We start from the raw sequence: 115,343 nt of genomic DNA on the forward strand, positions 1-115,343 counted from the left end.
TTGTATCGCTGATTTCTCCAGACGTGATACCTGAGCCTGGGAAATGCCAATTTCATCAGCCACTTCCATCTGGGTTTTCCCTTCGAAAAACCGCATCGACAGAATCATTTTTTCCCGCTGACCAAGACGATGCATCGCTTCACGAAGTGCAATTTCCTCGATCCATGACACATCCTTGTTTCTGTCATCGCTGATCTGATCCATAACATAGATCGGATCTCCACCATCATGATAAATCGGTTCGAAGAGCGAGACCGGGTCCTGAATGGCGTCCAATGCAAAAACAACATCTTCCTTCGGCACATTCAGTACTTCCGCAATTTCGAATATCGTCGGTTCCCGGGAATTTTTATTCGTCAGGCTGTCACGGACCTGAAGTGCTTTGTAAGCAATGTCCCTCAAGGAGCGAGATACCCGAATTGGGTTATTATCACGCAGGTATCGACGGATTTCACCGATAATCATCGGCACCGCGTAGGTTGAAAATTTGACATTCTGGGATAAATCAAAATTATCAATGGCTTTCATCAGGCCGATGCAACCAACCTGGAACAGATCATCGACAAACTCCCCCCGATTGTTAAAACGCTGAATGACACTGAGTACCAGACGCAGGTTGCCATTCACTAATTTCTCTCTTGCTGAGCGATCATGGTGTTGCTGAAGGGAATGAAACAATTCCCGCATTTCAGTGTTGGTGAGGACAGGCAATTTTGCGGTGTCCACGCCACAAATCTCGACTTTGTTTCGGGTCATCGTGATTTACCTCCCAAGGAGAAACATTAATGTACATTATCTCCGGGGCAGGCTTTTTTATTCGTACTTGGCACCCTTGCCAGTAATACCCATTCTGACCAATGATGTATTTCAGACCATTTTATTGAACTCCTTGCGAAGTCTTTTAATGATTCTTTTTTCGAGTCGAGAGATGTAGGATTGGGAGATTCCGAGGAGATCGGCTACATCTTTTTGTGTCTTTTCTTCCCCATCCGTCAGGCCAAAACGAAGCTCCATAATCATTCGCTCGCGCTCCGTTAATTTTTCCAGTGCCTTGTGCAAAAGTTTCCGGTCTACCTGCTCTTCAATATTCCGATAGATTGTATCGTTTTCTGTACCCAATACATCGGATAATAATAGTTCATTTCCATCCCAATCAATGTTGAGCGGTTCATCAAAAGAAACTTCAGTTCGGATCTTACTATTACGTCTCAGGTACATCAAAATTTCATTTTCGATACAACGTGAAGCATAGGTTGCCAGTTTGATTTTCTTTTCCGGGTCAAATGTATTAACTGCCTTGATCAATCCGATCGCTCCAATGGAGACCAAATCCTCAATATTGATTCCTGTGTTTTCAAACTTTCGTGCAATGTACACCACCAGACGCAGGTTGCGCTCAATGAGCATCGCGCGAATGGCCGAGTCTCCCGAGGATAATTTTTGCAGCAAAAATTCTTCCTCTTCCCTTGTCAAAGGCGGCGGAAGTGCCTCACTTCCCCCAATATAATAAATCTCTTCACTTTTGAGTCCCAACAAAAATAACAGACGGTAATATTGCAGCTGCGCCACCAGTTTCCATTTCACAAGCATGTACGTTCCTCCTATACCACATTCAGCGGCTTTTCTGTTGCTCCCGCAGAGAGAGCCGTAGACTGCGCAGAAGCAGCGTCTTGCACAAGTTCAGGATGAATCACGGCCTGGTATTTCCCATCCGACGACAAAACACCTCCATCCAGCCCAATAAGTACCCTTGTCGTCTCATAACATGTTTCCTCCATCGTCACCTTCACCCGGTCTGGCTTCATTGCCAGCATAAACGCAGTCCCTTTGTTAATGCCCCGATAAGGCACCAGCCGCAGTCGATCCTGCCACTGAAAACTTTCCTGATCAAGCTCCAGAATAAGGTTGTCCGGCGCCTCGTCCTTGAGTCTACCCTTCCATGAAGCGGGTAACATGTCTTGCCATAACGAAACCTCCATTACCATGACCGGCATGCGCGATAAGGGATCTGTGAGTTGATTGCCCGTATCCAGAAGGCCTGTACAAGAAATGACTACCTCATCGATGCAGACCTCAACTTTACCCAAATAGGTCGTCATGCGATCCGTTTTCCGTTTGGAACTCTGCACAGCTTTGAATAAAAACAGGATAGAAAAAAATACGATAAACGTGAACCAGAAAGCAATTTTCAGATCAAATGACATACCGCCAGAAGCCGTGAACCAAATGCCGTTAAACAACTCACCGGAGCTCTGAAGCATGTAATGCACACCCAGAATACCTCCGGCAGCGACAAAATTAATCACATAGAAGGTACCGAGCGTCCTCGCAAAAGCCTGCAGACCTTTAAAACCAAAAGCAATCGTAAGCATGACCAGCGAGAACCCGAACTTGATCAGAAAGGTGAACATAAAATCAAACTCCGGTACAAACATCATGACCACGTATAATGCACCCACAATGGCTGACAGCAACCATCGCCACCAAACCAGCTTTGTCTTGCGCATCCAGGCGGTCATTCCGATGAGTGCACCGTCAATACACAGGTTTGTCAAAAAAATTAGATCCACATAAACAACCAAAGTCTTCACCTGCCTGCGCGCAACATATCGAAATACCGGTACCCGATATCCTGATATTCATGAGCATATTCACAAGTATACGGAGCCCCCTGTTCAAAGTCTGTCTAATCATGGGGGTGTGGTTCCAACTTTTTTTGTCGGAATTGCTCAGGCCCTTTGTTCAGAATTTGTTCATTACTGTATGCTATGATATCTAAATAAACAGAAAAAACCCGGTCGCTCCATAAGGAGTACCGGGTTTCCATTAAATTGATTTGCGTATTAATCGTTGTTATTATTGCGTGAACGATTGCGTAAAAATGTCGGAATGTCCAGCTGATCATTGCTCGGCTGATTTCCGAAAGGACGCAGGTTCGGCGAACGTGTATCCGTCGTCTCCGCTGTTGCTGGAGCTGGCTTACGTCCTGGTGGTGGTGGAGCAGGTTTATCTTCAAAACCGGTTGCAATAACCGTAACCTTAATCTCCTCTTTCAGGTCTTCGTCAATGATGGCACCAAAGATCATATTCACTTCCGGGTCGGAAGCAGAAGTTACGATCTCTGCCGCTTCGTTCACTTCATACAGGGACAGATTAACGCCACCCGTAATATTCATGATTACGCCGCGAGCACCTTCAATTGAAGTTTCCAACAAAGGACTCATAATGGCTTTCCGTGCTGCTTCTGCGGCACGATTCTCACCAGTTGATTCACCAATTCCCATAAGGGCTGAACCACGTTCGTGCATAATCGTTTTGACGTCAGCAAAGTCAAGGTTGATTAGACCCGGTACAGCGATCAAATCAGAGATGCCTTGTACAGCTTGACGAAGTACGTTATCCGCTTGACGGAATGCTTCAAGCATAGGAGTCTTTTTGTCTACGATCTCGAGCAAACGATCATTAGGAATCACGATCAGTGTGTCGACTTTTTCCTTGAGAGCTTCAATACCTTGCTCTGCATGGCTGGAACGCTTGCGTCCTTCAAATGTAAATGGACGAGTTACGACACCAACGGTAAGTGCACCACACTCTTTAGCGATTTCGGCAATAACCGGAGCCGCACCTGTACCTGTACCACCGCCCATACCGGCTGTAACAAATACCATGTCTGCACCTTTCAACGTGTTCATGATCAGATCGCGGGACTCTTCCGCTGCTTTTTTACCTACATCCGGGTTGGCGCCAGCACCAAGACCACGAGTCAATTTATCACCGATTTGCAATTTATGCTCGGATTTCGCCAGGTGTAACGCCTGAGCATCCGTATTCACCGTAATAAATTCAACACCTTGTACACCATTTTCAATCATACGGTTGACTGCATTGCTTCCGCCGCCGCCTACACCGATGACTTTAATTTGAGCCAAGCTCTCCATCTCGAAATCAAATTCCAACATATTATTCCATCTCCCCCTCAATGTGCATGGATGGCCCGTCCAATTTTTGATTTGAACCGAATCAATTTCATATATCGACGAACGAAAGCGTTTATTTTAGTACCGGCGCATTCAGACGGCTTCAAGAATGTATGAAATGGATCCAACCTGTTATATAAATTCGCTGAACATATTCTTCAGCCGCTCGAACAGACCGGGTTTTTGCTCCGATTCCTGTGCCGAATTTGGCTTCGGACGGTTGGTCGGTTTCTTGTTGTTATTATTGTTGTTGTTGTTATTTCCACCGCCGTTATTGATCGAGGGACGAATGCGCAAACTGCGAATTACACTGTGCAATATGCCGACTCCGCTTGTAAACCCGGGGTCACGCACACCAATATAATCCGGAACTGCAACTCGTACCGAAGCAGCAAGCTCATGCTGAGCGACCTGCAGAACCCCCGGCATAGAGACCGTACCTCCCGTTAGTATATAACCTCCAGGAAGCTCGTTGTAACCAAGACGCTTCACTTCTTGGGATATCATCTGGAATATTTCTTGAACCCTAGGTTCAATAATTGCTGCCAGATCCTCCTGTGAAAACTCCTTGTCTACATTACTGCCAATTCGGGTGACTTTGAACATCACATCCGCAGCAGCATCATCCAACCAGGCACAGCCATATTTCAGTTTCACCTTCTCCGCCTGATCCGTTAACGTGCGTAAGCCATAGGCGATATCATTTGTTACGAATTCCCCACCTATAGGCAACGTTGATGTTGCAACAAGACTGTCTTCTTCAAAAATGGCGATGGTTGTTGCACCTGCTCCAATATCAACAAGCACTGAACCCATCGTTTTTTCATCTTTGGACAAAGCCAGTTGACCCGCTCCAAGCGACATGAGAACCAGATCGCTTACTTTCAGACCCGCTTTTTCCACGCAGCGCAAAAGATTATGTATCGCGGTTTTTGCACCCGTTATGATCGTTGCTTCAACTTCCAGACGAACACCAATCATACCACGGGGGTCCTGTATTCCCTCCAAGCCATCCACAACATATTGCTTGGCGACAACATCAATAATTTCCCGTTCCGGCGGAACTGCAATGACTTCGGCTGCTTTCAACACCCGTTCCATGTCTTCTTCTCCGATTTCACGATCCTCGTTAGACACAGCCACGACGCCGTGACTGCTCATCAGTCCGATATGATTTCCCGAGATTCCAACATACACTTCGGATATTTGAATACCTACCATACGTTCTGCATGATCCACTGCGTTGCGAATCGACTGCACCGTCTGATCGATATCTACGATTACACCTTTGCGAATTCCCTCCGAGTCGGCAGATCCAACTCCTATAATATTAAAGGTTCCATTATTCATTTCCCCAATAATAGCGCGAATTTTGGATGTACCGATGTCCAAACTAACAATGATGTCATTGTTGCTCAAGTCTGTGGCACCTCCTGACTCCAATAGTAAATTACGTTCGAATTTAAACACTCTTAAAACATATTCAACACACTTCAGGCTTTCCCTCTTTTTTCTACAATGTTTTTGGGTGTCAAAATCTGGTTGCCAGACATAAAACATTGAAGAAAAAAGAAGGAGGCAACTCATGTGCCATAAGTTCAAGTGTATCATTTTTTCTTCATCTCAGAAAGAACAAGTTTCATTGCTCTGACGGGGTCAAACCCCGACCTGCCTAGGCTTTCATATTCAGTCCAGCCTCATCATGGCAAAGATCAGGGGCTTGCTCCTGGTTCAGCATCATCTTCCGGGTCATCCGGGATGAAAGGGACATAGGTATCTGCCTCAAGCATGGTGATTTTCCCAGGCCGTTCGGTCTCAATCACCTGATTCAGATACTCCACTTTATCCGATAAAAGAGAGACGGTTGTAATCACTTCAAACTGCGATTTGGTATACATCCGAATCTGATCCGGAAATGAAGGCGTTGGATTCGGAATAATTTCCGAAATATCCGTCGTCAATTCATTCGGAATTTTAGCCAGTGTCTGGCTCAGTTTGGCTTTGAGTGGATCATCAGCCTTCCATTGGGTTAATATAGGCTTCTCCACAGCAACACCAATTGTTGCCGGAACTGTCAAGCTTGTCCCGCTGGCTAATATCGCTTTTAGCGTACCATCAGAACCAAGCTCATAAGCAACCGTGGCATATTCCTGAACCTTGATATGGATAATCCCCGGAAACTTTTTGTCCACGGTAACGGTGGAAATCGCCTTGATGGTCTTGAGACGCTCAATAACCTCGGCAGTACTTGTCCCAAAAAATTGTTCGCCTTCTTTCAGCCCGCTTTTCTCCAGCAGTTCTGAAGTTGCTGTATATACGTTACCCGTAATTTCAATTGCCGAAATCCGACTCATGGAAGAACGAAAGAATAATACAGCCAGCAATACAATAAATAATAATAAGAGAATAATTACAATTTTGCGGCTTGTGTTTCCTTTTGGCCGATTCTTCTTCAGAACCGGAATTTGACTTTTAGGCATAAGTAGCGCTCCACAAAGCCTCAGGTCCCCTCCCTTCAAGAAGGGGACGCCAAGGACGTTAATTGGCAAAATCCAACTGTTTCGAAACGGGCGACTGTCGCTCAACCGATGCTCCAAGACTTTGGAATAACTTCTCGATCTGATCGTAGCCCCGGTCAATATGATGCACTTGCTCCACAACCGTTTTGCCTTGAGCAGCCAGACCAGCAATGACCAGGGCTGCACCTGCACGAAGATCGGTTGCTTCTACTGTAGCCCCGTACAGACGGGGAACACCACGGATAAATGCTGCGTTCAGATCGACTGAAATATCAGCCCCCATCACATTCAGTTCATCCACATGTTTGAACCGGCCCTCGAATACCGTTTCCTTCATCACACTGAATCCGTCTGCCAGACTGAGCAGCACCATGATTTGCGATTGCAAATCTGTCGGAAACGAAGGATACGGAGAAGTCACAATACGGTCTACTGATTTGGGACGGCTCATACAGCTCACCGTCATTATATCATTGCAGACTGTGATTTGAACACCAGTGCGCTTCAATACATGTATAAGTGAAGTAAGATGAGCAGGATTGCAGTGTGTAAGCGTAACATTGCCTCGTGTTGCTGCTGCTGCAATCATTACGGTTCCGGCCACGATTCGATCCGGTATAATCTCATACGAACAAGGTTTCAGTTTCTCAACGCCATTGATCGTGATTGTATCCGTTCCTGCACCAATAATGCTTGCACCCATAGCATTCAAAAAGTGTTGCAGATCCTGGATTTCAGGTTCTCTTGCGGCGTTGCAGATGGTTGTCGTCCCTTTAGCCATAACGGCTGCCATCATGATATTCTCGGTCGCTCCCACACTTGGGAAGTCCAAATGAATATCTGTACCCACCAGATTGTGCCCATGACAGATAATCTGTTGGTCCTGCTCTTCAATCAAAGCTCCGAGCGCTTCCAGGCCCCGGAGGTGAAGATCAATTTTGCGTTCTCCAATGGCACAGCCTCCTGGCTGATACACTGACACTTGCCCAAACTTAGCCAGCAATGGTCCCATCAAAAAAATGGAAGAGCGCATCTGCTTCATTAGATCTTCTGGCACATCATATGACCGGATAGACGAGGTATTAATCGTCACTGTTCCCTGTTCATGCCGACACGTGCATCCAAGCCGTTCCAGGATATACAGCATCACTTCAATGTCCAGCAAGTGTGGAACGTTATGCAGTGTAACTTCTCCATCTGCCAACAAACTTGCGGCCATAATCGGTAAAGCGGCATTTTTTGCTCCATGGATGCGTATGGATCCTGAGAGGGGTTTCCCGCCTTCAATCACCAATTTGTCCAATGTATCACCTCCGGGGTTTACCGCTCACCCACTACGAAGACTTCCGGTACCAGGTTAATACCGTTTTGAGATGATATAGTGCTCTGTATCTGCTGCATTAGGGTGATAACGTCCTCTGCTGTTGCTTGGCCTGTATTAACAATGAAATTGGCATGCATGGTGGATACCTGTGCGCCTCCCTGGGTCATTCCTTTCAGCCCTGCTGCTTCAATCAGGCGGGCTGCATGATCACCCGGTGGATTTCGGAATACACTACCTGCACATGCCATCTGCAGTGGCTGTGTGCGGCGCCGGCGGTCTTTGTAAGCCGCCATCGTTTCCGAAATGACGTTGCGCTCTCCATGCTGGAGTTCAAACGTAGCTTCCAGCACGATGCCTCTCCGATCATGCAGAACAGAGTGGCGATAGGCAAAATCCATGTCCTCCTTGCTGTAACGTACCAATTCCCCTGTCTCCAGTACAATCTCAGCGAATTTGAATATCCGTGACACATCCGATCCATGCGCGCCTGCATTCATGTATACGGCTCCACCGACAGTGCCGGGGATACCGCTGCCGAATTCCAGACCGGTCCATTCCTTTTTGGCAGCAACCACACTGAGTTTAACAAAAGAATGCGCCGCTCCGGCGGTTACACCGCCTTCGTGAAATTCGGCATAATCAAAGCCCTCGCCTGGTTTCACCACAACACCACGTATTCCTTTGTCTGACACCAGCATGTTTGAGCCCCGTCCTAGTTGCATCCACGGAATCTGATACGTGTGAAGCAATTGAACGAGATTCATCATCTGCTCTTTATTCTCGGGAATGACCAGTGCATCCGCAGGACCGCCGATCTTCCATGTGGTGTATTTGGCTAGCGATTCGTTTTCAAGAACTCTGCCAACATTATTCTGGGATAGTAACGATATCCACTGATGCATGTTTGCTTCCTCCTTTGCTTCAAAACCGATGAGCACGGTATGTTCTGTTATTACAGACCGTGTTCTGGCGCCATGGAACGATGGTCACGATTTATACGGTATCTTATGTCAGCCCCGTCTTGTGTGTGACAATCGCCCACAATCACACTTTATCGGTGTGCAGCAAGACGCTGAATTTCATGAACAAGCACTTCAGCTGCATCGGGTTTCCCCAGTTTCCGGGAGGCTTCAGCCATTCGTTTGCGTCCCGATTCATCATTCATAATCTTGGCGATGGCTTGATACAAGACTTTGCCTGTAAGATCCTTCTCCAGCATCGTGAGTGATGCGCCTCCACCTTCAAGCGTGCGTGCATTGGCTTCCTGATGATTATTAGTCACGTTAGGTGACGGAATCAGGATCGAAGGAATACCCAGTGATGTAATCTCCGCAAGGAATGATGCACCTGCGCGGTTTACAATCAAGGATGTGCAGGCAAGCACCTCAGGCATATTATGCACGTAAGGCAGGACATGCAGGTGGTTTGGCATCGTACCCAATGAGCTGCGAATGGCTTCACGCGTTTCATCAAAATAGGTATCGCCTGTCACGTAAACGACATGTACATCGTCCAGTTGTTCCAGCATTGGAGCCATGTCCACCATGGCCTGATTGATTGCTTTTGCCCCGCGACTGCCACCAACCACAAGAACAACACGGCTGTTCATCGGTACACCTAACGTTGCAAAACCACGATCACGGCTAGCCTGGGCTACCGTAGTCGCTCGCGGATTACCGGTGTAAATCACCCTTTTTGCGCCGGAAAATGATTTTTCAGAACCTTCAAAGCTAACGGCAACCGTGTCCACATAACGCATCAAAAATTTGTTCGTCAGACCAGGGATGGCGTTCTGTTCATGAATTATACTCGGAATTCCCAGTTTTGTTGCTGCATATACCACAGGTCCACACACATATCCACCTGTACCAATCACAACATCCGGTTTGAATTCCTTCAGCATTTTTTTGGACTTGCGTACACCTTGAATGAAACGCATGACCGTTTTTAGGTTGTCGATGGACAATTTCCGCCGAAAGCCCGTAATATCAATGGATTTAAAAGGAATATTTTCTTGGGGAACCAGTTTACTTTCCAGACCTCTGGTTCCTCCGATGTATAGAAATGTCGAGTCCGGATTCTCCGCCTCGCATTGTCTTGCTATGGCAACGGCCGGATAGATATGTCCACCCGTACCGCCACCGCTTAGAACGACTCGCATCGCATAGTCACCTCGCATAACGGGATAAATTCACTAAAATACCCAGTGCTGTGAGCATGAGGGTCAATGATGATCCGCCGTAACTGATCAGAGGCAATGTAATGCCCGTAACAGGCATCATGCCAATGACAACACCAATGTTAATAATGACCTGTACGGCGACCATACCTACGATACCAACACCAAGCAGACTGCCGAAGGCATCCGGAACGGTCATGGCTACACGCATCCCTCTCCACACCAGCACCAAAAACAACAATAATACAATCATTCCACCTATAAAGCCGAGTTCTTCGGCCAAAATACTAAAAATAAAGTCCGTTTGCGGTTCAGGTACATAACTGTACTTCTGCCGGCTCATACCCAGTCCCAATCCCGCCAGTCCTCCAGGACCAATCGCGTATAAAGATTGAATGATCTGATATCCGGCACCCAGCGGATCGGACCACGGGTCCAAAAACGCTGTGATACGCTGCAGCCGATAGGGTGCTGCTGCAATCAAAGCTGCAAACCCTGCTACGCCGCCAAGAGCAAGCAAGCTCAGATGTTTCATTCGCGCTCCGGCTGTGAAAATAATAAGCATCGATGCACCCATCATCACGGTGCCAGTCCCCAAATCAGGTTGCAGCATAATAATCCCAAAAGCCAAACCAATCAATCCCAGCGGTGGCAGAAGCCCCGTTGTGAAGGTTTTGATTTTGCCCGGTTCCTTGCTCAGCCAGTGAGCGAGAAACAGAATCATGCCCAACTTCATGAATTCTGAGGGCTGAATACCGAACGAACCAATGCCCAGCCAACTTCGTGCACCACCGCGAACTACACCAATTCCAGGAATGAGCACCCCAATGAGCATAATAAAACAGGCAATCAATATAGGCTTGGCATATTTCCTCCACACCCGGTAGTCTACATTAGCAGTTACGAACATGGCCACAAGCCCAAGCACCGCAAACAGGGCCTGTCTTTTTACAAAATAAAATGAATCGCCATAGTCATGAAAGGCAAGCACCGAGCCCGCACTATATACCATAATAATGCCGATGGCAAGCAATGCCAAAATACAAATCAGCAACCAAATATCTGGTGCCGGTCGCGTCTGTTTCATCAGGAGGCCACCCCTTGCATGGAAGTAGGGGCTTTTCCACCCCCCTACTTACAAGTTATGCGCCGCCTCTTTAAAAATGCGTCCCCGCTCTTCATAGGAAGCAAACATGTCCCAACTTGCACATGCCGGGGATAACAAAACGACATCACCGGCACTGGCAAGCTTCGATGCTTCCTGCACAGCAACGGTTAACGTCCGGGCAGCGTCCTCCTCATTATCGACGACCTTAATTTGCTTTAATCCGGCAAGTTCCGCGACCTTGGCAATTTTTGTCCGTGTTTCTCCAATTGCAACGACAGCTTTTACCCGTTCCTGGAACAAGGGTAACAACTCCATCATGTCTGACCCGCGATCCAACCCTCCAGCAATTAATACAACCGGTTCCTTGAACGAATTCAGAGCCATAACCGTAGCTTTCGAATTGGTCGCTTTGGAGTTGTTGTAGTATGCAGAGCCGTTATGCTCCAGGACATATTCAAGTCGGTGTTCAACTCCCTTGAAGTCTGCAAGCGGAGCAGCCAGCACCGCAGGATCAGCTCCTGCCGCTACGGCGATAGCCACAGCAGCCAGTGCATTTTCCACATTAAATCGCCCAGGAAGGCCAATGTCCTCAACGTCGATAATGATGTGGTGATCTCCGTTTTCATCCGCGTAGATTACCTGACGCTTCACATCATCCGCTTCTCCATCCACATAAGGAGGATCTGCATACACACCTGTATCCAATTTCTCTGTCACGGAGAAGGGGATCAATCTGCCTTTGATGTAAGGAACCAGACCACGACATACCGCATCATCCCAATTCAGGATGGCTACGTCGTCAGGCTGCTGATTGGCGAATAGTTTGGCTTTGGAAGCCACATAATCATCCATGTTCCCGTGATAATCCAGATGTGTCTCAGCAACGTTAAGTAAGCTGGCAATCCGGGGTCGGAAATCAACCGTTCCTTTGAGCTGGAAACTACTAAGCTCAACAACCATCCAGTTATCTGGAGAAGCTTGCTCTGCCGCTTCACAGAGAGGTGTTCCGATATTACCGGCAACGATCGGCTTGAGGCCAGCATGCTCCAACATTTTACCCACCCAAGTGGTGGTTGTTGTTTTGCCGTTGGATCCCGTAATCCCGATCATGGGTGCAGCACATAGATGATAAGCAACCTCTACTTCGGTCACCACTTCAATGCCCAATGCCAAAGCTTGCTGCACAGGAGCTGCATGGTATGGGATACCGGGGTTTTTGACAACCAGCTTCACACCACTGTGAATCAGATCATCCGGATGCCCTCCGCATACAACAGAAATTCCCAAAGCCTCCAATTCGGAAGCTTCGGGACATTGATCTCTCTCTTTTTTATCATTTACTGTAACCTTCGCTCCGGCGCGATCCAGCACCTTGGCGACCTGTACGCCGCTTTTGGCCAATCCGAGCACGACTACTTGTTGTCCGCGATATGATTCAGGATGGTTCATGATCTACAACCCCTTGTTGAGATAAAGTCCAAGAGCGGCCAAAATTGCGCCTACCGCCCAAAAGGTAATAACAACCCGCCATTCTGACCAACCACTTAATTCAAAGTGATGGTGAATGGGGCTCATTTTGAATACACGCTTGCCACGAGTCTTGAATGATACCACTTGAATAATGACAGACAGGATCTCGATAACAAAAATACCGCCAATGATGACAAATAGAAGCTCTGTCTTGGTTACAATCGCTACCGCACCAATCGCACCGCCAATCCCCAGAGAACCGGTGTCTCCCATAAACACTTTGGCCGGATGTGCATTGTATACCAGAAAACCAAGTACGGCTCCGATCATCGCTGCTGCACACACTGCTGCCGGCATCGACGTGGCTTGCATCGCCACAATGGCAAACGCGCCAAAGGCAATTGCACTTACCCCTGACAGCAAACCATCCAGACCGTCGGTAAAGTTAACCGCATTGGTAATGGCAAGCATCATGAATACGACAAAAGGATAATAGAACCATCCGGTCCAGTCAAACGAGAATGACGTTCCCGGAATAGAGATGGCTGTGCTGTGTCCATTCTGGATCAGCAAGAAACACATCACTGCACTGAAGAACAATTGACCCAGCATTTTTTGTCTGGCTGTCAGTCCCAGCGAACGTTTGAACACAATTTTGATGTAATCATCCAGGAAGCCAATCAGCCCGAATCCCAGCGTAGCCACGAGCAAGACATAAAAGTCTGTATTCTTGACTGCTGAAAATTTCAAAAAGGCCAATGTGAACGCAACTAAAATGACGACTCCACCCATTGTAGGTGTTCCGCTTTTTTTCAAATGGCTCTGAGGCCCATCTTCCCTAACTTGCTGTCCGAATTTCATTCGACGTAACAGCGGAATCAGGAGCGGTGCGGCAATCACCGCCAGAATAAATGAAACGCCGATTGTTAACAGTAATACCTGAAAATCCATGGGTTCACCCCTCTAGTCTACTCGATTCTGTAATGGTGCTATTTGTAGTGCTTCGACCACGTCCTCCAGCTTCATGCCTCTTGAAGCTTTGAACAAAACAACGTCTCTGGGATGTAGTTTATCCAGTAGATAACGGGTCATTTCTTCTTTATCTATAAAAGCATGCACAGCCTCTGTAGGCATATGCTTGCTTGCTCCTTCAGCAATCTTAGCTGATAGCGGACCATATACCAGCACCATGTCCATTTTGGCCGATGTGATATACTCTCCGATTCCGTAATGCAGATCCTGCTCTTGGGGACCGAGTTCAAGCATATCACCAAGCACAGCCACTTTCATGCGGTATCCTTTCAGACCTTCTAGTACATCGATTGCGGCCTTCATGGAGGTTGGACTTGCATTGTATGCATCATTCAGCAGGGTTAGACCACTAACGCCTTGCGTAACCTCAATACGCATGCCTGTCAGTTTCAAGCGAGACAATCCCGCGGCAATCTGCTCCGTCGTCACTTTGAAATGACGGGCTACTGCCAAAGCAGCCAGACAGTTAACGACATTATGCGTTCCTAGCAGAGGTAGCGTAAATGCATGTTCTCCAGACTGTTTGGTGGTGAAAACTACCCCGTTCTGCGCATTCATAAGTCCGGTAGGATAGTCATCATTATCGGTTTGCAGACCAAATGTAAACCGCTGCAATCCATCGGGTTGTTTCGTTGCGGGTTCTTCAAGGACTTGTGCAATTAAAGGCTCGTCTCCGTTGTAGATCAGTAACCCGCCAGGCTTCAATCCCGCGGCAATCTCGGCTTTGGCTCTGGCAATCTCCAGTCTGGACCCCAGCTGAAGCAGATGTGATTCACCAATATTGGTAATGACCGCTACATCAGGCTGCGCAATAACCGACAGATCGTTAATTTCCCCGCGACCACTCATACCCATCTCCAAAATGATAATCTCGGTATCCGGGTCCATGCTTAGTACAGTCAGTGGTAAACCAATGTGATTATTGAAGTTGCCTTGCGTCTTATGCACTTTGAACGTCGTCGAGAGAATGGTATCTACGATGTCCTTTGTTGTTGTCTTGCCGTTGCTGCCTGTAATGCCGACTACAGCCGCTTTATTCTCCGTTAGATAAGCAGATGCGAGTGCTTGCAGCGCGACAAGTGTGTCGTCAACAACAATGACAGCTCCTTGTGGCGGAATACCATGATCCTTTTGCCAGATCGCGCCTGCAGCCCCCTTCTCTAGACAGACTTGCACAAATTCGTGTCCGTCAAACCTTTCACCCACTAGCGGGATAAATAAACTGCCTTCCAGAGGTTTACGCGAATCGGTAAACACCCCTTCGACCATTACATTGCCATGAGCAGCAACGTCACTTAATGTCCCTCCACACATCTCGGCCAATTGTGCCAATGTTCTTTTTATCAATTGGATTTGCCCCTTATCGCTTCTTTAGCTATGATTCGGTCATCAAAATCGGTTTTGGTTGTGCCGATAATCTGATAGGTCTCGTGACCCTTGCCCGCAATCAATACTACATCGGCTGGGCTTGCCATTTCAATAGCTTCATGAATCGCCTGGCGTCGATCCACAATCATCGTATAACGTTCAGCAGGAACGGATTCTTCAATCAGGCCCTGTTCAATGTCTTTAAGAATCAGATCCGGATCTTCTGTCCGTGGATTATCGGAAGTAACCAGTACAAAATCACTATAATTCGCAGCAATTTTCCCCATGAGAGGGCGTTTGGTACGGTCCCTGTCACCACCACAGCCAAACACGCAGATCACACGTCCTTCGGCAAATTCCTTCACCGTACGCAACACATTCTCAAGTCCATCCGGTGTATGGGCATAATCGACAATAACAGCAAATGGCTGTCCTTCGTCCACTCCTTCAACACGTCCATCCACGCCCGGAACCGTCTCCAGACTGCGCTTGATCTCTTCCAGCGGAATTCCTTCAACCAGCGCTGCAGAGATTGCTGCCATTGCATTGTATACATTGAATTTGCCTACCATGCGCAAGCGAATATCTGTGCTGCCTGCAAATGTATCCACGTGGAAAGAAGTTCCCTGAGACGTGATTGAGATTTGGGATGCGCGTACATCCGCCTTTTCACCCATGCCATATGTAATCACTTCAGCCGCAGTCACAGAGATGAAATAATCCGCTGCCGGGTCATCTGCATTGATAACAGCGAATTTACGCTGTGAGACATCTTCCGTATAACCGTTACCCAGACGTGCAAAGAATAATCCTTTGGCCCCGCGATATTCCTCCATGGAATGGTGGTAGTCCAAATGATCCTGCGTCAGGTTAGTAAATACCGCAGTACGGAAATTTGTTCCCTTTACTCGCCCTTGTTCCAATGCGTGAGAAGAAACTTCCATAACACAGCAGTCCGTACCCTTCTGAACCATATCATGCAGACTACGCTGCAGATCAAGCGCCTCTGGTGTTGTTCCTGACATCGGGTAGGTGCGACCGTCATACCGCATTTGAATAGTACCGATCAATCCCGTCTTGCGCCCGTAATCACTCATGATTTTTTCAATCAAATAGGTGGTCGTTGTTTTTCCGTTCGTTCCCGTTACACCAATCATATTCATCTTCTGGCTTGGAGAGTCAAAAAAGAAATCTGCCAGCACAGCCATCGCAAATCGGCTGTCCTTCACCAGCAATTGTGGTACAGGCAGATCCAGCTGCCGTTCAACCACCAATGCAACTGCACCGGCATTTACAGCTTTTTCTGCATAATCATGACCATCTACCGTATGTCCCGGAAGACAGATAAACAGATCACCCGGTTTTACCTGCCGGGAATCTGTCTGAAGGTTTTGGCATTCTGTATTTGATTCGCCCACGAGGCGGGCGGTGGTCAGCATCGATGCAAATTGTTTTAAAAGCACATGAATAACCTCACTTTTCCAATTATACTTCTGTTTTAACATATGTCTGTATTTATTAATATCGTCAATACAACCCAATAATGAAACGCACTTGGATGAATTTTGTTGCGCTAGAAGCCTCAAACTACCCCTAAGTCCTGTTATTCATCCTTTGTGTGATCATGTGCATCGTTCAGTACGTTCCCCATATAAATGCGGATGGTTGATCCCTGATCTACCCTCGCCCCAGGTTTGGGTGCCTGATTAATCACGTATTTACCACTGCCAGACTTCGCCAGCATAAAATTCATGTTCAGGTCTTCGTACAGATCTTCAACTGTAGCTCCTGTCAGGTCTGGGACTGTCACGATTTTGGTTTCACCATACTTGTATTCTTTGGCGACCTGATCCTTCCGAACAGGTACATTCATATAATGCAAAGCATCTTCAAGGATGTTCTGCACAATCGGGGCGGCAACCACACCTCCGAACTGAATTCCTTTGGGATTATCAACTGCGGTATAGACCACAATCTGTGGATCATCTGCCGGTGCAAATCCGATAAAGGATACGATATGCTCAGTCGAGGAATAACGTCCGTTGATAACCTTCTGGGCTGTACCTGTTTTGCCACCGACCCGGTATCCATCAATGAATGCCGGACGCCCGGTACCTTTTGCGACAACACTCTCGAGTGCTTCACGTACTTGTTTGGATGTATTCTCCGAGATCACCTGACGAACCAGTTCCGGCTTGGCCTCTTCCATGACTTCTCCCGTTACCGGATGGACCCACGCTTTCGTAACATATGGCTTGTAAAGTTTACCCCCATTGATGGCCGCTGACACAGCTGCTACTTGCTGAATAGGCGTAACCGATACACCTTGACCAAAAGCAGTTGTTGCAAGTTCGACAGGTCCTACTCTCGACAGTTTGAATAGAATTCCACTGGCTTCTCCACTGAGGTCAATTCCCGTTTTGGTACCGAAGCCAAAGTCTTTAATATAGGAGAAGAGCGATTCTTTGCCCAGCCTCTGCCCCAGAGCTACAAATCCCGGGTTGCATGAGTTCTCCACCACTTGCAAAAAGGTCTGACTTCCGTGGCCGCCCTTTTTCCAGCAACGCAGACGAGCTCCACCCACCTCAACATATCCGGGATCAAAAAATTGATCCTGTTGCAGATTGACCTTTTTCTCTTCAAGCGCTGCTGCCAAGGTAATAATCTTGAACGTAGAACCCGGTTCGTACGTCATCCAGATCGGTAAATTGCGATTGTATATCTCCGCGGGATATTGCTGATAATCGGCAGGTTCGTATCCCGGTCTGCTGGACATCCCCAAAATTTCACCCGTTTTCGGATTCATCGCTATGGCCAATGCTGAGTTCGCCTGGAACTTCACCATGGCCTGATCCAGTTCTCTCTCCATGATGGACTGAATGGATTTATCAATGGTCAGCTTGAGGTTAAGGCCGTCCTTCGGTTCCACATACTTCTCGGATGAGCCCGGCATTAGCCTTCCGGCCGCATCGGACAAGTAGGACACACTGCCATTCAAACCATTCAGCTTATCATCATATTTCTTCTCGACACCCGTTAAGCCCTGATTATCAATGCCCGTAAAACCAAGAATATGGGCAGCCAAATCATCATAAGGATAAAAACGTTTATTGTCTTCAGCAACAACGATACCCGGAAGCTTCAAATCACGGATGCGCTGAGCTTTCTCCATCGTAATTTTGCGGCCGCCGGGTTGTAGTCGTACAATGAGTTCTCGTTTCTTGATGGTTGCGAGCACTTTTTCTTCCGTCATCCCAAGCAATGGGGCCAGCGCTTTAGCCGTCGTTTCAGCTTCTTTAACCTGAGCCGGAATGGCCATAATGGTTGGTGTTGTCACATTATAGGCCAGAGAGGTTCCATTTCGATCCAGGATCTCCCCTCGCTTGGCTGAGTAAGGAATATTACGCCGCCAGGATTCTTCTGCTTTTGCTGACAATTCAGGGCCTTCCCCGAGCTGTACATAAGCAAGCCTGATCATCAGGGCCGAAAATAACAAAACTAAAATCATTAAACTCCATAGCAACCTGCGTCGCAGATTTACGCTTGATCCCTTCACTAAAAGATCCCCCCACTCGTCCCAAAATCATGACATTCGTTCCATTCATGAATATTCAGGACAACCGGGGGTTAGAACAAGCTGTCAGAGCTCCCTAAGGAAGTGTAGCTCCGTTTGTTGCTGGATCGTCAGAGGATTCGGATTCATTGGTAGGAGCCTTGTTGTTATCTGTTTCGTCTGTTTCGTCGGTTTTAGCTTCTCCGCCCGAAGCCTCTTGTTCCTTCACTTCAGCTTCTGATGACGGATCAGAAGAGATTGGAGCTTCATCGGCTATACCTGTCACTGCAGCTTTGGCAGTTTGCAAGTTCAGCTGTACAGTTCTCTGTTCACCTGCAACCTGCTCGGTTTGCTTCACGACATAACCCTCGCCCTTGACCGTAACCCCCACTTTCATGAGAGAAAGTACTTCAAGGGCATCCCGGAGAGATTCACCTGTTAGATCGGGAATCTTCATCTTGCTGCTTTCTTCCGTTAGCAGATAGATTCGTTGGCCTGGATTCATAGAGGCGCCAGCAACCGGATACTGCCGAATTACATTATCACCTTGACCAAGAGTCACATAAGCAATACCTGCGCTTAGAAGCTGGCTTCTGGCCTGTTTGGCTGTCTTGCCACTCAAGTCAGGCGCCTTGGCTTGCACGACAGAGACTTCTTTTGACTTTTTGTCAGGAGTTTTGGCTGTATCTTTGGGTATTCCCATGTATTGAAGAGTCTGGCTGACAATCTTTTTGAACACCGGCGCAGCTGCGGTTCCTCCCCCAATGTTGGTTCCATCCGGTTGGTCAATGACAACAAGTATAGCAATCTTCGGATTATTCACGGGCGCGAATCCAATAAACGATACAACGTCTTTTGACTTGCTGTATGCTCCGTTAACAACCTTTCTTGCTGTACCTGTCTTACCAGCTACACGGTAACCTTCAATATAGGCGTTACGACCGGTACCAATCGTCTGATCTGCAACCACTTGTTCCAGATAACCGCTCACCAGTTTGGAAGATTCCTTGGAAATCACCTGACGGACAACTTTAGGTTTGATGACTTCCGTTGTTCCATCATTCGGGTTCTTGATCTCCTTCACCAGATGTGGCTCCAACAATTTGCCGCCGTTGGCAATCGCAGAGATGGCTGCGACCTGTTGAATTGGTGTTACCTGTACAAGACCATGCCCATAGGCTGCCGTAGCAATCTCGGATTTGTAAACCAGTGGCTTGATCGGGGACGCTGCCTCATTTGGCAGATCAATACCCGTCTTTTTGCCGAAACCGAATTCGTCTATGTAATGACGCAGACGTTCACCGCCAAGCATGTTGTAACCCAAGTTAACAAAAGCAATGTTACTTGACCGTTTGACACCTTCGAGATACGAGATCCAACCATAGGAATGACCATTATCACTAATCGGGAAACCACCGATATACATGCGTTTGGATTCAAAACTTGCATTGGGATCGAAGAGTTTTTCTTCAACAGCCCCTGCTAGAGTAACTATTTTGAATGTACTACCTGGCTCATAGATGGATTGGGTAGCATGGTTGATAAAATTCTTTTGATCAGGTGTACTCCCATACGTATTCGGGTTAAAGGTTGGCCAGTTCGCCATCCCTAGAATCTCCATCGTGTTTGGGTCCGCAGCAATGACCGTCATGCTCAGTGGATTATACTTGGCAACGGCTTCTTTCATTGCATCCTCAATGTAGAACTGGATCGTATCATCGATGGTCAGCGTAAGGTTCTTACCGTTCTGAGGTGGCAGATAGTTATCCTGTGAATCCGGAAGTTTAATGCCTTTGGCATCCTTCTGATAATTCAGATATCCATCTGTGCCTGTCAGTGCTTCATCATATGAGACTTCAAGTCCATTGACAGCTTTCCCATCACGGCTCATATACCCCAAGAGGTGAGAAGCAAGTGTTTCTTCAGGGTAAAAACGCTTCGACTCCTGAGCCATCACAATTGCATTACGAGCCTTGTACTCTTCTTGTAATTCCTCACGCAGTTCGTTGACTTTTTCCGCAAGCTCTGGACTTATCTTATATCCTTCACTGCGTACTTCACGTTGTTGAAAAAAATCACCATCTTTATTCTTCGCTGTAACTAGAGTACGCATCTCACTCTCATTTTTCCCTAGAAGGGCAGAGAGCTTCTCCGTAACAACATCCTGTATGCCGAGTTCATCGATCAAGAGGGGATTAACGGAAACCGTATACGCAGGGGCATCGGTAGCCAAAATATTACCATTTCGATCCGTAATCGTTCCACGTGCAGCCTTAATCGTCTGTTCCCGCTCTACCAAACCGGCTGCCCGTTCCTGCCATACACCGCCATTCACAACTTGAATGAAAAAGATTCGGGTTACGAGTACAAGAAAAAAGAGGGTAATACATCCCCCTATAAGCAACGTGCGCATCTTTATTCTTTTTATCATCGGAACACCTCTTTACTTACTGCTTCCTGTATTCGAGGACGACTCAGTACCAGTTGATTTCGTACTTGTTGAGCGAGGTACATAAATGACATCCTTACCGGAAGCTTCAACGTAACCAAGTTGTTTTGCATTTTCGATGACCTGGTTGTTCAATGTTTCTTTTTCCACCTGCAGGTCTGCAATCGTCTTTTCATACCCCTTAATATCCGAAATAGTGGACTGCGCCTGCTTGTTCAAATCATAGATATGAGCATAACGAGACATCAAGGCTCCTCCAACAAGGATAACTGCAACCAGGGTAATCAGATACAAAATTTTCTCGCGTGCCGGAAGACCCGTACGACGGGTCACCACTTTGGTGGTTTCTTTGTATCGTTGCTGGGTCACACGTTCCTGGGACGCTTTTTCTTTTACAGCGAGATTACCACGTGTATATGCCATACTCCGATTCTCTCCTCCACTCTTGATCTACAATTTCTCGGCTACGCGCAGTTTGGCTGAACGAGCACGTGAATTTTCGGTCAATTCCGTTTCCGTTGGAATCAACGGTTTTCTGTTAACTAAACGCAGGCTCCCCTTGCCGCCGCATACACACAACGGAAAATCGGGTGGACATGTACATTTTTCCAGATAACTGCTGAAAATCTGTTTACATATCCGATCCTCAAGGGAGTGGAAGGTAATAACAGATACACGTCCTCCTGGTGCCAGACAACGAACAGCCTGATGTAAGCCTTCTTCAAACGCACCCAACTCATCGTTGACGGCAATGCGTAATGCCTGGAAGCTGCGTTTGGCAGGATGTCCACCTGTACGGCGAGCTGCCGCCGGGATGCCTTCCTTGATCAGTTCCACGAGTTCACCTGTCGTCTCAATGGTAGATTGCGCTCGTTTTCCCACGATAACACGGGCAATTCTTCTCGAAAACTTCTCTTCACCATAGCGATACAAAATTCGAGCAATCTCTTCTTCTGGCCACTCATTCACAATCTCTTTGGCCGTCAGCATTGCATCCTGGTCCATTCGCATATCGAGCGGAGCATCGTGATTGTAGCTGAATCCACGTTCTCCTTCATCAAATTGCGGGGATGACACACCCAAGTCGTACAAAATACCGTCGACCTGTGGTACACCATCCTTCATTGGTACATCCAGATCCTTGAGTACCTGTTCCAGATCCCGAAAATTGGTTTTCACCAATGTTACACGTTCTCCATAAGCTGCGAGCTTCTCGCGAGCATTATCCAAAGCCCAATCATCCTGATCAAGTGCGATCAGACGTCCCCCTGGACCGAGCTTGGAAGCAATCACGGAGCTATGTCCGCCACCGCCTAAAGTGCAGTCCACGTATATACCGTCCTGCTTGATGTTTAATCCCTCTGTTGCCTCTTCTTTGAGTACGGTTATGTGGTGAAACAACCTGCACCCCTCCTGACTTTATAAATCAAAATTAAAATCGACCAGCTTTTCGGCAATGTCGTTGAATGCTTCTTCGGATTGATTGAAATAACTCTCCCATATGCCTTTGCTCCAAATCTCCACCCGGTTCGACACGCCAAGAACAACACAATCCTTGTCCAGCTTGGCATACTCTCTTAAATTGCCCGGCAGATTTACCCTGCCCTGTTTGTCCAGTTCACATTCGGTTGCACCCGAGAAAAAAAACCGGGTAAACGCACGTGCATCAGATTTCATCAATGGCAGTGCTTTGAGCTTCTGTTCCATGACCCCCCACTCCTCCATGGGGTACACGAAAAGACACTGGTCCAAACCCCGTGTGACAACGAAAGACGGTCCCAGAGATTCGCGGAATTTAGCCGGAATGATAACCCGACCCTTATCATCAATGCTATGTTGGAACTCCCCCATAAACATTGGCCCACTCACTCCTCACCCGTTTCTCCCACTTTGCCCCACTTTCCACCACCTAAGCATAATAGATTCGCACAAAAAAATCAAAACCCTTCTTGCATGACTTGATTTTTTAATTTTTCAGCATAAAAAAACGTCCTTGATCCTGTAACTCAGGATCAAAGACGCTTCCCTTAAACGGGCAATCGTATGTCTACCCGCACATGAGCCATATCATCAATAAACCATTCTATACCTATTGAATCATTTCATCAGCTTGTAATTATTGGATAGTGCTTAAAATTTCCAGCTATCCAGATATTTCTCTTGCTCAGCTGACAAGGAGTCGATGCCAATATTCAGGCTTTCAAGTTTATAGCTGGCAACCTGCTGGTCAATATCATAAGGTACATTAACAACGTTTTTACCCAAGTTTTCATAATTCTCACTTACATAACGCAGACCAAGCGCCTGCAGAGCAAACGTTGTATCCATGATTTCGGCAGGGTGACCATCTGCTGCACCCAGGTTCACAAGACGACCTTCAGCAAGAAGGTACATTTTACGACCATCTTTGAAACGATATTCCTCAATGTTGCGACGAACTGTGCGAATCGATTCGGAACGTTTAGCCAGTTCAGGTTTATTCACTTCAACATCAAAGTGACCCGCATTACTCAGGATCGCTCCATCCTTCATCACATCGTAATGCTCCCCTGTGATAACATCCTTATTGCCTGTAACTGCAATAAAGAAATCGCCCAATTTGGCAGCTTCCACCATCGTCATGACCCGGAACCCGTCCATGTGTGCTTCTACCGCTTTGATTGGATCGATCTCGGTTACGATCACATTTGCACCAAGACCTTTGGCGCGCATCGCTACACCTTTACCACACCAGCCATAACCTGCTACCACTACGTTTTTACCAGCGATAACCAAGTTAGTTGTACGAATAATCCCGTCGAATGCAGATTGTCCAGTACCGTAGCGATTGTCAAACAGATACTTGCAGTATGCGTCATTAACCGCAACCATCGGAAACTTCAATTGGCCTTCTTTCGCCAATGCTTTCAAACGGATAATACCCGTTGTCGTTTCTTCTGCTCCTCCGCGAATGGTTGTTGCGAGGTCAGGGCGCTCGGATGCAATAATGGTTGCAAAGTCTCCACCATCATCAATAATGAGATCAGGCTTCACCTCAAGCGCACGCAGTTGCAGTGATTTGAATTCCGCAGGCTCCGGATTGTACTTCGCATACACCGTAACGCCGTCTTCCACCAATGCTGCGCAAACATCATCTTGTGTAGACAATGGATTGCTATGCGTAATCGTCACTTCTGCTCCACCGGCTTGGATCACTTTTGCCAAGTAAGCTGTTTTCGCTTCCAGATGAAGACAAATAGCAACCTTCAAACCTTTGAAGGGCAGATCCTGTTCGAACTGGCGACGAATGCGGTTCAGTACCGGCATATGCGCTTCTACCCAATCAATTTTCAGGTGACCCTCTGAAGCGAGTCCCATATCTTTAACAATACTGTTTTGCAATGCAGGTGTAGTCATTTCACGTCCTCCTCGTTTATGTGTTTCTTCTATTATAAAGGGCTCTACAGTGCAATAACCTTATGCTCTCCAAGGAATTCACTTGAGGCCTTAATCAGTTCATCGATCCACTCGGTGCCATAACGATTCAGGTAAAAGAGTGCATTATGTACTCGTTCCTGTGGTTTGCCCGTTGGGAATAAGGAGTTCTGAATGCCGTTCCAGTGCCTTAGACTCACATTGTGTTTATCTTCGATAGCTTTGTGAGTCTGTTGTTTCAGATACTGCATTTGCTCGTTGATTTTACTCAAATTGGTGTCGCCAATTCGTTCCAGCCCCGGATGAATCTCCGCGATCTCATCTAGCAACGGTCCATACAGATCAAGAAACGCTTCCTGAACCTTGTCAAACTGTTCATCTACCTGGAACGTCTCCTGCTGTGCGAGCCATTGCTCCTTCTTTTCTTCCATATGATATTGAACATCCTGAAAAGAAAGTCCATATTGTTTCATATGTTTGTGATGAATATCTTCCATAATGGTGAAAGACAACCGCGGCAACAAAATGGGCATTTGCAGGCCGAACTGACGGAATGCTTCCCGAGTCAAACCCCAATATGCAATTTCACCTTGCCCCAAAATAACAGCGGCTACAGGCAACACGGAATCTTGCATTAATGGTCGTGTCAATACGTTGTTACTGAAGCGCTCCGGATGTTCTCCCAGTTCCTGAAGCAAACGTTCCTCTGAGAAAGAAACCAAACCTTTGCGATCACTATATAAACCGTCCTTCAACAACAAGAGCAGACGCGTACCTTCATGAATGTAGAACAGATTAGCTCCATCCTCCGCCACTTCGGCAGGCATAGCATAACCAGCTTGTTGTACCAGCGAAGCACCTTGAGTGTATGCGCTGCGCAGCACTTCATTTTTTCGTATCAACCGCTCAAACACGGGCTGTTCCAACCTGCGTAAATCTGGATCCGATGCATCCATTAGAACAAGTCCACTGCTGGCAAACAAAGCAGATATCATGCGGGCAAATGCATCACTCAGATTTGAACTGGATTGATGGATCTCTGTGATGCATTTCATCAGTCCTGGTTTATGTATCGTATCAGGTAAAAGATGTTCCACCTGTTCGAGTACATTCATCCACTGCTGCGTATCCACATGAACATTACTCACAGAATCCCTTCCTGCGAATCGTCCTTGTAACTTAACCTTGTTCATGTCTCCCTGACGATCAGGTAGATATGTGTGGTTAACCTCATCCCAGTCATGGTCTTCACCGGCAATCCAAAATACTGGGACTACCGGGCGTTGAAGTCTTTCTTCCGCTTCACGCGCAGCTGCCACTACGCTGGCGGCTTTGTATATGACGAACAGTGGTCCGGTGAGCAGACCGCTCTGCTGTCCTCCTGTAACCACTAGTGCATCTTGTTCTGCAAGACGTGTGATGGACGCATGAACCTCTCCATGGTCGTTCACCCGCTTATTATATATACGTAAATACTCTGCCAGATCACGACGATCAATACGTGTGTTTTCCGATTGGTCCAGCCACTCGGCACGCGCCTGAAGTCCTGATTCCCAGCGAATGTCATACTCGTAAAGGCCACGCGCAGCATCTCTTGAACAGATATAATCTTCTGCAAGTCTTGATCCGCTGCGGAGTGCCTCGGTAATACCGTTCATGAGGTCTGCCTCCTATTCTGCTTCAAAGAGCCTTTCTTGATTGTACCGAATTCAGGGCCGCTTCGTCAAAAGAAAGTAATTAAAATACGAAAAAAACCGCCGAACGAGTCGGCGGCATTTAATACATCAATAATAGCATATCGCTTTAATATTCCTATTATACGTAAGGTTCTGCAACCCAGTGACCTTTGGAAACCTCAATCAATTGAGAATTTTCCAGGTTGTACGGATCATTTGCAGGACCGCCAGATCCGTTCTGAATCGGGCTCATATGCTCTTCTGGCAGCAAGATGCGACGTTTGTTCGCTTCCACTTCCGGATCAGGTACAGGGATCGCGGAAAGCAATGTTTTGGTGTAAGGGTGGACAGGGTTCGCATATAGTTCTTCACTTTCTGCGAGCTCAACCACTTTACCCATGTACATTACAGCTACACGGTCACTGATATGTTTAACCATTGACAAGTCATGCGCAATAAACAGGTATGTCAAGCCGAGACGTTGCTGAAGCTCTTCAAGCAATTTAACGACCTGCGCCTGAATGGATACATCCAGTGCAGACAATGGCTCATCACAGATGATGAATTTAGGGTCTACAGCAAGCGCACGCGCAATCCCGATCCGTTGTCTTTGACCACCGGAGAATTCATGTGGATAACGAAGTGCATGACTTGGATTCAAACCTACCAGATCAAGCAGTTCCTCCACTCGTCTCTTGCGCTCTTTAGAGCTGGAAGCCAGACCATGAATATCGAGTGACTCCCCGATAATATCCATAACATTGAAACGCGGGTTAAGAGATGCATATGGATCTTGGAAGATCATCTGCATATCTTTACGCATTTCTTTCATTTTGCGCGGGGACAACTTGTAGATATCCGTTCCGTTGAAGTTAACATTTCCGCCAGTTGGCTCATAAAGACGCAGAATGGTACGACCTGTTGTGGATTTACCACAGCCAGACTCGCCTACAACGCCAAGTGTTTCACCTTCAAAGATATCAAAGCTTACGTCATTGACCGCTTTGAGAATGTTACCTTTACCCAAATTAAAGTACTGTTTCAAGTTTTTCACTTGTACCAGAGGCTTATTGCTGCCTTTGATAATACCAGCTGGAGCTGGTTTTTCCTTTTTGGGCTCGTCCAGACGTGGCAAGGCATTCAGCAATTTAATGGTGTATGGATGTTGAGGGTTACTAAAGATTTCTGCAGTTGTTCCTGTTTCAACAACTTCGCCTTCCTTCATAACAACAACACGGTCACACATACCCGCTACGACACCAAGGTCATGCGTAATCAGCATGATCGATGTTCCAAGCTTCTGCTGCATGTCTTTCATGACATCCAGAATTTGAGCCTGAATTGTAACGTCAAGTGCAGTTGTCGGCTCATCCGCAATCAGAAGGGATGGACGACATGCAAGCGCGATCGCAATCATGGCACGCTGACGCATACCACCAGAGAATTGGTGAGGATAATGATTCATGCGAATAGCCGCATTTTTAATACCTACAAGTTCCAGCATCTCCAAAGCCGCTTTATTCGCCGCTTGTTTGGACATGTTTTGATGCTTGCGCAATACTTCAGTAATTTGTTTACCAATTTTAATGGTAGGATTCAATGAAGTCATTGGATCTTGGAAGATCATACCGATATCTTTACCACGAATCGCTTCCATTTGTTTGTCTGTCTTATTCAGCAGGTCTTGCCCGTGAAAAGTAATTTCTCCGCTTTTGACCTTCGAAGGCGGGGAGGGAATCAATTTCATGATGGTTTGGGCGGTAACACTCTTACCACTACCCGATTCACCTACGATCCCCAGCGTCTCTCCTTTGCCAAGTTCAAAACTCACATGTTTAACGGCATCAAATTCACCAGAACGTGTTGAGAACGACACACTCAGGTCTTTGACAGTTAAAATCGGCTCCATAATCCCACCTCCTGTTTCTATTTACGTAATTTCGGATCGAGTGCGTCACGCAGACCGTCTCCGAGCAAGTTAAATGCAAGCATTGTAAGAACCATCAGACCTGCTGGGAACCACATCCGCCACGGGAATAGCGTCCAGCCTGTAAGTGCATCATTGATCATAGAACCAAGTGAAGATCTTGGTGCTGATACACCCAATCCAAGGAAGCTCAGGAACGCTTCAGCAAAGATTGCATTTGGAATGGACAACGTCAATGTTACAAGAATCGGTCCTATTGCATTGGGCAACAAATGACGGAACAATTGACGCCCTGTGCTTGCTCCCATGGACCTTGCAGCAAGAATAAAGTCTCTGTTTTTGAGTTGCATAATTTCACCACGCACAATCCATGACATGCTGATCCAGCCTGTGATGGTGAGGGCAATGATAATCGTTGTCAGACTTGGTTCCAGTACAACCAGCAACAAAATTACAACAAGCATGTACGGCAAGGAGTAGAGGATTTCGGAAAACTTGTTCATAATTCCATCTACACGTCCACCATAGAAACCCATGATCGCTCCATAAATAACCCCGATAACAAGGTCAATCAAGGCTGCGGCCAAACCTACAGTAAGGGATACACGTGCTCCTACCCAAGTTCTTACCCACACGTCGCGACCAAGCTCGTCCGTACCGAACCAGTGCTCCGCACTCGGTGCTGCATTGGCATTCAACAAATCATTGGAATAATAATTATAACTTGTAAACAAAGAAGTTGGACCAATCAAAGAGAAAATCACGACAAGAACCAACACGCTCAGACTGATCATTGCAGCCTTATTGGTTGCAAGTCTGTACATGGCATCTTTAAAAAGGGATACACTTTCTTGCGGTTTAACCGCTGCCTGACTAGTCAGGTTCGTGTTCGCCGTTTCATTCTTTTTATTATTCGTGCCAGACAACGTTATGCCCCCTTCCGGCTTTCCAGCTTAATTCTAGGATCAATCAGCACGTAAGCGATATCCGTAAAGAAACGAGCCAACATCAGGAGGATACCATAGAAAATCGTAATCCCCATGATCATAGTGTAATCACGGTTTGTGATACTCTCTACGAATACTTTACCAATTCCCCCGATGTTAAAGATCTGTTCAATTACAACGGAACCTGTGATGATATTCGCTGTCATTGGACCAACATAAGTTACTACTGGTAGAATACCGTTTCTTACAACGTGTTTAAACATGATTGCAGGCCATTTCAAACCTTTGGCTTTAGCTGTTTTGATATAATCTGCATGTAAAACTTCAAGCATGCTCGAACGCGTCAAACGAGCGATAAAAGCAATCGGAGATGCAGATAGCGCTGCAACCGGAAGAACATAATCCAATGGACCATCAAAGCCCATAACGTTAAACCAGCCTAATTTAGTAGCAAAGAGATACTGCAATAGTGACGCAAGCAAGAAGCTCGGAACAGCTATCCCTATGACAGCCAGGATCATCGTGATATCATCAATGAGTTTACGATGGTAAACTGCAGCAATAAGGCCCAGCAGAACACCCACGATAATGGAGATAACAATTGCAAACACTCCAAGCTTCAGCGAAGCGGTGAATGTTTCGCCGATCATTCCGGCTACATCTCGATTGAGATATTTCATTGAGACTCCGAAATCTCCCTTAATGATTCCACCCATATACTTCAGGTATTGTTCATACATCGGTTTGTCCAATCCATACTTCTGTTCCAGCAAGACCCGAATTTCAGGCGATACTTTTTTCTCAGATGTAAAAGGGTCACCCGGAATAGCCTTCATCAGGAAGAAGGTTGCAGATGCGAGTATGAAAAGCGATAGCAGCATAAATAATAGTTTTTTCAACACATACTTAACCAACCCTTGCACACCTCCACAAACAATATTTTGTATACAAATCGATTGTAGAATTAGACAGAAATAAAGTCCAATCCATTTATCGGAAATTTCAAGAATTATAAGGAAAATCGGTGCACATACAAAAAATCGGGATATATATGGAATTCCACATATATATCCCGAAGTATTCATATTAGACTTCAGAACAACTTATTTCTCTTCCAGATATGCACGAGTGTAGTCAATAGCTCCACTGAAATCAAGTTGTACACCTTTCAGGTAAGGCTTAGTCAAAGATACGTTAGTGTAATAATAGATTGGCATAACGCCCATTTCATCTTGAATCAGGATTTTCTCAGCGTCAGCAAATGCAGCCATACGTGCAGCTGGATCAGCAGATTTTACAGTTTCTTTAACATCTTTGTCATACTGTTCGTTGCTGAATTTGGAATCATTGTTTGTGTTTCCAGTAGTCCACATTTCCAAGAAGTTGTATGGATCGTTGTAGTCAGCAGACCAACCTGCACGAGCTACTTGGAAGTTTTGGTTTTGACGGTTCTCAAGGAATACGCCCCACTCTTGGTTTTCTGTTTTCACATCAACACCAAGATTTTGTTTCCACATGTCAGCAACCGCCAAAGCGATTTTCGCGTGACCATCACTAGTGTTGTAGATCAACGTAACAGCTGGCAATGTTGTGTAACCTTCTTCTTTCATACCTTCAGCAAGCAATGCTTTAGCTTCTTCAACATTTTCTGTGAAGTAATCGTCTTTGTGCTCATCACGGAATTCGCCGTTTTCACCACGGATACCTGGAGGTACAAAGCCGAATGCTGGAATTTGTCCACCTTGTGTAACTTTGTCAACAATCAGCTGACGCTGAATTGCCATTGCAAATGCTTTACGGATTTTTACGTTGTTAAATGGTGCTTCGTTTACGTTGAACTGATAGTAGTACGTACTTGCAATACCAGTAGCTTTGAACTCGTCCGGCAATTCCGCTTTTACAGAAGGAATTTGGTCGGATGGAATTTCACCGTTAGGTGCACCAGTGTAGTCCAATTGTCCTGATTTGTAAGCTTGCAGTTCGGAAGCACTGCTGTTTGTCAGAGACATATCGATTTGAGCCAATTTAATATCGGCAGCTGCATGGTAACCATCGTTTTTCTTCACAACAATTTTTTGACCTTTAGAGTATTGATCCATTACAAATGGTCCGTTAACGATCATGTTTTTGTAGTCTGTGAAGAATTTGTCATTGGTGTCAGCAGATGCATGTACTGGGTAGTACGTGTAGAATGCTGTCAGACCCAAGAAGTAAGGTGTTGGGTTTTCCAACGTTACTTCCAATGTGTGCTCATCAGTAGCTTTAACGCCTACTTGTGAGAAATCTGTGACTTTAGTACCTTTGTATGTTTCATCTTTGCTGAGGTTGTAACCTTCAGCACCTTTAATGTAGTACAATTGGTATGCATATGGAGAAGCTGTTTCCGGTTTCAAAGCACGTTCCCAAGAACGAACAAAGTCTTCGGCAGTGATTGCATCACCGTTGCTCCATTTAGCTTCCGGGTTCAGGTTGAAAACATATTTCAAACCATCTTCGGAAATTTTCCAGTCTTTAGCTACGCCTGCTTGTTCTTTACCATCAGCATCAATGCGTACAAGACCTTCGTACAAGAATTTCAGAACTGTGTTGGTTTGGCTATCTTTTGCTTGAGCCGGGTCCAACGTAGGAGGTTCAGCTGACAGGTTGATTTTCAGAATTTGATCTTTAGCAAGACCATTTCCTTCGTTTGCAGAACCAGTATCGGTGTTACCTGTGCCTTCGTTTTTCGATCCGCACGCTGCAAGTACGGTACCGAACGCCAAAATCAGCGTCAAAAGGACTAATAGACTTTTCCTTTTCATCTAACACGTTCCCCCTAAATTGATATGGTTTATATGTTTATAGATTATACAACCACCGGTCAAAAAAATCTACATTACTTTTTCAGAAAGTAATGTTTTTTTCAGTTTTCGACAAAATCGACACATTTTTTGCCTCTTTTGCGTTATGTAACCTTACATCAGTTGCATGAAGTATCTAAATAATCCAAATAAAGTAAACAAAACATACCCGAAACTCATGATAACGAAAGACATGCGCCATACGGCCCGGAACATTCTACCCCTATCGACCTTCCCTTTTAGTCGATTTTGCGCACCCCCGATGAATCCAAGTGCTACTAGTATGAGTATTAATGTCAGATAAAAACCAAAATTCGAATCAAATGTTAAGTTGAATAACGCTGAAACTGAAAATACAAGAAAAAAAGTGGTTACATCCATTGCCATTCGCAATGCTTTACGTTTGTCTTTTTTCCATACGTACATGCCCCAATAGACAAGAAAGAACGGAAAAAAGGGCAATATGCTCAACACAATAAAAAGTCCCATTAATTCACTCCTTCCGGTTGCATTCCTTCAATCAGATGAAGCAGTATTTCATGTGTAGGTGCAAAAAGGTCCAACTTCTGTGCCATCTTTACAATATGACCGTTAATTGACCTCACTTCTGTACCACGTCCAGCGAGAACATCTGCAAGCATGGAGGAAGTATTCGTGGCAGTAGAACGACAAACCGATATCAGTTGATCCCACATATCCTGATCCAAACATATTCCACTTGCAGAGTAGATTAACAATACTTCATCATATAACTGGCGCATTAGCCTCTTTCGTTCTTCCTTGACGATCAATTCTCCATTAGGGATTCGCCATAGTGCCGTGAGCGGGTTAATGACTGAATTAATCAATAGTTTCCTGTATATCAGCTTATCGATTTCATTCGACACTGTACAGTCAAATCCTGCCTGCTGCAACGATCCCGACAGAGTAAATGTTCTCTGCTCCTCTATAGAGGTAGAAGCTCCTATATGTATGTTGTACCTCCCCAGCCTAGTTTCACCTGTACCTGCACGAGTCACCTGACTTTGTGTTCGCTTCGCACCTTCTGTTGTAACCGCACTACACAGAAACGACTTTGGCAAAGCTGCTTGAAGTTTTGTAAGATGGCCCATCCCATTCTGAAAACAAGCGACATTCAGCACATGATCTTGTAATGGACTAATCTCATCAATGAAATCATCAATGCTTGTCTGCTTAACCATGAGCAGTAACCATTCTCCTTGTGTGTTCTTCCATGTGTCAGTCAGCTTACTTATTGGTTTCGCCTGTATTTGATCCGGTAGAATATGTATCTCCTCGTCTTGTTCCACAATGGTTACTCCATTATGGCTGAGGAGGTCTGCCTGAGCTGTTGTTCTGGTCCAAAATCTGACCTGGTTACCTGACGCCAGCAGTTTCCCGCCATACAAAAGACCAAGTGCCCCCGCTCCTACGATGTCAATGATCATATGATGCACTCCTCTCCGCTTCAGTAGTTTCTCCTTCTATTATCTATAATAGAACAAAAACACCAAACTAAAAACCCGTCATACCTGCCGTTGTGTAACGGAGGTGTGGCGGGTTCATACCTGACTTTCACAAATCAAACGTCTGAATTTGTTATTCAATTCGTTCCAGATTCCCGTTGGCATCCATCTTGAAACGTGTCTTAAGTTCCTCTTCTTCTTCGGACAAAAATGCGAGTCTGCGAGCCCGATCCATAATCTGAATCAAAGCTTTGTAGTCGTCATTCACCACACGGTAATCCGTCTGTACTTCATTCACTTCCTTGGAGAGACGGTCATTCTCAAGACGTAGTTCAAGCAATTCATCTTCTTTCTCCCGAAGCTCCTTCTCCAGCATCTTGAGTTGACGACTACTCTCCTGCACCGTTCCCTTCCATTGTCGCAGGAAGCGGATTACTGCATCCATCGATAATGAATCGTCTGAGATCCCATCTGATTTGTACAGATGTTCTTCAGTGTCCAGTGTAGACAGTGCTGCAACCTGCGGTCCGAGCATAGCTGGTTGCTTTCTGAGATAACTTCGTTTTTGTCGTTGTGCCTTGGCGTTACTGATGGCAGAATCATACTTTTTACGTACACAACTGTTCCAGCGAAAACCGCATGCGGCAGATGTTCTGCCTATTTTTTCGCCCACCTCTTCAAAAGCGGCCAATTGTGTACTGCCTTCCCGAATATGACGCAAAGTAACCTCAGCCAATATCAAATCGTCCTCTGTACTCCAAGCATCCTGTCTCACTGCAGTCATGCTATAATACCCTCCTAACAACATCCTAAAATAACCGTCCGCATTACCGGAAGCCCGGTATGTGAATTAGGTATAAAAGCTGCTTCATTCATTCTTATGCCTCTCATAGAGTTCATAGAATTGATTTCATACTAAAATGTATTTCCACATTCAGGCTTGCTCATACGTGACATATGTAAAACATATCCTTCTATACTTACTTTGAGCAAAAAAAGAATTCGCTTTCATATCCAAATTTGTTTACACGTTTTTCCTTTCCCGGTATAATGTTGTGTAGACAATCTATGAACGTACTTAGGAGAGGAGGATTTACCGTGGCACGCATGTTTCGGGTACTCGGGTTCTTCACGCTTGCAATTGGCCTGATGGCTTTTGCAGGAGATCTGGTCGAAATGGCTTTGCTTTTTTTCCTGCAGACTGCGTTTTTTGTCATTTTGGGATACTTGAAATTTACCGAGCGAACGTACATATTGCTCTTCTGGGGTTATATGATCGTAACATTCACGGGGTTCAGCTACTGGACCGTATTCGAAATGGGGTTGCCGCTCTAATCCACCTGCAGCATCAAAGTGATCCGATATCTGTCGGGTTGCTTTTTTGTTGTGTTCAGATTAAATGAATGCTCATGGTGTTATGTAACCACTAAGGATATTTCACGTATTTGTTTCATATATTGTCTGGAAGACAACAAGCCTGTACGATTGTCATTTAAGAAGTGGAAAGGAGAATGGATCGGTGAAACATCAACACGGCATTTCCGCCTTTATATTATGCATCATTTTATTCCTCCAGCTACCTTTAGCCTATGCCTATGGAGAGTCTTCACCTGAGGATACACGTGAGATATTACAAAAAAGTCTATCCATCGTTGAAATCGATCATGAAATCGAACGCATCACCGAAAGGCAGAAGCAGCTGGGTCAACAACACGAGACATTATCCGTCCAGCTGCAGGAACAGGAAGAGCAGATACATATTCAGCAAGATCGGGCCGGAGCTGTAGTGAGGTCCTACTACACAGGAGAACGCGACAGCCTCCTCATGACGGTCCTGGGAGCCAGGTCATTCAAAGACCTGTTTGTACTGTATGATTATTACCAGATTATTATCGGACGGGATCAGGCTGTGCTGGACAAGTATCAGGACCGTTATCGCACCCTGCAACAGACTTCCACTCAGATTCGTCAGACTACAACAGAATTAACCGAAATGAAGACTAATCTTCAAAACCAGCGGGAACGTGTAGTCGCCTTGGAAAAAGAAGTGGATGCCCAAATAGCCACCAGCGGAGATGCGGCAGCGATTCAGAAACTGATGGATGAATTAACCCTCTATTGGGAGAATATCGGCATCTATGAGGTGAAACGATATTTCAAAGCATTGGCATCTGCCATGCAGAACCTGCCCGATTTTATCCAAAAACAAAACGGAGGAATATCCACGACTGGAACAACGTATACGATTCGAATTGGACAGGATGAGCTTAATGCATTTCTACGTTCCCAAAATCCAATCTTTGAAGACTTTGCCTTTCAGTTTAATCAGGATAAGATTATAGCTTCCGGTCAGCGGGATCAGTTGCAATTAAGCATTGAAGGACATTATACGGTTGAAAATGAACCGCAAAACTCCATTCGTTTTCATGTGGACAAACTTGTATTCAACCAGCTTGAATTACCAGACACCACTCGCCGAATGCTGGAAAGAGAATTTGACCTTGGGTTCTATCCACAGAAAATCCTCTCGTTTGTGAAAGCAACCGATGTTTCGACAAGTGAAGGCATACTGGAAGTAAAACTAGCTATATCCTTTTAAAGAGGTTGAACACGAACTTAAAGTTAATTCGTTGTTTTAATACTGTCTACGTATTGATTCGCTGTAATTTCACCCTTTAAGAATTGTTGTACTTTTTTATGAAAACGAGTTATTAGAGCATGACTTTCGGTCGTTGCAGCAGGGACATCTTGGGTGGTCGGGAACCAGGATTGTCCCTTTGTCATGTCATAACGTCCAACGAGTTTCTCAGACTCCATATCCAGCTCCTGTTGCTTTGCGGGCAACCGGTTAACCTGTTGGTACCATTTCAGCTGTGTCGTAGCGGACGTCATTCCTTCAATCCATCTACTGGCCTCCTCAGCCTCAACCGACCCCGCAGTAATAACAAGGCTTCTGGAGTTTACGGTTTCCAAGGTTTCGAAAGAAATCCGCTCCAAAGAATCTTTATCAACTGCACTCGCTTGATCCGCACTTAATAATTGAGATAACAATGATACAACCATCGGTGTGCCGTTCTGGTCAGCAGTTGGAGAGAACTCTGAATTGGTAGACTCCAGCTTAATAAGGGGCTGAATCTGATTCATCAACTGAATCCCCTGCTGAAGATTCCCCGTTTGCGAATCTATCTGTGTTCGTTTAACTTGGTCTGGTGCCATTTTCGGTTCCAAATGATTCAGCCACGCATTTGTCCCGTACATATCATTGATGTTCATTGTAATTAAAGGGGTGCCTTCCGCAACGGCTTGTTGAGTAAGTTTGACCCACTGATCTTTATTGCGGGGTAATGACTCCAGACCAGCTCTCTTCAGAAATGAAGATTGTGTAGCCAGAATGTACGGATCAAAATCAAAAGGCATTCCCCACTGATAACCATTCCACTCTGTCATTCCCCGTAACCCAACTACCGTATCTCCTAGCGACTTCGATAATGTTGTTCCGTTTAACGGATACAGGTACCCTTTTTGGGCATAGTATTGCACTTCCTCACTATCAAGCAGAACAACATCACCGTTCTCCCCTAGTGAAAATTCAAGATCCAAAACATGCTTATATGTATCCGGCTTCTCATTCCGAAGATTAATCTCTACCAGCTGGGAGGCAGCAACTTCTTTGGCTATCTTTTGAAAGGCTTGAAACTCTTCATCCGACATGGCCACTACAATCTCCAGCGGAGCTTGAGCATCTTCATTACGGGACGAAGACCCAGGAAAAGCATCCTTCTCCTGATCGCGTTCCTGATTGAGCTGCGAACCTCTAAAGTCAAAACTCGGTGACAAGATCGTTAACGAAAGCAGCAATACCGCGAATAAAACAACCTGATGTCTACGCTTCATTAACTTCCCTCCCTGTTCACCTAGTTTTTTCCTGCAGCAATTATTGTAACAAATAAGTAGTACTCTTGTCCTACCCTGCCGAAAAACACTTTTTCGGATTTTTGCATAATACGAGCATATCGAGTTCTGTGTAATAACGCTTACTTATTTTTTCAGCAAAAAGCCGGCTCCAGGAGCCGGCTTCAATAACAACATTTTCCGGGAAATAAATCCCCTGAATTTTACAATAAATCAGCTGCAAGTTGTGCCAGCTTGGACCGTTCTCCTTTTTCGAGCATGATGTGTCCGCTGATTCCCTCTTGTTTGAACCGTTCCACGATATACGTCAGACCATTACTGGCAGAATCAAGATACGGGTGGTCTATCTGTTCGGGGTCTCCCATCAAAATAATCTTACTGCCTTCACCGACCCTTGATACAATGGTCTTCACTTCGTGGCGCGACAGGTTCTGGGCTTCATCAATAATGATAAACTGTCCAGGTATTGATCTTCCACGAATATACGTTAAGGCCTCCACCTGAATACTGCCAAGCCCCATTAGGATTTTATCGATATCTCCGGCTTTTTTGGTGTCAAACAAAAACTCCAGATTATCATATATCGGCTGCATCCATGGGCGAAGTTTTTCTTCCTTCTCACCAGGCAAATAACCGATATCTTTCCCCATTGGAACGACAGGGCGAGCGATCAACAGTTTTTTGTATTTATGATCATCCTCTACCTTAAGCAGACCTGCTGCAAGTGCCAGCAAGGTTTTTCCTGTTCCGGCTTTACCGGTGATAGTAACAAGCGGGATGTCATCATTTAAAAGCAGTTCCAGTGCCATGCGTTGTTGTGCGTTACGTGCACTAATACCCCAGACATTATCATTACTGAGGAAAAGCGGCTCCAGCTTTGTTCCCTCTGTGTTCACTTTAAGCAAAGCCGATTTATTGGTTCCCATCTCATCCTTGAGAATGACAAATTCATTCGGATACAACGAATAAGACAACTGTAACGGTTTGATTGGTAAAAAACGATATGTGTAAAACTCATCAATCACTGACGGATGAACTTTTAGGGCCGTATAACCTGGATATAACTCACTGAGTCCTGCCGTCCGATCTGATAAGTAATCCTGTGTGAACAGACCAAGTACATCCGCTTTGATACGCACAAGTACATCTTTACTGACAAGCACGACCTGACGTTCGACTACTTCCTTTTCATTCTCCTCAATCTGATAATTCAGTGCGACAGCCAAAATGCGATTATCGTTGGACACTTCACCAAACATTTCCTGAACTTTCACGAAACTCCGATGATTCAGCTCTACTTTCAGGTTACCTCCATTAGCCAAAGGTACCCCACTGTGCAAGTGACCCAGCTCTCGTAATCCATCTAACAGTCTGGATACATTACGGGCATTACGCCCAATTTCATCGGCATTTCTTTTTTTGGAGTCGATCTCCTCCAGTACAACCGCGGGAATGATTACCTCATGTTCCTCAAAGGCAAATATGGCATTGGGGTCATGCAGAAGCACGTTGGTATCCAATACAAAAATCTTTTTCATTCAATCCCCTCCAAAGCGGCGTCGTTAAAGGCATGAATAGTGTGATCTTTCAGCAGCGGCATGGACAATCATGATCCCATACATAAATGTATTCGACTAGGGCAAAATAATTGTCAACCATTCTGAAAAACTCCAAGAAAGGATGAACATTTATGAAAATATGGGTTTGCACGCTGCTTCTGATCTTTATACTTACAGGTTGCAACAGTTCCACACGCAGCGCTTCGCCGAATCAAGGTACACATGCGAAAGGTTACGGAGGAAATGTAACAACTCAGCAAGATCAAGGGAAAGGATCTCACATGCTCAATGCACAGGAAGATCGGATGAATCCTTCACGTTTGGACCGTCTCAATGAGAATACAGGTGAAGTCCATGATACCAACATTGCGGATGATGCACAGAGTGGCCGGATGCCCAATGAAAAACGAATCAATCACCTTAAAGCCCTTGCCAAGCAAGTAGAAGGTGTTGAAGATGCGAACTGCGTCATACTCGGTAATACAGCTGTAGTTGGCATCGATGTTGATGGTGAACTGGAACGTGCTCGGGTGGGTACCATTAAGTACGCTGTTGCCGAAGCACTTCGCAAAGACCCCGAAGGTATAGATTCCATCGTTACTGCTGATGCAGATGTCACTGAACGAATTAAAGAGATTGGTGAACATATTCGTCAAGGGCACCCAATTTCGGGTTTTGCTTCAGAACTCGCTGACATGGTGGGACGAATTATCCCTCAACTCCCGAAAGACGTCCAAGTCCGTCAAAATCCGGATGAACACATGAATCAAAAACAACAAATGCAGCAGCTGCATTCATCGGACAAAAGACAACAAAAAGCCCAGTGATCTCTCACTAGGCTTTTTTCATGGCAGCAAAAACCTGCTCATCTAATTTCTCAGCAGCACGCTGATCATATATTTTGACATATTGAGGCACAGAGGACAATTGAGCGCCGTAAAACAGAGCATTCCTCACCGCTTCAATTGTAATGTCGAAACAGCACATATTAAATGGAACGTCCAGCAGCGGATCTTGTCGTACCGCAGCACGTCCGTTCACTGCGTACACCGTCTCTTCTCCAAAGACAGTTACCGTAATGAGCGGATTAGTAATCATGTTATTCACTAAACGTGAACGATGATCGATCGCTACACGAAAAGTAGAAGCATTCTCCGCATAAATCCAGGAGATGGCTGTTGAAGTCGGACCTCCGGATTCTACATCCACTGTGCTCAGAAGCACAAAGGTCTCATTCTTGAATTGCTGTAAAAGAGATTCAGTTAATTGTGTGACGGCTTCGGACATTCAACCAGCCCCCTAACCTTCTTTATGCAATTCTTGTACTTGGTTTATGTTATTATAGCATACCGATTAACGTGCTTCCAATCCCAAAAGAATGAAGGTTATTCACTTGAAGGTGAAGCCGTTACTTTACCTGAAAGTGTATCTTGTAATGCCTGCTTGGCATTGGCGAGTTCCGTTTCATTAATATACACATATGGACTTCTCCACTCTCCAGTAACCGGAGTATAATGCACATCCGAAGTGGAAATGTTCCAATACGTTGAGATAAAGTTTTTCATTTGTTCCGATTCCACATCTGTCGTCATATTCTTGTCAACTGCACCAATCACTTTGCTGATCTTTGTAATGCCCCCAAGAGATTTCATCTGATCCAGCATAGAGTTCAGCACTTGGTTTTGACGTTTGTTACGATCAAAGTCATTGGATTCATCAGTCTTTGGATTACAATTGGATTTGCGGTAACGAACAAAATCTAGTGCTGCTTTACCATCGAGATGTTGTGCGCCTGCGACCAGATTGATATCTGTACCATCGGCTGTATCTCTATAACACATATTTTTATCCACAGTCACATCCACCCCACCTACGGCATTGACAGCATCACGGAATGCCTGGAAATTCAGGACGGTTGTATAATTAATATCTACATCCAAATACTTGCCCATCATTTCTTTCATCTGATCCTCTGCATTTTTGCCAGTGGTTTTTTCCTGTGCTTTGAATCTTGGATAATAGGAATTCAGCTTGTTGGATTTGTACCCATCCAATTGAATACGCGTGTCTCGAGGCAAAGATACAATGGTTGCCGTCTTGGTCTCCGGATTCAACGAAGCCACCATAACAACATCCGAGAGATGTGTGCCAGTTTCAGGACGGTTATCTGTGCCTAATAACAGCATCGTGATCGGTTTGGTTGTGGCTGACATCCCGGGAGGTACCGGTTTATCGATGCCTGTATCCACGACTTGATTGTATACCCAGTACGCATATCCACCGCCTACCACAATGGCAATAACCAATAGACTTAAAAGGATTCTGCCAAAAGCATTCATTCTCTTTTTCTTCTTAGGCTGCTTGCCCTTGCCATTCTTCGATCCAGAAGCACCGGATTGCGTTGGTGCCTGTCTCCGTGGAGGCAGTCCGTTCGAATTTGAGTTCATATCTTCAACACCTTTATCACATCTGTTTTTGTCTAAATAAAAGACAACCGCTTTCCCTAAGGAAAACGGATGGTCTGTACAAGACAGGATTTATGAGTTTCGAGCGGCAGCTTCCGCTTTTTTCTTTTGACGACCTTCAATAAAATAACGCACTCTCACTAATAACATCAAACCAACCGCCACCAGCAAACATTGAATGATGGGCAGCTTGTCGATCTGAAAAATAAGAAGCATGAATGTGCCCATCGCCATCAAAATATAGAGAACGATTTCCTTACCAAGTGGCAATTTCTGACGTACCCGAAACACCTTGTTATATACGTAAGTAATCAATACAAAGATGACGATGTAGGCTACGATCGGGTGTGATGCGAACCATGCTTGCATGCACAGCCAGCTCCTTTCGTGTTCATGCTAGGATAAGTTAACTGATTGATGGAATTCCCTTTAGCAACTTAGAGAGCCAGTACGTGCATCGTGACCGTTTCGGTCTCAGCTCGTTCTTCTGATCGCTGTTATCCCCAGATTTTTTTGATCCATTTTTCAATGGTAAAATCCGTGGATAAAGGCGAGCGCTTCGCTTCTTCAGAATCGATTCTGATCCCTACACTACTTTAGCTGTACAACCCTCTCGTTACTTGCCGGGCCCATCAAATGCTAACTTATATAGTTTATTTTGTTGTTATTAGGCTTTTGAAGCCATTTTGCGTTGTTTTTCTGCACGCTCACGCTCGGATTTGTTCAGGATCTTTTTACGAAGACGAATAGATTTTGGTGTAATCTCACAATATTCATCTTCATTCAGATATTCAAGCGCCTGTTCCAATGAGAAGATAATCGGAGTTTTAATTTTAACCGTATCATCTTTACCGGAAGAACGAACGTTAGTCAGTTGTTTTTCTTTGCAGATGTTAACAACGATATCATTGTCACGTGTATGTTCACCAACAATCATACCTTCGTAGATTTCAGTACCCGGCTCCAAGAAGAGCGTACCGCGATCCTCAACGCCCATCATGCCATAGAACGTAGATGTACCCGTTTCAGTTGAGATCAACACGCCTTGGTGACGTCCACCCACTTGACCGGATACTACTGGAGCGTAGCTGTCAAATGCATGGTTCATTACACCGTAACCACGAGTCAATGTCAGGAAGTTTGTGCTGTATCCGATCAAACCACGTGCTGGAATCAGGAACTCCAGACGAACTTGACCACTACCTGTGTTAACCATGTTAACCATCTCTGCTTTACGTGCGCCCAGGCTCTCCATTACGGAACCCATGCTCTCTTCAGGGATATCAATCAACAAGCGCTCAACAGGTTCCATTTTCTTACCGTCAACTTCTCTTACGATAACTTCTGGTTTGGATACTTGAAGCTCATATCCTTCACGACGCATATTTTCAATCAGGATACCCAAGTGAAGCTCACCACGTCCGGAAACGATAAATGCATCAGGGCTATCCGTTTCGTCAACACGAAGGGAAACGTCTGTTTCCAACTCTTTGAACAAACGCTCACGAAGTTTACGGGAAGTTACCCATTTACCTTCACGACCTGCGAATGGACTGTTGTTCACGAGGAACGTCATTTGCAGTGTTGGCTCATCAATTTTCAGAACTGGCAAAGCTTCCGGGTTGTTAGGGTCGGCAATGGTTTCACCAATGTTGATGTCCTTGATCCCTGCAATGGCAACGATGTCGCCTGCTCCTGCTTCTTCCGTCTCAATACGTTTGAGACCTTGGAAACCAAACAGTTTCTCGATACGTGCAGTTTTACTCTTACCATCACGCATAATAACCGTTACCGATTGTCCTTGACGGATCACACCGCGGTTAACACGACCAATGGCAATACGGCCAAGGTATTCATTGTAGTCCATCAAAGTAACGAGGAATTGAAGTGGTTCTTCAACATTTTCGGTAGGGTGTGGGATATGACTAACGATGGTATTGTAGATCGCCATCATGTTGTCATCTTGTTTGGCAGGATCATTATCCATGCTGGATGTTCCGTTCAATGCGGAAGCATATACAACAGGGAATTCGAGTTGTTGATCGTTGGCACCCAGTTCAATGAACAGGTCCAATACTTCATCAATAACCTCAGTCGGACGAGCCGCTGGACGGTCAATTTTGTTTACAACAACGATTGGTGTCAGGTTATGCTCAAGTGCTTTACGAAGTACAAACTTCGTTTGTGGCATACAGCCTTCATAAGCATCAACAACGAGCAATACACCGTCAACCATTTTCATGATACGTTCAACTTCACCACCGAAGTCGGCGTGTCCTGGTGTATCCACAATATTAATCAAGTAATCTTTATAAGTTATAGCCGTGTTTTTGGCCAAAATCGTAATACCGCGTTCACGCTCCAAATCGTTGGAGTCCATTACGCGCTCCTGTACCGTTTCGTGATCTCGGTAAGTACCGGATTGCTGGAGCAACTTGTCAACGAGTGTTGTTTTTCCGTGGTCGACGTGGGCAATAATCGCAATATTGCGAATGTGTTCTCTTGAATGCATGTTTTGTATCCATATCCTTTCCAATTTCAAATCATATCTACTTAAACTTCCCGCAATTTCGCAGGTTACTCACAAAATAAGCGTCGGTGATATCCCGACGCATGTCTATATCCCTTATATTATAGTTTATTATAGGTAAAAATCAAGATATTTCGCACGAAAAGACCACTGGGAATGTTACCAGCCTCTCCCTTGACGTCCTCGTCCAAGTAATAACCAGACTCCGCCCAAGATCAAAAGGACAGCAAGTACATAGATAATTCCCGTTTGCAGCAAGGTAAATCCGAATAATATGATCGACACCGCACCAAGGATCAAAGCCACAGGTAACACATATTCCGGTCTTCGTCGTTCAGCCATTCCATATTCGAGTAACCCTATGGCGATCCCTAGCAAGAATGCTGGCCACAGTCTGCTCATAAGTCCAGCGCCCCATGTATTCGTTATACTGAATAAAACACCATACACCGTTAGTATGCCGGCAGGAACGAGTGACCACGATGGTGAAATACGCGCATAATATAACGCATGAAGGGCGATGCCTGGCAGCAGGATCAGCAAAGGCCAGAAATTACGACCAATAAATCCAAACACACCAAACTTGCCAAGCAGAATAATAATTCCCGCAGCTGCAATAAATAGTCCAATCGCTTTTTCATTTCTCATCCTCATCTAAAATCACCTCTTATACTATGGCTATGTACTTTATTTCTTCATAAACGATACGCATTCCATGCTGACTGTTGATAATCAAACCTTTAATCATGCTTCTAGTGTATCCGATGTTTCGGCAAAAAACTATACTTTATGTCGCACTTTGCGTGCGTCCTTTACCTGTATTACCCTAAAATGTGCAACTTATGACCAGCCCAATGATTGTTGTATTGACAAGCGTATTATCTCACCACAAAACCGCCTAAACCGGACGGTTCAGACGGTCATATGTTCAAGCTTTTATCCAAAATTAAACTATGCGTTCTTACGCACAAATTTATGTGCGCCTCCAATCGCAACCACAAGACAAGCCATCGCTACGGGTAGCAGCGTATGCACCTCTGATGCCATACCCCCCAGCCATTCTCCTAACTTGGGGTCTTTCATCACCATCTCACCTGCTGTGAAGGCCAGGATGCCTGATCCGACGAATACAAGAATCGGAAATCGCTTCAACAAACCAACAATTAAGCCGCTCCCCCATACAACGATGGGGATACTGATTGCAATACCAATGACGATCAGAGCCAAATCTCCATCTGCCAAAGCCGCTATGGCCAAAACATTATCCAAGCTCATTACAAAATCGGCAATCAGAATGGTTTGAATGGCTTTCCAGGTCGTAGAAGCTTCCCGAATATGTACTTCATCCTCATTTTGAAGCAGCAGCTTTACTGCAATCCAGAGTAGCAACAGCCCACCTGCCGCTTGGATAAAGGGAATCCCCAGCAATAATACCGCTACAAAGGTTAACACACAACGCAGCAGCACCGCGCCAAAAGCTCCCCACCATACCGCTTTTTTGCGTTGTATTGGTGGCAGATCCTTGCTGGCAAGCGCAATAACAACCGCATTATCTCCACTTAATACCAGATTGATCATTAAAATTTCAGTTAACAGCCATAGTTTATCCATGTCCTCATCCCCCCACATTAACTTGTATGTCGGAGTTGTCCATGCTATTCTTAATGATTGAACCGTATATAAGGAGTGACATATATCATGGAGCTATTTAGTCCCACATTCTGGCTGGCTTTGCTGAACGTTGTCTTTATTGATCTAATTCTGGCTGGAGATAATGCCATCGTCATTGGTCTCGCAGCTCGAAACTTGCACCCTTCCGTGCAGAAAAAGGCGATTCTATATGGAACTGGCGGCGCACTTTTGATTCGAATTTTAGCAACAGTTGTTGTTTTATGGTTGCTTAAAGTTCCGTGGCTCTTGCTTGTGGGAGGCATACTTCTGATCTGGATTGCCTATAAATTATTGGCGGATCAGGGAGATGAACACAATGATGTCCAGGCGGGAACTTCCTTGTGGACCGCTATTCGTACCATCGTGATCGCGGATGCAGCCATGGGATTAGATAACGTGATTGCAGTTGCTGGAGCAGCGCAGCAGCATCTCGTGCTTGTCATCCTTGGACTCCTGATTAGTGTACCTATTATCGTCTGGGGCAGTACCCTGTTTATCAAGCTAATTAATCACTTTCCTTGGATCATCTATGTCGGAGCCATTGTTCTCGGGTATACGGCTTCCAATATGATCACTGAGGAACAGCGACTCTTGCCTTACTTTACGGAACATCCGGCATTGCGCATTCTCTTTATCGTTGTGGTTATTGCAGGTGTAGTCTTTGCAGGTTATCGCAAACGCTCCAGCAGTTCCAGCCACAAGGGATCTGGTGGGGAACAGCAACGCTCCTATTCGTAGGCTAATTTAAACTAACAATTTCATCTGAATACAGCAAAGGACTGAACGATATTTCATCGGACAGTCCTTTTTTGCAGTTAACATAGCCCTTATTATGTCAGCCATGCTAATTTTTATTGAGTTTAGAACCAGTCATCCTTCATGCCATTGTCTCCTGTTGGATTCGTTACCACAGAAGTTTCACCGGCGTGCAGTGTGATCGTTTCAGTTTGTTCCACCGCCTGATCCACCCATTCTGACAGATGGCTCATTGTTGATTCTATTTTATCCACAATTCGAAGATTTGGATTGGTTGAAGGTGACTTTGGCACAAAGAGAGTGCAGCAATCCTCATATGGCAAAATAGAAATGTCATACGTTCCGATCTGTTTGGACAAGGTAATGATCTCCTGTTTATCCATCATAACCAGTGGTCGCAACAGTGGCAGATCCGTCGCACGACCAATGACATTCATACTCGGAAGAGTCTGACTCGCTACTTGGCCCAGGCTATCCCCGGTGATCAGTGCGAGTGCCCGCTCACGCTCGGCAAGTTTGGATGCAATTCGCAGCATTGAACGTCGCATCAGCGTAATAATCAGATTATCCTGACCCAGCTGGGTAAATGCCGTTTGGATCTCCGTAAATGGAACCAGATGCAGCTTGATTGTTCCCGCATGATCAGCAAGGGCACGTGCCAAATCAATGACTTTCTCTTTGGCGCGCTCGCTTGTAAACGGGTAACTGTAAAAATGCACACATTCCACTTCCAGTCCACGGCGCATGGAAGACCAGGCTGCCACCGGGCTGTCTATTCCACCTGATAGCAGTACCATCGCTTTGCCATTCGTCCCCAGTGGAAAGCCGCCTACTGCCGGAATGGTTTCGTTGAAAATATAGGTACCCTGATCCCGAATTTCCACTCGCAGTTCAATATCAGGTTGACGAACATCAACACTTAATTGCTGGAACTTCCGAAGGATCGGGGAACCGACCAAATGGTTCATTTCATGGGAAGAGTTCGGGAACTCCTTCCATACCCGCCTTACATTTACCTTGAATGTGGTGCCTTCCTTGAATTCGTCTTCCCTTTCGTCCATAAACGCAACTGCTGTTTTCACAATCTCATCAAGCTCGGATGGAGTAACTTTAACCGGACTAATCGACATCACACCAAATACCCGCTTCAGCACCTTAATCAGTTCAGTATGTGATTCACCGCCAAGATCCACATAGACACGGCCATATTCTTTGCGAAGGCTCGCTCCTGGATAAGGTTTAAGCAAAGCTTTCACCTGTGTAATGATCGTTTTCTCAAATCGGGCACGATTTTTCCCTTTTAACATAAACTCTCCGAAACGGAGAAGCAGCATATCATATTTCATATCCATTACATCCGCCTTTCGAGGGGCCGCAACTGCGCCACCATCTGATGTAAAGCCTGTTCAAGCAAGGCTACATCTTCTTCTGTATGTTCATCTCCAAGACTAATACGCAATCCGCCAATAGCACAAGCTGCATCTCTGCCCATCGCAAGTAGAGCCCGACTCGGTTCAGCCGAACGCGAAGAACAGGCAGATTGGGTCGATATGGTTACGCCAAGTTGCTCCAAGGTGTGCAGCGCTACTTCTGCCTTCATCCCGGGATAGGAGAAGTGCACAATATGAGGTGCACCCTCTGGGCTACTGTTCAATTTAAATTCAGGAATAACACGTATCGTTTCCATCAATCGATCACGGAGCACCGTTGTACGCCGGGCAAAATCAACCTGATCTTCTGCTGCCATTCGCATGGCCTTTGCCATGCCTACCAGCAAGGCCACGTTTTCTGTGCCTGCTCTTAGGCCTTGCTCCTGTGATCCTCCTGACAATAGTGGCGTAAGCTCCACTCCACTTCGCACATACAGGAGACCTGCTCCCTTCGGTCCACGTATCTTGTGAGCAGACAGACTGTATAGATCTGCACCCCAAACGGCAGGTGTCGCCTTCATTTTTCCAAAGCCTTGAACACCATCCACATGGAAAAGCACCCGTGGTGCTTTCTTTTTGAGCTGTTTGCCAATCTCTGCAATCGGATGGATGGCTCCTGTTTCATTGTTTACATGCATCAGACTTACAAGCACCGTGTCGGGCCTGATCGCGTCTACAACCTGCTGAGCGTTGACCACTCCATCGGAATTCACGGGAACTAATGTCACTTCCCATCCCCACTGCTGCAATTGCATAAAACTTTCGTACACCGAGGCATGCTCGGTAGCCGTAGTGATGATGTGTCTGCCTCGTGACTGATAACGTAATGCCGCACCTTTTATCGCAAGATTGTTACTCTCGGTGGCACCGGAAGTAAATACAATCTCTTCAGGCTTAACGCCGACTGCAGCAGCGCATCCAGATCGAGCACGACGCAGCAACTGATCGGCACGCTCTCCATACCCATGGATGGAGGACGGATTACCGAATTGTGTCTCCATAATTTCGGCCATCGTACGAATCACATCAGGATGGGGAGGTGTGGTTGCAGCATAATCAAAATATTTCAAATGAGGTTAGACCTCCCTTATCTCTTCGTTCTTGAACCTACAGTGAGCATTGTAACACGATACCCATACAACACAAAAAGACCAACCGGGAACAGGCGTTTCAAGCGCTTCTGCTCCCACATTTGATCTCATCCTGCCTACCATGTGTTTTCACAAATGTCTATCTGTGAGTTTAGATCACATATTTCGACTGTGCCTTCTCCACCTTGGAGATATAATTCTGTGTTTCTGAAGGCAAACGGTTAAGTACACTCATCAGTTCGCTATCACTCGACACGCCCAGACGTGAAACACGACCTGGTCCTGCATTATATGCAGCAAGTGCCATCTTCACTTCTCCACCGAAACGCTGGAGCTGAAGGGAAAGATACTTCGTACCCGCATCAATGTTTTGGGCAGGATCAAATGAGTTACTCACACCCAGCCCTGCAGCAGTGCCATCCATTAATTGCATGAGCCCTTTGGCACCGGCAGAGGACACCACATTTGGGTTAAAATTGGACTCTGTGTCAATGACGGCCTTGATCAATGATTCAGGAACACCGTATTTCGCGCTTGCCTCGGCAATCAAAGATTCATAATCCGTAGGTACAGATGCACCTGAATCCACGATTCCTGTATTGGATGAAGATAATAAAGACTCAACGATGTTATTGGAGACAGAGGACGATCCTGCCGTATTTATATCTGGATTGTACGTGCTTCCGAGTTGCAGCCACAACAGACCATCACTGGATCTTTTGGAGACCGTAGCGGTAGAATCTGTATTGCTCGTCGAATTGGCACCCGTACCTAACAGCCCGTCCATCACATTGGCGAAATCCACTGTTGAACCAGCATCCGATTGTGATCCACTGGTTTGGTTATTCACATTGGACAATTGCAGTTCCAACAACTGCCGCGATCCGCTTGGATCAATCTGCATGAGTTATACCCACTCCCGTATAATTAAGCGTATTATGACCTTATTCTACATCGTTTTACAGCAAGGTTCCATTGTTTTCAAAAAAATATATGAATCTCTCCACATAACCTGCGCATATACGAAAAAAACCTTCTGTAATTCACCGCATTTGGGTGAGAACAGAAGGCTTTTGAATGAATCATTTTACACGTTAACGAGCGAATGGAATCATGAAAAAATAACTCAGCGTAGCTACAACACCCAGTCCAATGGACCAGGCTCCCGCTGTCTTACGACCATTCACATAGGCATAGTAACCCAGTACGGCTGCGGCCGGTCCAAGTACGATTGACCACATAAACAAAGACGCGATCCCGAAGGCAAGTCCCATGTAACCCGCAACCTTGCCTGTTGATTCCATGACCCGGTCTGCCTCATGCTTCTCAGGTACAGGCTCTGCCCGTTCGGTACCTCCAGTTCTTACGACAGTCGGAGGAGCGACCTCTGCCCCGTATTCTTCCCGATGTGCTTTTCTGGGATAATCGACGCGCATACGCTGTTTTTCACCGTCAACATTGATTTTAGGGCGATCCTGCAAATTAAACTTATTATCGTCATTTTTCATTGGGAAGCACCTCCGTTATGAATAGGGATGACTGCTCACTTGGGTTTGAACGTGTGACAGCATGTTGCAGAGGATGTGCGTGCATGATCATGGTGATCGGAGTCAAATGTCTCACCGGCAAATTCCTCATGCAGACGACGGGTGGCATGTTGGTCGATGTCAATCATGATGGCATCAGCGTGGCAGAAGTTGTTCTCTCCCCAAAAGTTGCAGTTGGAGACGCTGCATTTGACAATTGGTTTGTCTTGGCTCATTTTTTATCACCTCGACTACTATTGTCTCCCCGCCACAAACCTGATATTCCCCGTCAAAATGCCAGATGATGACATGATCACACCTCGTCTGATTCTCACTAAAAACACAAAAAAACCGCCACAAGGGCGGTTTCGTCCAATTTCATATTCAGGTTTAAACGTTAATTAGGCGTGATTCCGTTGATTTTGCATACGGCGCTGAGTCAGGTAATCACTTTCATAATATGCCAGATCATCGCGCAATTCTTCGTACGTTTTGGAAACCTCAAGAATGACATCCCGTACTGCACGGATTGGCTTGTCACGGAAACGAATGGCATCTTGTCCTGTGTAAGCGTATCTTCCGTCTTCGGAATAACATTCATTTTTGGGATAGAAAAAGCTATTTACGCATTGATGATACGTATTATAAAGAGCCTTTTCGGCAAAATCGACATCAAAGTTGGCACGACGCAGCACAACGCCAAGTTTTTCGTAAGAAACTTCAGAAAAAACGAGCAAATGACGGAGATCTGAAAGAAATCCTTTGTAGAAGGCTGTTGATTCTTCCGTCTGATTCTGATCCAGTTCAGGCAAAGCATTCTCATTCAAAAAATTTTCAATCCGATCGATAGCCGGTTTTAACTTTTCCCTAGTTGACTCACATGTTTTCTGTACATTGGCTGCTGACATAAAGGTAGCTCCCCCTTAAATAAGTCCTTACATATAGGTCGGCCAACGGTGGTTTTCCCCTGACCTTTGAATTCTCAGCTATAATCCTACCATAAAAAGATGACGAGCGGTATCCCTTAATCACGCTTTCCGCTTCTGCCGTTAAACATGCCTATTATACGCAGTTAGACTCGAACCCGCCTGCATAAAAATATCCGCTTTTTCTAACGATAGATATAACCAGTGACAACGACGAAGCACTGTTAATGATTGTCCAAAATGAACGAAGGAGGTTCCATCCACCATGTCCAGACCGAAATGGATTAACTGGGCCCTTGCAGCTGGTGCAGGAGCACTCGCTCTGACACTCCTGCTTCCAACATCCAATCGTCCCGAACCTAAGCCAGGTGCCCTGTCTGACTCTGCTCATGAGGAGCACACGAGTAAACAGCGTCTGAAAGTGCAGGATGTCAAAGCAACCGATCTTCTGACCCGTATGGATGCCAAGCAACATCTCAGTATCATGCTGGAGAAAACCGCCACAATGAATGCTGCGCAGGTTAACCGATATGTGAATGATCTCCAAAGTTCACATGAACATATCAGATCCATTCATCTCATGAATACCAATGGCTCTTTTAACAAGCCCTTTGATCACGCCTCCACACAAGGAAGCAAGTTGGAACAACAGAAGCTTCAACATTCGCTCAACCTTGCCAAAAAAGCGGTAAACAAACGTCAAAGTTTTGAATCCTCTTCTTTTCCTTTGGGAAAAGAAAAATACTTTGTTATGGGGCAACCCTCCAAAGATGGAAAAAGAGCTGTAATTGCCTTGTTCAGTCAGAACGTATTAAATGCTGTTGAACAACATCAGCGCAAAAATCTCCGCATGATCCCTTATCCGCGTGAGGGTAAATTCAAAATTGAGTCTGTTCACCCGGATACGCTTAACGAAATCACAGTGAAAACTGGACATGATAATGCAAATGCCAGTCATTTTTATGAAAATGAGATCGTCATCCGTTTTCGCCAAGATCCCGGTGAACGGGATATGCGTATCATTAAATCCGATCTGAGAGCGCAATCTGCGCGCAAGCTGGGATACACGTATGTTTTTCGGTCAGAACACATGAGTTACAAACAATTGCATAGTTATTTCGAAAGCAAATGGAATCCACTCTATATGGAGCCCCACTATATGTATTTAACCAATGATACTGTAACTGAACAAACAGATGTAACGATACCCAATGACATTTTGTTCTCCGATTATCAGTGGAACCTGCCTGCGATTGAGACAAACAGAGGTTGGAATATTACCAAGGGAAACAAAGATGTCATCGTAGCAGTAGTTGATACGGGGGTTGATATGAATCACCCTGACCTGAAGGGCAAGCTCCTTGAGGGTTATAATGTGGTCGAGCCGGGAAGCCAACCGATGGATGATGTGGGACATGGAACACACGTCGCAGGCATTATCGGCGCTATTGTCAACAATAATGAAGGCGTGGCAGGCATGAGCTGGTATAACAAGGTACTACCGGTTAAAGTACTCGACAACTCAGGTTCTGGTACCACGTATGCCGTTGCCGAAGGCATCATCTGGGCAGCCGATCATGGAGCCAAGGTTATCAACATGAGTCTGGGCAATTATGCTGATGCGCAATTTCTCCATGATGCCATTAAATACGCTTTTGACCGGGATATCGTCCTGATTGCAGCTACGGGGAATGATAATACCGAGCGTCCAGGATACCCTGCTGCTTATCCGGAAGTATTTGCCGTATCTGCTACGGACCCGGATATGAGTAAAGCTTCCTATTCCAACTACGGGGACTATGTGGATGTGATGGCTCCGGGGTCCAGTATCGCCAGTACCTATCCAAACAATCAGTATGCGGCCTTGTCTGGAACGTCCATGGCTAGCCCTCATGTAGCCGCACTTGCAGGTTTGATTCGTTCGTTGAACCCGGACTTGACCAACACGGAGGTGATGGATTTGATGCGCCAAAGTGTTATTGACCTCGGTGATCCGGGTCACGATAAGTATTTCGGCTATGGGCAAATCGATGTCTATAAGGCACTGCAAGCAGCATCAGGCAACAGCGCTCCTTTGCAGTTCTGGCCGCAACATGTCAGACAACAAATGGATAATACGATGAAAAAGTATACGCAGTAAGCGTAATGAGGATAATCTGTAAAAATTACAAAAGCAGCTGCGCCCCGGGGCGTACGCTGCTCTTTTGGTTTATATCCAATTCCCCGGGGCACCCGCTGCGATTAGCGTTTGCGAGAAGTTGTGCGGGCTTTGCTTGATTTTTTCACGGATTTTTTCTTCGGATTATGGCTGGATACATAACAAGGGTCTTCTTCTTTGACAACAACAGGATACATGTGGTGATGAATCGGAACACAGTGATGTTTTTTGATCACTTCAATCGGGTGGATTACAGGCACGATTTGTGGGATGTAATAATCCTCAACAACCTGGATCGGGTCACAGACAATCGGGCAAAGCGGTGGACAGTAATGGTTCATTTCAAAACCAACTCCCTTTCTGGTGATACTATAACCTATTGCAACAGATCGAAAGTGGATTGGATGTATGTCCATAGTCCGAAAAATTATATGAGCGGTAGCCTGTCCGCCACTGTCCCACCCTGCCCAGGTGTTACTCTGTCAATGACTTGGCACAGTACACGAAGTCCCTCACACAAAAGCTCAACGTTTGTTACAGTGAAGCAGATACGCAGACTTGGTGTATCCATCTCCCCTACATAACAGGCGGAACCAGGGAGGAAAGAGACCCCTGCAGCAAGTGACTGATGATGCAACTCACGCATATCCAAGTTACTCGGAAGTTGGAGCCACAGATTGAGTCCTCCCTCTGGCAAGCGCCATTGCATGCCCGAAGTAGCATGCTCTTCCAGCACTTCAGATGCTGCACACAAGCGAGAATACAATTCATCCCTCAATCGGGATACATAGGCACCGTACTGATTCTGAATGAAAGATTGCAGTGCCTTTTGTGTAAGCAGCGGACTCCCCAGATCCGCCGTAGATTTCGCGGCCACAAGCCGGGTCAATACACTTCCGTCTGCGATGGCGCAGGCTATACGGCAACCGGGAGACAACACCTTGCTGAAGCTTTTGATATATACGACATGACCTGTCCCATCCATCGATTTAATTGAGGCCGGGGGAGGGTCCCGAAAATAAAGATCTGCAAACGGATCGTCCTCCAGAATGAGGCAGTGGTAACTTTGCGCGAGATTAAGAAGTTGTGCTCGTCTTCTTGCGCTCATCGTGATACCTGTTGGATTGTGATAGGTCGGGATCGTATAGATCAGCTTGGGCGGATAGGTATCACATAATCGGGTCAACAGATCAATACGCATGCCTTCGTCATCCATCGGGACCGTAATGATCTTCGCGCCTCTACTCGTAAATACATCAATGGCTCCGGTATAGCTTGGTGCCTCCATGTACACAACATCCCCAGGTCCGACAAAAGTCCGTGCCACAAGATCGATCCCCTGCTGAGCACCACTTGTAATTAACATGCGTTCAGGTACAGCCTGTAGTCCACGCTCGGCAAAGTGTTCGGCCAAGATCTGTCTAAGCTCCCGATCCCCCTGAAAAGATCCGTAAGCTGCCATACGCTCTGTATGATCAGAGGAGAGTCGGTAGGCGCTATCGATAATCTCTCGTGTAGGCAACAGTTCAGGTTGAATCGCTGACATATGAAGTTCATACCGCACTTGAGGTGACGTATCAAAATGTCTCCAGAGCTGGGCTCGCGGTAAATAATCTACCAGTGCCATCTGCCAATTCCATGACGTACCGGATTCACTGTTGGCATTGTTCCGCTGCGTTCGGTCCACATCCTCCATCTGATCCACGTTCAATGTACCTCTCACATAACAACCTTTCCCCTGGGAGCAGGTGATCAATTGAATCGCTTCAAGTTCAGCATACGCTTTGGATACAGTGACCAGGCTGACACCCAAATCCGCGGTCATTTTGCGAACAGAAGGAAGTCGGGTTCCGGGTTCAATGAGTCCTGATCTGATGCGATCGGCAATCGTTAGCGCAATCTGCACGTACAATTTGGTACTGCTTCCCCGCTTTAATTCAATATGCATATGTGCTCCCCCAACTGTTATGATCTTCATTTTACTGTTATAGTGTAGTCCGTCTATTATAGTTTATAATATCAGTATAACAGTGAATAACAGGAGATGAGAATAACATGAGTATCCCTTGGTCCAAAATGGCACAAAACACCCCGTCCTCTGTCGTTCGCGACATGCTCCAGGCCGCTCAGGCACCTGGAATGATCTCTCTAGCCGGTGGATTACCAGCCCAGACTTCATTCCCGCTGGAAGCCATACGCGTTGCATATGAAAAAGTATTTATGGGCGGAGCAGCCGCTCTTCAATATGCGGAGACTGAGGGTTACCGTCCTCTTCGCGCCAAAATCGCCGAACGTCTTGAATCCAAGGGCATTCCCGCTTCACCCGATCACATGCTTCTCACTACGGGTTCACAGCAATCCATTGACTTGGTTTGCCGCATCCTTCTCGACCCGGGTGACCGCGTATTGGTTGAATCACCAACCTACCTCGCTGCTCTGCAAGTCATTCATTCCTATCAGGCTGAATCTCACGGCGTAGCCTGTGATGATCACGGTATGTTGCCTGAATCTCTGGAGGAACAGCTCCAGTTGCATCGTCCAAAACTTGTCTATATTAATCCCACGTTCTCCAATCCTACGGGAAAAGTATGGTCGCGAGAAAGAAGACAGCAGGCTGTGGATCTGTGCCGCAAGTATGGTGTACTCATTCTGGAGGATGATCCCTATGGTGAAATTCGGTTTAATCCGGAGCAATTGGATGTCCCTGCTCTTGCAGAACTGGATGCAGTATCCTATGACGGCCCTTCCAACGTTATCTACACCAGTACATTCTCCAAAACGGTAGCACCTGGCCTTCGTACGGGCTGGATACTGGCTGCTCCCGATATTGTCAAAATGGCAGCACGAGCCAAACAAGGTGCTGACTTGCACTCCAGCAGCATTGACCAAAGAGCGCTTCATGCACTACTTGAATCTTTCGATCTGGATGCGCATATCCGCCATATTTCAGAGGATTACGAACAACGCATGAAAACACTGACTACTCTTATGGCAGCCAAAGCTTGGGAAGGTATCTCGTGGAATTCACCTCAAGGTGGCATGTTCTTGTGGCTGCAATTGCCTGAAGGCATGCTTGCAAGCAATCTGTTCACTTATGGTATCCAGGAGAAAGTGTGCATTGTCCCTGGTGATTCCTTCTATGCAGGCACACCAGAGTTAAACCGCATGCGGATCAACTTTACTCATACGGACCCTGAGCTCCTTCCGGAAGCCGTGGAAAGAATGGATCGCGCCATCCAACGTTGGCATGCTTCCTTAACATCGGACAGTGTTGTTACACTGTAATGAACTGTCATAAACGTTTGACTATTCCATTAGCGTATGAAGATTAATAACTTGATATGAGAAACAAAAATAAGGCGGCAGGCCCGAGAATCTCGGAACTGCCGCCTTATTTTTATAGAACCTGTTATCAACAGGAGTTAAGTTTTTTTAGATGTTCATGGGTCCTTCTGATCAGTCAGGCCATCGGATAATTCATACGAGTTGTCCTCGACTGATAGGTGGACTACATTGTGTTGCAATAGTGTTGTTGTTGCAGTTAGGAAAGCTTACCGTAAGCCGGGTTCTGTGCTCTTCGTGGTTCATACGGGAACTACCCTCCCACCAGAAGCGACAATCATCTATCTAGGCCATACATTGCTGCACAGCTCAAGCGACCAACCTAGACACACCTCGGGCTAAGGTTGCCTCCTCCGAAGAGGCGGCTGTGTCCCATTAGGTCTTGCTCCAGATGGGGTTTACCAGGAACGAAGTCACCAGCGTTCCTCGGGGTCTCTTACACCTCGGTTCCATCCTTGCCTGTGCCGGAAAATCCGGCCATCGGCGGTCCATTTCTGTGGCACTATCCTTCAACTCGCGCTGACTGGACGTTATCCAGCATCCTGCCCTGTGGAGCCCGGACTTTCCTCTCGTGGCAACAAAGGCCACCAGCGATTGTCTGTCAAGCTTTCCGAACAACATTACATAGTATACAGGCATTTAGGTTCCCAGACAAGCTTAATATTACTGGGAGCTGCACAGCAACGGTCTTTTTAGATAAACTGGAATACTTCCGTATTTACCTCTGAAGCTGTAACTTGCGTATCATATCGTTTTTCTTCCAAACGGGAACGAAGCCAATCCGCTGTTTTTGGTTTCATAATCTTCTCGGAATTATGTCCCGGGTCGATGATACACATACCTGCCATTAACGCATCATGAGCCGTGTGATAATCAATATCTCCGGTCACAATAACATCCGCACCTTTGAAGCGGGCAGTGAGCGCGTAACGGCTGCCAGAGCCGCCAAGAACCGCTGCTTTTTTGATCTGCTTGTTCAGATTTCCTACTACCCGCACATGAGGCACATTGAATTGGGTCTTCACGACCTCCACTAGCTCACCTAATGTCTTAGGCTCCCTAAGGGGTCCCAAGCGTCCCAGACCGAGCGTACGGCCCTTTAAATCCATTGCATACAGGTCATAGGCCACTTCCTCATACGGATGAGCCTTAAGCATCGCCTGAACGACCTTACTTCTCAGACTTTGGGGTACGATGGTCTCAATCCGCATTTCTTCCACACGTTCCATCTGCCCTTGGGTACCGATAAACGGTTGAGTCCCTTCACCAGGTACAAATGTTCCTGTACCTTCCGTGTTAAAGCTGCACTTGTTGTATTGACCGATACTCCCCGCTCCGGCTTCCAGAATGGCCTGAAGAACCTGTTCATGATGGGTACGAGGCACAAAGACAGCCAGCTTGTACAGATGATCTGTGTGTACATCTTCCAGCGATTCTTTACTCTCGATGCCAAGTGCATCGGCCATCCAGTCATTCATCCCACCCTCGGCCACATCCAGGTTTGTATGACTGATATAGACAGCAATATCATGCTTAATCAGCTTTTCATACAATTTACCCATAGGTGTATCTGTACTCAGTGACTTAACCGGACGGAAAATGATCGCGTGATGAGCGATAATCAGGTTGGCACCGATACGAATCGCTTCGTCCACCACCTCATCCGTCACGTCCAAAGCTACTAACACGTGACGGATTTCTTTTTGCAAACTGCCGAGCTGGAGACCAATGCGGTCATCCGGTACAGCCAGATGTTTGGGAGCGAGTTGCTCCATCAGTTGAATTACAGTTTGACCTTTGGCAAACATGCCAAAACCTCCTTCAAGTTTGCGATAAGACGCTCTACCTCAGCCGCCTTGTCCCGGGAAGAATCCTGATCGGATTTGGAGATGGAGTTAACAACCCCTTGCAGTTTGACGATCTCACTTTCCCATTTGGAAAAAAATACATCCGTCGGTCGATCAACCAAATAAGGCCCCATCCGTAGCAGCAAATCTTCCGTCAATTCTGTCCCGCCTTGAAGCGGACGTGCACGATACACCTCTACATTGGCAATCGGGCTTACAGATTGTGGCATCGCCGTTATAATCTCATAGATCTTGCCATCTTCTTCGAGCAACTGTTCTGCTACAACCACCCAGTGATGCTCCAGTAACCAGCGTCTGAGGATGTCCTCTCCCACATTTGGTTGCAAAATAAGTAACTGGACTCCTTCCAGTTTGGATAAACCTCTGTCCAAAATAGAAGCAATCAGGGCACCGCCCATGCCTGCGATGGTGATGACATCCACTTCACCCGCAGAGATCACATCAAGACCGTCTCCACGACGCACCGTGATTTTTTCTTTCAGGCCGGCATCACTGACTTGTTTGCATGCAGCATCATAAGGGCCAGGATTGACTTCCCCGGCTACTGCACTTGCAGCTTTCCCACTGCGGATTGCGGCTACTGGCAGTAAAGCGTGGTCTGAACCGATATCAGCCATCCGGCTGCCATCGGGAATTTGATCATGTATTCGCTGTAATCGATTCGAAAGTTTCATGAAGCACCTACACCATTCATTTAATTTATTGATTTGCATTGAACAAGGAAAAGCGATAAAATAAAATCCAATAAAACATTTCAAGGATGAATTTCCAAAACCAAGAAATCAAGACGTTTAAATTAAAAATAAAGGAGACCCCGCCGCCGCTAAAGCGTCTTGCGGAAAGTCTCCCATAGTTCGATTATTCGAGGAAATCCTTGAGTCGTTTACTACGACTCGGGTGACGCAACTTACGAAGAGCCTTAGCTTCGATCTGACGAATACGCTCACGCGTAACACCAAATACCTTGCCGACTTCCTCCAGCGTTCTCGTCCGTCCATCGTCCAGACCAAAACGTAGACGAAGCACGTTCTCTTCACGTTCAGTCAATGTATCCAATACATCTTCGAGCTGTTCTTTCAGCAACTCATACGCAGCAGCATCCGCCGGAGCAAGTGCTTCCTGATCCTCAATGAAGTCACCCAGATGGGAATCATCTTCCTCACCAATCGGTGTTTCCAGAGAAACCGGTTCCTGTGCAATCTTCGTAATTTCACGAACTTTCTCTACACTCAGATCCATCTCAGCAGCGATTTCTTCTGGTGTCGGTTCACGCCCAAGTTCCTGCAACAGCTGACGGGATACCCGGATCAGCTTATTAATCGTCTCCACCATGTGCACAGGGATACGAATGGTACGCGCCTGGTCAGCAATAGCACGAGTGATCGCTTGGCGAATCCACCATGTTGCATACGTACTGAACTTGTATCCTTTTTTGTGGTCGAACTTCTCAACCGCTTTGATCAGACCCATATTACCTTCCTGAATCAAATCAAGGAACAACATTCCACGTCCAACGTAACGCTTGGCGATACTGACAACGAGTCGTAAGTTAGCTTCAGCCAGACGACGCTTGGCTTCTTCATCCCCGTTCTCAATCCGTTTAGCCAGTTGTACTTCATCATCTGCCGACAACAGTGGCACACGACCAATTTCCTTGAGGTACATACGGACAGGGTCATTGATTTTGATACCTGGCGGCAAGCTCAGATCATCATCAAAGTGGAATTCGTCCTCTCCCTCTCTGGTGTTGTTCTCGGAATCTTCACTAGGACGAAGTGTAACCTCTTCATTATTTTCATTCACTACATCGATACCCAGATCGCTCAGTTGCTCATAGAACTCATCCATTTGCTCTGCATCCTGCTCAAAAGGAGAGAGTTTCTCTATAATTTCCTTGTAATTCAGCGAAGCTCTTTTCTTACCTGATTCAATCAATTGATCTTTAACCTGATCCAGTGTCAATTCTGTTTCTAGTTCAGTATGCTGATCATTCGCCATAATTCGACTCCCTCCTCCCTAGAAACATCTAATCATCAGACGTTCACTGTCTCTCTAGGGCAATCATTTCAATTGCAATCTGTGCCGCGCGTACAGAATCACCTGCCCGCTCTGCAGCAATCATTTCTTCTTTTTTCAAATCGTACTCTTTCTTACGCGGATGCTTCAGCACTTCCCTGATGCAATCATCGAGCATTTGAATACTCCATTCACCTGGACCATCCATCATCGAGATTGAACTAACCGTCTTTTCCAGACGATCGTCATGCAGTGAAGACATAAAACGGCTTGTATCCGACGGTTTGCCTTGCGCATAGTAGGCATATAGATAAGCAGCAATAGCTGCATGATCATCCAAGTTAAAAGCTTCACCAAGATGCTCATTCACGTACTGGGCAGCCTCATCATCCTGCAACATCCAGGCAATCAGTTTGCGTTCGGCAGCGTGATAAGCCGGCAACAGATTGGGTGTAGGCACCTGCCTATTTTGTTGCCTACCATTATTCCACCTTTTCGGGTTATTATCCCCAAACTGGAGGTTATTTTTCATCGCCTCCCGTTCTTCATTACACTCCTGCTTCAATGTTTCGAACGATACGTCCACTTCTGCAGCCAGTTCACGAAGATACACTTCCCTTTCTGTTGGAGAAGGTAAGGGTGCAATCAACTTTACTGCTTCTTTCGAATAGGCGATTTGTCCGCCACCCTCTAGCAGTATATGGCTTTTTTTTAAGTTTATAAGTTTAAATTTTGTAGTTGTCACGGCACCGTCCACAATCTGGTTTCGGAACCGTTCACCACCATGCTTCCGGATAAAATCATCCGGGTCAAGTCCCTCGGGAATGAGAGCCACTTTGACCTGCAATCCAGCTTCCTCAAGAATAGGGAAGTTTTTGAGTGCAGCAGCCTGTCCTGCTCTGTCGCCGTCATAACATATGATGACTTCGTCGCACATCCCTTTGAGCATCAGTGCCTGATTCTCGGTTAACGCAGTACCCATTGCCGCTACACCGTTCTGGATATCCTGATCCCATGCGGAGATGACATCACCATATCCCTCGAACAAAATGGCTTGTCTTTGTTTGCGAATTGCATTTTTGGCATGATGCAGATTATAGAGAACACGGCTTTTGTTAAATAACCGGGTTTCCGGTGAATTTAGATACTTCGGTTGCCCATCTCCCAATATGCGTCCTGCAAATGCAATCGGCTTACCGCTCCTGCCATTAATCGGGAACATAATCCGGTCTCGGAATCGATCCACATATCCCTGACCTTCATTTCGCGGTGACAGAAGTCCACCCTTTTCCATCTCTTCGAGTGGATAGTTACGTTTCTCAAGAAATTGTACCAGTGTGTCCCAACGATTTGGTGCGAAACCAATCTGGAACTGGTCAATCAACTTGTCGCCAAAACCTCTTGAGCGTAAATACTCCATGGCTGACTTGCCGTGCTCTGTATTTTTCAACAAAAAATGATACAGCTTCGCGGTAAGCTCATAAGCCTCCAACAGACGTTCCGTCTCCGGATTCACATGAGCAGATTCACGCCCTTGCCAGTCCCCCATAGAGATGTGACTTTCTTCCGCCATCGTTTTGACAGCCTCGGGAAAGGATAACCCTTCGATTTCCATCCTGAATTTGATGGCATTTCCACCCGTGCCGCAACCGTAGCAGTAGAAAATTTGTTTCTCAGGTGTAACGGTGAACGAAGGCGTCTTCTCGGAATGAAAAGGACAGAGGCCTTTCATATACTTCCCCTGTTTGGTCAGATGCACAAATCGGCTCACCGTATCGACAATATCATTCTGCTGTAACACCGATTCAATAATACTTTCGGGTATACCGCCTTGTCCGGTACTCATCTCTGGCCACCTTCATCTCTTCAACACGTAAATATAATTCGATAAACTTACACATTCTCCTGCAAATCTTTTAAAAGTTTTGTCAGTTTATGTTGAAACATTTCTCGATCCTGCTCTGTGAAAGGCTTTGGGCCTTTCCCGTAATGGCCTCTTTTTCGTGCTTTGGCCGCAGTATGACGAGAATCCAACATGAAATCAATGTCACGATCGTTGAACTCACGACCACGAAAGGACAAAACATAACAACGTTTGCCAAGCGCAAGTGCCGCAAGTCCATAGTCCTGAGTGATAACCACATCATATGGCTTAATATGATTAGCAATATACAGGTCTGCGCTCTGATCACTGCGATCCACTTGCACGGTTCGTACCCCTTCTCCTCCTTGAAGCAAATGATCAAATGAAGAGACTAACAATACGGGGATGTTGAAAAGGCGAGCGGTTTGCGCAATCTCGGTTTTGACCGGGCAAGCATCACCATCCACAACAATGTGGCGTATATTTAACTCACTCAAACCCAGACCACCCGGTTTCATATAAAATAGCTGCATATTGTTATATACGACCCCGGCCAGGCAAAATCCTTCTGCCGGAACGAGGGAAATCAAAGGCTAAAATACGGAGCGGTTGTCAAAAATACATTTCACAACCCGTTCCGTATATTTATACCCTCATATATCCTTCTTTAATACTGAATTTTAGCTTTGCGCCAAGTCTGTGGAAAAGGACTCATGAAATACGCCCAATTACCAAACCAACTTGGAAAAATCAGCAAATCCTTTCAAGTCACGATCAATAGCCGCGAGCAAGGCAAGTCGGTTCGCACGAACAGCTTCATCCTCGGCCATAACCATGACCGAATCGAAGAATGAGGTAATACCATCCTTCCAGGCAGATGCAATAGCCAGTGCTTCAGCAGCATGATGCTGAGTCAACGCCTGACGATATTCTGCATTCGTTTTGCTCCATGCCTCATGTAGCTGACGTTCTCCATCTTCTGTGAACAGTTCTGGATGTACGGAAGCATTGGATGCTTTGGCAGCCAGATTACCCACACGGTTGAACGATTCAACCGTTGTTTTGAATGCGTCTCCTGTCATAACAGCCGCCATCAACGCTTCACCTTTTGGAACCACAGCGCTGATATCATCGAATCCGGAAGAAATTACGGCATCCACTACGTCGTAGCGAACTGTTTCGGACAACAATTTTTTCACACGAAGACCAAAGAAGTCTTGCAGATCTTTACGAACCTCTTCATCTGCACGTTTCAACAGGTTCATCTGGGCATGCACTTGAAGTGCTACTCCGAACACGTCTGACAATGTCAGCGGAAGCTTGTGATCCAGCAAAATCTGTACAATACCTGCAGCCTGACGGCGCAGCGCATACGGATCTTGAGAACCCGTTGGAATAATGTTGATGGAGAAACAACCCACGATTGTATCCATTTTGTCCGCAGCACTCACAATGGCACCAACAAGAGAAGCAGGGGATTGATCTCCAGCGAAACGTGGCTGATAGTGTTCAAATACCGCTTTGGCCACTTCTTCTTTTTCGCCAGCTTTACGAGCGTAATCCTCACCCATCACACCTTGCAGTTCCGGGAATTCTCCCACCATAAGTGTCACCAGATCGAATTTGCAGATATCTGCTGAGCGGCTAACGGATTCGGCAACATCACCGGATACTTGCAGTTTGGCAGCAATTCCATCGGCAATCTTGCGAATACGGCGCACTTTATCTCCAACCGTTCCCAATTCTTCCTGGAAGACGATACTTTCCAGCTTCGACAATGCATCCTTAATCTGTAGCTTCTGATCTTCCTCATAGAAGAACTTGGCATCAGACAGACGTGCACGCAGAACTTTTTCATTCCCTCTGGCAATAACGTCCAGTGAATCACTTCCACCGTTACGTACCGTCACGAAGAATGGCAACAATTGTCCTTCATTGTCCAGTACAGGGAAATAACGCTGATGCTCACGCATGGAAGTAATCAATACTTCTTGTGGAATATTCAAGAATGAGGAGTCAAATGTCCCGAACAATACGGTAGGTGTTTCCACCAGGAACAGAACTTCCTCCAGCAAGTCTTCCTTAATCGCGATATCCCATTTTTTCTCCGCAGCCAGTGCCTGAATCTGGGATACAATCATCTGTTCACGTTCCTGGATATCAGCAATGACATGTTCGGAACGCAACACTTCCACGTATGAAGACGGAGTGGAGATCACAGCCTCCTTACCAAGGAAACGATGTCCGCGAGTTACATTACCCGACTTAACACCTGTCACTTCTAGATCGATAACCTCACTGCCGAGCATAGCCACAATCCATCGGATTGGACGTACAAATTTGAAATCATAGGAAGCCCAACGCATGAATTTTGGGAACGTCATGGCATGTAATACAGAAAGTAATCCTTCACCAACTACAGAAGCTGTTTCCACACCTTTGCTGCTCTTTGTTGCATAGATATATTCGACACCGTTCAGTTCCTTGAACGTGAACTGGTCCGGTTCAACACCTTGACTGCGGGCGAATCCGAGTGCAGCCTTGCTCCAATTGCCACTGTCGTCCAGGGCAATTTTGCGTGAAGGACCTTTCACTTCTTCCTCGATATCTTCCTGCTTTTCAGCCACATTGTGAATCAAAACAGCCAGACGGCGCGGTGTAGCATATGCATTCACTTCACCATAAGCAATGCGGGATGCGTCAAACCATTTCACGACACGTTCTTGCAGCTGTGCGATTGCTGCGCGCATAAAGCGGGCAGGTACTTCTTCCAGCCCGATTTCGAACAATAGATCCTTAGACATGCTCGGCTCCCCCTTTCTTGATCAGCGGGAAGCCTAGCTTCTCACGCTCTTCCATATATGTTGCAGCGACTTGGCGAGCCAGATTACGAACACGTGTGATGTAACCCGTACGTTCCGTTACACTGATGGCTCCACGTGCATCCAACAGGTTGAACGTGTGGGAACATTTCAGCACATAGTCATATGCCGGGAATACCAGATGCTGCGCCATGGCCTTGTTTGCTTCTTCTTCATGCATGTTGAAGAGTGTAAACAGCATTTTGACATCAGATACTTCAAACGTATATTTAGAGTGTTCGAATTCTGGCTGACGGAATACATCACCATAAGTGATACCTTCCACCCATTCCAGATCAAACACATTCTCTTTATCCTGAATGTAAGAAGCCAAACGCTCCATACCATACGTAATTTCAACAGCTACCGGATTTGTCTCGATCCCACCAACCTGTTGGAAATACGTAAATTGTGTAATTTCCATTCCGTCCAACCATACTTCCCAACCAAGACCTGCACAACCAAGGGAAGGATTCTCCCAGTTATCTTCAACAAACCGAATATCATGTTTGAGCGGATCAATGCCCAGACGTTTCAGACTTTCCAGGTAAATTTCCTGAATATTGTCCGGAGAAGGCTTGATGATGACCTGGAACTGATGATGCTGGTACAGCCGGTTAGGGTTCTCACCATAACGTCCGTCCGAAGGACGACGGGAAGGCTCCACATAGGCCACTTTCCAAGGTTCGGGTCCAAGCGAGCGCAAAAAGGTCATCGGGTTCATCGTACCAGCCCCTTTTTCCGTATCGTATGGCTGGACAATAATACAGTTATGCTCGGCCCAGAATTGTTGCAGCGTTAGAATCATCTGCTGAAAATTCATAATCATGCTCCTTTTCAATGGTTTGTTAGCAAGCTTAGGACGGTAAAGACAACAATAAATAGCCCCCGTCCTACGCCTGTTGTACAGACGTAGGGACGAGAGCTATTCCCGCGGTTCCACCCTACTTGGCTTAGATCAAACAGGATGATCCTGTTCGTTCCAGCCCACTTTTCCGTGTCCATTCATGCTCCCGAGTGCCGTTTCAAAAACCGATTCAGCCAGGCTCCCACCATCCCCGGCTCGCTCATTCATGATTCCCAAGTGTTATACAACGACTTGTCTCCATAAATGCAATAAATCCAGTCTTTTACTTTCTCGTTCAATGCATGTCTCATAAAGAGAAATTATATTTCATAATATATAAAATCTAGTATGAAGTCAAGATATAGTTTCACTTCCACCAAAACGCCTCAAATCCCGTACTTCTCCATCTGATCGAGGAAAGAACGGGATTTAAGATTCAGACCGAGCTGATGATCCATAAAAGCACGCATCAACTTTTTGATCTCATCACGGGTAGATTCACTCACTGATATATTCCCCAAGCGCTGCAGATCCAACTGTGCGAACAAACGCAACAACTTCAAAGCCTTTGGACTAACTGACATCGCTGGAGGATCAAAATGTTTGCATGCTCGACACAAGACGCCACCAAGTCTGGGACTTATAAACAACTGCTCATCTGGTCGCTCCTGATTGCAGGAGATGCACTCATCGAACTGTGGACCATATCCGGATGCCTGTAATATTTTCATTTCGTACAGACTTGTAATAACAACCGGATCTTTCTCTTCCTTCAACGCCTGCAAACACGCCTTTAACTGTTTGAACCAAAATGTACCTGTCTCTTCATCCTGAAGCACCCGTTCCAATAGTTCACACGCATAAGAGGCATAAGAGGCCTTGACCAGATCTTCACGCAACTCATGATAGGATTCAACAATTTCTCCAGCGTTCAGTGTGCCTAGACCTGTATTGCGAAAATATACATATTGACCATACGTAAACGGCTGCACCAGTGCAGCATGTCGGCTCTTGGGCTTTTTGGCACCGCGGACGAGTACCCCTACTTTCCCGCCGCTTTCGGTGCAAAGTGTAATGATTTTGTTCCCTTCGCCGTAGTCCATGCTGCGGATGACAATCCCTTCCACCCTGTATAGCATGCCTCGTCACCTAACCATTCCCGAATCAGCCAGTTATCCTTCGGCTTCTTCATCTTCAATCACTTCCCTTGCATTATCCGACTCCTGTCCTAACGAGTTACACGCCTCGGTATATAACAAATAGGACTCCACATCCCCCGTCATCGCAAAAACCTTCCACGAAAAATCTCGCATCGGAATTTCATCCTCTCTTCGGAAATGACGTCTGCATCTACCAAATAGGATGGAGTCTTGCAAGGTAAACTATGTGTTGCAATTACTGGATACAATTCCGACGATCAGTCACGACCAAAGCCAAGGTCACGCAGAACCCGATCCTGATTTCTCCAGTCTTTTTTCACTTTAACCCACAGGTCCATGAAAATTTTGGAGCCAAGCAAATTCTGAATGTCGTGTCGAGCTCGTTTACCAACTTCTTTCAGAAGGGCACCTTGCTTGCCGATAATGATCCCTTTTTGGGAATCCCGTTCCACAAAAATGACGGCTGAGATATAAACGACACCATTATCCTGTACTTTCATATCTTCGATCGTTACAGCAATGGAGTGAGGCACTTCTTCACGAGTCATTTGCAGAATTTTCTCACGAATCAACTCGGCACATACAAACTGCTCCGGATGGTCAGTAACTTGGTCATCAGGATAGTACTGTGGACCTTCTGGCAAATACTTACCGAGCTGTTCCAGCAACGTGCTGACATTGCTGCCAAGCATGGCAGAGACAGGAACGATTTCAGCGAAATCGTGAAGCTTGCGATACGTCTCAATGAGTGGCAGCAGCGCTTCCGGCTCAATTTTGTCAATTTTATTCATGACAAGAATGACAGGTGTACGGATATTTTTCAACTGTTCCGCAATATAACGATCACCGCCACCCAAACCCTCTGAAGCGTCAATCAGGAACAGTGCTGCTTCTACTTCTCCGAGCGTATTCAGAGCAGTCTGGTTCATGTAATCGCCAAGTTTGGATTGACGTTTGTGAATACCCGGTGTGTCCAGGAATACGATTTGCTGATGTTCGGATGTATACACACCATGAATTTTATTACGTGTGGTTTGTGGCTTGTCCGACATAATCGCAATTTTCTGTCCGATCACTTGGTTCATCAGTGTCGATTTACCTACGTTTGGACGTCCAATAATGGCTACAAAACCGGATTTAAATGCTTGTTTTTTCATATGTTCCTCCTCAGGCGCCTAGGCCTGGAATATTGGTTTATTTTTTGGCAGAATTCAGATCAGAAGGCCCAAAAGCCCAAGGTAACAGTTCAGCAACGGTGGTCACTTGCAGATCACCTTTCAAGTTCCCCAAGATGACTTTCATATCAGGTTCACACAGTTCGTACATGACCTGACGACATACGCCACATGGAGCAATCGGACCATCCGTGTCTCCCACAATGGCAATCGCTGTGAAGCTGCGAGGCTTCTGCCCACCTGCAATGGCACTAAACATCGCTGTACGTTCAGCACAGTTACCTGGTGTATACGCAGCATTCTCAATATTACAACCATGATGCACATGACCTTCACTGTCAAGCAAAGCCGCGCCAACACCAAAATGGGAGTAAGGCGTATACGCCTTCGTACGTGCCTTAATTGCTTCTTGCATTAACAAACTGTTATCCATTAATATTCTCTCCCTTAGGGTGCAATATAAAGTTAGTACCTACGAATTAAGTTCAACCAAAGCCAATTTTACACTAGCCACTCCGAGTCCAGAATAACCCTTCGATCGCTGTTACCCCCAGATTTTTTGATTCACTTTTTCAACGTGAAAATCCGGGGATAAAGGCGAACGCTTCGCTTCTACAGGTTTATTTCTGTCCTCTTCGTTATCGTGTAATGTCAACAAGTTCAACTTAAAAAACGGTCTAACTTCACAAATTTGTGTAGTATTAAAATCACAAAACGAATCAAAGTTGACACAAAATCAGTACAAACCCAGCCAGCTCATCACCGGCTTAATGAAAACGATACAACCGATGATGACGGCGAATACCGCAGCCAGCAGAACTGCCCCGGCCGCGGTATCCTTTGCCGCTTTTGCCAGCGGGTGGATATGGGGGTGTGCCAAGTCAACCGCTGCCTCTACAGCCGTGTTCATCAATTCAGTCACCAGGACCAAAAAGACAGCGGTCAGCACAAACATCCAATCCGTTCTTGAGATTCTGAAAAAAAAGCCGGCTAAACACATCAAAATAGCCACTCCCGTGTGAACTCTCACATTACGCTGAGTCCGCAACCCATATGCGATTCCTTCCGCAGCATTGCGGAATACCAGACCCCAGGAGCGTCTTCTCATTATCGTGTCAACCCGGCCTGGGCCAATACCGCTTCTTGTTTGCCCATCATTTCAGCCTCACTTGCTTCATCCTGATGGTCGTATCCAAGCAGGTGCAAGAAACCATGGACAAACAGAAAACCAAGTTCACGTTCAAATGAGTGTCCATACTCTTCACTTTGCAGGATGGTCCGTGGTACGGAAATGATGATGTCTCCAAGAACATCCGGCATTTCTTCCATTTCTTCATCTTCGTCCAGCTCATAGATAATATCGAGCTCTTCATCCACCGTCTCGTTCATTGCAAAAGACAATACATCCGTAGGACGGTCAATACCGCGATAATCACGGTTCAACTCATGAATCTGCTCATCGTTCACAAAAGTCAGAGCCACTTCCCCGTCTGCAACACCTTCCGCTTCTCCTGCGAGATTCAGCAACTGTTCCAACATTGCAATCATCGGTTCTGTAATTTCTTTATCCTGTTGTTCATTATTCCATGCCAGATTAAGACTCATTCTTTCATAACTCCTGTCTGCTCATATTAGAGGTTGTTCAAAAAAGCATTTCTAGCTTCATCCCATCTTCTCGGTACTGAAAACCGGCCTTTTTGAACACAAACTATTATTAAATTAGCCTGCTTCGGGTGAAGTTGGCTTTGGTTTCTTGATCTCCTCCGGATATTCTATCCTGGAGTGGAAGATACCCATCACCGTTTCCTTCAATGTTCTGGCGACGATATCCAGTTCACGCATCGTAAGGTCACAATCATTGAATTGATGATCGTCCAATCGTCCTTTAATAATCTTCTCAATCATGGACTCCACTTGCTCCACTGTCGGTTTGCGCAAAGATCTCACAGCAGCCTCCACACTATCGGCAATGCCAACAATAGCCGATTCCTTGGACTGAGCCTTCGGCCCAGGGTAACGGAAATCTTCTTCCGTGAAATCAGGCTCAACGCCTGCTTCTTCCGCCTGGCGCAGTGCTTTGTGATAGAAATAGTGGAGAAATGTCGTGCCGTGATGCTGTTCAGCAATATCCCGAATAGGTCTGGGCAACTTATAATCCTTCTGCATTTCCACCCCATCGCGCGCATGGGCAACGATAATGGATTTGCTCAGTTTCGGATCAATTGAATCATGTGGATTCTCCATATTGTTCTGATTTTCAATAAAATAGATGGGGCGCTTCGTCTTGCCAATATCATGATAATACGAACCGACTCTGCAGAGCAATCCGTTAGCTCCTATGGCTTCTGCTGCTGCTTCGGACAGATTTCCTACCATAACGCTGTGATGATAGGTACCCGGTGTCTCCGTCAGCAACTTGCGAAGAAGCGGATGGTTCGGATTAGATAGTTCTACCAGTTTGAGCGCTGACAAAATGCCAAATGAAGTTTCAAAAAATGGCATCAGCCCAATAACCAGAATGGCAGTCAGTACGCCACCAGCAAATGCAAACCCAACACCATACAGTGTCGTGGTTCGGTTCCAATCGCCCGAGTCAATCAAAGCCAAGGTGAAGACGGCTATGGACCCGAACAGACAGACCATAATGGCCCCTTTCAGGATCGTTGATCGCTGGCTAGCCTTATGAGTTGCGAAGATCGCAACAAATGAAACCAATACAGCAAAGAAACCTAGTTCGAAGTCAAAAAGTTGACCCTGATGTGTATTCAAAATAATGCTGGACAACATACCGATCAAAATCGAACATACAAAGGCAAGCGAGGTATCCAGTAACAAGGCAATTAACATCGCTCCTACCGCAACAGGTGCAAGGAAGCCAACATAAGACCTCTCATTGGTCTGGATAATCGCCGTCACATGCATAACCACAATCGTAATAATAAAAATGAGAACAAGCATCAACAGCTGGGCATTATTATACTTAAAATGTGTTCCGCTGCCTTGCTGAATATACATCAGAATGGCTGCTGACAACAGGCAGGAAAACATAAGAAGTCCAAGCTGCGGCCAGTAGTTCACTTCATTTTTCAGCAAATCATTCTCACCCAGCAAAGTATACATCTCCGGGGTGATCATCTCACCCTTGGCAACTAATGTGTCCCCTTGCTTGATAAAGACGGTTTGCGTGTTCTCACGCGCCTGTACTTTGGCTTCCTTAGTTCCCTCTTCATCGTAGAAGCGGTTCGCGGTCACCACAAGGCGAGCAAGCTCTTGCACGACCTCACGTTGCGTACGCTTACCAAGAGAGCTGACACTCACCATCTCGGCTACTTTGGCACGAGCAGTGGTTGCATCGCTGATCTGATCCGTCATTAACCGGGCAACAATATCCCTCGCAACCGGCTTCATCTCCTGGATATCATCCGATGTCAGACGTGAGATTTTGATGTAAGTTTCTTCGGGAATACGGTAGCTTTGCTCCTGTACCACATTTCTGATTTCTTCCAAAAGAGTCTCGGAGTATGTACCGGCTTTCCGATTATTATTGATATAGTTGGTCACAAAATCCTTCTGGCGCTGCGGAATTTCATCCCGATATATATCAATCTTGTCCTGACTTGAGATCTGATCATCCTGATTTAATCGATCTACACGATCAAGCAGGGTAGTCATCAAATTTTCGTTTCGCAACTGGACAATCTGAAATATCGGCTGTACCCGTTCAGCAGCTTCTTCCTGTGCTTTGAGTGTGGCCTTGTTATTCGGAATCTGCATGGGCGCAGCAATGTCCACTTCACTCCGTGTCCCTTCCTGAATATCATAGCGCTCAGGGAGCAGTTTGGAAGCCAGACTGACGTAGAAAAGAATCACCAGAAACAAAAACAGAAGATAGCGTGCCCACACGCTATACTTCCATCCTGTAGCCTTATTCTGAAAAGATTTGCCTTTTGACGGTTCCTTCGAGGTCACTTTAGACAATCCCTTTCTATGCTTGATTTTCTGCGGCGTGGTTGTAAGCCACGATAATTTTCTGGACAAGGGAATGCCGTACAACATCTTGCTCGGCAAAATAGACAAATCCAATCTCGTTAACTTCGTTCAAGATCGTATTCGCTTCCACAAGCCCGGATTTCTTACCACGCGGTAAATCAATCTGTGTCACGTCTCCGGTGATGACCATTTTGGAGCCAAAACCAAGACGGGTTAGAAACATCTTCATCTGTTCCGGCGTTGTGTTCTGTGCTTCATCCAGAATGATGAAGGAGTCATCCAGCGTACGCCCCCGCATGTAGGCGAGTGGCGCGATTTCGATTAACCCTCGCTCCAGTGCCTTCGCGGTCTGTTCCTGTCCCATAACGTCATACAGGGCATCGTACAGTGGTCTCAGATAAGGGTCTACCTTCTCCTGAAGATCACCTGGCAAAAATCCAAGACTCTCTCCCGCTTCAACAGCAGGCCGTGTGAGTACAATGCGTTTGACGCTGCCTTCTTTAATTGCGGCAACAGCCAGTACAACAGCAAGGTAGGTTTTACCCGTACCAGCAGGACCAATGCCAAATACAATATCACGTTTTTTAATTGTAGTTACATAGTGCTTCTGTCCAATGGTTTTAACACGGATTGGTTTACCTCGGTATGTCGTTGTAATCTCGCCCTTGAACAGATCCAATAGCTGGTCTGCCCGCATATCCTTGGCAAGTTCAATCGCATACTTCACATCTCTCTCGGTTAACACATATCCATTGCGTATCAATTGCAGTAACACATCAAATAATTGTTCAAGCGATTCCACCTGCTGTGCGTTGCCAAAAATCACAATCTCCGCTTCACGGGATGCAATCTGGGCGGGAATCTCGGATTCAATCAGTTTAAGAAAAGTATCTTGGGGTCCAAAAAGAGATTGGCCCTCTCCCGCACTCTGGAGGGAGATTTGTATGCTGCGTGTTTGCTCTGACAAATATCCTCATTCTCCTTGACTATGGACTAGCGGAAGTTCTTCCGCAATGCTTTCTTCTACTTCAAATAAGACTTTCATATAAACTTTACCATTCTCTTTCTTCTCATGCAAAATTTTTTCACTTATAATTTTTGTTCCTTTGCCGTTTTTGGCGGTAATATCGTTCCTTGCTCCTTCCAATCCTTTCGTTCTGGCCCATTCTATCGTCTGTTGTTGCTCATGCTCTCGGGTCTCCAGATCTTTCTCTGTCAGCCAACCCATGGGAAGTGTAAAGGATCGCCACGTTAATGGTTTATGATTACTCTCGGTATCAAATGAACTGAACGGTGTACTTCCGTACCCCCACAGTTGAATCGCCCAATTCCCCAGCACCATGTAAAAACGTTCTTTGCTCTCACCTGTCATTGTATTATGTTTTTGCACCAGCGGAACCTCTACCTGATACTCACGCCATACCAGACCACGAACTTCGCCTTTGGCAACGATGGTTTTGGTGTTCTCCTCATCCCCGAGAATCCCCGAGATCAATACCTGACCCTTTTTGACACGCATGTCCTTCTGAACAACAGGGCGTCCCTGCTCCGCATAGATTTGAGTGACCACAGCATCTGACTTACTGATCAGATGCCTGGGATTCAGCAATGGTTCGCGCTTTGGTTGCGCCGATTCTACGACCTGAATGGTAATGGTTGTCCCTTCTTTGCTCACGCCAATCCAGGTTACATCCGGCAGAGCGAGTGCAAGCTGCCTGGAGAGCTTGTCTTGGCTTTGCAAACGGAACCCCCATTGCAAAGGATATATGCCCTCTTTTTTCGCTGCTGCAAGCACCTCGTCGGTGGGAATGGTGACGTTACCCTTGACCTCCACACTCCATACCATGGACGACAACGCAAACAAAGCTGCCACAAAAAACAGCATACCCCCAAGAAAGAACTTCCTCCGCAATAATCGGGCCGCAAAAAAAGGGAAACCGCTGCGATGGGTTACTTTCACCCTGCAGCCTGTCCGTTTCAACACAGGACGCAACCTGAAAAAATGCGGCAGCAGAATGTTCATCTCTGCCACGCGTCCATCGTGAGCACGCAGGTTCCACACTTCCAGTCCCTGCTCTGCCACCGTGTTGATCAATGTTTCAATGTCTCCCCCAGTGACCGTGATTCGGACTGCTCCCCGCAGTTTGTACAGACTGGGCTGCTTCATCCGTTCCCCTCCACTCCATTCATATGAATATCCAGAATCGTTCCTTCAACAGCTACTTCATCCGGCAAAATGTTACGTATCACCAAGGCAGTTCCTTTGATCTCTAACTGGCCTTGGGAAAGAGCCAACACGATACGATCCGGCGTGAAATGGATGACACCGCGATGATTCTCTATATACAGTTGCTTACTGCCGATCAGGGTTAACCGTGGCATATCATAAAGCACATCCTGCGGCAGATCCAACACTTCACTGGTCCATCTGCGCAGCTTGCGGCTGATCCGGGTCATTCGAAGGTCTTCCCCCTTCCTCTACAGTTCAACTTATGCGCAGATTCAAGAATTTATGAAAATTCCGGGGCGTGTTAGGGACGAATGTTGAGAAAAAAGGATAGAACACAGAAAAAGCCGTCTCCGGCGGCTTTATGCTCACCAGAGACGGCTTTATTTCCGTCCAATAAATTGACTTGTTTACAGTTTTCCTCTTGTACCAAACGGTTGCTTGGAACGAGGGGAACCCAGTACTTCTGCCCACAGGACACCTGTACGAATATCAGCAGGACGAAGTGGAGACGCTCCCGATTCATCGGTGCTGGTCTCATCCCAACTTGAATCAGACACAACTGGCCGATTCGCAGAAGAGATGCGATTCAAGCGTTCTTCGATCAAACGTTGCTGTTCTTCCATGCCTCTCATCTGTTCCTCAAGTGAATTTGCCATCGCACTCATCGTGCCCTCACTTCTGTAGTCAGTTGCGGGGCGAGAAGATGCAGCAGGCTCCGAATACGGCTCATCATACTGATTCTCATATTGCACGTCATCATACCGATCGTCATACTGTTCATCATAGCGGGGGTCTGTAGGTCCGGAAGACTGCTGCGGAGATGAATTGTCTCTTGAACGTTCATCCCGGCCTGAATCACCACTGCCTCCAAATGTAGGCATCCCGTTGGCAGGACGCTTTTTGTTCGGATCAGCCGATTTGGCAGCTTTCCCCAAGAAGGAGAAGAGTGCAAAACCGATGACGGCCACAATATACAGATTATCAAAAATCCATTCAAATAGGCCCATATGCACTCACCGCCTATCTTCCGTTTTTGGAATCACCCTGATCGTTGGAATTCGAACCTTCACCAGGTTTTCCCAATGTGTTACGCATTTGAGTATCCGCTTCAATGTTCTTCAGGTTCATATAATCCATCACACCGATTTTACCGTTACGAAGTGCCTCAGCCATTGCCAAAGGTACTTGGGACTCGGATTCAACAACGCGTGCTCTCATTTCCACTACGCGTGCTTTCATCTCTTGCTCTTGGGCTACGGCCATTGCGCGACGCTCTTCGGCTTTTGCCTGAGCGATACGTTTGTCAGCTTCTGCTTGCTCTGTTTGCAAGAAGGCACCAATGTTTTTACCTACATCAACGTCCGCAATATCAATGGACAGGATTTCAAATGCAGTACCTGCATCCAGACCTTTGGACAATACGGTACGGGAGATCAGATCCGGATTTTCCAGGACGTCTTTGTGAGAATTGGAGGAACCGTTTGTACTTACGATACCTTCACCAACACGGGCGATGATCGTTTCTTCACCAGCACCACCGACGAGACGGTCAATATTGGCACGAACCGTAACCCGTGCTCTAACTTTAACTTCAATACCATCTTTGGCAACCGCAGAGACAATCGGTGTTTCGATAACACGTGGGTTAACACTCATCTGTACGGCTTGTAATACGTCACGACCTGCGAGGTCAATCGCAGCAGCACGTTCAAATTCGAGTGGAATGTTGGCACGTTGTGCAGCAATCAGAGCGTTTACAACACGGTCAACGTTACCACCGGCCAAGAAGTGACTTTCCAGTTGGTTCATTGAAAGTTTAAGACCAGCTTTAGTTGCTTTAATCATTGGATTAACGATACGGCTAGGCGTTACACGTCTCAGTCTCATCGCTACCAGTGTAATAATACTTACGCGTACGCCGGATGCAATCGCTGAAACCCAGAGCATAACCGGGAAAAAGCTGAAGAATACGCTCAATACGATAATACCTACTACCGCAATGAGCAAAATCGTAATCATAGATGTGTCCATTGTTTAATTTCCTCCATTTGCAATTTGAATTTGATAAAAATATTTGAGAAGACACTCATGAGTCCGCTGCTAAATGAAAGAATGCACCACCTTGCTGGCAGCTTCAGCACGTGGTTATGTACATTGCCGAAGCGTTAATGCGCTTCGACAACAGAGCGAGTTACACCGGCAAAGCTTGCTGAACCACAATCCGGGTACCTTCCGCTTTAATCACAATAATCGGAGTATCGATGGGAATAAAATCTCCGTCGGTCACAACGTCAATTCGTTCCCCTTCAAACATCGCTGTTCCAGAAGGACGAAGCGGTGTCAGACTGATTCCTTGCAGACCAACAAGCTCTTTACGTTCTGTGGCTGATGAATAACCCCGATCCGCAGACATGCTATCACTCAGTATGAAGCGATTCCATATCCCTCGATCCTTAAAGATAATTGAGATGATCGCAATGACTACCAGTGCTGCTCCAAAAGCGATACCCAGAGATACAAATGCATCACTCGTATCATAAGCAGCCCTCACAACACCAGCCACAAGCGCAATTGATCCCAAAATCCCCAGAATACCAAAGCTCGGAATAAACATCTCCAGAATCATCATGATGAGTCCGACGGTAAATAGCACCCATGTCTCTGCTCCGGCAAATCCCGCAATGTAATTACCCGAGAAATACAACACGAAACACACGATACCTACAATACCAGGAACTCCAAAACCAGGAACAATCAATTCAATGATCACACCCGCGATTCCGAGGAACAATAACACAGTCATCACAACCGGATTGGTAAGAAAAGAGGAGATATTCTCCGCTGTTGTTCGTTCTACCTTAAATACGTCATCCTGACTGTAACCGAGCCAAGCTGCCGCTTCTTCCGGTGTGTTGCTGATGTGGTCGGCATAACCAACTTTCAGCGCTTCTTCAGCAGAGAGAGCAATAATTTCACCTTTTTGCTTGGTTTTATTGATCTCTGGCATTTCAACAACGATGTTAACATCCGTCATTCCAGCTGCAATCTTGCCATCACGACCACTGATTTCAGCCGCTCCCTGCATTTTGCTTTTCCAGAATGCAACAAGCTTTGGATCATCAACATGTTTACCCGTACTGTCGACCATTGCTGCCGCACCAATCATACTGCCTGGTGACATTACGATCTTATCTGCATTCAGAGCCAGAAAACTCCCGGCTGAAGCAGCATCTCCACGAACAAATGCAACAGTCTCAATCGGACTGTCCTTAATTAGGGTACCCAATGCTTCTGCAGTGTCGACACGGCCTCCCGGCGTATTGATATCAAGAACGATCAGGCCAGCATTCATCTCTTCTGCTTGCTTGAACCCGCGTTCCATGAACTTGCCAAGTCCCTGCTCGATTGGTTTATCAACCGGAATAATATATACGGCACCACTCTTCTCAGCTGCATGCGCTGACGGTGATCCAATCCAGACAGGAAGCAACAGCGTCAGCAGCATTAAGAGCATCAATGGCCCCGTAAGCTTCTTCCGGCGCTTTCCCTTCACAATAGTCCCCCCTTTTCCATTAATGTTATACTGTCCAGCTTATGGTATTTATTACGTGCAATGCAACATTTCGTTTCAAAATCTTAAAATTATATTTGAAAACTCGATCAATTGCAAGAATAAAAATCCATAATAATATATATTAACCATTAAAAAGAAATTTCGTCATCCCAAGGACATGATGCCTTCTGATAAATGGAAAAAACACCTCCTGACAAGTCAGAAGGTGTTTATTGATTTGCTTTATTGCAGAAATTGTTGAACTGCTTGATTTACCAGTTTGCCGTCCGCTTTGCCTTTAACTTTCGGCATAAGGGCCGCCATGACTTTCCCCATCTCGGCTTTCGAAGAAGCACCGGTTTCCTGGATGGTCTGCTGTACAATAACTTTAATTTCTTCTTCGGTAAGCTGTGTGGGAAGGTACTGGATGAGTACTTCAATTTCCGCTTTTGCATTTGCCGCGAGATCTTCACGGCCCGCTTTGTCAAATTCTTGGAGGGCATCTTTGCGCTGTTTGATTTCACGACTCAGGATATCAAGCACTTCGTTGTCATCCAAATCTCTTTTCAAATCTATTTCAAGATTCTTGATCGTCGAACGAATCAACCGAATGTTGGAGAGTCTGAACTTGTCCTTACTCTTCATCGCTTGCTTCATATCTTCGTTCAATCGTTCGCTAAGATTCATGTAATTAAAATCCTCCTAAAACTTTCTCTTACGAGCAGCCTCGGACTTTTTCTTGCGCTTTACGCTTGGCTTCTCATAATGCTTACGTTTCTTCACCTCAGCCAATACGCCATCTTTAGCGATGGAGCGTTTAAAACGACGAAGTGCAGCATCAATAGTCTCGTTTTTGCGAACTTTAGTTTCAGACACCAGTTTTCCCTCCCTCCGACCAGACCGTCCAAGAGCAATAACACGGTTCATCATCTTACATTATAGGCGAAAGATAATAAAGGTGTCAACCTCAATGTAATGATCACTTATTTGAATCCATTTTATAACTCAAAGGTATTATGAAATGAATTCATTATATAAGCATTTGGTCACACATTCGTGGATTTAATGCATATGACTAAATCCTCAATAGTAGTACCCATTAGCTCGTTTATTTGTGAGAATCGGACAGACTTGTCAACACGCCAAGTCTGGTACCACCCAACAAATGGTAATGCAGATGATGAACGGTTTGTTCTCCATCCTTACCACAATTGTTGATTAATCGATATCCTGTTTCCTCCACGCCAAGACGCTTCGCAGCTTCTTGAGCAGCCAGATGAATCTCGCCGATCAACGGCAGATCTTCTGCAGTAACTTCATTCATGGAAGAAATATGTTTCTTCGGAATGACAAGAACATGTGTCGGTGCAGCGGGCTGGATGTCATGAAAAACGATAACATGGTCATTCTCCAGTACTTTATTGGAGGGAATGCTGCCCTCTACAATTTTGCAAAATAAGCAATCCATAGTTCATACCCTCCTTTGTATTCCAGTGTATGTATTCCCCTCTATCATACTAAAAGTAAAAACCCACGTCCAATCTTTAGACACACAACCAGGTATTCTAGGTCAACTCTCCATCTATCATCAAGCCGAACACTATACAACATTGGATGTATACCAAGCTCTTTTATCGAAATATGGTTTTATCACGCACTTTTCCCAATTAAACAAATATGTATGGTTAATGACAGACAAAAGGAGATTGGTTAATTTGACCGTTTATCAACATGTGCAGGAACTTATAGGTAATACACCTCTGCTTGAATTAACTCGTTATCCATTACCGGAAGGAATCCGCCTGTTCGCCAAACTGGAATTCATGAATCCCGGAGGAAGTGTGAAAGACCGGATCGGCAAGTTTTTATTGGAGAAGGCCTTGGCACGAGGAGATGTTAAACCAGGTGGAACGGTGATCGAAGCTACTGCAGGCAACACAGGAATTGGTCTTGCAATGGCGGCTGTAGGCCTGAATTTAAAGGTCATTTTCACGGTACCTCAGAAGTTCAGTGTTGAGAAGCAGCAGTTGATGAAAGCCCTTGGTGCTACGGTCGTCAACACACCCACATCCGAAGGAATCACTGGTGCCATACGCAAGGCGGAATCGCTGGCGAAAGAAATACCGGGTTCGTATATTCCAGGTCAGTTCTCCAATGCAGATAACCCACTCGCACATTATGAACATCTGGGTCCTGAGATTTGGCGTGATCTGAACTGGCAGGTGGATGTATATGTCGCCGGAGCCGGGTCTGGCGGAACTTTCATGGGAGTATCTCGCTATTTGAAGGAGCAAAAACCGTTAATTAAAACATGTATCGTAGAACCCGAAGGTTCGATACTCACAGGAGGTCCATCGGGACCACATCGTACAGAAGGAATAGGGGTCGAAACGTTATCTTCTTTTATGGATGTGAGTTACTTTGATGCCATTCATACGATCTCAGATGAAGATGCCTTTGAGCGGGTAAAGGATCTGGCCTTGTTGGAAGGCTTACTGGTAGGAAGTTCCTCAGGTGCAGCTATGCAAGCCGCATTAAACGAAGCTGTTCACGCAGCTCCCGGAAGTAACATCGTTGTTATTTTCCCGGATAGCAGCGAACGGTATTTAAGCCAAAATATCTATAATGGAGGACAATGAAATGAGACCAAAAACCAAGCTGATTCATGCAGGTATTGTTGGTGATACACACACTGGAGCAGTGAGTGTACCGATCTATCAAGTAAGCACGTATGAGCAAGAATCGGTTGGCGTACACAAAGGATACGAGTATTCACGAACAGGCAACCCTACCCGTCATGCGTTGGAAGAAGTCATTAAAGAACTGGAGGATGGCGTTCGAGGTTTTGCTTTTAGTTCGGGCATGGCTGCAATTCACGCTGTACTATCTCTGTTGAAAACTGGAGATCACGTCATTCTGACGGATGACGTATACGGCGGGACTTACCGCATTTTCACCAAGGTGCTGAATCGTCTGGGGATCGAGTCTACCTTTGTAGATACCACCTCACTACAAGCACTGGAGCAGGCTTTGCAATCCAATACAAAGGCCATTTATGTAGAAACACCTACCAATCCGTTACTCAAGGTCACCGATATTACTGCTGTAGCGAAATGGTCAAAACAACATGAATTGTTATTCATTGTGGACAACACGTTTAGTACGCCTTATTGGCAGACCCCGCTGGCTCTGGGAGCGGATATTGTATTGCATTCTGCAACGAAATACATCGGCGGTCATAGCGATGTCGTGGCAGGACTTGCGGTTGTCAACAGCGAGCAACTTGGTGAAGATCTGCATTTTATTCAAAATGCAATTGGCGCAGTCCTGGGCCCTATGGATTCCTGGCTATTAATGCGAGGTCTTAAAACATTGGGATTACGGATGGAAGCGCAAGAACGCAATACAGAGCAGCTTGTGACATTTTTGAATCAACATCCAGCAGTATGCAAAGTTTATTATCCCGGGTTGCCCGACCATCCACAGCATAAGCTTGCTTCCACGCAAGCGAGAGGTTATGGCGGTATGGTTTCCTTTGATGTAGGCAGTGCTGAAAAAGTAGATGACGTGTTAACCAAAGTCCGTTATTTCACATTGGCTGAAAGTCTGGGCGCGGTGGAAAGTTTAATCTCTGTACCTGCCCGAATGACGCATGCCTCCATTCCTTATGAACGTCGGCAAGAATTGGGGATCACGGATGGTTTGATTCGTATCTCGGTTGGTATCGAGGATGTTGAGGATTTACTTGAGGATTTGAAATCTGCATTAAGTTAAGGGCATTTTGAAGTCCGTGCTGGCTGATACTTGCGAATGGGTAGTTGACCATTTTCTAAGGAACACAGGACGTCTCATTTGGCGTTCAGGCGCTAATTTGAAATTATAAGGAACATCAGGCACGTTATTTCTCGAAATAACTCAAAAAAATGCTTAAAGCGGCTGTTTATTCGGTTTTAACGTGTCTCAGATTCCTTAAAATTCTGCGGGCGCTTCAAAGGCTTGATTAAGATGCCTCAGATTCGTCAGCATTCACATCATGCTTTGCTCCTCCAACCGCGGGCAAGAGAACAGCATGGATTCCACCCGAAGCGAAGCTTTTTATCGGGATAGAGAATTAAAGCTTTTCGGTGTCTTGATCGTAAACTTGCACATAGGACGTTCTCGCATATTCAGAGGATGCGGTACGCCTCTGCTGCGGACACGTTCAGGTCAGGTTCTGCTTTCAGCAAGTTTGAATATACGTTATGCGCCATCCGTTCATCATCGACCTTACACTAATTAGGTTCAAAAAAAGGTCATACCTTACAGAAGTTCGCTTCTGCACAGGCATGACCTTTTTTAGATATTCGGTATGTTGCCAGTTGTATTGCAAAGACTGTTGCGATACATCAGGCTGAGACTCTGTATGTGATAAGACCTTTCTAATTCATGCTGTACGGTACCATGAATGAAACATCCATCCTCAGCTAGTTATTTTCGAGGATTTTCATAGGATGCCCATAGGGTACATAAGAATGTGTCACTTGCAGTTATGACTGTTTTTTCTAATTTCAATAATAAGGTAAAAGGGTTAACGCTGTAAGCGCAAATAACGGGAGCACCAGTCGGTTAAAACGTCTACGGCCATAACCATAATACGGATAAGGCGTAGGGTAGCCGTAACCTGGATAAAATCCGCGAGTATGACCTATCGGATAGTTTGCTCCAGGCATTGCATTTGGAGCCCAGTTCGCATGATTCACCATGGCTTCTGGTCCAACGGGAACAGCCAGGTAGATCATTTCATCATCCACATTTTCCATAATACCATCGTAGTGCATACCGTCATTCATCTGTACACATACATAACGGTGCATGTGTTCCTTACATATTTTCTTCGCTTCCACTTTTTCCACTTGCCAACGCCTCCCTGATTCTGCTCTTGATCACCTTTTCATGGTATTCAGAACTGGGCGAATTGACACTACTGACGAAAAAACACAAAAAAAGAAGCACCCCGTGAGCGGCTTCCTTGGAAGTCTGCTGCGCGGACATCTATTCAGGAAACGTCCTGATCAGATGTCCACCGGGGTACTTAAATAAAGTTTGTCGGCTTAACTGTAGTATAACAGCGGGATGAACCTGTATCTGTGATGTAACTCACTCCGCTAAGTTATCAAAGCAAGAAAAGAAATATTTTCACAAAAATAATATTACGTAATAGTGCGTGTTTAATAGGCACCATTCGTAATCAAAAGCGGACTTTTTGAACAACCTCTAATATTCATTTTGCTTGGACTATTAGAGGCGCTTCTATGATCTATATTGCTTACACATTGCCCTCTACAGAGTCTCCAAGACCACACGTGAGCCGTTTCCGGCCTCACCTGCCGGAATCACCATAAGTTTGCGCGGCAAGCGTGCACGCAGTTCAGGCACGTGACTGATGACACCAACAGCCAATCGATCGTCATGCAATTTTTCCAGAGACGTAATGACGGTATCCAACAGTTCAGGGTCAAGGGTACCAAATCCTTCATCCAGGAAGAAGAATTGAAGTGGGTACTGACCTCGCAGCTGAATCTGGGCCGACAGTGCCAAGGCCAGTGACAACGAAGTCAAAAACGTCTCGCCACCTGACAACGTTGATACCGGTCGTTTGACTCCCCCGTTGGCATCATCACAGATCACAAAACCACCACCGGAATCCACCTCCAGTGAATAACGCTGTTTGGTCAGGAAGCGCAGACGCTGAGATGCCGCATGACTAACCTGCATCAGTTGTTCCTCCGCAATATACTCAACAAAAGCATTGCCTCTGAACGCGGATTGCAGCTTGCTGAGCAGTTCGCCTTGACGGCTTACCTCCACCCGCTTGTTCTCCAGTTCGGTCCAGCGAACATGTCGCTGCTCCACATCCTCCAAATCACGTTCTGCACGTGCTTTGGCACGAAGGGCAGCCTCGTCCTCAATTCGGACCTGCTGCAAACGTTCGGTGCAGGCTAACCACTGTTCCTCCGATACGACAGCACCACCCAGCTTTTGTTCCAGTTCACGCAACTGGGATGCCAGTTCACGCTCACGTTCCCGGTGCTGCTGGATCTCCCCTGCCAGTCGCTCTGCTTCCTGTGAAGGAATTGCCGCGGATGCAACAGCATCATCTGAGTCAAATGGAGATTGTTCCAGCAATTGCTTCCACCGTTCCTGTGCTTGTTGCAGATGTTCTGTGGCCGAGGCGGCTGCCTGCTGTGCCATGACGTCTTTCTTGGCTGATTCCTGCTTCAGCGTGTCCGCTTCTTTGAAGCGTTGTGCCGAGTCCGAAGCTGTTTTCCGCAGTCCATCCAGACGAGCCTGAGCCGCAGTAATCAGATCTTCTACCCGTTGCTCCCCAACCCACTGGCGCAAGCGTTCTTCCTTCTCGGCCAGCTGTTTGCTATTGCCCTGCCACTCCGTTTGCCACTGAATCAGTTGTTTGTCCAATTCCACCAGCTTCTGCTGGAGAGATTGAATGATTTGGTCTTTTTCCTCAAGGAACGTCACGCTTTTGTTCAGACGTTCCTTGATGTCTTCGGCGCGCGCATCGCGCTCCTGCATCGCCTGATAGAGGGCCTTGGCCTCCTCCTGAGCGATGCCCGGCAGTTCTGCGGCCCAGCGGCTCTGCAAAGTAGCCGCTGCGGCCTCGCTCTCAGCCAGCTTGCGCTCCGCCTGGGTGAGCCCGGCACGGCCGGCCTCTTGCGCAGCTGCCGCTTCCATGCGGCGCTGCTGCGCGCCCACAGCCGCCTGCTGTAACGCGGCGGCTTCGGCTTGGAGCGGCGCTGCTGCGGTAGCCAGCGCCTGCGCGGCTTCGCGCAGCGCAGCGGCACGCGATGCCCAGCCTGCCGGGGAGCGCCCGTGTTCGGGCGACCCGGCGGGCTCGGGCTCCGCTGCCGCAGGCGCGGCCTCGGCTGCGGCCGGAGCTTCGCCGGCCGCAGCGCCAAGCTGCGTCAGCAGGCTGCGACGTTCGTGCAGCTGCTGGCGCAGCCCAAAGCGCAGCTCCTGCAGCTCCGCGTGCAGGCTGCGCAGCAGTTCCAGGTCCGCATCCCCTGCGTGCGGACCTTCTCCCGGCGGCGCAGCCGGGAGCGGGTGGTGCGGCGAGCCGCACACCGGGCATGGCTCGCCGTCGTGCAGTTCGGCGCGCAAAGCGGAGGACAGCCGGTCCAGCTCCTGCTCACGCATTGTGCCACGCAGCTGTTCCTCCGCAAGGGCCAGCAGGCTTTGTTCGCGGCTAATATCCTGCTCACAGGCAAGCAAGGCCTCAAGACCTGCTGACGCCTGTTCTACCAGATGCTGACGCTGATCACTCAGGCGTTTTTCTTCCTCAGCCGCCGCCTTCAGCTTGTTGGCTCCCTGTTCTGCCGATTGCTTATAGGCTTGCATGTCAGCCTTATTTTGCTGCAACTGCTCCGCGGCAGTATCCACACGATGTTTCAGTTCTAGCGCAGCTTGAAGTTGCCTGCGTTCCTCTGACTTCACTTCATTTGGCTTGAGGCTCTCCTGTAGTTCCTCTCGCCGTTTACGTCCGCGCTGTTGCAGTTCCTTTTCTTTCTCAAGCTGCTGTCCCAGCGTAGTTTGTTCGCTCTGCCCCTGTTCCAGCAACTGCGCGAGGCGCGAGCAATCGGCTTGAAGTCCGTCCCGTTCACGTTGCAGCTCTTTCGCTTGTTCGAGTTGCTCCAGGCGCAGCAGAAGTTTCGGTTCTTCCTCAGTCATTTGCTTGCGTGCCGTCTCAGCCTTCTCCGCTTCCTGAACAGCCAGACGCTCATGTTCCAGTGCTTGCTGATGAGCTGTCTCGGCAGTATCCTGCCGCTGCTTCTGTGTAGTCATGGCATCTCGAACCGTCTGCAATGCAGGCAGTATTGCATCTGCCGCAACGGATTGTTTCAGCCGTTGTTCGCCTACCTCTATCTGTGGTTCCAGTGCTTTCAGCTTCTGCTGTTCATCCGTCCGGGCCTGCCGTTCGTTACTTAACTCACGAATTTTGCCCAGTTGTTCAGCTTCCTTCACAGCTTCATCCAGCGCTTTGCGGGACAATTCAGACTGCTGAACAGCGTTTTGAAGAAGACGTTTCGTTTCTTCCAGCGTCTCCTTGCTGGCATTCCCAAGTCCCTGTTGCTCCGCAGCAAGAGATTGGTGAACCATATCATTATCCTTAACCCGCCGACTTAATTTGATGGCCAGCTGATCCCCATACTTCTCCAGATGGAACAATCGTTGCAGCATCTGACGACGTTCACTGCCTTTGAGTGACAAAAACTCGGCAAACTTCCCTTGCGGAAGCACCACTGCCCGTGTAAAATCATCCATCTTCAAACCGATCACATCTTCAACGCAGCGATTCACATCTGCCAATTTGTCGGCAAGTACCTGTTCTTCGCCATTAACCGTCTCTATGAATTTGCTGATTGTGTTACTCACCGAAACTTCATTATTTCGTTTGAAACGTCGCTCTACCCGGAACCTTCGAGTGCCTTCCGCCGACATCAGTTCAAATGTAAAAGCAACCGACAACGAATCCTCTGCATGATTCATAATGCCTTGCGTCCCGTTCACCGCGCGTTCCACTTTTCCGTACATGGCGAGTGTGATGGCATCGAGCAAAGAAGATTTACCACTACCCGTTGGACCGAAAATACCGAATAGTCCCGTCTCCGTCAGCACGGTAAAATCAATCTCCTGCATCTCCCGATAACTTTGCAGTCCGGCAACTTTTAATAAAATCGGCTTCATCTTTCCTCGACCTCCTCACGCGCACCCGGCTCGTCTTCATCCACAAGTTCCAGGAAAAGCTGTACCAGGCTGTCTTCCGGTTGTGCACCACCGGTCTGACGCTGATAAAATTTACGGAACAGTTCATGCACAGGTAGCTCGGATCGTTGCTCCAAAAGTCCTGCTGCAGCCATCTCGGGATACACCGGGCGAATATGGATGATACCTTCATGTGATTTTCGCAGCTGCTGAATCTCCTTCAGGGACATCGCTTCGTCCAGCCACACTTCCATGTCGATAAAAGCCTGTGGATCACGCCCCTCATCCAGCCAGCGATATACTTCTGCCAGACCACCACGGGCCTGCCAACGTACAAGCGGACGCCCGGACGTTAACAAAACTTCTTCTACCTGTGCTGCTCCACCCGGCGCCAGATCAACCATCGTGACAGACTTGCTCTGCCCTGCTTCCGAGAAGCTGTAGGCGAGAGGAGAACCGCTATATCGAATCACACCGTCTCCTTTGACAGCCTGTGCACGATGGAGATGCCCAAGCGCCGTGTATTGCGCACCAGTCGCTAAAGATGATGGATCCACCGTGTAGGCCCCACCGATTTGAATCGGACGTTCCGAATCACTCTCAAGTCCGCCGAGCACATAGATATGGCTCATGGCCAAGTTCACTGTATCCGGGCGAAAAGAAGCTGCCAGACGCTGCATTAACATGCCCACCCGGTGACTGTATGCTTGACGAAGCACATTTTCGTCCCAATCTGTTGTCAGCAATTCATTCAATCTGGCTTCAGAAGGATAAGGTAATGCGGCAATCTGTGCAATTTCTCCGGTTCGCTTTGCATGGATGGTTACCGCTTCTGAAGTAGGCATCCCTACGAGTGTAATGCCCTGTCTGTTCACAAGTGGAGTTACAGAAGCTACACGTTCTGGCTGATCATGATTTCCAGCAATCACCACGAGGGGTCTTCCATGCTCCGTCAGACGCGCTGCCGCTTCATAAAAAAGTTGTTCCGCCGCTGCGGGAGGATTCACCGAATCATACACATCTCCGGCCATCAATATGGCATCCGCCTGTTGCTCATCAGCGACCCTGACGAGTTCATCAACGAAATCTTCCTGTTCACGCAGTCGGCTTCGTCCTTCCAGCGTTTTTCCCAAATGCCAGTCCCCTGTATGCAAAATACGCATCGTCCGTTCCACCCCTCTCCCATGTGATATCCATGGTTTTAAATTCCGATCTTTTACAATTTCACTGCATGTCCACCATCAAAAAAGTACAGCCATTTCCGGTCAACTTTCCGACCCAATATATCTTCAATGGCCCGTCCATACAGATCTAGCTGGAAGCGATAATTTTTGGTGAGTTCATCCAAACCACCACGATGCTCCAATACCCGATCCGTCTTGTAATCAAGCAAGACAAGCTCGCCGTCCACCTCATACAGACAATCGATAATCCCCTGTACAAGCACGGTTTCATTTTCAATCGTTGCCTGCATTTTGCTATCTTCATTTATTATCTGCATATCTGAGTTCGCCGCCCGTTCATGTAGCCATTCCACAGGAGACTGATGTGCCGGAAGTCCATACACAAACGGAATTTCCCGTTTCACCCACGCTGCACGCAATAATTCTTTTCCTGGTTCTGTATTGAAAAATCCGGCCAGTTCTTCAGGTTCGATAGCCGCAGCATGATGGGGTAGCAAAATCTGAAGCTTAATCAACCGCTCAATCGTCTGTTCAATAAGTTGTGAATCAACAGATGAGCCATCTATAGGAAGATGCTGCATCAACGTATGATACACGTTCCCCCGTTCTGCCCCTGTCAGCTGCGTTGCCTCCATGAATTTCGGACGACGCAGGTGCAGTTTGAAAGACGTACCCGCAGATCCCGCATCCGAAACGTTCACCGTACCGTTTGAATCTGCCCCTGATCCAGTCTCACGCTCGTTAGATTCATCGGATACCCCACGTAGTACATGGCCTGCTTCATCTTTGGTGTAATTGATTCCTGGGTTGTTGTGAGCCAATAATTTCTCGGACTGTTCTCCCAGTTCCTCCATCACCTCTACGGACTGGATATCCTGCATCGCAAGTAACGTTTTCAACTCCGTGACAGATGTACTGGCTGCTACTTGAGTTGCTGCTTCATAGGGGTACGTCCATGAAAGTCGTTGATCAACCTCGTTGATCAGCCGTGTCTCCTCTTGTTGAAGAGCTACTATGTCTGCACCTTCATCTTCAATGTTTTGGTTAGCCGTATCTTGTGCACTCTTCGTCAGCTCTTCTACAGTTGAAGATGTAACCAACTTCACGGGTTGGACGGCTTTTAGTGCAGCAATTCGTTCTTTCCGTACCTCATTTATCCCGTCTTCTTCTCCGAGTGCCAGATCTACCACATGGTCACGGGATACCTCATCGGCGGAAATAATAGAGATCGCCCATCGTGATTGATCATCTGCAAGACAAGCTGAGAACGAATCATTGCTTCCAGCAAGTTCACGCAGCACAGCCGCATCTGGATGTCTCATCAGGGATGGTCCAATCCAGTCCAGGTAACTCCGTCCAGCAGCAAGCAGATAGTCTGGCAATGCCAATTCAGGGCTATCCTTGACCTGAGACCACGCGAGCGCTTTTTTCGCGGCATCTTTTACAGTACCCAGCAAAATCATTTTCTCTTTGGGACGGGTCAACGCAACATACAGCACACGCATCTCTTCAGCAAGCAGTTCAAATTGCGCACGACGACGAATCGCCAGATTGGCTAATGTAGGATAGGCAACCCGGTTCTCACGATCCACAAACCTCGGACCAAATCCCAGTTCCTTATGCATTAGAAACGGTGCGTTCAAGTCCTGCTGATTAAACATCTTGGATATGCCACCGACAAAGACAATTGGAAACTCCAAACCCTTACTCCGGTGAATCGTCATGATACGTACGGCGTTGACCTGCTCACCAGAGCTACTTGCTACAGTTCCGAGGTCTCCCCCGTTTTCCCGCAGTCTGGAAACATAGGTCAGGAAACGGAACAAGCCGCGATTCGCAGTTGATTCCTCATATTGTCGTGCGCGGTCGTACAATGCCTTAAGATTACTTTGACGTTGCAGCCCTCCTGGAAGACCACCAACCCAGTCCAAATAACCGGTTTCCCGATACATACGCCAGATCAGTTCACTTAGACTGCCTTGCCTTGCCTCAAGTCTCCACTGCTCCAATTGACGCATAAAACGAATTAACTTTTGCTGTAATTCCGAGCCTGAGATCTCCGTTATGCCCGGATCCTCACTTGCATGTCCCGCAACACCAGCATCTTGCATTCCATCTGTATGCAATGTATGCACATCGGATTCATAGACATCATCCAGGATCTCTGCCTCGACTGAAGCTGCTGTCTCCCGCTGTCCCTGTTCCATCTCTGCCCAGGCTTCCGGCCACTGCAACTGGACCATATTGGAATCAGGATGATTATCCTGCCGGGATTGTTGTACAGCATTAGTGGAGGAATCGCTCCAATCTCCCGCAGCCGATATAACCGCATCATAGAATGACTGTCTTTTGTCACCAAGCCGAATCTGTGCCAGTTCCTCTTCATCCAGTCCAACAATCGGGGAACGAAGCACGGAAGCAAGCGGAATATCCTGCCTTGGATTATCAACAAGCTGAAGCAGAGACATCATGATTTCCACTTCTGTAGCCTGAAAATAGCCCTTGCTCTGTTCTCCTCCAGCAGGAATTCCCTGCTGTCTGAACTCCTCAATCATGAGCGGAGCCCACATCAAGGTTGAACGCAGCAAGATGACCATATCACCGTAACGTGCCGGGCGCATCGTTTGCAGGGCTTTGTCATATACATGAAGGGCAGGTTTGTCCGTGTCTCCAACCATCTCCCGAATACGCCTTGCGATTGCCCTCGCTTCCAACTGGGCTGTTTCAAGTTCGGCACTCTCCAGTTCTGCGGAGACCGATGCATCCCCATTCTCATCCGTACTCTCTGTCAGATCAGGACCACCACCCTGACGATCGATCAGCATGAGTTCAGGTGTATACGCCTCATCGCCAAGCGTCTCTGACGGGAAGGTAGCCCCATATGCCAGTTGAGCTCGTTCATCGTAAGCAATCTCTGCCACACCTTCGTTCATGAGTTGCCGGAATATCATATTGACCGAATGCACGACTTCTGCTCGACTACGAAAATTCCGCGCAAGATCAATACGTTGACCTGTACGATGCAGACGTTCTTCCACCATTCCGTCCTCATTTGTGCTCGCTCCATACTGGCGATACTTGTTCATAAATAGACCTGGCTCAGCCAACCTGAAACGGTAGATACTCTGTTTGACATCACCGACCATGAATCGGTTACCCGGGTTTTCTCTGGAGATCAGTTTCACGATATCTTCCTGAACCGTATTGGTATCCTGATATTCATCAAGCAACACTTCATCGAATCGCGAACGGTACTCCATAGCCGCATCGGAAGGCATCGACAGTTCAGGCGTTGAATCCTCATGTCGCAAAATGTGAAGACAGTAATGCTCCAGATCACTGAAGTCAACTTGCCCACGTTCCTGTTTAGCCTGTCGATAACGTTCTCCAAATGTACTAACCAACCTCGACAACTCCTGCATGAGTGGTGCCGCTTGCTCCAACTCCTGCCAGAACGCAAACGCACTTCTTCCGAACAATGAACCTTTCAGGTCGGTAATTGCCTTTTTCGCGGCCTCACGGAGTTCCTTCACCTGATCCTGTAAAGCCGGGTCCGTCTGATCTTTTTTGCAGGGTTTCAGTTTGCCAAATGTAGCGGGTTGAAACACTTCAGGCAACCTTTCCCATGGCATAATCTCAACCGCAGACAACAGTTCTTCTACCATCACCAGGTCTTCTTTTAACGTATCTGCATAAGGTGCCGGACCTTCATGCTGCATGGAAATATGAATGCCTTGACGGAGCAATCCTGCTGCACCACTTAAAGCAAGAGCCGCATCACGCAAAATACTCTGAACCCATGCTGAATGTCCAAGTGCCTCTACACTTTCCACCTGAAAAGCAGACGCCATCTCTGAGAGCCAATGATCCAGCCAGGAATGACTGCGGGAGAAATCATACAAACGTTGCACCAGTCGATGCATCGCATCATCGTTTCGTTCTCCACTGAACCAGTCTACTAATTCGCGGAATGTACTCCCTTCATCTTCTTCGCCATACTTTTCCTCAAATAGTTCTTCAAGCAGTTCCTGCCGCATGATTTCCGCTTCATTTTCATTCAGGATACGGAAAGCCGGGTTCAACGGAATTTGCTGATAATAACGGCGAATGACTTCCATACAGAATGAATGCAGCGTTGTAATAGATGCCCGTCCAAGCAACGACAGCTGCTTACGCAGATGCTCTTCTCCAGGCTGTTCTTCCAGCGCACGTTCCAACGCTTCCCGAATCCGTTGTTTCATCTCGGCGGCGGCCGCTTTGGTAAACGTAGCTACAAGTAAACGATCCACACTGTATCCTTGGGAGGGATCTGCGATCTTGCGAATAATTCGTTCAACCAGCACGGCTGTCTTGCCTGATCCCGCCGCTGCGGCAACCAGTATGTCTTCTCCGCTTTCCGAGATGGCACTCCACTGGTCATCACTCCAGAAGCTACCCTCCGGTTTTGGCATATTCGTCATGATGTTTCCCCTCCCTTGGTGTGAGATAACATATCCCAGATTTGCTGTTTGCCCGGTTTGGACAACAGGTTATACTCATTTCCTTCTATATTCTCATCAAACTGACAAACAGGCTTATACGGACAGAACGTGCACGCCACTTCCTGCTGAATACGATAAGGCTCAATGGCCACATCCCCATCCGTAATTCGGGTACCAATCTCACGGATATTACTGCGAACCGAAGCAAGCAGCGTATCCCATTGCTCTGGCGTAGCTACAGCGGCGCTACTATAAAAGCTTCCGTCCGCCTTAAGAGCAACTGGAATAATAGCTGAATATCCCTTATCCAGGGTGTTGTCCATTTGAGCGATTGCGTCCCGATCAGCCAGAAGCAAACCTTTCATTTTGAACCGTTTCAGTAGTTCTTGTCCTGCCTGCTCTGATGTCATGCCGTTTGCAGATTGCAACAGCGGGTTATGCACATGGAAATACAACGTTCCTCCCGGCATCGCCGTTTCCCCAAGCCATTCTTCGGCAGCACTAAGCAGCACCTCCAGATAGGTGAGCATTTGCAATGACAGACCATAGTACACTTCATGTAACTTGAGGTCCGTCTGGCTTGATTTATAGTCAATGACACGCAGGAGCAGACCATTCTCTCCTTCTGCGACATCTACACGGTCAATTCGACCCACGATCTCCATCACACAGCCGTTCTCCAGTTCAAAACGTAGTGGCGGCAGTGTTTTATCGGGTCCAAAATCAAGCTCCAATCCAATCGGTTCAAAACTTCCACGTCTGGACTGTTCACCAAGAATAACCGATGCCCGGCTAACAATGTCCTTCAATTTGCGGAAAATATAACCGTATCGCTTGGTGCTTAGCAAAATCTCCCCTTGCAGCTGTGGTGCAATCTGCTCCACAGTTTGCTCGGCTTCCTGACGACATTGGTCTGGAGTCAAACTGCCCCAACTACGATTTTCTTCGCGCAATCGCATAGCCAACTGGCTTAGTGCAGCATGAAACAGCTGTCCGATATCAGGAGCCTGAAGGCGGTACAATTGCCGTTCTTTGAGACGCAGCCCATGCGAAGCAAAATGGGAGAACGGACAAGCGACGAACCGCTCCATTCGCGAGACACTCGTCCTCACCTCTGTACCATACAGTCTGCGACTGGTAGCTGTACGTAGTGGTAATGCCCGATTACGATAAAAGATTGATCCCATCAACCGTTCCAGCTGAGGTCTGCTTGTCTCTCGAGATACATGCCAATTGTAGACCGCCCACCACATTTCAGGGATGTCTTCTCCGCGGCGCCATTTGCGCAATTGTCCAATAAGCGTTGACAGACTCTGACCCGGATGGGTGACATAGGACCAATGCGCTTCTTCCGAGTTCGCAACCGGTGGTTGAGCGAGCAATGGCTGTTCTTGTAGACCAAACATCTTCCGTACATGGCGGACAATCTCGGAAGGAAGCAGTGCTTTCCCCTCATCATCAGCAACCGGGTAACTCAGCCACAACTGGCTGCTTGCCGCTGTAAGTGCCGTATAGATCAGAAAACGTTCATCCAGCATCTGCCTTGTTGCACCTGGTCCAAGCGCCATGCCTCTTTCTGTCAGTAACGCTCTCTCCAGTTCCGTTAATACGCCATCATCCTGAGGTACGGCGGGTAATTCACCATCAACGGCGCCAAGGATAAATACGTATTTGATGTCCCGAAGGCGTGTACGCTCCATAGAACCCATCAAAACCTGATCAAGTGCTGGTGGTACCAGACCCAGCTTCAGTTCCGTCAATCCGGTCTCAATCATCCCGGCAAACAGCGTGATATCCAGCCGTTCATTCCCCATCATATCGACCATCTGATCCAATAAATCTAGCACAGCTCCCCACATCTGCCGATGTTCTCTCGACCGTTCGGGGTCACCTTGTGCCTTAGCTTCAGCAGACATGTTCTCCAGCTTCCATGGGATTTCAGCATCTTCCAGCAATCTGTATACTGCCTCACACTGGGCTTTGGCTGTCTTTGCCTTTTTCATTCGCTTCTCAAAAACACCCAAAGAATCTGTAATGACCGTTCGGCAGCTCTCCATTAAAGAAAGCATCTGGTCCCGTCCTCGACTACGGCCATCCTGACCGTTGTCTTCCAGCGACAGGCTTGGTACATACTTCCATGGTTTGCCGTCAGTCCAGCGATACCCGTGAATACCACAAGCCAGTACATAATTCTCAAGCTGGTCCATATCTTCACGAGTGATGGAACCATCACGCGGAAGCAGCAAATCCGTTTTGACACAGCGAAATACATCCTCGTAGCGCCAGTGGCGCCGAACAATATCCAGTGCGGAACGGATAAACTCGGATAATGGATGATGAAGTTCATTTCTTCTGCGGTCCAGAAAGACGGGTACGTCATAATCCCTGAATAACGGTTCAGCTATATCAGCGTAGGTATCCAACTGACGAACAAGTACCGCCATATCCCGATAACGCGCACCTTCGTTTTGTGCCAGGCGCCGCATCTCACGCAGTGCTCCCTCCATCTCAGCTCGTCGGTTCTCCGCTGCAACCAGTCGGATTCCGGAATCAAGGCCATCACTTTTCCAACGAATTCGGCGGTCGAAACCAGTCTCCAGATGAGCAAGTCCCGGACGATCCTTGTATCTCGGTGGAATCTCCGAATCTAGCACGGTTATATCGCTCGGTACACCCAGTTCGTCAGCCATCCCTTTCAGACGCGCGTAGGCACTTGCCGTAGGATAGAACAGTTCCAGTTCTCCAGGCAGTGCGCCGTGATCATAAGGACGATCCAATGTCAGTGCAATCGTCACGGAAGAGGACTGCAACATCAGCCGACCGATCACACTCATCTCCTGTGGTGTGAATCCCTGAAAACCATCAATCCAGATCTGGGCATCCTGCAGCAATGCACTTTCCGACAAACGATCTGTCAGCTCGGTCAACGTGTCTTCATCATCAATATATAAATTGGTCAATTCCTGTTCATAGTCACGATATATCAGATTCAAGTCATGCAACTTGTCCTCCAGAATCGGCGAAGTCGATGAGGTAATCCCTCCAGACAATCCTTCTTCCAGCAATGATGGATCAACTTCATAACGTTTAAATTCACTATATAAGTCATTTAATTCGCCTATAAAACCCAGCTGGCTGCCGGATGCACCAAACAGCTTTAATTCTTCCTTACGGCGCTGGATGACCTTGTAGAGCAGCATCTTTTTGCCTTCGGCTCCGATCGGAATACGAGCAGAACCACCTGCTTCTTGCATTACACGATAGGCTAGACGGCGAAAGCCGAGCACTTCTGCACGCATCGTACCTTTAATTGCTCCAGAAGACACCAATGCCTGCTCTGTTCGAAAAGAACTCTGTTCGGGAACGAGCAAAATCAAAGGTGTGCCTTGCGGTTCTTGTTGAAGCAGGGATGTAATTTCCCGGGTAATCAGCGAGCTTTTGCCGCTGCCTGCCCGGCCAATAACAAAACGAACGGACATGTCTAATCCTCCAAACCACACGTACAAGATTTTAATTCCCAGTATAACATATCTGACTTGGTTCGGAACATACGTTTGCCACTATCCGGTAAAACCGGAGATCATCTCCGTTAACACAGCAAAACAGCAAAAAGCCCGCAGCTATCACACTGTGGACTTTTGACTTGATCTATACTTGATTGGAACGAAAATCATACGATTAATTCTTTTTACTGCGCACTTCGAAAATAGCAAATTTCAGGTAATGTCCTTCATCCACGCCCAAAATTTGTGGGTGATCCTTACCGGCTGCTTTCCAGTCGATCAAACGAAGCACTTTACCTGCATCTTCCGCTGCATCGGCAATCGTATCCAGGAAGAGGTCTGGACGCATGTGATACGAACAGCTGGCTGTTACCAAATATCCACCCTCATTGACCAGTTTCATTCCTTGCAGATTGATATCTTTATAACCGCGACATGCACCTTTAACTGCTGATTTCGTTTTGGCAAATGCAGGAGGATCAAGGATGACCACATCAAATGTTTTACCGCCAGCTGCCAGCGCTTTGGATGTATCCACTTTCTGTTCGGCTGCACGTGCACGTGCGGTACGTTCATCCAGCCCTTTCACTTGTTCACGCAAGTACTGGAATGCATCAGCAACTACGAATTCAACCCGGTCAGTGAAACCGTTCAGCTCCACATTTGTTCGTGCACTCTCAATGGCATGCTCCGAAATATCAAGACAAGTCACTTTTTTAGCTCCATATTTGCAAGCATTCAACGTAAAGCTGCCCGTGTGTGAGAAACACTCCAGTACAGTGGCACCATCCCAATATGGGAATGTAACTACATTACCGCTTTTATTCACAGGCAAGAGCTGCTCTGTGCCATCCTGCTCAGTCGTTTGAAGTGTGATTCCACTCTTGTAGCCCCAACCCTTCATGAGCGGTTCGATGGCTGCACGATTCTCGCGTTGGTCGAAGAAGTAACCTGTCTTCTGCCCTTCCACGATATCCACTTTAATGAGTAGTCCATTCTCTGTAACTGTGACATGCCGTGGGCACTCTCCATACAGCGGACCTTTGGTCTGCTCCAAACCTTCCAGTTCACGAATCGAGACATCACTGCGCTCATATATGCCTTCCGGCTGCATTACTTCAATGAGTGCCTGTACGATGGCTTCACGGCAACGATCCATGCCAAGTGTAAGCAACTGTACAACGAGAATGCTGCCGAATCGGTCAACGATTAATCCTGGCAGAAAATCAGCTTCGCCGTAAACGAGACGATATGCCTCTCCATCCTGGATAAAACGTTCCCGGTGACGCAAACAATCACGGAAACGAGCTGCAAAAAACGCCGTGTCCATCTGTTCGGACTCCAGTGGTTGATACGCTACAACTCTTACTGTGATTTGAGATGCGGGATTGTAATATCCTGTCGCCAGATAGCGACCTTGATGATTCAATACATTGACCAGATCTCCCGGTTCCGGGTTTCCGTCAACAGAGGCAATTTCATTGTTAAATATCCATGGATGTGCATGTTCAAGCCGCTTTTTGCGACTGCGTTCGAGTGTAACTGATGGCAAGGTAGATCCACTTCTTTCATAGTTAGTTGAAAAGATAGGTTTGGTGCGGCGCGTAAATGACGTTCCGGGTTCGAATCGATCTTCCGATCGCTGTTGTCTCCAGATTTTTTTGATTCCCTTTCTTAAAGGGGAAAATCCGGGGATAAAGGCGAGCGCTTCGCTTCTTCGGTAACAATTTCGTCTTCTTCGCTACGTTTGCACGAATCACCGTATCTTTCGAATTGGGGTGCAGCAATAGGTGACGTTCCGGTTACGAATCAATCTTCTGATCGCTGTTGTCTCCAGATTTTTTTGATTCCCTTTCCTAAAGGGAAAATCCGGACACAAAGGCGCACGCTTCGCTTCTTCAGATTCGATTTCGTCCCCTCCACTACGTTTGCACGAATCACCGTATCTTTCGAATTGGGGTGGGGTAATTTAGGTTGCTTCCACTCTGAATTCCTTTAGGCTTGTCATGGTTGTCTTTTCTTACTCATAGGATGAGTTAAGGAACCGGACGGAAGGAATGATGTTTCTATGTTTAGAGATGTTATATTGCCCTTACTCTATGGGCTTATTATCTTTTTTGGTGGCATGAAGCTGATGGAAACGGCCTTGCAGCGCATGGCTGGGCCCATGTTGGCGGGTTGGCTCAATCGCGCCACCTCTGCTCCATGGAAAGGCATGGCCTTCAGTGCAGGTGCAACGGCCCTGTTACAGAGCAGTACTGCGGTCACCGTACTCACCATTGGACTGGCTAATGCCAGATTAATTACCTATGGACGCACACTTGGCATCATCCTCGGCACCAACATCGGGACATGCCTGACAACGGAGCTGGTGGGACTGCAGATCGGACGCGCTTCCCTGCCCCTACTCGTCCTGTCGCTAACGGGCTGGGCCATGTTTGTTGTTCTTGGTGAACGCAATCTGGCCGCTCCTGAACGCACGCGCCAGACTCTGTTTAACATCCAGTACAGCTTCCTCGCAGCTGCCGGATTTGCACTTGTTATGACAGGCATTCAGGTGATGCAATCCATTGCCTTACCCTTGCGGAGCATGGGCGTATTTCAATGGTTTCTCGACCGCTCGGCCGACAGCTTGTGGTGGGGCTTCCTGGCAGGTGCCTGTCTGACAGCGCTCATTCACAGCAGCGCTGCTGTCATTAGCATGGCGATTACGCTCGCTGCCACAGGAGTATTGCCTGTGGAGATCGGCATCGCCATTGTGATCGGGTCCAATGTGGGGACCTGCATCACCGCTGTGATTGCTGCCGCGGGCGGAGCATCCGCAGGCAAATTTGTCGCAGCCTCCCATGTTGTATTAAACATTGCGGGAGCGCTGCTCTTTATGCCGCTGATCGGCCAGCTGCATGCAGCTTCGGCCTGGCTGTCAGCGGACAACGGGGCACAGATTGCGCATGCCCAGACCCTTTTTAACATCACCAGTTCACTGCTCGCTTTGCCATTTTGTTACTTGCCAATCTGGCACAAAAAACCACCGGTCCACGCCCCCGCGGCGAAGTCACCCGTGGCTTGATGATCTGCCTATCGAGACCCACAGAGCTCGCGGCTAACTGACTCGAACAATAGTGCGTTATACGTTAATGCCTAACTTGTTCAGGGCTACACGCAAGATATCATCGTTATTATCATATCCGCTCTGCTGCTGTAAGGACCATGCTTCTTCCGGAGCATACCAATCCACACCCTTGATTTCTTCAATCTGAGGCTGTAAATCACCACTCTCGGCTTCAACGAGATAATAATGAACTTCCTTGTCCACCGGGCCAAAGTCTGCATGTTGGTACGTGTAAGCAATGATATCAACCGGCTCTACAATGCGGCCCACCATACCTGTCTCTTCCAAAATCTCGCGCAGTGCCGTCTGTTCAATTGTTTCTCCATCTTCCATTTTGCCCTTGGCGAGAGTTGTTTTACCATAACGATCTACGATAAGCTGAATTTGAAGACGTCCGTCTTCCCCTGTTCTATAAACAACTCCGCCTGCTGAAATTTCTTTTTTGTTCATCGTGCTCTCCCCCATCAACTTCGATATCTTTATCTTATTTTTTGCAAAAGAAGGACCTCATCTCCCCGGGTAAGCTCCCCAAGGAAATGAAATCCTTGTTTCTGACGCCTCGATTACATCGCGGCGGACTTAAGATTCTCTTCCAAAACACGTACCAGCATAGCCTGACTCTCGTTGACGCCGGCTTCAACCACTTTGACTCGGCACACTTTACCGACCATATCCATCGTTCCATCAAAGACCAGTTGAATGTAGTTGTCGCTATAACCGTGCAGCTTGCCACTTCCCTCGCGGCCCTTGGCTTCCCCTTCGGGAATAACATCCAGTACCTGTCCAACAAACTGCTCAGCGTACTCCAGCTGCATCTGCTCAGACAAGTCAATCAGTTCATGCACACGTGCATTTTTGACCTCTTCGTCCACCTGATCTTCCATTCGTGCTGCTGGCGTACCCGTACGCTTGGAATAAGGGAATACGTGCATTTCGGAAAAACCGATCTTCCGCATCAACTCATAGCCATTACGGTACATCTCATCCGTCTCACCTGGAAATCCAACAATGATGTCTGTTGTAATCGCTACATCCGGCATTGCTTCCCGAATGCGAAGCATCTTGTTGTAAAACTCTTCCGTCGTATATTTGCGGCGCATGCGTTTCAACACCGTATCATCACCCGCTTGCAGCGGAATATGGAAGTGACGAACAAGTTTGTCCGAACGTTTGATCACGTCGAGCATGCGGTCATCGATCTGACTGGCTTCAATCGAGCTGATTCGAATACGCTCCAAACCCTCTACCTTATCCAAATCCCACAGCAGATCGGTCAGATCATAGTTCTCCATGTCATCGCCATACCCACCTGTATGAATACCGGTCAGAACAATCTCCTTGTATCCTGCGTGTACGAGTTGATGCGCCTGTTGAATAATGCTGTTCGCCTCACGGCTGCGTGAGAGACCACGAGACCACGGAATGATGCAGAACGTGCAAAAGTTATTGCAACCATCCTGAATCTTCAGGAACGCGCGGGTACGGTCAGCAAAATCCGGTACGTCCATTTCTTCAAATACACGGGTTTTCATAATATTACGTACCGCGTTAACCGGTTGACGGGACTCCTGAATTTCATTAACATATGGCAGAATCTTGTCACGGTCCTGTGTACCGATAACCAGATCCACCCCTGGGATGTCCAGAATCTCTGCCGGAGAAGTCTGCGCATAGCAGCCTGTAACGGCCACAATCGCCTCCGGGTTGCGCCGAATGGCACGACGAATAATTTGACGGCTCTTTTTGTCGCCGGTATTGGTTACTGTACAAGTATTAATCAAGTATACATCCGCTGTCTGTTCATCAAAGTCCACTTGATCGTAACCTTCGTTTTTGAACAATTGCCAAATCGCCTCTGTATCATAGAAATTAACTTTGCAGCCTAAGGTGTAAAACGCCACGGATGGCATAATTACATTCCTCCCATTTCTCCGGATTCATATAGCACGCAAGTTAGTGCTGCCATTCCAGCTGTCTCAGCACGCAAAATGCGTTTGCCCAGTCCAACAGATACAGCACCTGCCTGATCAGCCTCTGCCGTCTCCTTCTCAGAAAATCCACCTTCCGGTCCAACCACGATCAAAACTTCTGCACTTGCATCAGGTGCAAGCTGCTCTATAAACGGCTTCAATGCATCTCTCAGCTGTTTACCATTTTCTTTCTCATAACAATAACATACCAGGCTATAGCCCTCAAAAGAAGATAACAGCCCTTTCCAGGAAAGCGGCTGCTCAACGGATGGAATGCGATTCCGGTGACTCTGTTCGGCAGCTTCCTTGGCAATTTTCCGCCACCGCTCCAACCGTTTGCCTTCTTTCTTGGCATCATATTGCACAATCGTACGTTCTGATAGGAAGGGTACAAATGATACCGCCCCAATCTCAGTACATCTTTGGATGACTGTTTCCATCTTGTCGCCCTTGGGCAAACTCTGTGCCACGGTTACACGAATCCGTGCTTCATGGTCCATCTCGAGAGGTTCCACAATATTGGCTGTCACTTGGCCAACTTCAATACTCTCGATTTCTACGAGTGCTTCTCTGGAGTTTCCGTCACTGACAATCAGTTTATCTCCAGGTTTACCACGCATGACCTTGCCAATATGGCGTGCATCATCACCTGTGATAATCACAGCGTGTTCATTAAACTGTTCTGCAGATACAAAATATCGCTGCATTAGTCAATCCACCCATTCTGTCCTGTTATGACTGGAATTCACCCCGCCTGATGACAGGCGTGAATCCAATCGTCACAGATGATCATACAACTTTTACGTGTTTCTGACCAGTATTCCGGTCCATAAACAATGCGCTTTTAGCGATATAATTCGATAATCACCTTTGCTAGATCCACATACATCGTTTGCGCAAACTCATACAAAGGTTGAATCGTCACATTTTGCAACGGAGGTATAACAAGAATCAATAGGAAGATAAAAACAGACCATTGCTCCACCCCTTGCAGCTTGCGGCTGATTGAAGGTGGCAGTAGATCCTCTAGAATCCGATAACCATCCAGTGGTGGCAACGGAATCAAGTTAAACAGGAACAGGAAAAAGTTGGTTAAGTTAAAGATAGCGAAAAACGTCGTGATTGCTGTGAGCAGACGCTCATTATCAATGCCGCCGAGAGCTCCCGAACCAACCAGTGAAGCATAGATGATTGTACCGATGATCGCGAGCAAAAGATTGCTCAGAGGCCCTGCTGCAGATACGATGATGCCCATCAATCTAGGTTTGTCGAAGTTAGCCCGATTAACGGGAACTGGACGTGCCCAACCAAAGCCGGCAATAATGAGCAGCAGCACACCTAACAAGTCAAAGTGTACAACCGGATTCAGCGTGACCCGACCCAACAGCTTCGCTGTTGGATCACCAAATTTGTTGGCAAAATACGCATGCGAGAATTCATGCACCGTAAATGCGATCAGAATGGTCAGCAGGAAAAACGGAAGCTGATCGATCGGATAACGAAAGAACGAATTCCAGAAGTCCATACGTTACCCCTTTCTGGCTACAAACGCCAGCCAATCCTCATCACGGTGGATCGCACTCACTTCAAACCCGGAGGCTACCAGTGCATCATGTACAACCTGCTCTTTGTTCTTCCAAATGCCGGATACAATATAGGTCCCACCAGACTCAAGCGCATTATAGACATCGTCTACGAACAACAAAATAATCTCAGCCAGAATGTTCGCCACGACAACTTTAACCGGTAGTTGTACACCAAGTGCAGGGTCCTGACTCCCAAGGACGGACAACAGATCACTCTCTTTAACCGTAATTTGTTGTTCCAGCCCATTCAGTTCCACATTCTCCCTGGCACTAATTACGGCAACTGGATCAAGATCAAGCGCCAGTACATGTTTTGCCCCAAGTTTTATCGCTCCAATAGCCAAAATACCAGAGCCTGTACCTACGTCAATAACTTCCTCGCCGCCCTGAATAACCGTTTCCAGTGTGCGCAAGCAGAGGGAGGTCGTTGGGTGGGTTCCTGTACCAAAAGCCATGCCTGGATCAAGCTCAATAATTTTCTCATCTGGACTTTCAGGCGTATACTCTTCCCAAGTTGGCTTGATCGTCAAACGTTCCGATACACGTACCGGCTTGAAATATTGTTTCCAGGCTGTTGCCCAGTCATCTTCATCCACTGTACGCGTCTCATAACGAACCTCACCTGTATCAATTCCGAATTCGGAGAGTTCCTCAACTCTCGGATTAACTTCTAACTGTAATGCAACCATGTCCGTACCTTCGGAGAAGTACCCTTTGATGACTGCAAAGCCTTCCGGAATATCATTCAAAGGAACGTCGTATAACTCACCATATGTCGTGTCCCGTTTTTTATTTAAAGTACCGGACTCTTCAATCGAAACCCCTCCAGCACCCGCTTCATGTAAAAAATTCGAAATCATCTCCACAGCTTCTTCTGTGGTATGTATTGTTAGTTCATGCCATAACATACTTGGTTTTTCCTCCTCATTTTTCAAACATCCCAACTATTGTACTACACAAGCTAGCCGGAGCACAAAGCCGACCACTAAAAGAAAAACAAAACAGGATATCCGCAGCCTGACTGCTCGAATATCCTGTCATCTATTCATACATATCTGTTTCATTTACTTCAGCATTTTGCATAATTCGAATCTCAGTTAGCAAAAACGTCCACCATTCTGCGTGATCATCTCTGCGGCTTGCGGGAGCGAATCGTTGGATACGGACACGGTCAGCAAAATTTCTTGTTTTAGCCTGTTGGCCGAGTCCTCTTTGGGTGTATCATACACCTGACCATTGGACAACATTTCCGTTTCATCACTAATCAGGGCAAGTACATTCAGTTCGCCACTAAATCCTCCGACGACGGCCGTAGGAGAATTATTGGAGCCCGTAACATCGTTTGAGTCCAATGCAGACGCTTCATTGCCAAGGCTCTCGATGCTTAATTGGTTCGGGTGTAACAATTCCAGGGCTCTGCGTGCAGACTCAGCCTCAGTCCAGCTTGTAAAAACAGCTTCGAGGGTCACTGCCGAGCGATCTTCAGTCATGAAGCTCCCGTCCCTGTCGTCGATCAGCCGCTTCACTGCGGCGTAGTGCTTCTATATCTTCATGATCCGCAGCTTCAGCGCTGAATTCCACGTCCTCATTTTTTGCGGATTGCATACGTTTCATCTTTTCCGTTTTCGTTAAGATCTTGCCTGGACGTTCATGTTCAGCCATTGTAATGCTCCTCCTTCATATTGGGAAACTAGATCATTCCACCGGCTTGTTCGATTATAGACATAGCGCGGTGATGTACCGATTCATCTACGATGACAGTTAGTAATACATCTCTTCCTGTAGGGCCACCCTGTGCACCATCACTCATGCCGCTTGCAGAAGGGTCCGCCGCAGCCATAATTCCAGCACTGGCATTTGTTTGCATCGAATCGGGCACCCATGATGAAAAACTGCCGGAAACGCCCGGCTTGTAGGAAGCCCCGCTTGGTCCTACACCCGCATATCGGCTGAATCGATTAATTGACAGGTCCTCCACTCGCAATGCCTCCAGTTTTTTGGCCGCCCCTTGAGCCTGCTCCGGGCTGTGAAAGTACGCCAAAATATTTTTCTCGGTCATCCGCTTCACCTGCTTCCCTAATTTCTCGCATATCAGCTATGCATATCATTCTCGCCATGCTATCTTTCCGCAAGTTCGCTCAGAATATACCGAAATGCTCCCACAAATTGCTGTCGTTCTTTGTAGCATAAATCCATGGATTTCACAAAAACCACTGAACTACTAAAAAAGGCGTACAAAAAAGGACACCCCGCGGTAAAAACCGCTGTGGTGTCCTTTTGAACTTACTTTATTTTATTCTCAGTCGCCGCGGAAGGCGCGTTTCACTCTATCAAAGAAAGATTGTTCATGCTCATGTGTTTGCTCTCCATCCAGCGAAGCAATTTGGCGAAGCAGATCCTTCTGCTCGTCATTCAGCTTACTAGGTGTAACCACAACCACTTTCACATGCTGATCCCCCTGCCCCATACCGCGCAGGCGTGGTACACCTTTGCCTTTGAGGCGGAAATACGTTCCCGTTTGTGTACCAGCTGGTACTTTCAACTTCACTTTCTCGGTCAACGTTGGGATCTCAACTTCATCTCCCAGAGCTGCCTGAGCAAAGGTAAGTGGGATTTCGCAATAAATATCGTCGCCTTCACGCTCGAAGAAATCATGTGATTTCACGCGAATGACAATATACAGATCTCCCGCTGGTCCGCCACGCAGGCCGCCTTCACCCTCACCTGTCATACGCAGTTGCGCGCCATCATCTACACCCGCTGGAATGCGAACATGGATTTTGCGTTGCTTGCGGACTTTACCGCTACCACTGCACGTTGTACATTTTTCTTTGATAATTTGGCCCGAACCGCTACAGTTCGAACATGCACGACGATTAACCATACGACCAAACGGTGTATTTTGCACGACTTCCTGCTGACCGCTACCTTGGCAGACCGAGCAGGTTTCCGGTTTCGTTCCAGGTTTGGCACCTGAGCCATGACAGGTATCACAGCCTTCGGTACGCGGAATCGTAATATCGGTTTCTTTACCGAATACAGCTTCCTTGAACTCAATTGTCATCGTGTACTGCAGATCATTCCCCCGTTGCGGAGCATTTGGATCACGTCGTCCACCGCCACCGCCGCCAAAGAACATGTCGAAGATGTCGCCAAATCCGCCGCCGCCAAAATCACCGCCACCACCGAATCCACCTTGATTCGGATCGACATGACCATATTGATCATATTGTGCACGCTTCTGACCGTCACTCACTACGTCGTAAGCTTCTTTAACTTCTTTAAATTTAGCTTCCGCATCAGCAGCCTTGTTTACGTCAGGGTGATACTGACGGGCAAGCTTACGGTAAGCCTTTTTAATCTCATCGTCGTTAGCCGTTTTACTAACGCCAAGCACCTCATAATAATCACGCTTTTCAGCCACTCTTCCACCCCCATATCATTCACCATATCGCACATCGTGACAAAAGGAAAGCCAAAGCGCGGGAGCCCCGGCTATGACTTTCCCTCTAATTCGAACGTCACCGATGTTTAATTCGCGTAGAACTACGAATTAGTTTTGTTTTTTATCTTCATCCACAACTTCGTAATCAGCGTCTACGACGTTGTCACGTTTAGCAGAACCTTGTTGCTCTTCAGCACCTTGTGCTTCTTGCTCTTGCGCCTGAGCTTGCTCATACAGTTTCACGGACAGTTGTTGAACGATCTCTGTCAGTTCTTCTGTAGCAGCTTTGATATCTTCCAGGTTGTCGGAAGCCAGAACGCCTTGCAGTTTTTCTTTGGCAGCATTCGCTTTTTCAACTTCGCCAGCATCTGCTTTTTCGCCAAGATCTTTGATCGTTTTGTCAACAGAGTAGATCAATTGATCTGCACTGTTTTTCGCTTCAACGAGTTCTCTGCGTTTTTTATCTTCTTCAGCGTGCAACTCAGCATCTTTCATCATTTGCTCAACTTCAGCATCGCTCAAACCGCTGGAAGAAGTGATTGTGATTTTTTGAGTTTTGTTCGTACCTTTATCTGTTGCAGATACGTTAACGATACCGTTGGCATCAATATCGAAGCTAACTTCGATCTGTGGAACGCCACGTGGAGCTGGTGGAATATCACCCAACATGAAACGTCCAAGCGATTTGTTACCCGCTGCCATCTCACGCTCACCTTGCAGAACATGAATCTCAACGCTTGGTTGATTGTCTGCATATGTGGAGAACACTTGAGATTTGCTTGTAGGGATCGTAGTGTTACGCTCGATCATTTTAGTGAATACGCCACCCGCTGTTTCGATACCCAGGGACAATGGCGTTACGTCGAGCAATACAACGTCTTTCACGTCACCTGTCAGTACGCCCGCTTGTACAGCAGCACCCAAAGCTACAACTTCATCCGGGTTAACGCCTTTGTGTGGCTCTTTACCCGTCAGTTTTTTGATTGCTTCTTGTACTGCTGGAATACGTGTCGAACCACCAACCAATACGATCTTGTCGATATCGTTAGGCGTCATACCCGCATCACTCAATGCACGACGAGTTGGTTCAAGCGTACGCTCAACCAGACCTTCAGAGATTTCTTCAAATTTCGCACGGCTCAGGTTCAACTCCAAATGCTGAGGAACGCCATCAGCAACTGTGATGAACGGCAAGGAGATCGTTGTAGTCAATACGCCGGAAAGTTCTTTTTTCGCTTTTTCCGCTGCATCTTTCAAACGTTGAACCGCTGCTTTATCTTTACTCAAGTCAATGCCTTGATCTTTTTTGAATTCACTTACGAGGTAATCAATGATCACTTGGTCAAAGTCATCCCCGCCTAGTTTGTTGTCCCCGCTAGTTGCTTTAACTTCGAAGAAGCCATCACCCAGTTCAAGAATGGATACGTCGAACGTACCGCCACCCAGGTCATATACGAGGATCGTTTGGTCTTCGGATTTCTCCATACCGTATGCCAAAGCTGCTGCTGTTGGCTCGTTGACGATACGCAGAACTTCCAAACCTGCAATTTTACCCGCATCTTTAGTCGCTTGGCGCTGACTGTCATTGAAGTAAGCTGGTACAGTGATAACTGCTTGAGTTACCGTTTGACCCAGATAAGCTTCAGCATCGGATTTCAATTTTTGCAGAATGATTGCAGAGATCTCTTGTGCGGAGTAGTCTTTGCTATCGATTGTTTCCTTGTGGGAAGTACCCATGTGACGTTTGATCGACATGATGGTACGATCCGGATTGGTGATGGCTTGACGTTTTGCTGTTTCACCAACAACGCGCTCTCCATCTTTTTTGAAACCAACTACGGATGGAGTTGTACGTGCGCCCTCCGGATTTGGAATTACGACAGCCTCGCCGCCTTCCATTACTGCTACGCATGAGTTTGTTGTTCCTAAGTCAATACCAATTACTTTGCTCATCCGAAAATTTCCTCCCTCAACAATTTAAAATGAATGGGTCTGATCTGACCCTTATTTAGATGTTCATGTTGCTAATCGTGCTCTATGTGTACAAACCTTTATATTAAACTTCGCCCACATTGTTCAACCATGGAGCCGACTCATTCCTTCCTATAAGGAATTTATGAGCTGACTTTAACCATAGCTGGACGAAGCACTTTATCTTTCAGCATGTAGCCTTTTTGGATTTCCTCAACAACGATACCTTCTTCGTACTCGTCGCTCTCCACTTGCATAATTGCTTGGTGGAATTCAGGATTGAACGGTTGTCCTACCGATTCCATAGCCGTCAGACCTTCATTATTCATCACGGTTTCCAATTGACGGAAAATCATTTGGATGCCCTTGGAGAAAGATTCGACCTCTGCTCCTTCCGGTACAGTAGCCATGGCGCGCTCGAAGTTATCAATAACCGGTACCAGTTCGGTGACCAGCTTCATCGAAGCGTATTTAGCCAATTCTTCTTTTTCCTTCTGCGTACGACGACGGAAGTTATCAAAATCAGCCTGTGCACGGACATAACGCTGTTGTTGCTCCTCAGCTTCTGCCTTCAGACGTGCAAGCTCATCCTGCTCCTGACCAGCCATCTCTTCAGCTTGTGCTTCTGCAGCGCCAGCTTCATTAATAGGCTCCTGCTCAGTTGCTGTTACCTCTTGTTCTTCTGTAAATGATTGCTCCTCTTTCAAGATGTTCACCTCCTTATACGAATGAAATGGTTCATTCCCGAATCTTATTTGAAACGATGTGTTAGCATCGCCGTCAAGTCACGGGATAGTGTATTTAAAATATGAATGACACGTGCATAATCCATCCGCGTGGGTCCTAGAATACCGATCGAACCCAAAGCCTCACCGTCCAATGAATAGGAGGCTGTAATCAGGCTGCAGTTGGCAAAGGCTTCATGATCATTCTCAGTGCCGATTCGCACTTGAATACCAGATCCACCCGGCACGGGCATCATCAATTTCATGAGTGTTGGTGTCTCTTCCAGCAGGTCAAGAATATCTTTTACCTTTTCGATATCTTTAAACTCCGGTTGAGTCAACATATTGGTGGCACCACTGAGGAACAGACGATTATCATGTTCGTTGTCAAAGGCACTGTTCAGCACCTGCATAACTTCCTCGTAACGTGTAATATGCCGTTCCATCTCTTGCCCAAGTTCGGTATAAAGACGGGATTTCAATTTGTAGATTGGTACGCCCACAAGTTTGGTATTTAACAAGCGAACCACATTTTCCATCTCAGCTACCGAGATTTCTGGTGGAATCTGAACCGTCTTGTTCTCCACTTGACCTGTATTGGTCACGATGATTGCCACAGCTTCACTCTCGTTCAGCGGAAGCAATTGAAAGTGACGTAAGGACGTATGGAATACTTCCGGTCCCAGCAGGATCGAAGTATAATTCGTCATATGTGACAAAATATTGGATGCATGCTGAATAACTTGTTCCATAACGTTCAGCTTTTCGGCGAAGAACGACTTCAGATCATCCAACTCCTGAGGCTCCACCTGATTCCAAGGGACCAAATGATCGACATAATATCGATAGCCTTTATGAGAAGGAATGCGTCCTGCCGATGTATGCGGCTGTTCCAGGAAACCCATATCTTCAAGGTCCGCCATTTCATTACGGATCGTCGCCGGACTGTATCCAACATCTCCCCTTTTGGAAATGCTCCGGGACCCTACGGGCTCAGCTGAACGGATATAGTCATCCACTATAGCGTTCAGAATCATTCGTTGACGCTCTGTTAACATGGTGAGTATCCCTCCTTCTGACTGTACTGTCCCATGTCGTTAGCACTCCGGTTAGATGAGTGCTAAGCGGTAATACAAAAATACCAAACTGACGTGAACATTGTCAAGTGAGTTTGATGAGTGGGCTCATCTATTTATAGTATAGACCAATGTCAACGAGTCCTAACAACTTTATTGAACATACTTTGAAGTAAAAAAGGACTGCATGTAGGGCAGAGGCTGACTCGGCTCGATCCATGCAGTCCATTCAGTTGTTAAGCTGAAACGTTAAGCTCTTTTAATACCGCGATCTCATCACAACAATCCTGCTTGCTGCAATGAACACAGTCGGTCCATACTTTCTCAGGGAAAATCTCTTTTTCCACTACGGCAAAGCCGTTTTTGAGGAAGAAGGATACTTCATATGTCAACGCCATAACCTTAGGAATCTGTTGTTTCTCCGCTTCTTCTACCAGTCGGTCCAGCAATCGGGAGCCAATACCGAGCCCTTTGTGTCCTTCCGAGATACCGAGTGATCTGACTTCCACCAAATCATTCCCCAGACGACAAAGCGATCCGCAACCCACCACTTCACCATCAACTTCGGCTACAACAAAGTGCTCCAGCTGTCGGTGCAGTATTTCCCGTGATCGCGGAAGCATGATCCCACGCTCTGCATAGCCCTTAATCATTTCATACAGTGGTTCAACATCTTCCGGCACGGCTTTTCTGCATATTACCGACATCCTGCTCTCCTCCTATTACCAAGCTTTCCAGAGGAAAGCTGACTTCGTAGTTGTTAAATTAACACGCTCTGTAAAATCAATATGAATAAATATACAACAGAGCGTATAGAATTTCAAGCTATGAATTCAGCGATATGGACCCGATAAACTCCGCAAAAACGTCATTTCCGAACAGGATACCCTTCTCGCTCAGTCGGAAGCCGTCTGCCGTCCGCTCAAGCAACCCTGCGTTCAACATTTTGCCCAAAGGCTTCGCAAACACTTCTTCCATGGACTCTCCGAACTGTTCGCTAAAGCGTGAGGCCGAAGCTCCCTCCAACATTCGCAGTCCAACCATCAGATAATCTTCCATGGCTTCGGGGCGAGCAATCTCAAAATGATCCAGACGAGGCAGCCCTGCTCGTGAAGCTTCAACATAAGGATTTATACCTTTAATATTCATATGCCGTTCGCGGCCCACATATCCGTGTGCACCTGCACCCAGACCGTAGTAGTCCTCATTACGCCAGTAGGTAATATTGTGACGACTCTCAAAGCCCGGCTTGGCAAAGTTACTGATCTCGTATTGTCCATAACCTGCTTCTTTCATACGTCTCATTAATAGAAGATACATCTCCAGCTCATCATCTTCATGAGGAAGTGGTAACTGGTTCTTCTGATACAGGGTATGGAAAAGTGTATTCTCTTCCACTTTCAGGCTGTAGATGGAGTAATGCGGCAGATCCAGTTCCAGCGCTTTGTCGATACTCTCATTCAACATCTCTACGGTCTGGTTTGGCAACCCAAACATCAGGTCAATGGACAAGTTATTCAAGCCTGCTTTACGAGCATTCTCCAAACTGCGATATACATCATCCGTATTATGAATACGGCCAATGCCTGTCAGCAGATCATTCTGAAAAGCTTGTACGCCAAAGCTGACACGGTTGACGCCGCCTTCTTTCATCGCAGCGAGTTTCTCCGCATCCGTTGTTCCCGGGTTGGCTTCCATCGAAAATTCAATATCGTCTGCCCAATTTGGGAAATACGTCTTCACGGAACGAAGAAATACGGCCATCTCATCCGGTTTCAGAGCTGTTGGCGTACCCCCACCTACAAATATCGTCTTGATCTCGCCCGGTGGATTGGCCTTAACTGTATGTTCCATCTCCCGTTCCAGCGCTTCGAGATATTGCATCACGGGCTGATCTTTCAGAACGTAGGAGTTAAAGTCGCAATAAAAACATTTATTCGTGCAAAAGGGAATGTGAAGATACACCGCTTGGGGCGCACCTGTCTTCCGGCTGTGTGCTGCCAATGTCATGGCAAGTCCCCCTCTATTTGAAAAAAGGAAAGCCATCCGGCTTCCCTTTTAGCTTAGTTATTTAATATTCTGTGTTGTAACCATGTTTGCAAGCAAACGTCCTACAATTCAATTTCGATACACACATTATGTGATGTACCCGAGACAAAATATCGTTTATCCTTTCATACACAAATTATTGATGTACCAAAAGGATTCACGTGACGTTAGCAAGCAAACGTCCTAGTCATCAATTTTCAGTACCGCCATGAATGCCTCTTGCGGCACCTCAACGTTACCAACCTGCTTCATCCGCTTCTTACCTTCCTTCTGCTTCTCAAGCAGTTTCCGTTTCCGCGAGATGTCACCACCATAACACTTGGCAAGTACGTTTTTACGCATTGCTTTTACCGTCTCACGAGCAACAACCTTGGTACCTACTGATGCCTGAATTGGCACCTCGAACATTTGCCGTGGAATCAGCTCGCGCAGTTTCTCACAGACAATGCGTCCGCGGTTATAGGCACGATCACGGTGAACGATGAAGGACAGAGCATCCACCTGTTCGCCATTGAGTACAATATCCATTTTCGCCAGATTGGACTGACGGTAACCGGACAGCTCATAATCCAGTGATGCATATCCTTTGGTACCGGATTTCAACTGGTCGAAGAAGTCATATACAATCTCGGACAACGGAATCTCATAGGTAATGGTAACCCGGGTTGTGTCCAGATATTCCATATTTACATATTCACCGCGTTTAGTCTGACACAGCTCCATAATGGTACCTACATAATCATTCGGTACGATAATATCTGCCTTGACGTATGGTTCCTCGACGTAATCAATCCGTCCCACCTCAGGATAGTTGGATGGGTTGTCGATTTTCATCACTTCACCATTCGTTAAGGTAACGTGATAGATTACACTTGGTGCCGTTGTAATCAACGGAATGTTAAACTCCCGCTCGATCCGCTCTTGGATAACGTCCATGTGAAGCAGTCCAAGGAATCCGCAACGGAATCCAAAACCGAGTGCACTGGATGTTTCCGGTTCAAAGCTCAGAGAAGCATCGTTCAACTGCAATTTCTCCAACGCTTCACGCAGATCAACATAGTCCGATGTTTCGATCGGATAGAGACCACAATACACCATTGGGTTAATTTTACGATAACCCGGCAAAGGTTCCGGTGTTGGATTTTTGGCATCCGTTACCGTATCCCCGACTTGTGTATCGCCAACATGCCTGATACCTGCAACGATAAATCCAACATCCCCGACGTTCAGCTCGTCCACGATGGTCATCCGAGGTTTGAACGCTCCAACTTCAATGACTTCAAATGATTTTCCTGTTGCCATCATTTTGATTTTGGAACCGGATTTGATTTTGCCGTCAACAACACGCACATATACGATTACACCTTTGTACGGGTCATAGTGCGAGTCAAAAATCAGCGCTTTCAAAGGCTGGTCAGGATCACCAGTTGGTGCTGGAACACTTTTCACCACTTGTTCCAAAATTTCTTTGATTCCGATTCCTGATTTGGCCGAAGCCAAAACCGCATTACTTGTGTCCAAACCAATAACATCTTCCACTTCCTGCTTCACCCGTTCAGGATCAGCGCTCGGAAGGTCAATTTTGTTGATAACCGGTAAAATTTCAAGATTGTTATCCAATGCCAGATACACGTTGGCAAGTGTTTGGGCTTCAATTCCCTGAGCCGCATCCACAACCAGCAGAGCACCTTCACATGCAGCAAGACTGCGTGATACTTCATACGTGAAGTCTACGTGTCCCGGTGTGTCAATCAGATTCAATAAATACTCTTCACCATCATCCGCTTTGTAAGTCAAGGCTACTGCTTGTAGCTTGATCGTTATTCCACGTTCACGTTCAAGGTCCATTTTATCCAGAACTTGTTCCTGCATTTCACGTGAAGTGAGCGCACCTGTGTGCTCCAAGATCCGGTCCGCAAGTGTTGATTTGCCGTGATCTATATGTGCAATAATAGAAAAGTTACGAATTTTACGTTGTCTTGCCCGAATGTCAGTCATTCCTTACCCCCAGAAACAGCCTAGTGTCAATCACTTCATTATAACAGTTGAAGCACAGTGCATCAATCCCGTGATGTCTCAACTTTATAATAAAGTGTCATCATGCACTCCCAGAGGTTATATTGTACCTTAAATTTATAGTATTTTATTCAGCAACGCCGCTAAAAAGAGAGACCACCCATTTGATTCCACTGTGTGAGAGATTTTGCAATAATCCAGCCGTTTTGTCTGCCAACACATCAACTGGAGCCTTATCTTGATCCGCCCCAAGCACTTGGCTTGGTGACTGAACAGGTACAAATGGTGGTTCTTTAATTTCCTTTTGGACAGGTGCAGTCGGAACAGATTCGGTCACCGATGAAGTTGGCTCTGTTGTCACAGCGGTTGACGTGCCGTCTGATGAATTACCCATATGAAAGTTGCTGCCAGCCAACTGCATTCCAAACAGCACACCCAGCAACATTAATACAGCGATGGATAACAGTCTTTTACCGAATCTGGACATATGCTTTGCCTCCTGTCACTCTCTACTATTTTGTGCTTCATACCATATATAGTCCCTATCCACCCTGTGATGACGTTTCTGCACTGGCTTTGTCCACCTTCTGATCTTCCCAATACACTTGGGCAATCATGTCTGCTAGAATCTTCGATGTCCGTTGGAGCTCAGCTCCTGTGTTGTCGATGCCGCCAATCTCGATCAAAATGCTGTTGGGTGAAAGGGTTTGGTTATACTCTCCATTGTTGGCTCCTCCCCCATCTTTGCCCCACACACCACGGGATACCCCAGGATACTTGGCTTCCAGTTTCTTATGAATTTTCGCTGCAAAGGCTTCATTTTGCCGCCAATTCGGATTTTCATGTCCAATAATGAAATACACTTTGGCGTAGCCCAAGTCATTAATAGTTGTTGTTGTTTTGCCATGACGCTGTGAATCGCGATGAATGTCTATGAGATACGTCAGATCATCATTTTGGGAGAGTGCCGCTTTTACCGTTTGACGGGAGTATTTATAAGAATAGTTCCAGTTGTAGTCCTTAACTTTAGTGGGGTAATCATCCTTGGCGTGTTCTACGCCGATTCCCAGCTTCTCCAGACTGTCTGAGAGGTAGGTTCCCACTTGAAACACATTGCCTGTTGATTTGCCTGATGATGGATTATCACTTTTCGTACCTAGTAGTGGATTGTAGCCTTCACGTGGATGGGAATGATAAATAAGAATTGACTTTTTGCCTGTTGTCGGTGAGCCTGAATTGTCTTTCTCACCATTCTTCGCTGGGGGATCTTCTTTACCTTCTCCATCTCC

At 46.8% G+C, this 115,343-nt stretch carries 99 protein-coding genes and 1 other RNA gene (2 of these 100 only partly in view); 9 read left to right on the forward strand and 91 right to left on the reverse strand.

The annotated features are described in order from the left end of the window. From sigG to MHI55_RS21935, 28 genes are all read right to left on the reverse strand, one after another. Positions 1-756, reverse strand: the 5' portion of a protein-coding gene (gene sigG, locus MHI55_RS21800) for an RNA polymerase sporulation sigma factor SigG (protein ID WP_017687309.1). Its footprint begins 27 nt before the window's first position; 756 of the gene's 783 nt are visible here — the first part of the coding sequence; the start codon lies at positions 754-756; the stop codon falls past the left edge of the window. 111 nt (positions 757-867) lie between these two features. Beyond that, positions 868-1,590 carry an RNA polymerase sporulation sigma factor SigE gene (gene sigE / locus MHI55_RS21805; RefSeq protein ID WP_017687308.1) on the reverse strand — a complete coding sequence of 241 codons (723 nt, stop codon included), beginning with the start codon at positions 1,588-1,590 and terminating at the stop codon, positions 868-870. A gap of 11 nt (positions 1,591-1,601) precedes the next feature. Continuing rightward, positions 1,602-2,582 (reverse strand): sigma-E processing peptidase SpoIIGA, encoded by a 981-nt coding sequence (spoIIGA, locus tag MHI55_RS21810; protein ID WP_047843746.1) that lies wholly within the window; start codon positions 2,580-2,582, stop codon positions 1,602-1,604. A gap of 261 nt (positions 2,583-2,843) precedes the next feature. Beyond that, a complete protein-coding gene (gene ftsZ / locus MHI55_RS21815) occupies positions 2,844-3,959 on the reverse strand; it encodes a cell division protein FtsZ (RefSeq protein WP_017687306.1) in 1,116 nt (371 codons plus the stop codon). A 150-nt stretch (positions 3,960-4,109) separates the two neighbouring features. Beyond that, positions 4,110-5,396, reverse strand: a complete 1,287-nt coding sequence (gene ftsA, locus MHI55_RS21820; protein WP_127545343.1) for a cell division protein FtsA — start codon at positions 5,394-5,396, stop codon at positions 4,110-4,112. 293 nt (positions 5,397-5,689) lie between these two features. Further along, entirely contained in the window at positions 5,690-6,457 is a 768-nt protein-coding gene (locus MHI55_RS21825) for an FtsQ-type POTRA domain-containing protein (protein WP_036614865.1), read from the reverse strand. A gap of 58 nt (positions 6,458-6,515) precedes the next feature. Next, positions 6,516-7,799: a UDP-N-acetylglucosamine 1-carboxyvinyltransferase gene (gene murA, locus MHI55_RS21830; protein ID WP_036614867.1), complete on the reverse strand. Its 1,284-nt coding sequence runs from the start codon at positions 7,797-7,799 to the stop codon at positions 6,516-6,518. A gap of 17 nt (positions 7,800-7,816) precedes the next feature. Next, entirely contained in the window at positions 7,817-8,722 is a 906-nt protein-coding gene (gene murB, locus MHI55_RS21835) for a UDP-N-acetylmuramate dehydrogenase (protein WP_076250757.1), read from the reverse strand. Positions 8,723-8,871: 149 nt separating this feature from the next. Next, a complete protein-coding gene (gene murG, locus MHI55_RS21840) occupies positions 8,872-9,981 on the reverse strand; it encodes an undecaprenyldiphospho-muramoylpentapeptide beta-N-acetylglucosaminyltransferase (RefSeq protein ID WP_101314794.1) in 1,110 nt (369 codons plus the stop codon). A 7-nt stretch (positions 9,982-9,988) separates the two neighbouring features. Continuing rightward, on the reverse strand, positions 9,989-11,086 hold the full coding sequence (gene spoVE, locus MHI55_RS21845; protein ID WP_100527061.1) for a stage V sporulation protein E: 1,098 nt from the start codon (positions 11,084-11,086) through the stop codon (positions 9,989-9,991). A gap of 48 nt (positions 11,087-11,134) precedes the next feature. Beyond that, entirely contained in the window at positions 11,135-12,556 is a 1,422-nt protein-coding gene (gene murD, locus MHI55_RS21850; RefSeq protein ID WP_076250750.1) for a UDP-N-acetylmuramoyl-L-alanine--D-glutamate ligase, read from the reverse strand. A 3-nt stretch (positions 12,557-12,559) separates the two neighbouring features. Further along, complete coding sequence (gene mraY, locus MHI55_RS21855) at positions 12,560-13,528, reverse strand: phospho-N-acetylmuramoyl-pentapeptide-transferase (protein WP_047843751.1); 969 nt, start codon at positions 13,526-13,528, stop codon at positions 12,560-12,562. A 12-nt stretch (positions 13,529-13,540) separates the two neighbouring features. Then, positions 13,541-14,953 (reverse strand): UDP-N-acetylmuramoyl-tripeptide--D-alanyl-D-alanine ligase, encoded by a 1,413-nt coding sequence (gene murF / locus MHI55_RS21860; protein ID WP_340390626.1) that lies wholly within the window; start codon positions 14,951-14,953, stop codon positions 13,541-13,543. Further along, positions 14,953-16,440 (reverse strand): UDP-N-acetylmuramoyl-L-alanyl-D-glutamate--2,6-diaminopimelate ligase, encoded by a 1,488-nt coding sequence (locus MHI55_RS21865; RefSeq protein WP_076250748.1) that lies wholly within the window; start codon positions 16,438-16,440, stop codon positions 14,953-14,955. Before MHI55_RS21865 ends, murF begins: the two co-directional genes overlap by 1 nt. Positions 16,441-16,580: 140 nt before the next feature. Then, positions 16,581-18,533, reverse strand: a complete 1,953-nt coding sequence (locus tag MHI55_RS21870) for a stage V sporulation protein D (protein WP_036614879.1) — start codon at positions 18,531-18,533, stop codon at positions 16,581-16,583. 94 nt (positions 18,534-18,627) lie between these two features. Further along, a complete protein-coding gene (locus MHI55_RS21875) occupies positions 18,628-20,961 on the reverse strand; it encodes a penicillin-binding transpeptidase domain-containing protein (protein ID WP_340386881.1) in 2,334 nt (777 codons plus the stop codon). 12 nt (positions 20,962-20,973) lie between these two features. Then, on the reverse strand, positions 20,974-21,402 hold the full coding sequence (locus MHI55_RS21880) for a hypothetical protein (protein ID WP_076250743.1): 429 nt from the start codon (positions 21,400-21,402) through the stop codon (positions 20,974-20,976). Positions 21,403-21,429: 27 nt separating this feature from the next. Beyond that, complete coding sequence (gene rsmH, locus MHI55_RS21885; protein ID WP_101314793.1) at positions 21,430-22,380, reverse strand: 16S rRNA (cytosine(1402)-N(4))-methyltransferase RsmH; 951 nt, start codon at positions 22,378-22,380, stop codon at positions 21,430-21,432. Between the two features lie 18 nt (positions 22,381-22,398). Beyond that, complete coding sequence (gene mraZ, locus MHI55_RS21890) at positions 22,399-22,836, reverse strand: division/cell wall cluster transcriptional repressor MraZ (RefSeq protein WP_017687291.1); 438 nt, start codon at positions 22,834-22,836, stop codon at positions 22,399-22,401. A 273-nt stretch (positions 22,837-23,109) separates the two neighbouring features. Continuing rightward, positions 23,110-24,375: an adenosylhomocysteinase gene (locus MHI55_RS21895; RefSeq protein WP_036674829.1), complete on the reverse strand. Its 1,266-nt coding sequence runs from the start codon at positions 24,373-24,375 to the stop codon at positions 23,110-23,112. Between the two features lie 44 nt (positions 24,376-24,419). After that, entirely contained in the window at positions 24,420-26,051 is a 1,632-nt protein-coding gene (bshC, locus tag MHI55_RS21900) for a bacillithiol biosynthesis cysteine-adding enzyme BshC (protein ID WP_036674828.1), read from the reverse strand. Positions 26,052-26,208: 157 nt separating this feature from the next. Next, the gene (locus tag MHI55_RS21905; protein ID WP_036614890.1) at positions 26,209-27,978 is read right to left on the reverse strand and encodes an ABC transporter ATP-binding protein; all 1,770 of its coding nucleotides are present in this window, start codon (positions 27,976-27,978) and stop codon (positions 26,209-26,211) included. Between the two features lie 17 nt (positions 27,979-27,995). Continuing rightward, a complete protein-coding gene (locus tag MHI55_RS21910; RefSeq protein WP_017687287.1) occupies positions 27,996-28,922 on the reverse strand; it encodes an ABC transporter permease in 927 nt (308 codons plus the stop codon). A 2-nt stretch (positions 28,923-28,924) separates the two neighbouring features. Then, positions 28,925-29,857 (reverse strand): ABC transporter permease, encoded by a 933-nt coding sequence (locus MHI55_RS21915; RefSeq protein WP_036614893.1) that lies wholly within the window; start codon positions 29,855-29,857, stop codon positions 28,925-28,927. Between the two features lie 189 nt (positions 29,858-30,046). Then, entirely contained in the window at positions 30,047-31,744 is a 1,698-nt protein-coding gene (locus MHI55_RS21920; RefSeq protein WP_076328093.1) for a peptide ABC transporter substrate-binding protein, read from the reverse strand. Between the two features lie 153 nt (positions 31,745-31,897). Next, positions 31,898-32,272: a DUF3397 domain-containing protein gene (locus MHI55_RS21925; protein ID WP_036674826.1), complete on the reverse strand. Its 375-nt coding sequence runs from the start codon at positions 32,270-32,272 to the stop codon at positions 31,898-31,900. After that, positions 32,272-33,231: a 2-dehydropantoate 2-reductase gene (locus tag MHI55_RS21930; protein WP_076250734.1), complete on the reverse strand. Its 960-nt coding sequence runs from the start codon at positions 33,229-33,231 to the stop codon at positions 32,272-32,274. The genes MHI55_RS21925 and MHI55_RS21930 overlap by 1 nt, the downstream gene beginning before the upstream one ends. 151 nt (positions 33,232-33,382) lie before the next feature. Next, on the reverse strand, positions 33,383-34,033 hold the full coding sequence (locus tag MHI55_RS21935; protein WP_036674824.1) for an RsfA family transcriptional regulator: 651 nt from the start codon (positions 34,031-34,033) through the stop codon (positions 33,383-33,385). Positions 34,034-34,347: 314 nt separating this feature from the next. Here MHI55_RS21935 and MHI55_RS21940 point away from each other — a divergent pair, with 314 nt between their 5' ends. Together MHI55_RS21940 and MHI55_RS21945 are read left to right on the forward strand one after the other, a co-directional pair. Further along, positions 34,348-34,584, forward strand: coding sequence for a DUF2626 domain-containing protein (locus MHI55_RS21940; protein WP_017687281.1), 237 nt, complete (start codon positions 34,348-34,350; stop codon positions 34,582-34,584). 184 nt (positions 34,585-34,768) lie between these two features. After that, positions 34,769-35,848 (forward strand): hypothetical protein, encoded by a 1,080-nt coding sequence (locus MHI55_RS21945; RefSeq protein WP_076250733.1) that lies wholly within the window; start codon positions 34,769-34,771, stop codon positions 35,846-35,848. A gap of 23 nt (positions 35,849-35,871) precedes the next feature. Here MHI55_RS21945 and MHI55_RS21950 read toward each other — a convergent pair whose 3' ends face one another. After that, the gene (locus MHI55_RS21950; protein ID WP_076250731.1) at positions 35,872-37,143 is read right to left on the reverse strand and encodes an extracellular solute-binding protein; all 1,272 of its coding nucleotides are present in this window, start codon (positions 37,141-37,143) and stop codon (positions 35,872-35,874) included. Positions 37,144-37,364: 221 nt separating this feature from the next. Continuing rightward, positions 37,365-38,699, reverse strand: coding sequence for a PhoH family protein (locus MHI55_RS21955; RefSeq protein WP_024628438.1), 1,335 nt, complete (start codon positions 38,697-38,699; stop codon positions 37,365-37,367). Between the two features lie 152 nt (positions 38,700-38,851). Here MHI55_RS21955 and MHI55_RS21960 point away from each other — a divergent pair, with 152 nt between their 5' ends. Continuing rightward, the gene (locus MHI55_RS21960; RefSeq protein WP_076250729.1) at positions 38,852-39,547 is read left to right on the forward strand and encodes a YhcN/YlaJ family sporulation lipoprotein; all 696 of its coding nucleotides are present in this window, start codon (positions 38,852-38,854) and stop codon (positions 39,545-39,547) included. Positions 39,548-39,554: 7 nt separating this feature from the next. Here MHI55_RS21960 and MHI55_RS21965 read toward each other — a convergent pair whose 3' ends face one another. The 6 genes from MHI55_RS21965 to MHI55_RS21990 all read right to left on the reverse strand — a co-directional run bounded on the left by MHI55_RS21965 (position 39,555) and on the right by MHI55_RS21990 (position 45,326). After that, positions 39,555-40,007 carry a pyridoxamine 5'-phosphate oxidase family protein gene (locus MHI55_RS21965; protein WP_017687276.1) on the reverse strand — a complete coding sequence of 151 codons (453 nt, stop codon included), beginning with the start codon at positions 40,005-40,007 and terminating at the stop codon, positions 39,555-39,557. A 98-nt stretch (positions 40,008-40,105) separates the two neighbouring features. Next, entirely contained in the window at positions 40,106-41,167 is a 1,062-nt protein-coding gene (locus tag MHI55_RS21970) for an LCP family protein (protein WP_076250727.1), read from the reverse strand. Between the two features lie 90 nt (positions 41,168-41,257). After that, a complete protein-coding gene (locus MHI55_RS21975; protein WP_036614990.1) occupies positions 41,258-41,554 on the reverse strand; it encodes a YlaH-like family protein in 297 nt (98 codons plus the stop codon). Between the two features lie 298 nt (positions 41,555-41,852). Then, entirely contained in the window at positions 41,853-43,697 is a 1,845-nt protein-coding gene (gene typA, locus MHI55_RS21980) for a translational GTPase TypA (protein WP_036674819.1), read from the reverse strand. Between the two features lie 177 nt (positions 43,698-43,874). Then, positions 43,875-44,369, reverse strand: a complete 495-nt coding sequence (locus tag MHI55_RS21985; protein ID WP_340386883.1) for a hypothetical protein — start codon at positions 44,367-44,369, stop codon at positions 43,875-43,877. A 297-nt stretch (positions 44,370-44,666) separates the two neighbouring features. Then, a complete protein-coding gene (locus tag MHI55_RS21990) occupies positions 44,667-45,326 on the reverse strand; it encodes a TerC family protein (protein ID WP_340386885.1) in 660 nt (219 codons plus the stop codon). An 87-nt stretch (positions 45,327-45,413) separates the two neighbouring features. Between MHI55_RS21990 and MHI55_RS21995 the strand changes: the two genes are divergently transcribed. Then, positions 45,414-46,124 (forward strand): TerC family protein, encoded by a 711-nt coding sequence (locus MHI55_RS21995; protein ID WP_047843768.1) that lies wholly within the window; start codon positions 45,414-45,416, stop codon positions 46,122-46,124. Positions 46,125-46,246: 122 nt separating this feature from the next. Here the strand turns inward: MHI55_RS21995 and thiI are convergent, their stop codons facing one another. The 6 genes from thiI to MHI55_RS22025 form a co-directional block, all read right to left on the reverse strand. Beyond that, positions 46,247-47,488, reverse strand: a complete 1,242-nt coding sequence (thiI, locus tag MHI55_RS22000) for a tRNA uracil 4-sulfurtransferase ThiI (RefSeq protein ID WP_036615288.1) — start codon at positions 47,486-47,488, stop codon at positions 46,247-46,249. A gap of 5 nt (positions 47,489-47,493) precedes the next feature. Then, the gene (locus MHI55_RS22005; protein WP_340386887.1) at positions 47,494-48,642 is read right to left on the reverse strand and encodes a cysteine desulfurase family protein; all 1,149 of its coding nucleotides are present in this window, start codon (positions 48,640-48,642) and stop codon (positions 47,494-47,496) included. A 172-nt stretch (positions 48,643-48,814) separates the two neighbouring features. After that, positions 48,815-49,567, reverse strand: a complete 753-nt coding sequence (locus tag MHI55_RS22010; RefSeq protein ID WP_036674814.1) for a lytic transglycosylase domain-containing protein — start codon at positions 49,565-49,567, stop codon at positions 48,815-48,817. Between the two features lie 190 nt (positions 49,568-49,757). Then, entirely contained in the window at positions 49,758-50,099 is a 342-nt protein-coding gene (locus MHI55_RS22015) for a hypothetical protein (RefSeq protein ID WP_235193989.1), read from the reverse strand. 107 nt (positions 50,100-50,206) lie between these two features. Continuing rightward, on the reverse strand, positions 50,207-50,425 hold the full coding sequence (locus MHI55_RS22020; RefSeq protein WP_074095869.1) for a DUF1540 domain-containing protein: 219 nt from the start codon (positions 50,423-50,425) through the stop codon (positions 50,207-50,209). Positions 50,426-50,590: 165 nt separating this feature from the next. Further along, positions 50,591-51,097, reverse strand: coding sequence for a YpuI family protein (locus tag MHI55_RS22025; protein ID WP_017687263.1), 507 nt, complete (start codon positions 51,095-51,097; stop codon positions 50,591-50,593). 283 nt (positions 51,098-51,380) lie between these two features. On the opposite strand from MHI55_RS22025, the gene MHI55_RS22030 reads away from it, so the two are divergent. After that, positions 51,381-53,255, forward strand: a complete 1,875-nt coding sequence (locus tag MHI55_RS22030) for a S8 family peptidase (RefSeq protein WP_340386889.1) — start codon at positions 51,381-51,383, stop codon at positions 53,253-53,255. A gap of 101 nt (positions 53,256-53,356) precedes the next feature. On the opposite strand, the gene MHI55_RS22035 is transcribed toward MHI55_RS22030, so the two are convergent. Further along, entirely contained in the window at positions 53,357-53,614 is a 258-nt protein-coding gene (locus tag MHI55_RS22035; RefSeq protein ID WP_036615016.1) for a hypothetical protein, read from the reverse strand. An 86-nt stretch (positions 53,615-53,700) separates the two neighbouring features. After that, a complete protein-coding gene (locus MHI55_RS22040; protein ID WP_340386891.1) occupies positions 53,701-55,221 on the reverse strand; it encodes a PLP-dependent aminotransferase family protein in 1,521 nt (506 codons plus the stop codon). Positions 55,222-55,328: 107 nt separating this feature from the next. Between MHI55_RS22040 and MHI55_RS22045 the strand changes: the two genes are divergently transcribed. Then, a complete protein-coding gene (locus tag MHI55_RS22045) occupies positions 55,329-56,558 on the forward strand; it encodes a PLP-dependent aminotransferase family protein (RefSeq protein ID WP_340386893.1) in 1,230 nt (409 codons plus the stop codon). A gap of 257 nt (positions 56,559-56,815) precedes the next feature. On the opposite strand, the gene rnpB is transcribed toward MHI55_RS22045, so the two are convergent. From rnpB to MHI55_RS22165, 24 genes are all read right to left on the reverse strand, one after another. Beyond that, positions 56,816-57,225: RNase P RNA component class A (gene rnpB / locus MHI55_RS22050), an RNA gene on the reverse strand. An 82-nt stretch (positions 57,226-57,307) separates the two neighbouring features. Beyond that, positions 57,308-58,423, reverse strand: coding sequence for a Nif3-like dinuclear metal center hexameric protein (locus MHI55_RS22055; protein ID WP_340386895.1), 1,116 nt, complete (start codon positions 58,421-58,423; stop codon positions 57,308-57,310). Then, positions 58,399-59,157 (reverse strand): class I SAM-dependent methyltransferase, encoded by a 759-nt coding sequence (locus tag MHI55_RS22060; RefSeq protein ID WP_100527037.1) that lies wholly within the window; start codon positions 59,155-59,157, stop codon positions 58,399-58,401. Before MHI55_RS22060 ends, MHI55_RS22055 begins: the two co-directional genes overlap by 25 nt. A 184-nt stretch (positions 59,158-59,341) precedes the next feature. Next, positions 59,342-60,481, reverse strand: coding sequence for an RNA polymerase sigma factor RpoD (gene rpoD, locus MHI55_RS22065; protein ID WP_017687256.1), 1,140 nt, complete (start codon positions 60,479-60,481; stop codon positions 59,342-59,344). Between the two features lie 43 nt (positions 60,482-60,524). Next, positions 60,525-62,345 carry a DNA primase gene (gene dnaG, locus MHI55_RS22070; protein WP_036615029.1) on the reverse strand — a complete coding sequence of 607 codons (1,821 nt, stop codon included), beginning with the start codon at positions 62,343-62,345 and terminating at the stop codon, positions 60,525-60,527. Positions 62,346-62,392: 47 nt separating this feature from the next. Beyond that, complete coding sequence (locus MHI55_RS22075; RefSeq protein ID WP_047843776.1) at positions 62,393-62,881, reverse strand: YaiI/YqxD family protein; 489 nt, start codon at positions 62,879-62,881, stop codon at positions 62,393-62,395. Between the two features lie 210 nt (positions 62,882-63,091). Beyond that, complete coding sequence (gene glyS / locus MHI55_RS22080; protein WP_340386897.1) at positions 63,092-65,167, reverse strand: glycine--tRNA ligase subunit beta; 2,076 nt, start codon at positions 65,165-65,167, stop codon at positions 63,092-63,094. Continuing rightward, the gene (glyQ, locus tag MHI55_RS22085; protein ID WP_017687252.1) at positions 65,160-66,047 is read right to left on the reverse strand and encodes a glycine--tRNA ligase subunit alpha; all 888 of its coding nucleotides are present in this window, start codon (positions 66,045-66,047) and stop codon (positions 65,160-65,162) included. Before glyQ ends, glyS begins: the two co-directional genes overlap by 8 nt. 410 nt (positions 66,048-66,457) lie before the next feature. Next, on the reverse strand, positions 66,458-67,210 hold the full coding sequence (recO, locus tag MHI55_RS22090) for a DNA repair protein RecO (protein ID WP_340386899.1): 753 nt from the start codon (positions 67,208-67,210) through the stop codon (positions 66,458-66,460). A 33-nt stretch (positions 67,211-67,243) separates the two neighbouring features. Next, on the reverse strand, positions 67,244-67,384 hold the full coding sequence (locus MHI55_RS22095) for a YqzL family protein (protein ID WP_074095877.1): 141 nt from the start codon (positions 67,382-67,384) through the stop codon (positions 67,244-67,246). 104 nt (positions 67,385-67,488) lie between these two features. After that, positions 67,489-68,388 (reverse strand): GTPase Era, encoded by a 900-nt coding sequence (gene era / locus MHI55_RS22100; protein WP_047843779.1) that lies wholly within the window; start codon positions 68,386-68,388, stop codon positions 67,489-67,491. A 37-nt stretch (positions 68,389-68,425) separates the two neighbouring features. Next, the gene (locus MHI55_RS22105; RefSeq protein WP_340386901.1) at positions 68,426-68,839 is read right to left on the reverse strand and encodes a cytidine deaminase; all 414 of its coding nucleotides are present in this window, start codon (positions 68,837-68,839) and stop codon (positions 68,426-68,428) included. 303 nt (positions 68,840-69,142) lie between these two features. Then, positions 69,143-69,514: a diacylglycerol kinase family protein gene (locus MHI55_RS22110; RefSeq protein WP_076250701.1), complete on the reverse strand. Its 372-nt coding sequence runs from the start codon at positions 69,512-69,514 to the stop codon at positions 69,143-69,145. Continuing rightward, positions 69,514-70,011 (reverse strand): rRNA maturation RNase YbeY, encoded by a 498-nt coding sequence (gene ybeY, locus MHI55_RS22115; protein WP_036674804.1) that lies wholly within the window; start codon positions 70,009-70,011, stop codon positions 69,514-69,516. Before ybeY ends, MHI55_RS22110 begins: the two co-directional genes overlap by 1 nt. A gap of 114 nt (positions 70,012-70,125) precedes the next feature. Further along, positions 70,126-72,375 carry an HDIG domain-containing metalloprotein gene (locus tag MHI55_RS22120; protein WP_036615038.1) on the reverse strand — a complete coding sequence of 750 codons (2,250 nt, stop codon included), beginning with the start codon at positions 72,373-72,375 and terminating at the stop codon, positions 70,126-70,128. A gap of 16 nt (positions 72,376-72,391) precedes the next feature. Continuing rightward, positions 72,392-73,363 (reverse strand): PhoH family protein, encoded by a 972-nt coding sequence (locus tag MHI55_RS22125; protein ID WP_017687243.1) that lies wholly within the window; start codon positions 73,361-73,363, stop codon positions 72,392-72,394. 6 nt (positions 73,364-73,369) lie between these two features. Next, positions 73,370-74,563, reverse strand: coding sequence for a sporulation protein YqfD (gene yqfD, locus MHI55_RS22130; protein WP_036674802.1), 1,194 nt, complete (start codon positions 74,561-74,563; stop codon positions 73,370-73,372). Continuing rightward, a complete protein-coding gene (gene yqfC / locus MHI55_RS22135; protein ID WP_017687241.1) occupies positions 74,560-74,853 on the reverse strand; it encodes a sporulation protein YqfC in 294 nt (97 codons plus the stop codon). The genes yqfD and yqfC overlap by 4 nt, the downstream gene beginning before the upstream one ends. 180 nt (positions 74,854-75,033) lie before the next feature. Beyond that, complete coding sequence (locus MHI55_RS22140; protein ID WP_047843783.1) at positions 75,034-75,633, reverse strand: hypothetical protein; 600 nt, start codon at positions 75,631-75,633, stop codon at positions 75,034-75,036. A gap of 13 nt (positions 75,634-75,646) precedes the next feature. Continuing rightward, positions 75,647-76,657: a flotillin-like protein FloA gene (floA, locus tag MHI55_RS22145; RefSeq protein ID WP_036615045.1), complete on the reverse strand. Its 1,011-nt coding sequence runs from the start codon at positions 76,655-76,657 to the stop codon at positions 75,647-75,649. A 160-nt stretch (positions 76,658-76,817) separates the two neighbouring features. Further along, positions 76,818-78,140 (reverse strand): NfeD family protein, encoded by a 1,323-nt coding sequence (locus tag MHI55_RS22150; protein WP_051450046.1) that lies wholly within the window; start codon positions 78,138-78,140, stop codon positions 76,818-76,820. A 282-nt stretch (positions 78,141-78,422) separates the two neighbouring features. Then, on the reverse strand, positions 78,423-78,866 hold the full coding sequence (locus MHI55_RS22155) for a GatB/YqeY domain-containing protein (protein ID WP_017687237.1): 444 nt from the start codon (positions 78,864-78,866) through the stop codon (positions 78,423-78,425). Between the two features lie 15 nt (positions 78,867-78,881). After that, complete coding sequence (gene rpsU, locus MHI55_RS22160) at positions 78,882-79,055, reverse strand: 30S ribosomal protein S21 (RefSeq protein WP_005547957.1); 174 nt, start codon at positions 79,053-79,055, stop codon at positions 78,882-78,884. A gap of 232 nt (positions 79,056-79,287) precedes the next feature. Next, positions 79,288-79,647 carry a histidine triad nucleotide-binding protein gene (locus MHI55_RS22165; protein ID WP_076288086.1) on the reverse strand — a complete coding sequence of 120 codons (360 nt, stop codon included), beginning with the start codon at positions 79,645-79,647 and terminating at the stop codon, positions 79,288-79,290. A gap of 247 nt (positions 79,648-79,894) precedes the next feature. Between MHI55_RS22165 and MHI55_RS22170 the strand changes: the two genes are divergently transcribed. Further along, positions 79,895-80,818, forward strand: coding sequence for a cysteine synthase family protein (locus MHI55_RS22170; RefSeq protein WP_340386903.1), 924 nt, complete (start codon positions 79,895-79,897; stop codon positions 80,816-80,818). 1 nt (position 80,819) lies between these two features. After that, on the forward strand, positions 80,820-81,953 hold the full coding sequence (locus MHI55_RS22175; protein ID WP_340386905.1) for a bifunctional cystathionine gamma-lyase/homocysteine desulfhydrase: 1,134 nt from the start codon (positions 80,820-80,822) through the stop codon (positions 81,951-81,953). A gap of 773 nt (positions 81,954-82,726) precedes the next feature. Here the strand turns inward: MHI55_RS22175 and MHI55_RS22180 are convergent. The 6 genes from MHI55_RS22180 to MHI55_RS22205 form a co-directional block, all read right to left on the reverse strand. Continuing rightward, positions 82,727-83,071 carry a hypothetical protein gene (locus MHI55_RS22180; RefSeq protein WP_036674796.1) on the reverse strand — a complete coding sequence of 115 codons (345 nt, stop codon included), beginning with the start codon at positions 83,069-83,071 and terminating at the stop codon, positions 82,727-82,729. A 427-nt stretch (positions 83,072-83,498) separates the two neighbouring features. Beyond that, complete coding sequence (locus MHI55_RS22185) at positions 83,499-86,918, reverse strand: SMC family ATPase (RefSeq protein ID WP_340386906.1); 3,420 nt, start codon at positions 86,916-86,918, stop codon at positions 83,499-83,501. Beyond that, a complete protein-coding gene (locus MHI55_RS22190) occupies positions 86,915-88,099 on the reverse strand; it encodes an exonuclease SbcCD subunit D (protein WP_340386907.1) in 1,185 nt (394 codons plus the stop codon). The genes MHI55_RS22185 and MHI55_RS22190 overlap by 4 nt, the downstream gene beginning before the upstream one ends. Before the next feature lie 53 nt (positions 88,100-88,152). Continuing rightward, entirely contained in the window at positions 88,153-92,580 is a 4,428-nt protein-coding gene (gene addA / locus MHI55_RS22195) for a helicase-exonuclease AddAB subunit AddA (RefSeq protein ID WP_340386908.1), read from the reverse strand. Further along, the gene (gene addB / locus MHI55_RS22200) at positions 92,577-96,080 is read right to left on the reverse strand and encodes a helicase-exonuclease AddAB subunit AddB (RefSeq protein WP_340386910.1); all 3,504 of its coding nucleotides are present in this window, start codon (positions 96,078-96,080) and stop codon (positions 92,577-92,579) included. The genes addA and addB overlap by 4 nt, the downstream gene beginning before the upstream one ends. Before the next feature lie 199 nt (positions 96,081-96,279). Beyond that, the gene (locus MHI55_RS22205; RefSeq protein ID WP_340386913.1) at positions 96,280-97,656 is read right to left on the reverse strand and encodes a class I SAM-dependent rRNA methyltransferase; all 1,377 of its coding nucleotides are present in this window, start codon (positions 97,654-97,656) and stop codon (positions 96,280-96,282) included. 516 nt (positions 97,657-98,172) lie between these two features. On the opposite strand from MHI55_RS22205, the gene MHI55_RS22210 reads away from it, so the two are divergent. Further along, the gene (locus MHI55_RS22210; RefSeq protein ID WP_017687227.1) at positions 98,173-99,174 is read left to right on the forward strand and encodes a Na/Pi symporter; all 1,002 of its coding nucleotides are present in this window, start codon (positions 98,173-98,175) and stop codon (positions 99,172-99,174) included. A gap of 57 nt (positions 99,175-99,231) precedes the next feature. On the opposite strand, the gene MHI55_RS22215 is transcribed toward MHI55_RS22210, so the two are convergent. The 17 genes from MHI55_RS22215 to MHI55_RS22295 form a co-directional block, all read right to left on the reverse strand. Continuing rightward, a complete protein-coding gene (locus MHI55_RS22215) occupies positions 99,232-99,666 on the reverse strand; it encodes an NUDIX domain-containing protein (RefSeq protein WP_036615070.1) in 435 nt (144 codons plus the stop codon). 113 nt (positions 99,667-99,779) lie between these two features. Further along, positions 99,780-101,126: a tRNA (N(6)-L-threonylcarbamoyladenosine(37)-C(2))-methylthiotransferase MtaB gene (mtaB, locus tag MHI55_RS22220; RefSeq protein ID WP_340386915.1), complete on the reverse strand. Its 1,347-nt coding sequence runs from the start codon at positions 101,124-101,126 to the stop codon at positions 99,780-99,782. A 2-nt stretch (positions 101,127-101,128) separates the two neighbouring features. After that, the gene (locus MHI55_RS22225; protein ID WP_036615075.1) at positions 101,129-101,893 is read right to left on the reverse strand and encodes an RsmE family RNA methyltransferase; all 765 of its coding nucleotides are present in this window, start codon (positions 101,891-101,893) and stop codon (positions 101,129-101,131) included. Positions 101,894-102,030: 137 nt separating this feature from the next. Further along, a complete protein-coding gene (locus tag MHI55_RS22230; RefSeq protein WP_100527023.1) occupies positions 102,031-102,711 on the reverse strand; it encodes a site-2 protease family protein in 681 nt (226 codons plus the stop codon). Positions 102,712-102,714: 3 nt separating this feature from the next. Then, positions 102,715-103,680: a 50S ribosomal protein L11 methyltransferase gene (gene prmA, locus MHI55_RS22235; protein ID WP_036668569.1), complete on the reverse strand. Its 966-nt coding sequence runs from the start codon at positions 103,678-103,680 to the stop codon at positions 102,715-102,717. A gap of 189 nt (positions 103,681-103,869) precedes the next feature. Further along, positions 103,870-104,262 (reverse strand): hypothetical protein, encoded by a 393-nt coding sequence (locus MHI55_RS22240; protein ID WP_340386917.1) that lies wholly within the window; start codon positions 104,260-104,262, stop codon positions 103,870-103,872. After that, on the reverse strand, positions 104,255-104,434 hold the full coding sequence (locus MHI55_RS22245; protein WP_017687220.1) for a YfhD family protein: 180 nt from the start codon (positions 104,432-104,434) through the stop codon (positions 104,255-104,257). Before MHI55_RS22245 ends, MHI55_RS22240 begins: the two co-directional genes overlap by 8 nt. Before the next feature lie 28 nt (positions 104,435-104,462). Next, a complete protein-coding gene (locus tag MHI55_RS22250) occupies positions 104,463-104,831 on the reverse strand; it encodes a hypothetical protein (protein ID WP_340386919.1) in 369 nt (122 codons plus the stop codon). Positions 104,832-105,071: 240 nt separating this feature from the next. After that, on the reverse strand, positions 105,072-106,196 hold the full coding sequence (dnaJ, locus tag MHI55_RS22255; protein WP_036615086.1) for a molecular chaperone DnaJ: 1,125 nt from the start codon (positions 106,194-106,196) through the stop codon (positions 105,072-105,074). A 129-nt stretch (positions 106,197-106,325) separates the two neighbouring features. Continuing rightward, the gene (gene dnaK / locus MHI55_RS22260) at positions 106,326-108,170 is read right to left on the reverse strand and encodes a molecular chaperone DnaK (RefSeq protein WP_047843796.1); all 1,845 of its coding nucleotides are present in this window, start codon (positions 108,168-108,170) and stop codon (positions 106,326-106,328) included. Positions 108,171-108,331: 161 nt separating this feature from the next. Then, positions 108,332-108,895 carry a nucleotide exchange factor GrpE gene (gene grpE, locus MHI55_RS22265; protein WP_340386921.1) on the reverse strand — a complete coding sequence of 188 codons (564 nt, stop codon included), beginning with the start codon at positions 108,893-108,895 and terminating at the stop codon, positions 108,332-108,334. Between the two features lie 44 nt (positions 108,896-108,939). Then, a complete protein-coding gene (gene hrcA / locus MHI55_RS22270) occupies positions 108,940-109,971 on the reverse strand; it encodes a heat-inducible transcriptional repressor HrcA (protein WP_036615092.1) in 1,032 nt (343 codons plus the stop codon). Positions 109,972-110,225: 254 nt separating this feature from the next. Beyond that, a complete protein-coding gene (locus MHI55_RS22275; RefSeq protein WP_017687214.1) occupies positions 110,226-110,696 on the reverse strand; it encodes an N-acetyltransferase in 471 nt (156 codons plus the stop codon). Positions 110,697-110,814: 118 nt separating this feature from the next. Further along, entirely contained in the window at positions 110,815-111,999 is a 1,185-nt protein-coding gene (gene hemW, locus MHI55_RS22280; RefSeq protein ID WP_036615094.1) for a radical SAM family heme chaperone HemW, read from the reverse strand. Between the two features lie 222 nt (positions 112,000-112,221). Further along, complete coding sequence (gene lepA, locus MHI55_RS22285) at positions 112,222-114,036, reverse strand: translation elongation factor 4 (RefSeq protein WP_036615097.1); 1,815 nt, start codon at positions 114,034-114,036, stop codon at positions 112,222-112,224. Between the two features lie 145 nt (positions 114,037-114,181). Then, a complete protein-coding gene (locus MHI55_RS22290; RefSeq protein ID WP_340386923.1) occupies positions 114,182-114,541 on the reverse strand; it encodes a hypothetical protein in 360 nt (119 codons plus the stop codon). A gap of 55 nt (positions 114,542-114,596) precedes the next feature. After that, positions 114,597-115,343, reverse strand: partial view of a stage II sporulation protein P gene (locus tag MHI55_RS22295; protein ID WP_100527020.1) — the 3' portion only. It continues 549 nt past the right edge of the window; the window shows 747 of its 1,296 coding nt (coding positions 550-1,296); the start codon falls outside the window, past its right edge — the gene reads right to left on this strand; the stop codon is at positions 114,597-114,599.

It is taken from the genome of Paenibacillus sp. FSL E2-0151, from assembly GCF_037993015.1.
Classification (GTDB): Bacteria; Bacillota; Bacilli; order Paenibacillales; family Paenibacillaceae; genus Paenibacillus; species Paenibacillus amylolyticus.

Bases quoted from the DNA above. Each gene is read 5' to 3' on its own strand.
- sigE (WP_017687308.1), bottom strand. From the start codon at position 1,590: ATGCTTGTGAAATGGAAACTGGTGGCGCAGCTGCAATATTACCGTCTG.
- ftsZ (WP_017687306.1), bottom strand. From the start codon at position 3,959: ATGTTGGAATTTGATTTCGAGATGGAGAGCTTGGCTCAAATTAAAGTC.
- MHI55_RS21825 (WP_036614865.1), bottom strand. From the start codon at position 6,457: ATGCCTAAAAGTCAAATTCCGGTTCTGAAGAAGAATCGGCCAAAAGGA.
- murB (WP_076250757.1), bottom strand. From the start codon at position 8,722: ATGCATCAGTGGATATCGTTACTATCCCAGAATAATGTTGGCAGAGTT.
- murG (WP_101314794.1), bottom strand. From the start codon at position 9,981: ATGCGAGTCGTTCTAAGCGGTGGCGGTACGGGTGGACATATCTATCCG.
- spoVE (WP_100527061.1), bottom strand. From the start codon at position 11,086: ATGAAACAGACGCGACCGGCACCAGATATTTGGTTGCTGATTTGTATT.
- murD (WP_076250750.1), bottom strand. From the start codon at position 12,556: ATGAACCATCCTGAATCATATCGCGGACAACAAGTAGTCGTGCTCGGA.
- mraY (WP_047843751.1), bottom strand. From the start codon at position 13,528: ATGGATTTTCAGGTATTACTGTTAACAATCGGCGTTTCATTTATTCTG.
- MHI55_RS21875 (WP_340386881.1), bottom strand. From the start codon at position 20,961: ATGATAAAAAGAATAAAGATGCGCACGTTGCTTATAGGGGGATGTATT.
- MHI55_RS21880 (WP_076250743.1), bottom strand. From the start codon at position 21,402: ATGGCATATACACGTGGTAATCTCGCTGTAAAAGAAAAAGCGTCCCAG.
- mraZ (WP_017687291.1), bottom strand. From the start codon at position 22,836: ATGTTTATGGGGGAGTTCCAACATAGCATTGATGATAAGGGTCGGGTT.
- MHI55_RS21895 (WP_036674829.1), bottom strand. From the start codon at position 24,375: ATGACTACACCTGCATTGCAAAACAGTATTGTTAAAGATATGGGACTC.
- bshC (WP_036674828.1), bottom strand. From the start codon at position 26,051: ATGAACGGTATTACCGAGGCACTCCGCAGCGGATCAAGACTTGCAGAA.
- MHI55_RS21905 (WP_036614890.1), bottom strand. From the start codon at position 27,978: ATGGAGCCGATTTTAACTGTCAAAGACCTGAGTGTGTCGTTCTCAACA.
- MHI55_RS21920 (WP_076328093.1), bottom strand. From the start codon at position 31,744: ATGAAAAGGAAAAGTCTATTAGTCCTTTTGACGCTGATTTTGGCGTTC.
- MHI55_RS21925 (WP_036674826.1), bottom strand. From the start codon at position 32,272: ATGGGACTTTTTATTGTGTTGAGCATATTGCCCTTTTTTCCGTTCTTT.
- MHI55_RS21930 (WP_076250734.1), bottom strand. From the start codon at position 33,231: ATGATCATTGACATCGTAGGAGCGGGGGCACTTGGTCTTTTGTATGGC.
- MHI55_RS21935 (WP_036674824.1), bottom strand. From the start codon at position 34,033: ATGACTGCAGTGAGACAGGATGCTTGGAGTACAGAGGACGATTTGATA.
- MHI55_RS21950 (WP_076250731.1), bottom strand. From the start codon at position 37,143: ATGAAGCGTAGACATCAGGTTGTTTTATTCGCGGTATTGCTGCTTTCG.
- MHI55_RS21955 (WP_024628438.1), bottom strand. From the start codon at position 38,699: ATGAAAAAGATTTTTGTATTGGATACCAACGTGCTTCTGCATGACCCC.
- MHI55_RS21960 (WP_076250729.1), top strand. From the start codon at position 38,852: ATGAAAATATGGGTTTGCACGCTGCTTCTGATCTTTATACTTACAGGT.
- MHI55_RS21965 (WP_017687276.1), bottom strand. From the start codon at position 40,007: ATGTCCGAAGCCGTCACACAATTAACTGAATCTCTTTTACAGCAATTC.
- MHI55_RS21970 (WP_076250727.1), bottom strand. From the start codon at position 41,167: ATGAACTCAAATTCGAACGGACTGCCTCCACGGAGACAGGCACCAACG.
- MHI55_RS21975 (WP_036614990.1), bottom strand. From the start codon at position 41,554: ATGCAAGCATGGTTCGCATCACACCCGATCGTAGCCTACATCGTCATC.
- typA (WP_036674819.1), bottom strand. From the start codon at position 43,697: ATGCATTCAAGAGAACACATTCGCAATATTGCGATTATTGCCCACGTC.
- MHI55_RS21985 (WP_340386883.1), bottom strand. From the start codon at position 44,369: ATGAGGATGAGAAATGAAAAAGCGATTGGACTATTTATTGCAGCTGCG.
- MHI55_RS21990 (WP_340386885.1), bottom strand. From the start codon at position 45,326: ATGGATAAACTATGGCTGTTAACTGAAATTTTAATGATCAATCTGGTA.
- MHI55_RS21995 (WP_047843768.1), top strand. From the start codon at position 45,414: ATGGAGCTATTTAGTCCCACATTCTGGCTGGCTTTGCTGAACGTTGTC.
- thiI (WP_036615288.1), bottom strand. From the start codon at position 47,488: ATGAAATATGATATGCTGCTTCTCCGTTTCGGAGAGTTTATGTTAAAA.
- MHI55_RS22010 (WP_036674814.1), bottom strand. From the start codon at position 49,567: ATGCAGATTGATCCAAGCGGATCGCGGCAGTTGTTGGAACTGCAATTG.
- MHI55_RS22015 (WP_235193989.1), bottom strand. From the start codon at position 50,099: ATGCGCGTCGATTATCCCAGAAAAGCACATCGGGAAGAATACGGGGCA.
- MHI55_RS22020 (WP_074095869.1), bottom strand. From the start codon at position 50,425: ATGAGCCAAGACAAACCAATTGTCAAATGCAGCGTCTCCAACTGCAAC.
- MHI55_RS22025 (WP_017687263.1), bottom strand. From the start codon at position 51,097: ATGTCAGCAGCCAATGTACAGAAAACATGTGAGTCAACTAGGGAAAAG.
- MHI55_RS22030 (WP_340386889.1), top strand. From the start codon at position 51,381: ATGTCCAGACCGAAATGGATTAACTGGGCCCTTGCAGCTGGTGCAGGA.
- MHI55_RS22035 (WP_036615016.1), bottom strand. From the start codon at position 53,614: ATGAACCATTACTGTCCACCGCTTTGCCCGATTGTCTGTGACCCGATC.
- MHI55_RS22040 (WP_340386891.1), bottom strand. From the start codon at position 55,221: ATGCATATTGAATTAAAGCGGGGAAGCAGTACCAAATTGTACGTGCAG.
- MHI55_RS22045 (WP_340386893.1), top strand. From the start codon at position 55,329: ATGAGTATCCCTTGGTCCAAAATGGCACAAAACACCCCGTCCTCTGTC.
- MHI55_RS22055 (WP_340386895.1), bottom strand. From the start codon at position 58,423: ATGTTTGCCAAAGGTCAAACTGTAATTCAACTGATGGAGCAACTCGCT.
- MHI55_RS22060 (WP_100527037.1), bottom strand. From the start codon at position 59,157: ATGAAACTTTCGAATCGATTACAGCGAATACATGATCAAATTCCCGAT.
- rpoD (WP_017687256.1), bottom strand. From the start codon at position 60,481: ATGGCGAATGATCAGCATACTGAACTAGAAACAGAATTGACACTGGAT.
- dnaG (WP_036615029.1), bottom strand. From the start codon at position 62,345: ATGAGTACCGGACAAGGCGGTATACCCGAAAGTATTATTGAATCGGTG.
- MHI55_RS22075 (WP_047843776.1), bottom strand. From the start codon at position 62,881: ATGAAACCGGGTGGTCTGGGTTTGAGTGAGTTAAATATACGCCACATT.
- glyS (WP_340386897.1), bottom strand. From the start codon at position 65,167: ATGTCTAAGGATCTATTGTTCGAAATCGGGCTGGAAGAAGTACCTGCC.
- glyQ (WP_017687252.1), bottom strand. From the start codon at position 66,047: ATGAATTTTCAGCAGATGATTCTAACGCTGCAACAATTCTGGGCCGAG.
- recO (WP_340386899.1), bottom strand. From the start codon at position 67,210: ATGCTATACAGGGTGGAAGGGATTGTCATCCGCAGCATGGACTACGGC.
- MHI55_RS22095 (WP_074095877.1), bottom strand. From the start codon at position 67,384: ATGCGAGATTTTTCGTGGAAGGTTTTTGCGATGACGGGGGATGTGGAG.
- era (WP_047843779.1), bottom strand. From the start codon at position 68,388: ATGAAAAAACAAGCATTTAAATCCGGTTTTGTAGCCATTATTGGACGT.
- MHI55_RS22105 (WP_340386901.1), bottom strand. From the start codon at position 68,839: ATGGATAACAGTTTGTTAATGCAAGAAGCAATTAAGGCACGTACGAAG.
- MHI55_RS22110 (WP_076250701.1), bottom strand. From the start codon at position 69,514: ATGAGAAGACGCTCCTGGGGTCTGGTATTCCGCAATGCTGCGGAAGGA.
- ybeY (WP_036674804.1), bottom strand. From the start codon at position 70,011: ATGAGTCTTAATCTGGCATGGAATAATGAACAACAGGATAAAGAAATT.
- yqfD (WP_036674802.1), bottom strand. From the start codon at position 74,563: ATGAAGCAGCCCAGTCTGTACAAACTGCGGGGAGCAGTCCGAATCACG.
- yqfC (WP_017687241.1), bottom strand. From the start codon at position 74,853: ATGACCCGGATCAGCCGCAAGCTGCGCAGATGGACCAGTGAAGTGTTG.
- MHI55_RS22140 (WP_047843783.1), bottom strand. From the start codon at position 75,633: ATGGGCCTATTTGAATGGATTTTTGATAATCTGTATATTGTGGCCGTC.
- floA (WP_036615045.1), bottom strand. From the start codon at position 76,657: ATGGACACATCTATGATTACGATTTTGCTCATTGCGGTAGTAGGTATT.
- MHI55_RS22150 (WP_051450046.1), bottom strand. From the start codon at position 78,140: ATGCTCTTAATGCTGCTGACGCTGTTGCTTCCTGTCTGGATTGGATCA.
- MHI55_RS22155 (WP_017687237.1), bottom strand. From the start codon at position 78,866: ATGAATCTTAGCGAACGATTGAACGAAGATATGAAGCAAGCGATGAAG.
- MHI55_RS22165 (WP_076288086.1), bottom strand. From the start codon at position 79,647: ATGGATTGCTTATTTTGCAAAATTGTAGAGGGCAGCATTCCCTCCAAT.
- MHI55_RS22175 (WP_340386905.1), top strand. From the start codon at position 80,820: ATGAGACCAAAAACCAAGCTGATTCATGCAGGTATTGTTGGTGATACA.
- MHI55_RS22185 (WP_340386906.1), bottom strand. From the start codon at position 86,918: ATGAAGCCGATTTTATTAAAAGTTGCCGGACTGCAAAGTTATCGGGAG.
- MHI55_RS22190 (WP_340386907.1), bottom strand. From the start codon at position 88,099: ATGCGTATTTTGCATACAGGGGACTGGCATTTGGGAAAAACGCTGGAA.
- addA (WP_340386908.1), bottom strand. From the start codon at position 92,580: ATGACGAATATGCCAAAACCGGAGGGTAGCTTCTGGAGTGATGACCAG.
- addB (WP_340386910.1), bottom strand. From the start codon at position 96,080: ATGTCCGTTCGTTTTGTTATTGGCCGGGCAGGCAGCGGCAAAAGCTCG.
- MHI55_RS22210 (WP_017687227.1), top strand. From the start codon at position 98,173: ATGTTTAGAGATGTTATATTGCCCTTACTCTATGGGCTTATTATCTTT.
- MHI55_RS22215 (WP_036615070.1), bottom strand. From the start codon at position 99,666: ATGAACAAAAAAGAAATTTCAGCAGGCGGAGTTGTTTATAGAACAGGG.
- mtaB (WP_340386915.1), bottom strand. From the start codon at position 101,126: ATGCCATCCGTGGCGTTTTACACCTTAGGCTGCAAAGTTAATTTCTAT.
- MHI55_RS22225 (WP_036615075.1), bottom strand. From the start codon at position 101,893: ATGCAGCGATATTTTGTATCTGCAGAACAGTTTAATGAACACGCTGTG.
- MHI55_RS22230 (WP_100527023.1), bottom strand. From the start codon at position 102,711: ATGGACTTCTGGAATTCGTTCTTTCGTTATCCGATCGATCAGCTTCCG.
- prmA (WP_036668569.1), bottom strand. From the start codon at position 103,680: ATGTTATGGCATGAACTAACAATACATACCACAGAAGAAGCTGTGGAG.
- MHI55_RS22240 (WP_340386917.1), bottom strand. From the start codon at position 104,262: ATGACTGAAGATCGCTCGGCAGTGACCCTCGAAGCTGTTTTTACAAGC.
- MHI55_RS22245 (WP_017687220.1), bottom strand. From the start codon at position 104,434: ATGGCTGAACATGAACGTCCAGGCAAGATCTTAACGAAAACGGAAAAG.
- MHI55_RS22250 (WP_340386919.1), bottom strand. From the start codon at position 104,831: ATGACCGAGAAAAATATTTTGGCGTACTTTCACAGCCCGGAGCAGGCT.
- dnaK (WP_047843796.1), bottom strand. From the start codon at position 108,170: ATGAGCAAAGTAATTGGTATTGACTTAGGAACAACAAACTCATGCGTA.
- hrcA (WP_036615092.1), bottom strand. From the start codon at position 109,971: ATGTTAACAGAGCGTCAACGAATGATTCTGAACGCTATAGTGGATGAC.
- MHI55_RS22275 (WP_017687214.1), bottom strand. From the start codon at position 110,696: ATGTCGGTAATATGCAGAAAAGCCGTGCCGGAAGATGTTGAACCACTG.
- hemW (WP_036615094.1), bottom strand. From the start codon at position 111,999: ATGACATTGGCAGCACACAGCCGGAAGACAGGTGCGCCCCAAGCGGTG.
- lepA (WP_036615097.1), bottom strand. From the start codon at position 114,036: ATGACTGACATTCGGGCAAGACAACGTAAAATTCGTAACTTTTCTATT.
- MHI55_RS22290 (WP_340386923.1), bottom strand. From the start codon at position 114,541: ATGTCCAGATTCGGTAAAAGACTGTTATCCATCGCTGTATTAATGTTG.